We start from the raw sequence: 100,335 nt of genomic DNA, 5'->3' as shown, positions 1-100,335 counted from the left end.
ACGAGCCAAGCTCCAAGGCTTGAGGGTGCGTCCAGAGTCTCTACCGGATGGGAGATGGTCGATTATGCCTGAGCTTAACCTTCCTTCTCCACCGCCTTCCACATACAAGGGTGCGTAGGGCAACGGTTCGCGGATACCCATCATTGGGTTTATGCCCTACGCACCGCCACCATTGCCGCAGATCAACCGACTCGTGATCCCGAGAGGCGATCGATGGTGCGTGGGAGCCAAACCAGCCAAATCATCACCCCGAAAACGTTCTCCCACTCACCCTACGGTTTGTCGATTGACCGCCACCCATCCCGAAGCAACGACAATCCCCGATCGGTTGGGCAGCGCTCAATCCTCGGTGCATGGGAGTGCCAATCAAGCATCTCGTAACCGTTGGGGCGTTCTCCCATGCACCCTACCGCCCCTGAGAATTAACAGGTTTGCCATAATCGCAGGGTGCGCAGGGCAACGGTTCGCGGATACCTGTCATTGGGTTTGTGCCCTACGCACCGCTGCCATTGACGCAAATCAACCAACTCGTGATCCCGAGAGGCGATCGACGGTGCGTGGGAGCCAAACCAGCCAAATCGTCACCCCGAAAACGTTCTCCCACTCACCCTACGGCTCCTGAGCGGTTTCGCCCCCGATCGCCCGGTCGGTAAATGTACCCAACAACCTCCTAGAATCAGAAGGGTTAACCATTCGCGCTAACGCTTCAAAAGAGCCACAATTTCCCTGTGGTGGGGATTCTGGTGCGCTTCTCAGGTTTTAAGGGGTCTGGATTATGGCTTTCGCGTCGATCGTTCGTGCCTTGCAGCGGTCTCCCTTGACGGAGGAGTTTTTAGGACGGCTCGATCGCGATCGCCAGTTGATTTTTAGCGGCGCGGCCCAGTTGCCCAAGGCCTTCACGATTTCGGCGCTGGCCCAGGCGCGGGGGCGATCGCTGCTGGTGGTGACGGCGACGCTGGAGGAAGCCAGCCGCTGGGCTGCCCAAATGGAAGAGATGGGGTTTGGGGCGCTGCATTTTTATCCCACCTCAGAAGCCTCGCCCTACGAACCCTTTGACCCGGAGCAGGAAACCCTCTGGGGCCAGTTGCAGGTGTTGGCGGATTTGCGGGGGCGATCGCTCCACAGTGACCCGAAGCCGATCGCGATCGTCACCACCGAGCGCGCCCTGCAACCGCACTTGCCCCCCGTGGCGGCCTTTGATCCCTACTGCATCAATCTGGAGCCGGGGGCCGAGTCGGATTTGAGCGATTTGGGGCGCAAGCTGGCACGGCTGGGCTATGAGCGGGTTTCCTTGGTGGAAACGGAGGGCCAGTGGAGCCAGCGGGGCGACATCATCGATGTGTTCCCGGTGTCGTCGGAATTGCCGGTGCGGTTGGAGTGGTTTGGCGACGCTTTGGAGCGGATTCGGGAGTTTGACCCGGCTAATCAACGATCGCTCGATCCGGTGGCGCGGGTGGTGCTGACTCCGACGGATTTTGGGCCGATCGTCCGGGCGGCCTTGGGTTGGGAACCGGAACCCGTGGACGAACCGGAGGCGGAAGCGGAGTTGCGATCGGACGCGGAGGGGGTGCGGCGGCTGTTGGGGCGGGCCTTTGAGCAACCGGCTTGCTTGCTGGACTATCTGCCCGAGGGGACGATCGTGGCGATCGATGAGATCGACCATTGCGGGGGCCATGCCGATCGCTGGGTGGAGCAGGTGGGCGAGCATTGGGCGATCGTCAATCAACACCCGGACAGCTTGCCCCACGGGGAACCCCTGCGACCGATTCACCGCACCTTTGGCGAGGTGTTGGCGGCGCTCGATCGGTTCGATCGCTTCTTTCTCAGTGAGCTGGCGACGGAGGTGGCCTCGCCCCTGATTGCCAACCCGCCCCGGCCGATTAATTTGGCTTCCCGGCCCGTGCCGCCCACACCACACCAGTTCAGCAAGTTGGCGGACTTCATTCGCGGCGAGGTCGATCGCAAATTCGCCATTTGGCTGCTGTCGGCCCAGCCCAGCCGCTCCGTGGCCCTGCTGCAAGAGCACGATTGTCCGGCGCAGTTTGTGCCCAGCCCGCGCGACTTCCAGGCGATCGATCGGCTCCAGGGCAACCACACCCCCGTGGCGGTCAAATATTCCGGCTTGGCGGAACTCGAAGGCTTTGTGCTGCCCACCTATCGGATCACGGTGCTGACCGATCGGGAGTTTTTTGGTCAGCACGCCTTGGCCACGCCCGGTTATGTGCGCAAACGTCGCCGCGCCACCTCCAAACAGGTGGATCCCAACAAGCTGGCTCCCGGCGATTATGTGGTGCATCGCAACCACGGGATTGGACGGTTTTTAAAGCTCGAAAAAATCGTTTTTGATAACCAAACCCGCGAATATTTGGTGTTGCAATACGCCGATGGATTATTGCGGGTGGCGGCGGATCAAGTGGGCAGCCTGTCGCGCTATCGTCGCACCCAAGATAGCCCGCCGGAATTGCACCGGATGACCGGGAAAACCTGGGAAAAAACGAAAGCGAAAGTCCGCAAAACGATCAAGAAATTGGCGGTGGACTTGCTGCAATTGTATGCGGCGCGATCGGAACAGCGGGGCGTGGCCCTGCCGCCGGATATGCCTTGGCAACAGGAGCTAGAGGATTCATTCCCCTACCAACCCACGCCGGATCAACTAAAGGCAACCCAGGACGTAAAACGGGATATGGAGAGCGATCGCCCCATGGATCGCTTGGTCTGTGGCGATGTGGGTTTTGGCAAAACGGAAGTGGCCGTGAGGGCGATTTTCAAGGCCGTCACCGCTGGCAGACAGTGCGCCCTGTTGGCTCCCACCACGATTTTGACCCAACAGCATTACCACACCTTAAAGGAACGATTTGCGCCCTATCCGATTCAAATTGGGCTGATGAATCGGTTTCGATCGCCCCAGGAACGCAAGGAAATTCAACGGCGCTTGGCCACCGGAGAATTGGACATTGTGGTGGGAACCCATGCCCTCTTGAGCAAATCAACTCAATTCAAAGATTTAGGTCTTTTAGTGGTTGATGAAGAGCAGCGATTTGGGGTGAATCAAAAGGAAAAAATCAAAGCCCTAAAAACCCAAGTGGATGTGTTGACCCTCAGCGCCACGCCGATTCCTCGAACGCTCTATATGGCGCTCTCGGGCATTCGGGAAATGAGCTTGATTACGACTCCGCCGCCCAACCGCCGCCCGATTCAAACCCACTTGGCTCCCTACGACCCGGAAGCGGTGCGATCGGCCATTCGGCAAGAACTCGATCGGGGTGGGCAAATTTTCTACGTGGTGCCTCGGGTGGAAGGCATTGAAAAGGTGGCAACGCAACTGGTGGAATTGGTTCCTAGCCTGCGAATTGCGATCGCCCACGGGCAAATGGACGAGGGCGAATTGGAAGCCACCATGCTGTCCTTTGGTAGTGGTGAAGCGGATATTTTGGTCTGTACCACGATTGTGGAATCGGGCTTGGATATTCCCCGCGTCAACACGATTTTGATTGAAGATGCGGAAAAATTCGGGCTATCTCAGCTCTATCAATTGCGTGGCCGTGTCGGTCGGGCCGGGGTGCAAGCCCACGCTTGGTTGTTCTATAACCGCCAGGGATTACTATCAGAAGCCGCCCACAAACGACTGCGCGCGATTCAGGAATTTACCCAACTGGGATCGGGCTATCAACTCGCCATGCGCGACATGGAAATTCGCGGGGTAGGTAACTTGTTGGGGGCGGAACAATCGGGACAAATGGAAGCGATCGGCTTCGATCTCTACATGGAAATGTTGCAAGAGGCGATCGATGAAATTCGCGGCCAAGAAATCCCGCAGGTGGACGACACCCAAATCGATTTGCACCTGACGGCCTTTATCCCGAACGATTACATTCCCGACCTGGAACAGAAGATGAGCGCCTATCGATCGGTTGCCGCCGCCAGCACCAAACGGGAACTCACGGAAATCGCTGCTGACTGGAGCGATCGCTACGGCCCAATTCCGCCCGCTTGCCTACAACTGTTGCGAGTAATAGAACTGAAACAGGTAGCTAAACAGCTCGGCTTCTCTCGGATTCGGATCGAGAATAAACAGCACGTGATTTTGGAAACGCCGATGGAAGAACCGGCTTGGAAGCTGTTAGCGGAAAACCTACCCGACCACCTGCGATCGCGCTTTGTCTACATGCCGAAAAAGGTGATGGTGCGCGGGTTGGGTGTGGTGAAACCGGAACAGCAACTGGACAATTTGATCGATTGGCTAGGTCGAATGCAAGGTGCTTTACCAGAAGCCCCGCTAAAGGCTTCCTAGACAAAACGGAGCTTCCGAGACTTAGCAGCCCATCCAATGACTGGATAGGGCTTCTGCTTGCTGCAAGACGGTTTGAATCGCAGCTTTTTCTAAATCTGGTGGGTAGCCGTGTCTTTTGAGAATGCGCTTAATGGCAGTTCGCAGGCGAGCACGGGCGCTTTCCCGATGGGCCCAATCGATCGTGATGTTTGACTTCAAACTGATCAAGAGTTCGTGGGCAATCACTTTCAGGCTGTCATTGCCCATCACTTCAACCGCGCTTTCATTCTCGGCCAGGGCATCATAAAAAGCGATTTCATCGGCAGATAAACCTTGCTCCTCACCCCGCTGCCGCGCGGCTTGGACATCCCGAGCCAAATTAATCATTTCCTGGATCACTTCAACGGCGCTGATCGCGTTGGTGTGATAGCGGGCGATCGCCTTTTCCAATCGCTCAGAAAATTTCTTTTCTTCGGTAATATTCGTGCGACTGCGAGAGTGGATTTCATCATTGAGCAATCGCTTGAGGGCTTCGAGGGCGAGATTCTTCTTGGGCATTTGCTGAATCTCCAGCAAAAAATCATCGGAAAAAATCGAAAGATCCGGGGAAGACAGCCCAGCCGCCCTGAGGATATCGATCATTTCAGTGGAGGTAATGGCCCGATCGATCATTTGCTGGACGGCAAATTCCCGGCCGGGCGTGGTTGGTTGAGCAGTTGCGGTTGATTGCACCAGCGCAGCGCGGATTGCTTGGAAGAAGCCCACTTCATCGCGAATTTGGCGGCCTTGATCGCTAGAACTGGCCAGGGCGAAGGCTTTGGATAATGCCAAAACCACATCTTGATAGTGGCGGTGGGCGCGTTTTTGGGCGTTTTCATCGGTTTCTTGCTGGGCGGCTTGGTGCTGTTTTTCCAGAACCCATTCGATCGCCTCAGCCATCACCACCAAACGTTCTTGAGCTGTACCTATCAAGCCGCGTTGGTAATCGAAACCGTGGAAAAGGGCGCGCACAATATCGTACTTTTCCAGCATGACGGCGATCGCCTCGGCTTCGTCGATGCCCGTGCGTTCTTGGTCTTGGGCGGAATAATCGCGGAGGGCTTCCTTCAGGCGTTGGGCAATGCCGATGTAGTCCACAACCAGGCCCGCAGGCTTATCACGAAAAACCCGATTCACACGGGCGATCGCCTGCATCAGGCCATGGCCTTTCATGGGCTTGTCCACATACATTGTGTGCAGGTCGGGGGCATCAAACCCGGTCAGCCACATATCCCGGACAATCACCAATTGCAGGGGATCTTCCGGGTCTTTTAGGCGTTTTGCCAGCAGATCGCGGCGGGCCTTGTTGCCAATGTGGGGTTGCCATTCCAGGGGATCAGCAGCAGAACCCGTCATCACGATTTTGATCCGGCCGGTGTTGTCATCCAGGCTGTGCCAATCGGGACGGAGCGCGATGATTTGGTCGTAGAGCTTGATGCCAATCGATCGACTCATACAGACAATCATGGCCTTGCCCATCAAAGCTGCAACCCGATTTTCAAAGTGTTGAACTAAATCGGCGGCAACTAGTTTGAGGCGAGATTCTGCGCCGACTAGCGCTTGAACCGTAGCCCATTTTTGACTCAGTTTTACCCGCTCTGATTGTTCCTCGTCCTCCAAAAGTTCTTCGATTTCCGCATCAATTTGGGGTTTTTGATCTTCGGGGAGTTGAATGCGGGCGAGGCGGTTTTCGTAATAGATCGGCACGGTTGCGCCATCTTCCACGGCGCGGCTGATGTCGTAGATGTCGATGTAGTTGCCAAAAACGGCGGGGGTGTTGACATCACTGGCCTCGATCGGTGTGCCCGTAAACCCAATAAACGAGGCATTGGGCAGGGCATCGCGCAGATATTTAGCGAAGCCGTAGGCCATGTCGCCCGTGGTGCGATCGACCTTGGCGTTAAACCCGTATTGGCTGCGGTGGGCCTCGTCGGCAATCACGATGATGTTGCGCCGATCGCTCAACGTGGGATAGGTGGTTTCGCCTTTCGTGGGGGCGAATTTTTGGATCGTGGTGAAGACAACACCCCCGGCGGCTCGGTTCAGAATGGCTTGCAGGTCTTCGCGACTGTCGGCCTGTTGGGGCGTTTGGCGAATCAGGTCGCGGCACATGGAAAACGTGCCAAAGAGTTGATCGTCAAGGTCGTTGCGATCGGTGATTACAACGATCGTCGGATTTTGTAGGTCAGGATGGCGCACCAGTTGGCCAGCATAGAACGCCATCAGGAAGCTTTTGCCGGAGCCTTGGGTGTGCCAAATTACGCCGGCTTTTTGATCAGTTTGGATCGCAGAAACAGTGCGGTCGATCGCCTTGTGGACGGCGTGGAATTGGTGATAGCCAGCGATGATTTTACGGATGCCGGAGCCGGAGTCGCTAAAGACCGTGAAGTTTTGAATGAGGTCTAGGAAGCGTTGTTTTTCAAATATGCCCTCAATCAGCACGGCCATTTGGGGTTGACCTTTGGGCGCGATCGCTATTCCGTCGATCGTGGGCCAGGGCGCGAAGCGTTCTCGATCGGCCGTGAGGGAGCCGATGTGGGCGGTGAGGCCGTCGGTGGTGATGAGGGCGGCGTTGGTGCGAAAGAGCGTGGCGATTTGGGCTTTGTAGGTTTGGAGTTGATTATAGGCGGCGGTGAGCGTGTCGGTGGAGCTGCCGGGTTTTTTAATTTCGATTACGGCGATCGGTAGGCCATTAATAAAAACCACCACATCGGGGCGGCGTTTGTGGCCGTTTTCAATGACCGTAAATTGGTTGAGGACTAACCAATCGTTATTGTCGGGGTTGGCAAAGTCGATCGCATAGACTTTATCACCGCGAATCGTGCCATCTTCGGCGTAAAACTCCACATCAATTCCTTCAACTAAGGCTTGATGGAGTCGCCGATTCTCTTCAATTAAATTGGGCTTTTCGGTGGCAATGATTTTTTTAAATGCATCATCGCGTGCAGCGGCGGGAATCGTTGGGTTCAGGCGATCAAGGGCGGTTCGCAACCGTTGGCTCAGGATCGTATCGGCATAAGCTTCCCGTTCTGGCTGGGAGCCGTCGGGGTTAACCACAACATCCGCCCGGTAGCCATAGCCGAGGGTTTGGAATTGCTCAAGGAGGAGTTGTTCAACCTGGGCTTCGCCGAGGTAGGGCATGGCGGGAGCTGCTGATTTTTGATCAAGGTTTCTGTTATCGGTTTTTCACTGAACTAACATCCATTTCAGAATACCCAGGACTTTTTGGACGGGCATGGCGGGATAGGTGGTCAAATCAACGGTGACGGTGTTGGCTTCTAGTTTGAGAAATTGCCAAAGTTTGCCGCTGGTGACTGAGCCATAAATCACTGAAATGGGCTGTTCCTGTTGTTGGTTATAAATTTGGGCGGCGACCATTTCGGCGACACATTGGCCGAGGCCAGATTCCAACTCGCCGCGTTTGGCTTCCACGATCATTAGGACGGGTGCATCAATCGTTAATCGACTTTCTGATCGACTAAATAAAAAATCGCAGAAGCCATTCAGACCCCGATCGCGATCGACATCAAATTCTTCACCCGAAAAGAGTTGTACTTGTCGGTGGGCGAGTTTTCTGGCTTCGAGCAGGATGGGACTCACCAACATTTCAGAGAGTGCTTTTTCGGTGCGGGCGGCCTGGGCGATCGGGAACCATTCGGCGAGAATGCTGGCCATTTCGGGCGAGGGTTCTGCGGGCGGCAAGGTTTCGCAGAAGGGAGCATCTTTAACTTTGAGTTTAAATAGGTCTTTGACGGAGTTTAGGGTGAAGTTGTTGTAGGCCATAGCGGTTCAAATAGATCACGTTACCAATTGTTCAATCAGTTCTTCTGGCTGAGATAGGTAGCAAATATTGGAAAATTCAGCAAGTTGGCTGAGATGGCTAGAACTCCACACATCTAAGCTGTCATCAAATAACGAAATGAAGTGTAATGGTTCTGTGGTGAGTTGCAATTGATTTAAGTCAACCCAAGCAGCCACAGCGTTATTCACTTTGCTATTGGCTGCGCCCCGATTGCCGGTGCTTAGAACTTTAATTAAGGTGCTGCGTCGTGGGTGTCTCGTTTGAAAGTCCATCGACCAAGAGCGAGCCGATCGCCCCACTACCTTAATATCTCGTTCATAGGGAATTTGACGCTCTTCTAGAAGGTCGGCAAGATCATCATTCACCGTGCTGGCGAGTCGAGTTCGATTCAGCAACCACAAATTAGATGCAGCGATCGCGCCTTGGGCGAGTCGAGTGATGGCTTCTGCTAGGTTATTTTGCACCCGAACTAACAGCATTCCATCGTATAGTTCAAGTCCATAGGTCACTTGAATATCTTGCAGAAACCATTCTTGCTTTTTAGACAGGGACTGCCGAAACGTTTGCAGATCTAGCCAGCGCAGGGTTTCGCCGAGGTCGGTTAAGGTTTGGGTTTCGGGCTTAAGAAATAAGTCGATTACGTCGCCGTCGGGATAAAGATAGGGAGTCCGAATCCGCACCAAGCCATTCACCTCGGAGCAGGTGTAGAGTTGCCCGATGGTGTCTGCAATCAGTTGGCAGGGTGCGGAGGTCATGGGAATAGGGTTAGTTGCGGGGCGGGGGGCGGTGTCATGATGCCATTATGGATGACTTTTGCTTCTTGACAGAACTGCTGCCAAACCTGGATGGGGTCAGTGGCGGGGGCGGTAATATCGGGCGGAACGTAGGCTTGTTTGTCCCGTAGGGGTTCGTACCAGCGGTGTTTATGGGTTTCCCCGATGCGTTCGCCATCAGGGTTGCGATGTTCTTGGCCCAGATCGAGTCTGTAGATGCACCCTACTTGGCAGTGAATGATGGCATAGGTGAGCTTGGCAATAATAGGGTTGTAGTTGCCTTTGAGAACGATGGGATAGTCCGAAGGGCTGATGATGTTTACTTTGAACCCTGACCAAGGCGATCGCTCTTTTTTCCAAGTAATATCGCCTTCGATCAATTTATTGGGGTCGTTGATCAACGCTTCAAATTCTTCCTGATTCAGCACTACAGCACCTCTTCAGCCATTTTTTCGGCTTCTTTGACTCGGATTTCGCCGGACATGAGCTTGGGGAGGAGGCGATCGCGCAGGTCGGCTAAGGTGCGAGACTGAAGATTATTCTCAAGAGTTTTTTGATGAACAACTCCTAAAAAGTCATCTGTAAATAGCTGAATTAATCGATTGTCTGATGTATTAATAAAGTCCATGCTTGATACAACATCAAATGTAATTTGAGGAAAAGTGCCAGACCGCGATTCAGCCATCATTTGCAAGAAATCGATGTTACTTTGATGAGTAAGAAGAAAATAGATGAATAAGCTCTTTATATCGGAAGTTTGTCTTAAGACCATTAATTTTGTAGAGACGACGTATTCAGGAGCATCAAAATAAACATAAGCAAAACGCTTGTTTTGCGGTCTTATTTCGCTATATAGAATATCTCCCTTTTGAATCGATTTCTTGGCTTGTCCAGGAAGAGTAGAAACATTACTCTTATTGGCATGAAGAAAACTTCCATTTAGAATGTCTCCAGTATTTAGAAAAACAACTTCTGATTTTGTCTTCAGAGGGTATGTTTCGGAAACGCTTCTGACTACATCCCCAAATTTTCTAAACCACCATCCTTGCGGTAAGCCTGTTTGCTCGTCGATCGCCCCCGGAAACAGCGACCACAAATACTCCGGCAGATAGGCGGCGCGGCCCTCCTGTTTGGCGCGGGTGGGGCCAAAGTCCACAAACCAATCCTTGAAAATCGCCCTGGCCATGGCCTCCAAGGTTTCGTTCATCCGCCGATTCAGCTCGATTTTGTCGTCGAGAGCAGAGAGCATGCGGGCGATCGCTTTTTGTTCGGGGAGTGGGGGCAATAAAATGCTCAAGGTTTTGAGATCATTACTATTCAAGCGACCAGTCCCATGACCAGCTAGATCAACAAGATTTAATAAATTTTCTTTATTGCCAAGTAAAAGGTATGGAACAAATTCTTGACAAATTCCAGCTTTCGGGCGAACTGCTTTTATATCCTGGTTGAATGCCATTGGTCTTTGCAAAACACAAATCGGCACGTTGTTAAGCAGAGTCATGCCCCGTGTTAGCAACAGCACCGATCCCGCAGGTGCGAGCTTAGTTCCATTTGCTAAACCTACTTCTGTGATATGGTCTTCGGAATCTTCTAAGAAAAAGCTTTTCATATCCTTAGCCGATACCCAAGGTATACCCCCGCCCCAATAGTCTGATCGTGCCTTTGAAGGAGTTCCTCCAGAGTAAAAATTAATTACTTCTCCCAGGTAAGCCTCTTGCCACTTACTCATTGATTTTCCTCTCTGCCACCTTCTTATCAATCAGTACTCTTTTTCTTACGGGTAGTTTTTCGCTTCGTTGTCGCCTCAATTTCCTTAACCTTGCCCACAACCTCGCCAAAATCATCATCCACCGGTTGTGGTTCCGCCAACTGCATCACACTAAACTTTTCGTATTCCGCCTCCGCCTTTGACTTTGCCAGTGCCGCCTTAATCTTGCCCGCATGGGTCAAAATTTCCCGATCCGACAACTTCAAGAAATCATCTAACTTTGTGATCCAATCGCTCATATACATCGGTCTTCGATTCAGCGCCTGAAGCTCCGCAAACTCCAAATACGCCGACACAATCCGATTCAAAGTCTCTAACTCATCCTGACTCAAATAATTTTTGGCAATTGCCACATCTCCCTTGCGAACCTTGCCATGGGGTGAATTTTTCCAAGACGTTAAACCCATATTCGGCTGGTTTGCATCCGCCCGCTCTGCGATAATTTCCGCCGCCGTGTGACCATGGGCCGCCCAGTGCATCTTATTTTGCACCGTCTTAAAAAATAGCTGCGATGCCTCCGCATTGCCATCGTAATCAATGCTCGTGGCGTAGATGTCCAAGACCTTTTGATAAAACAGCCGCTCCGACGATCGGATATCCCGAATCCGCGCCAGCAACTCCTCGAAATAGTCATCCCCCAGCGTCCGCCCCGCCTTGATGCGCTCATCATCCATCGTGAACCCCTTCACCAGGAGTTCCCCCAAACGCCCGATCGCCCACTGCCGAAACACCGTCCCCCGCGCCGACCGCACCCGCATCCCCACCGCCAAAATCGCCTCAAGGCTGTAATGGTCGAGGTTTCGCTTGACTTGCCGCGCTCCTTCCGTTTGAACTATCCGGAATTTCCGGACAGTTGCCGACGAGTCCAGTTCACCTTCGCTGTAAATGTTGACAAGGTGCTCATTAATGGTCTTAACCGAGACTTGGTATAAGTCAGCCATCAAGCGCTGGGTTAGCCACACCGTCTCCCCAGCCAAACGCACCTGTAAATTCAGCCCCCCATCCTGATAAATCAGAATTTGCCCCCCCGGAGCCTGCGGAACATCGCCAGTAATTTCCATATCTGCCATCGCTTCAGCCTTCCCATGGGCGATCGAACAACTACAAATATCAGGAATCGATACCACCGCCTAGCAAAAGGCCTCAAAAGTCATAGCCCAAGCCCCGCAAATTCTCCCGAATTGCCCCCTCCAGTCTTGCCGACTCCTTGAACTGTTCCGCCAGCGTTGCCGTCAACTCCGCCATCCGCTCCTCAAAGGGCACATCGTCCTCCTCCGTTGCCGCCGCCCCCACATACCGCCCCGGCGTGAGCACATAATTATGACCGCGGATTTCGTCTAAGCTCGCCGATTTGCAAAAGCCCGCCACGTCTTCATAGCCGCTGCCTTCGCGCCAAGCGTGGTACGTGTCCGCAATTTTCGCCACATCCTGATCGCTAAATTCGCGACGGGTGCGATCGGCCATGTAACCCAACTTGCGGGCATCAATAAATAGGATTTCTCCCCGCCGATCGCGCAGCTTTTTATCCCTCGCAATGCCGTTTGATTTGTCCTTTGCCAAAAACCACAAACAGGCCGGAATTTGCGTTGAATAAAACAACTGACCCGGCAACGCAATCATGCAGTCGATCGCATCCCCTTCAATCATTGCCTTGCGAATCTCACCCTCACCGCTCTGTTGCGACGACATCGACCCATTTGCTAACACCACGCCCGCCGTTCCCCTGGGGGCTAAATGATGCCAAATATGCTGCAACCAGGCATAGTTCGCATTGCCCGCTGGCGGGATGCCAAATTTCCAGCGCCCATCTTCCCGCAGGCGATCGCCACCCCAATCGGAAATATTAAAGGGCGGATTCGCCAAAATAAAATCGGCGCGCAAATCGGGCAATTCGTTCTTATGAAATGATCCGTCAGAATTCCAACGAATATCGGAATCAATCCCCCGAACCGCCAAATTCATCTTGCACAGTCGCCAAGTGGTGTAGTTGCTCTCTTGGCCATAAATGGCAATGTCGCCAATTCGCCCCGCGTGATCTTGCACAAACTTTTCCGACTGCACAAACATACCGCCGGAACCACAACAGGGGTCATAGACCCGCCCTTGGAATGGTTGCAGCATTTCCACCATCACCCGCACAACCGATCGGGGCGTGTAAAACTCGCCGCCCCGCTTGCCTTCCGATCCGGCAAATTGACCCAAAAAATACTCGTAGACCCGCCCCAAAACATCTCTGGCAGTATCCTGAGTCTCGCCCAACGCAATATTGGAAATCAGATCGATTAATTCACCCAGCATCACTGCACTGAGTGCTGGCCGGGCGTATTCCTTCGGTAGCACACCTTTGAGTGAGGCATTCTCTTTTTCGATCGCCAACATTGCCTCATCAATCAACTTCCCGATCGTCGGCTGTTTGGCGTTGGCTTGCAGATGTGACCACCGGGCCACCGGGGGAACCCAAAAAACGTTTTCGGCTGTGTACTCGTCCCGGTCTTCCAGAACTTCCGAATCATCGGGAAATTCTGCGATCAGTTCTTGCCGCCGCCCTTCAAAGCGATCGCCAATGTGCTTCAGAAAAATTAAGCCCAAGGCAACGTGCTTATAGTCCGATGGCTCCATGTTGCCCCGTAACTTATCCGCTGCTTTAAACAGGTCGGACTCATAACCAAGGTTGGCACCCTGATTAGTGGTGGATGCGGCAGACTTCGGCATGGAGATAGGGATCAATTCTGAGTTAAGAGACCATTATATTCAGAAGCGAGTAGTGCCTGTGTGGTGATGGCTTTCGGTAACGGATCGCTTACACCGCGAGGCTTACAGTCGCTCATCATTACTGAATTCTGGCACTACTCGAAACTCTATTGCTGCTGGGCTATACCCATTTCAGCGATGGGTAGTTGATTCCCTCAAGTCTGGGCTTGGCTGGCTTTGGGGCGGAAAATGTGGCGGTGATCGCCGCTGTAAAGGCGCGATCGGGCGGTGGTGGCCGTGGTCATGGCATCCAGGGCTGGACTAATCACATAAAGAACGGTGCGAGTTAGTTTTTCCTGGTGGGTGATGCTGGCCAACTCATCCAACCGGCAAAGCACCACTCGCTCATCCTCCCACCCGATTCGGTAGCAAACCGCGATGGTCATCTCCGGTGGGTAATGGGCCGTGAGCTGGTCTTGGGCCCGCTGGGCATGGTGGGCACTCAGGTACAGACAAAGGCTGGCTTTGTGGGCGGCCAGGCTGGCTAGATCTTCCGCGTCGGGCACTTGGGTTTCGCCTCGGGCCCGGGTGAGGATGATGCTTTGCACCAGGTTGGGCACGGTCAGCTCCACAGCCAAACGGGCGGCGGCCGCTTGGAAGGCGCTGATTCCGGGAACCACTTCAAAGGGAATCTCTTGCTCCAACAGTTGGGCCACCACTTCATGGAGTGCGCCATAGAGGGAGGGGTCGCCGTCTTGCAGTCGCACCACCTGTTTTCCGGCTCGGGCCCGATCGATCAACGTGGGCAACCAATCTTCTAAGACGAGCGATCGGGTGTCGATCACTTCCACCTCTGGCCGGCAATGGCTCAACATCGCTTCCGGAACAAGGGAGCCAGCAAAAAAGACCGTATCAGCCGCCGCCAGGAGTTTTTGACCTCGCACGGAAATGAGGTCGGGGTCACCGGGCCCCGCGCCCACAATCCGTACGGTGGCGGGGCGATCGAGGGCCGACTCAGGCAAAGGGGTCATGGGATTGATTGCAGGGCTGGAATCGGAGGTCATGGGGTTTTGCGGCGGGCGGCATTGGAGCCTGGGATAGAGCGCAGGGGCAGCGAGGCGGAGGTGGACTCCGTGGCCCAACGGCGATAGTCAGCGCTCAATCGGTCTACCAAGCGATATTTCATCTTGGCCAGCACTTGGGTCAACAGCAGTTGCCCCGTGGACTGCATGGTGGCGGCCGGCAGACGATCGAGCGGTGGGGGCAATTTTACACGCACCCCTAAATCCACCACGCCCTTCAGGCGATCGCCCGCTGAGGTGCTAATGGCTCGCATTTGGCCCGTCAACTCCAGGGAAAAGCCGTTGTCCAACCCCTTGAGGCCCACCAGTTGGCAACCAACCGATCGCATCCGCACTACGCCTGCTTCGTCAGTCCAAACCCGCAAATCCACCATGGGTTGGAACTGCAAATGAGCAAAGGTTAGGGTTGGCACCGAAAGCCGATAGCGATCGCCCCCCAGGGCCACTAAGTGCCCCGGTTGGGCCGCCGCCAACGCGACCCGGTGCGGCTGACGCAGATATTCAGCGACCGGGCGACGCATTGGCGGCATCGGCATATCGATCGTCTGTGAGGCAGAGAAGCCAGCAGCCACCGAAAAAGTCTCCGCGTTAGGTTCAACTCATCCTTGGGCAACGGTGGTCACCGCCGGGCTGTCACCACAGGACAGCTCCTTGGCAAGCGGTTGACACGGATTAGACCCGATTAGACCCAAATTTTGGGGACTAAGCATGACTTAACGCTACCCAATGCATTCCATCATACCGGTTTGGCGATCGGCGGGGGGCGGCCAGCCGAACCCGAGCGATCACCCAGAGTGGCGGTGCATTTTGCCAAAACCCTGGTCTCGGGGCGATCGGTTGGCTCCAATTCGGCCCAAGACTGGGCGCATCAACCGGCACAGTCGGGATCTGGAAATCGTATTCTGAGAACTATCTGCGAAGAACTTTCTGCGGAGAACTTTCTGCAAACTGGGCAGCGATTCAAAACGAGGGTTCATCAACGGTTCTTGATGGCCGCTGCCGATTCTGCATCCTGCAACTCCCTAATTCCGCATACCGGATTTCATACCCCATATTCTGGCGATGGCGATGGCGATGACCGATTCCCCCCACCCAATCACGATTGGCTACCTTGGCCCGGCGGGAACCTATGCCGAGGCCGCCACCACCGGCTATGCCCAGTGGCGATCGAGCCAGGAAGCCTTCCTAGGGGAGTTTCGCCCCTACCCCAGCATTGCCAAAACCCTGGAAGCGGCCGCCAGCGGCGAAGTGCCCCTGGTGGTTGTGCCCGTGGAAAATTCCATTCAAGGCAGCGTCACCACCACCCTCGACACCCTTTGGCAACTGGAGGGGCTACATGTGCAACAGGCGGTGTTGCTCCCGATCGCCCATGTGCTGGTGACCCAAGCCCCAGACCTGAAGGCGATCACCACGGTCTATTCCCATCCCCAAGCCCTGGCTCAATGTCAGCGGTGGATCGAAACCCATTTGCCCAATGCCAAGCCCCTGCCCACCAATTCCACCGCCGAAGCCTTGACCAACGTGCAGGAACAGCCCCAAACCGCTGCCATTTCCTCAGAGCGAGCGGCCCAACTGTACGATTTGCCCGTTTTGGCTCGTGATATCAGTGATTGCCCAGACAATTGCACCCGATTTTGGGTCATTGCCCGAGAACCGGCGCACCTCACCGGCAGCCACACAGCGATCGCCTTCTCAACCATTAACCGGCCCGGCTCCCTTTTGCAGCCCCTGGCCACCTTGGCGGAACGGGACATCAATCTTTGTCGGATTGAATCTCGTCCTTCCAAGCGTGGACTGGGGGATTATGTTTTCTTTTTGGATTTGGAAGCCGGGCAACAGGAAGCTCGCACCCAGGCAGCATTGGCAGAACTGCGCGATCGGGTGGAAACCTTGAAGGTGTTCGGCAGTTACGATGCCCTGAAGCTGACCTAGGACTTTTTGACCCAGGCGCGTTGGGCAAACCTGGCGAGATTTCGCTGAATCGCTCTGAATCGCGCTGGATCAAGAAGGCTAATTGCTGAGATCGCGAGTAATTTAGTGCGATCGATTGCTGGCTGAGGGTTGGGGCAGTTGCAGAGGCCGCGCTGTGCCCGCCAAGTCCGCCGGAACTGTCACCGCAGCCGAATGGCGGCGAGACTGCTTCACCAAGTGGTTAAACAACTGTTCGTAGCGATCGAGCGACGAGTCAAAGCTATACATCTCCAGCGCATGTTGGCGACCCTGACGACCCAACCGTTCAGCCCGATCGGGATCCTGAGCCAGGGCCAAAATCGCCTCCGCCAAAGCCTGGGGCGACTCCGGCTCCACCACAATCCCCGCCTCACTGCGCCGGATGGCCTGGGCCGCCGTGCCATGGCCCGGCACAGATCCAATGATCGGCCGGCCACTGGCCAAAATGACCTGGGTTTTCGAGGGCATATTGAAGCCCACCACGTTGCGCCGCTGCACAATCAAGCTCACATCCGCCGCCGCCATCATTTCCGGCAGTGCTTCCCGAGGTTGAAAGGGCAACAGCTTGACCCGATCGCTCACGGCATTTTCACGGCAATATTGCCCCAATCGCTCGATCGCCCGCGCCTCACCCACAATCACGAACTGAATTTGGGCCGCCTCGGGCCGGCCATCCAGCACCTTCGCCGCATCAATCACCGTTTCCAGCCCTTGGGTCAAGGCAATGTTGCCCGAATAAAGCACCACAAACTTGCCCTGTAACCCATGGGCTGCACGAAATGCATTGTTCTTCGGCATGGGCTGCACAAAGTTCACATCCACCCAGTTGGGAATCAGGGCAATCTTGTTGGGCGACACCCCCTTGCTCACCAGGTTGTCCACAAAACCCTCCGCGATCGCGCTGATCGCCGTTGAGGTTTTGTAAGCAAATCGCTCCAGGGCCTCAAAAACCTGAATCGCCCGCTTGCTGGTAATCAGCCCCGTATGCACCGCCGCTTCCGGCAAAATATCTTGCAAATTTAGGATCAGCGGGCAGCGATACATCCACCGCAGCAGGGCCGCCGGAACCGTTGCCGCCAACGGAGGCGAAGTCATCAACATCACATCGGGCCGCCAGCCATTTAGGGCCCGCAGGAAACTCGTGATCGCAAAACTACCATCTAGGGCCAACCGCGTCAGCAGGCCGGGCTTGGGTCGAATCCAGACATAGCAGCGATCGATTCGCACGTTGTTAATCACTTCCGTGCAATACAACTTGCCCCGATAGCCTTCGTAAATCCGCCGTTCCGGGTAGTTTGGCATTCCCGTCAAAACGCGAACTTCATGACCACGCCGAGCCAGCCCCTCCGCTAGCTCAGTCATCAACGGTGCAATCCCGATCGGCTCAGGATGGTAGTTGTAGGAATAGATCAGAATCTTCATAGCCTTGGGTTTACCAGGTTAAGGGTGACGTAGAACAAGGAGTGACTATGTTGTGGTTTCGCCCATTCAATTGCACTTGAGCATCCCGCAATCCAGCCGATCATGACGCGGCCGTTCCTATTCTGTTGATTCCCTGACGCAGCGTCTGTAACCAGGAAAAACCGCAGGCTGCGATCGGGGGCACACCCTAACACCCTTAGGATTGGTTGAAGTGCAGTTTTCATGGGTCAAAGCACCTGTGACCGGGCGATCGCGAATTCACACCACCACCCTGTATAACCTCCGCCTAAGAACCGGTGCAAAACTCACTGCGTCCAGCTCAAAGACGCGCCACTGACTCCTGATCATCCGTCAGCAAAATGGTCAAGTAACTCAATCAAAATGGGTCAGGACGCGATCGGCAATGACCAAATGGGCAGTGGGATCATGCAAACTGCTCGATCGGCTCTGAACCGTGCTGAATCAATATCACTGGATTCTTGGTGCTGAATTAATCGCACTGAATGAATCACTGAATGAATGGCATTGAGGTTAACCCATTCCAACCTCCAATTCGGGATATGGTTTTTAGACTCCGGTCTAAATTCAGCCTTAAATCTAAGATCTAGTCCCTGATTCAGTCTGAAATCTAGTCTGGGATTCAGTTTTCAATAAAGCTTTGGGTTGAAAATCTTGGGTTGAAAATCTTGAGTTGCGTCTTACATCGCATTTTGCAGAGCAAGGCTAACCAAAGATGCCAGATTTCGCTGAAATTGTCCCTGATATGGGCCGATGAAAGCACTGGCGAAGAGGAGATCAGCGCAGGCGAATTAGAGTAGATCCCAGCCGATTGGAGTAGATTCCAGAAAATTGGAGTAGATGGCGAACTGCTAATCCCCAATTAGAGCTTACTCCGAAGATCGATTAGATGTTCAGCTAAAATTTCCAATTCGTAATTTTTTCCGAGAGATCCTTAAAGGGTCAATGTTTCCCTTGCTGTCACGATGGAGAGCGATCGAGCGATCGCCCTTGCCCTCCGGTTCCGCCAACTCATGCTTGGAGATTACTCTTGAGAATTTCTGGCATTCAGCCAAAAAAAACACCACATCTGGCAAGGGACAAACCCACGACCAAACATGGTGTGATTGCAATTTCTGAAGAGTGGAAAACGTTGTGCGGTTTGGGCAACTGGTCTGGAATTAACCTCAACCGACTGAAGCCGACCTTAAGCCGTTGGGTTCATCAACAGGATCAGAGCTGCGATCGGGTCAATTGTTGCACGATGAACGTTCAATGGGCGTTCAATCTTTTCTGGCTTCTCGGGCAATTGAGGGCGATCGAACCGCTGACCTGAACCCAATTGACCCGCCGGAAACCTAGAAAGCCTTAGGAGCCAGTCGTTTGAGCGTTCAGCAGTTGCTTCAGCTTCGCCAACTCACCGGCCCAGCGGGGATCTGGCTGGGCAGAAGCGGCGCTGCTTTCGGCAACCACAGCCCCACCAGGGGCACGACGACCGCCACCGTTGCCTTTTTTGCCACCACCACCGCCACCGCTGCGGCGAGCTGCCTTGACGGGGCTAGCTTCGGCGCTTTCGGGGGCTTCGTCATCGCCCTTGCCTTTGCGGGGCATGGCTTTCTCAATTTTCAGCACGGTGTCTTTGAAGGTGGAACCGTTGAACTGTTCGATGATTTGGTCGGCGAGTTCATCAGTGGGAACCGTCACGAATGCAAAACCGCGACATTTTCCGGTTTTGCGATCGACAATGACCTTGGTGGAGGTCAGGTCGCCCGTGCCGGCAAAGACGGCTTCGAGTTCTTTGCGATCGACTTCTTTGGGCAGATTGCCAACGTACAGGCGAATGGACATGACGGATCCCTCTGATGGTTTGCAGCAAGCGCCAGGAGACTAAGCGCCGGGTGACTGGATGTGGTGGTTGGCAGTTACCATTCGGTTGCCATTGAATCGAGAGCACCTCGATGGAAAAGACAAGTTTGGAAAACTTGCCAGCTCTGAGCAAAACACAGCTCGCGCGGGGATATCAAACGCTCTGCTGCAAGCTGCTGAATAAAGGTTGTTTGATAACTATTCAATTCAAATAGACTTGCTATTGCTCAATTGAAAGGAAAGGATCTGTCGCCAGTCTTGAGCAGTCAAGCGCTGACCTTTAGCCATCCGGAGCCGTGTGACCCGTGCGTTGTCGATCGGGTGTGTTGCTGCTGAAGATTTTGCCACGATGGGGGCAGCAAAACTCACCAAACAGTTAAAACAGCATCGATCGAGCGGCTGGTTTGCTGGCATAAAAGTCTATCACGACGCTTTGCAAATTGGGCCAAGATCTCCGGGGGCTGGGCAACGGGTTCGATCGCAGCGGTGATTGCTACCCCGATCGTGAAAAAGCCAGCCGTTGGGGCGGCTGGCCGTGCTTGCTGTGTTGGGAGAATACCAATTAAAACCTGGCCGGGGATGTCATCGACTTTGCATTTTGAGTGACAAAGACGCACACCATCGCAGTTTCAGCAGTTTCAACGAATAGGGTTGATGGCAACTTGAAGCGGCGGTTAGTGCTTGACAGTTCTCCGGGCGTTGGCTAATTAGCCTCCTGTGAAGAAATGTAACATCAATGAAGCAACACTGTAAATCTGGCGTAGGGAATCGGTGGAAATTTGCATGTTGGGGAAATTTGAATATTGGGGAAATTTGAACACCAGAGATTTGGACACTAGATCTGGACACTCAGGGATTCCGAGCAGTGGAAAGCCGGGAACTTGAAAAATCGGGAACTTGAAAAATCGGGTAACCCTAGAGCTAGGCGGGGCTTGGGCGATCGCGCCGACGGCGGCGGTATCCGGGCCGATCAGGCGCGTTGAAGTGCCAGTAATGATGCAAATACAGCCGCTCTAGGGTACGACAATCGCGCGTAATGGCCATTTGCTCCCGTCGAGCATAGGCCCGGAACAGATTGCCCAGGGTGAGGGCCAACAGCGCCACCACCAGCCCGATCGCCGTGGAAACCAGCGCTTCACTCAGACCCGCATTCACGCGGCTGGGGCCCTCCCCGGCCCAATCGAGACCCGCAAAGGCTCCCATCAGGCCAGTGACCGTGCCCAACAGGCCCAACAACGGAGCCAGGGCCGTCACGGTTTGCAACCACAGGTCAAAGCGCCGCAGTTGGGGCCGTTCGGCTTGGGTGGCGGCGCTGAGGGCCAAGCGAAAGGCGATCGGGTGGGGGCGGTGTAGCTCCAAGGCGGCCAAACTAATGCGGGCGATCGGGAGGCCGTCGGCATATTGCTGGAACCGGGCGATCGCCGCCTTGGCATCGCGTCCATACAGCTCAAAAACCGCTGGAACCAGTTGGGATCGATCGCGCCGCACCTGGGCCCAGAACCAAGCCCGCTCGATCGCCACCGTCACCGTCGCGATCGATCCCAACAGCAAGGGCACAACCACCGGCCCACCCGCCTGCAAAATAGCCCAAGCAATCATGGGCGACTTTCTCCCATCGTTTTCATATGTATGGCGCTTGCCAGATCATCCCCCACCTTTATTCCCAGTCCGTGCGATCATCGCCCAACCTGTTGATCAACCTCTCAGCGCACTGTCAAATAGCGCAACCCAATCAGCAGCAAAAAGCCCCCATACAGTTTCTTCATCAGGGCCGAACTGATGTAGGGTTGATTGGCGAATATTGCCCCAAAGTAATTCCCCACCAGCAATCCCACCACAATCAACAACCCGTACTTGATGTTGAGATTGCCGTTGCGGTAATACACCATCGCCCCCAACAGCCCGATCGGCAACACCTGAGCCGCAAGGGATGTGCCCGTTGCTAATTTTTGGTCTAGGCCCAGCCACAGCACCATGGCCGGCACCATAATCGCCCCGCCGCCAATGCCAAACAGGCCCCCCGCTAACCCTGCCGCCAATCCAATCAGCAGCAATTGCCAAACCACGTCCGTCATTCGGTTTTCTCCTTTCTTGAGCAATTCTGGTTTTTGATGTTCAGCTTGCCTGTGAGCGCAATTTCGGCAATTTCGAGTGAATCCCTTGGGCTTGGTACTGGAGCCTAAGCCTGAGCGAGTCATGCTCCCAAGCGCTGTCTCGTCAGACTCTGGCACTGTTTTTGGAACCAAGACAAGTTAAAGGCGACACATTTTCCTTGGCAAGACCCGAGTGATCAGCGTTGATACGGGATTCATCAACCATCCACTCCCCTTTAACGAAGTATCAATTGGCGATTCAATGATGAATCAACCCGATGAATTAACCCGATGCATCAACCCGATGCATAAATCTCAATTAATTAACCCCCGATCAATGATTTCCTGATTCTCGATTCATTGGATCCTATAAATCGATCATGAGATCCATACATTGCCCTATTCTTCATGATCATTCCTTTAAGAGTGCGATCGGTCATTGATTGGATTATGAATCCATTTTTGATGCTGATTGAATAGTGAACTAATTACTGAGTACAGATCACTGAGCAAAGATTGCAGCAAAGCCATGCCAAAACCTCGGAAACGCTTTGGTCAACATTGGTTGAGAAGTGAAAAAGCCCTTGCCAAAATTATTTCAGCGGCGGAACTGACCCCGAAGGATCGGGTTTTGGAAATTGGCCCCGGTCAGGGGGTCTTGACTCGGCAATTGCTGGATCAGGCGGGGGCAGTGGTTGCCGTTGAGTTAGATCGCGATCTTTGTCCTGAGCTGGTGAAAAAGTTTGGGCAGCGGGACAATTTCTTGCTGCTTCAGGGCGATATTTTGACTTTAGATTGGCCGGAACAGTTGGCAGCTTTTCCCAATCCCCAGTTCCAAAATCCCAATAAGGTGGTGGCCAATATTCCCTATAACATTACGGGCCCAATTTTGGAGCATTTGTTGGGGACGATCGCCCAACCGCGATCGCAACCCTTTGAGTCGATCGTGCTGTTGGTGCAAAAGGAAGTGGCCCTGCGGTTAGTAGCGAATTTGGGCAGCAAACATTACAGTGCCCTTTCGATTCGATCGCGCTTTTTAGCGGATTGCTCTTGGGTTTGCGATGTGGGAGCCAAGGCTTTTTCACCGCCGCCCAAGGTCGATTCAGCGGTGGTGAAAATTCAGCCCCGCCCTTTTCCGCAGTCGCCGCAAAATGTGAAGCGCTTTGAAACATTGTTGAAATTGGGCTTTGCCAGTCGCCGCAAGATGTTGCGCAACAATCTAAAAAGCGTCGTGGATTTGGATCAGTTGCGTCATACTTTGGTTGAGCTGGCAATTCCTGAAACGGCGCGGGCAGAAGAACTGAGCCTGGAGCAATGGATTCAGTTAAGCGATCGCTTGGTTTTGGGTTCTTTGTCGATCGAGATCGCAGCAGGAGAAGCGGAAGAATCGATGGACAATGTTGCACCTTGAATACTGCACCCTAAAGACTGCACCTTGAATACTGCGAATACTGCATCTTCAATGACCAAAGACCAAAATTCCTGAACCTTAATTCCTGCGCCAAAATTCCTGAACCTTGATGCCAATGGATTGCCCATGCAAATTTATCTAGACCACAGCGCCACCACGCCGCCCTGTGATGTGGCGATCGCGGCGGCCCAACGGGTGATGACGGAACTATGGGGAAATCCGTCAAGCATTCATAGTTGGGGCGATCGCTCGGCCATGGTGCTGGAAACGGCGCGGTTGCAGGTGGCGACGTTGATTAATGGGGATCCCACGGGGGTGATTTTCACCTCGGGGGGCACGGAGGCGGACAATTTGGCGATCTTGGGGGTGGCCCAGCGGTTCACCCAACCGCGCCATATCATTTCCTCGCAGGTGGAACATTCGGCGATCGAGCGAACCTTGGAGCGGCTGGAGGCCCAAGGCTGGGCGATTACGCGCTTGCCGGTCGATCGCGCCGGACGGGTGAATCCGTCGGACTTGGCTTTGGCCATTCGCCCGGAAACGGTGCTGGTGTCGATTATTTTTGCCCAAAGCGAGGTGGGAACCCTGCAACCGATCGCGGAGTTGGGGACGATTACCCGGCGATCGGGCGCATTATTCCACACGGACGCGGTGCAGGCAGTGGGCCGGGTGGCGGTGGATTTGCAAACCCTGCCGGTGGATTTGCTGTCCCTCTCCAGCCACAAGATCTACGGCATTCAAGGGGCTGGGGCCCTGTGGGCACGGCCGGGGATTAATTTGGCTCCCCAGTTGCTGGGCGGTGGCCAGGAGAGTAAGCGGCGATCGGGAACTCAGGCCCTACCGGCGATCGCGGCCTTTGGGGCAGCGGCGGAACGCATGGCCCAAACCTGGGAAACAGAGGCTCAGCGGCTTGGTCAACTGCGCGATCGCTTGTTTGAGCGTTTGGCTCCCCTGCCCGCTTTGCATCCCACGGGCGATCGGCTCCATCGCTTGCCCCACCATGTCAGCTTTTGTTTACGGGGACGGTTGCCCCTGCCCAGTGGTCGGGATTTGGTGCGCCAGCTCGATCGGGCGGGCATTGCTGCCAGCTCTGGATCCGCCTGTAGCAGCGGCAGCCTGACCCCGAGTCCCACCCTGTTGGCCATGGGCTACGATCCCGCCGAAGCCACAGCGGCCCTGCGCTTAAGCCTGGGCCAGAGCACCACGGAAGCGGATATTGATTGGACTGCGTTGGTGTTGGCTCAAGTGCTGGAGCGATTGGGCGTTGGCCAACTCAATGGCGGCGATCGCGACTCGCAACGTTCGGTTTTGGGGTGCGCGACTCCGGGGCCTTGCCGATACACTTGAGGCAAATCCCCTAAGTCTAAATCCCTAGCGCGTGTGACGACGCTCTCGACGATTGCGGCGAACCCCAAACCCGCGATGCCGCTTCCCTCCCCTGCTCTGAGCGATCGCCCGCTCGATCGCCAACGGATCGATCGACCAACTATGAATGGATGGGTGTTACCAACGGTGGGTCATCTGCTTGCTCCCCTTACCCCCGGAGCGGGCCCAGGAACCCTATCCGCCGAGGCCCAATGGCAGGGGGCCACGAAGGCGATCGCCCAAATCATGGCCCAATCCATGGAAGCGGCCGACGCGATCGAAGCGGCCTTCATCACGGACTTTGCGGAAGCCTTACCCTCCGAAGCGATCGATCAAGGGGTCGTGCTGTTGGGGCCCCTGCCCTTGTTTACGGGGTCTTGGCTCGATCGCCTCTCGGTCTGGACATTCAGCAGCCACCTTTGGCAATCCCTGTGGCTGTTGCCCTCCGCCGATGGGGGCGAACCCTGCCCGGAAGTGACGGAACGGGCGATCGGCCTAGCTCCGGTGGATCCCCTGGCCGCAGAATCCTTTTGCGTGGTGCGAATGCGGGACTTTAGCTTGGCCCTCTCGCTCCAAGAAGACTCCACCGGTCAACTAGTTTTTCGTTTCTCCTTTGAGCCTCAGGCGATCGCCGCCGTCTGGCAAGCCTTGCGGGCCCGGGTGCAACTGAACGCCCCGCAGCAGCTCGGGCCGTTTGATGCCCTGGCTCAACAGTTTCCCTTGGTGGAACCCAGCTATCGGATCGTCAGCGCCTTCACAGAGCGCCTGCTGCAAGCCCTGCCAGCTCCCAGCAACCCCGCCCATTCGGAGCCGCGCCGTCGCCCCCTGCGGGCCTCAGCCCGGCCGCAACCAGCCAAACCCGCGATCGACCTGGAGCTTTTGCAAGCCCTCGCCCACAGCGTCCGCACGCCCCTGGCCACGATCCGTACCTTCACCCGTCTGCTGATGCGCCAGCAAAATTTGCAGGACAAGGCGGTGAACTATATCGAAAAAATCGATCGGGAATGTACCGAACAAATCAACCGCTTTGACCTGATCTTCAAAGCCGTTGAACTGGAAACCAGCAACAGCGCCCACCTGTCCCTCACGCCCATTCCCCTGGCCCAGGTGTTTCAATCCAGCATTCCCCGTTGGCAACAACAGGCCAGCCGCCACAACTTGGAACTGACGGTGAAGCTACCGCACAAACTACCCACGGTTGCCAGCGACCCCACCTTGCTCGATCGAATGTTGGCGGAAATTATTGAAAACCTGGCCCGCACCCTGCCCGCCGGTAGCCGCATCGACATGGAAGCGGAAACGGCCGGCAGCCAACTGAAGGTGCAATTGCGCTACGACGCAATGGGCGCAGCCACCCGCCTGGAATCGCTGAAGTCGATCGGGCAGTTGCTGACCTTCCAACCGGAAACCGGCAGCTTTGGCCTGAATTTACATGTCACCAAAAACCTATTCCAGGCGATCGGGGGCAAACTCACCATCCGGCAGCGGCCCCAGCGCGGCGAAGTGATGACCATCTTCTTGCCCCTGCAATAGGGCGCTGCTAGAGGACGGCCCGCCATCCACTACCAACGGCGCGATCGCACCCCCCAAACGCCCAACAGCAGCAACACCCCCATCGCCAAAAACAAAACGCCAAACACAATCCCCGGCACAAAGCCCAACAGCCCCATCCCCCGCAACAACCACAACACCGCCGTCACCAGAGCCAACAGGCCCAACCAATTCCACCAAGGAGCCGGCCGCAAATAGGGAGGGGTCATAGCAAAACGTTCAATTTCAGAATCAGGGACTTAACAAAAACAGCAGAGCCAGCCGCCAAGGGCTATCCCACAGGGTGAATCAGCTCTGGCTCTTCAGCCATCCTCGTATTAGGCAATTCTGCCATTCACGGGAGATCTTCAAAGCAAATCTTCAGTCGCCATGGGGATGTGAACAAAGCAAGGGCGATCGCCTGATGTCCAAGCGATCGCCCTCAACAGAACATGAACAGTTTTCAAAAGCTAGCCAAAACGGCAGCTCTTAGCAGTCGCGATTTAGTCGATCGCGTGCTGGCGCTTTTTCGCAGCCACGCCAACCGCCGTCCCCACAACCAACAGACCCAGCAAGCTAACCGGCTCAGGGGTGGAGGCCACTTCCGTCAAGATGACATTATCAATGTAGGCTCCGTGGGTGTCCCGCGTGCCCAGGTAGTTGAACTGCAAGCGCGTTAGATCAGACACCGCCTTCACCAACAGAGGGCCGCTGTTGAGCCAGTTGGTTTGACTGCCGCCGTTACCCGCATTGAAAACCTGGTTGAAGCTGGAACCAAACAAAACGGAGAAGGCATTTTGGTCTTTGCCGCCTTTCCAGTTGTTCGCAATTCCCGGACGAGCCGAGTAAACAAAGGAAAGTTCATAGGTCTTTCCTGCTTTGGTCACGATGTCTTGGAACAGGCCCAGCTCGGATGCGTTGCTGTCGTAGAAGTGGCTGTCGAGTTCCACCAGGTTTTTGCCATCGTAGGCTTTCCCGGCCACCCCGGCTTGCACCTCAATTTTGCCGCCACTAGTGGCAGACCAACCCTCAATTTCGGAAAAAGTCCGCCAGCCGCCGTTGAGGGGAGCGCCTGGAGTCACTTCAAAGCTGCCGTTTTTAACCAGGTTGGCAGCCTGTGCGGGCTGGGTGGCAATCAGAGCAGGAACTAGGGCAAGAGCCAGGGTGCTAGCAATTTGTTGGAAGCGTTTCATAGTGACAATTTTTCCGCAGTAGTGGAGAGGTCTAGCACCCAACGTTTAGGTTCTTGAGTTACATCCTAGATCACACTTTGAAAAATCGGTTTAAAGATTAAGTGATCTCTAGACAAAGATTCTATGAAGCACGCTTAGCACTTCATGATCATGGCTTTGAATTATGAATTCAAGCCATAAATTTATATCCGAAAAAATGCTTTCAAGATAATGACAAGTATTTAGAAAATTTCTATTTTTTGATGGAATTAATTTATACAAAGGCTGAATCAAGCACAAAATTCAGAAAAAATGGTTGAATTTCAAAAAACAATTTAGATTACAACATTTTCTAACTCTTTCAATGCAAAAGATTTAAAATATTCACAAGGATTTGCTCTAGATCAACCACGATGCTCGTAATGACTAATCACAATCAAAGCCCCTGTTTGGGTCAGGGGGCTGACTTTTAAGACCGAATTTCTAGAGATCTTTTTCAGATTCTGACGGGCCGATCGGGCGCGATCGCCAGATCCACCAAGCCCCTGCACAGAGCGTGCAGTTACCGATTACCGTCGTGGCCGCTTGCACCGTCACCAGCCATTCCAAGCGCGGCGCATTGTCAAAAAAGTGCCAAGTACAGGCGCACATGGCGCTCACTAGGGCTGGCAACATGCCCCAACTGAGGGCCCGCCAGCTCGGATTGTCGGTGAGATCGCCGTAGCGCCAAATCAGCACGATCGCCGTGATCCACTCAATGACGCTAGAAACATGCACGATCCAAGTGGGAATTGATAGGGCATTCATAGAAAAAGTGGTCTACCGTTTTGATGCTTTGAGCCATTTTGAACAACTGGGGGAACGATTGGCAGAAAGATTGGGGGATGGTTGATCGCCCTGTCAGCCAACCATCCCCCAACTAACCGTTAGATCACCGTTAAACCGCTGCCATTTCCGGTTTGCGGCCCAACTGCGTCAACAGGCGATCGGCAATTTGCGGCCCCGTCAGACCCAAACTTTGCATCGACTGGCTCGGCGTGGCGTGCTCCACCAAAATGTCCGGCACACCCAAGCGGGTCACCGGCACGGCCACACCCGCATCGCCGAGGGCTTCTAGCACCGCCGAACCGAAACCACCCATCAGGCAGCCTTCCTCGATCGTCACTACCCGGCCAATCTTCTGGGCCAGGGGCACAATCAACTCCGTATCCAGCGGCTTCACGAACCGGGCATTCACCACCGTAGCTTCAATGCCGTGCTCACTAAGGATTTCCGCCGCTTGCATGGCCGGATAGACCATCGTGCCGTAGCCCACCAGCAACAGATCATCGCCGGTTCGCAGCACTTCGCCCTTGCCGATCGGCATTGGCTCCCAACCCGCTTCCAGCAACGGCGCACCCACGCCACTGCCCCGGGGATAGCGCACGGCGATCGGGCCCGGATGAGTTACGCCCGTCACCAGCATCCGCTGGAACTCCGCCTCATCCTTGGGAGCCATGATCGTCAGGTTGGGGATGCAGCGCAGGTAGGCAATGTCATACATTCCCTGGTGCGTGGGCCCGTCGGCCCCAACCACGCCGGCCCGATCCATACAGAAGAAGACCGGCAGATCCTGGATGCAAACATCGTGGATCACTTGGTCAAAGGCCCGCTGCAAGAAGGTGGAATAGATCGTGACCACCGGGCGCGCCCCCTCGCAGGCCATGCCCGCCGCCATGGTCACGGCGTGCTGTTCGGCAATGCCCACATCCACATACTGGTTCGGCAGCTTGGCTTGGAATTTATCCAGGCCGGTGCCGGTGGCCATAGCGGCCGTGATCGCCACAATTCGAGGATCGTTTTCCGCAAGTGTAATCAGGGTTTCTGCAAAAACTTTGGAGTAGCTGGGCGGCGTGGGCTTGCTGGCGGGTTTGGCCTTGCCCGTTGCCAAATCAAAGGGATTTTGAGCGTGGTAACCCACTTGATCTTTTTCGGCGATCGCGTAGCCCTTGCCTTTGGTGGTGGCCACGTGGACGAGCACAGGGCCCTTTTGCTTGTGGCCTTCGCGGAAGATGTCAATCAGTTCTTTAATGTTGTGACCGTCAACGGGGCCCATGTAGGTGAAGCCCAGTTCTTCAAACACTGCGCCGACTTTCGACACGGCCAGACGCTTCATGCCTTCTTTGACCCGATCGAGTTCCGGCGACAGGGAACCACCAAAGAACGGCAAATGCTTCACCTGCTCTTCGATGTTGTCCGTCAGGAATTGCATCGGCGGGCTGAGGCGCATTTTGTTCAGGTAGCGCGACAGGGCCCCGACGTTGGGTGAAATGGACATGTCGTTGTCGTTCAGCACCACCATCAGGTTGGTGTCGGGCAGGTGGCCCGCGTGGTTAATGGCTTCAAGGGCCATCCCGCCGGTCATTGCGCCGTCGCCGATGATCGAAACCACTTTGTAGTTTTCGCCGGCCATGTCCCGAGCGATCGCCATGCCCAAACCGGCGGAAATGCTGGTGGAGGCGTGGCCCGCGCCGAAGTGATCGAACTTACTTTCACAGCGCTTGAGATAACCGGCAATGCCGTCCTTTTGGCGCAGGGTATGGAACTCGTTGTAACGACCGGTAATCAGTTTGTGGGGATAGGCTTGGTGGCCCACGTCCCAGATCACCTTGTCGCGATCGAGGTCAAGGGTTTGATAGAGGGCGACTGTTAATTCCACCACGCCTAAACCGGGGCCCAGGTGACCGCCGCTGGTGGCAACGGTTTGCAGATGTTTTTCTCGAATTTGGCGGGCAATTTCTTCTAATTGGGCGATCGACAGCCCATGAAGTTGATTGGGGTGAGTAAGTTCGCTCAGATGCATAGGCGGCCACCTTGGGTGTTGGATATGGGGAATTTTGGTTTTGTACTGACCCCTATCGACTCTAACGAATCTCCATACCGTTTTTATATTTGGCGCAAATTGATTGCCGCGATCGACCGCTCATCCAGCGGGATCCAAAATCGTTGACCTTACGGTTTCCGCAGTGCGTGGTCAGTACATTGCTTTTGAGTGACCCATTCCCTGAAGATAGAAATTGACATCTGTAAAAGATTGGGATCTTGAGATCTAGGGATCTGCAAAGCAAGCGGCACTGGTGCATCACCATCTAGCGCCTTGGGCCAGTCGCTTGGGGATCAGCGCCTTGGGGGGAGCGGCCCCTTGGGGATCAGGGGCGAGGCGCGATGCTTTGGGGTTGTCTGCGGGTGGGGACGATCGATCCTCTGTTCAGCACCGTCTAGCCCGTCAATCGCTAGTCTTGGGCCAACGGTGGCGATCGTGTTGATGCACAGGTTAAGCAGCTATGGAATTAGAGTTACAGAAGCCACGCAAAGGCACTCAGGAACAGCTATTGATGGGGATTGCAAACCGGATTCGGCAGTCCCTGGAGCTGAGCGAAATCCTGGCGGTGACGGTGGCGGAGGTGCGGGCTTTTTTGGAGACCGATCGGGTCAAGATTTACCAATTTTCGCCCGAGGGCCATGGCACGGTGGTGGCCGAATCCCTCGTGCCCGATCGACTGCCTTCCTTGAAGGGGTTGCATTTTCCAGTGGATGATATTCCGCCCCAGGCCCGCGAGTTATTCGTGCGGGCCCGCCAGCGAGTGGTGGTGGATGTGGCTGAATGCCAAACGGGCCTGAGTGCCATGGATCCCCCGGGCGATGGTGAATTACGCAGTCCTTCGACAATGCGCTACCGTCCGGTGGATCCATGCCATGTGGAATATCTGACGGTGATGGGGGTGCAGTCGTCGGTGGTGGTTCCGATCGTGCTGGATAACTTTCCGGCCACCTCTGAGCCGCCCGTTTCCAGCACCTTGCACATGGGCAATCTGTGGGGGCTGTTGGTTTCTCACCACGCGGAACCCCGATCGGTGGATGAGGAGGAACTGCAATTCATCCAAGCGGTGGTCGATCAGGTAGAAATCGCGATCGCCCAGTCAATTTTGGTGCAGCGGGTCACGGATCAAGCCCTTCAGGAAGCGAGCATTAACCGCGTCACGGCCCTGCTGCACGAAGCGCCCACGGGCCAACTACAAAAGGCCCTGGAAGAAACGGTGCAAATTTTGGGAGGGAGCGGCGGCCGGCTGTGTCTTTGGCCCGGGGGCCAGACCGATCGGGAACTGTATACGGTGGGGCCCCAGCCCCATCCCCTGGCCACCACGGATCAGCGCCCCTTTGAGGAACACCGGCTGGTCTATGCCTTTTTGAAAGCGGGCGCAGTGCCCGAGCCACCGCCCAGCACCACCACTCAGGATTGGTCTGTGGAGTGGATGCGCGCCAACTATGGCCTGGCGGCCCCACCCCAGGACAGCAGCAGTTTTAGCCAGCGCGTTTGGGCGATCGGGGACATCCATCGAGAACCCTTGCTGCGATCGGTGGCCCCCTCGTTTCAGTGGCTGCCGATCCGGGGTCTGATTTTGGTTCCCCTCTATTACGGCAGTGAGTTACTGGGTTGCCTCAGCATCTTTCGGGATGAGGTCAACACCGATGAGCTTTGGACCGGCTGGCACGACCCGGACACGCGCCAACTGATGGCCCGCCATTCCTTTGAGGTGTGGCGACAAATCAGGATCGGCCAGGCCCAACAATGGACGGTTTCTGAGGTGAAGCTCGCCCAGGCATTGGGGGAACGGTTTGCCACGGCGGTCAAGCAGCATTGGCTGTATACAGAGGTGAACAGCCTGAACGCCAGCTTGGAGGCCCAGGTGCAGGCCCGCACGGCGGAGTTGCGACAGTCAAACGAGGAACTTCAGCGATCGACTGCGGATCTAGAACGGGTGATCCATCAGCAACAGACCCTGGCGCGCTTGATTGCCAAAATTCGCGAGTCTTTGGATCTCGAAACCGTGTTTCGCACCACGGCGCGGGAAGTGCGGCAACTGCTGCGGGCCGATCGCGTGGTGGTGTTTGCCTTTAATTCCCACGCTCCGACCGCCCAGGGCAAAATCATTGCGGAAGATCGGGCCCGGGGTTGCACCTCCATTCTGCACTTGGAATTAGAAGATCCCTGCTTTAGTGATCAGCATGTTCTTCAATACCAAGTGGGCAAAGTTCACAGCATCCCGAATGTCCACAATTCCACCATGCCCGATTGCCATTTGGAAATGTTGCGGACTTGGCAAGTGCAGGCCAATTTGGTGATTCCAATCATTCAAAGTGAGGAACTGTGGGGACTGATGGGCATTCACCAATGCACGGCTCCCCGGGACTGGCAAGACTCGGAAGTGGAGTTTTTGCGCCAGGTTTGTGCGCAACTGGGTGTGGCGCTCCAGCATACGGAATTGCTGCAACAAACCCGATCGCAAGCGACTGAACTGGCCCAAACCCTGGATGAGCTAAAGCAAACCCAAATGCATTTGCTCCAAAGCGAGAAGATGTCAATTTTGGGGCAATTAATCGCTGGCGTTGCCCATGAAATCAATAACCCGATCGGGTTTATTCATAGCAACTTGGGCCCCATTCGTGAATATTCTGAATTTTTGATTCAACTGGCCCGACTGGAAGCCCAGCAAGCACCACAGGAGCAGATTCAAGCCTTACTGGAAACCTTTGATTTGGATTTTCTGGCGCGGGATTTTCCCAAACTGCTGGACTCAATGCATTTGGGCACTAATCGAATTCGGGAAATTGTCTCGGCGCTGCGTGGTTTCTCACGGGTCGATCGCACGATTACCAACGCCCTTTACCTGCAAGAGGCGATCGAGTCTACCCTGATGATCTTGCAATATCACCTGAAACCCAATGGCAGCTATCCCGAAATTGAGATCATTCGGAATTATGACAACATTCCCCCCATTGAATGCTATTCCGGTCAAATTCATCAGGTTTGCATGAACTTGCTTTCCAATGCGATCGATGCTTTGCGCGAGGCCCAAGAAGAGCAACTGAGTCGCGATCAATTGCCCTTCATTGGTCGCATTTGGATTGAACTTTCACAACCGGATCCTCAGCATATTGGTGTCACCATTCGAGACAATGGGCCGGGGATTCCGGAAGCGATTCAATCCCAACTATTTGATCCTTTCTTCACCACAAAACCCCTAGGTAAGGGAACGGGCTTGGGCCTATCAATCAGCTATCAAATTATTCAGCGCCATCGCGGCAGCATGGTTTGTCGATCGGCCCCTAGCCAGGGTGCAGAATTTACGATTACCTTACCCATTACCCAAACGCCGTCGGCCAATGGGGCCTCGGAGATGGGCCCCCATGGCGACGGCCTGCCCGCTGCCCAGCAACCCGCTTGGTCACCGGAGCTAAGTCTCAACAAACCCGAGGCCCGCCTGAACACGATCACCACGCGCCAATTGCTGCCGGGTCGCAAATCGGAATTATCGTTCCTGCCGATCGAGCCGGACGCTCGGGGTGATCGACCCACCCTTTCCGCCGAGGCCACGGAATGAGCTGAGGCCACCCAATCACTGACCCCACTGCCAAACCCCCCAACCGCCGCCATCCGCCCTATGGAGATCTCTGTTACCTTTTTGCCCGATCAAGTTACTGTCTCAGCCCAACCGGGCGAGATGCTGTTAACCGTGGCCGATCGCGCCGGGGTTGCCATTCCTACGGGTTGCCTGATGGGGTCTTGCCATGCCTGCGAAGTGGATTGGGCAGCGCAACCATTACCCAGCCCCGATCGCCCTGATCCGTCAGCGGCCCCCGACCGTTCCGAAGACCCCCAAACCGTTTGTGCTTGCATCAGTGCCGTACCCACCGGAATCTCAGCACTGACGGTCAATTTGGGCATTGATCCCACGTGGTAAGGTTGGGCAGTTGATCTGCTCGGAGTAATGCTCGGTGACCACGGAACGCTTCCCTCAGACAGCGATTGAGGGTTTTGCTCTCCCCTTGGGGGCGGTGTCCCCGACCCCTGATCCGCTGCCCCTAAACAGCCCCATTCTGGACAACCCGATCGCGGAAACCGATGTTTTGGTGGTGGGTGGCGGCACTGGGGGAACGGCGGCGGCCATCCAAGCGGCCCGCTGTGGGGTGCGGGTGCTGTTGGCCACGGAGTTTTCCTGGTTGGGCGGAATGTTGACGGCGGCGGGGGTCTGTGCGCCGGATGGCAATGAATTGACGGCCTTGCAAACGGGTCTCTGGGGGGCATTTTTGCAGGAGTTGGCCCAGCGTCAACCCCAGGGGCTGGATTGGGGTTGGGTCAGCTTTTTCACCTATGAACCGGCGATCGGGGCGCAGATTTTTGCGGATTGGGTGGCGGCCCTGCCCAGTTTGCGTTGGGTTTCCGGAGTGCGGCCGGTGTCGGTGCAGCGATCGGGCGATCGAGTCACCGGGGTTACTTTTGACTCGGGGTTACAGGTGACCGCCCAGATCACGATCGACGGCACGGAATTGGGAGATCTGCTAGCCCTGGGGGAGGTTCCCTATCGCTGGGGTTGGGAGTGGCAAGACCAATGGCAAGAACCCACGGCCCCGGCGGGGCCTACGGCCTTGACCGAACGATTTCCGGTGCAGGCTCCCACTTGGGTTTTTTATCTTCAGGATTTTGGCCCCGAAGCGATCGCCCCGGAAATTCCCTGTCCCGCTGACTATGACCCCACCCGCTACCAAGCGGCCTTTGCGGGCTATGCCAGTGCCCAGCGCGTGTTGGACTATGGGCGGATTGCGGGCGATCGGTTCATGATCAACTGGCCCCAGGCCGGCAATGACTATGGGGATGACCTCGATCGCCTGGTGGGAACAGCGGCCGATCGGGCAGCGGCCCTACAGGCTGCCTACGATCGCAGTTTGGGATTTGCCCATTGGTTACAACAAACCCTCGGACGGCGCTATGGCTTGGCCGATCATCTCTTTCCCGACACCGGAGCCTTTGCCCTATATCCCTACTTTCGGGAAAGCCGCCGCCTTCAGGGATTGGCAACGGTGACGGAAAACCACATCTTGCCAGTGGTCGGAGGCTGGGGAGCGGCCCTGCCCCGAGATCCCCACAGTGGAGCCAGCAGCGCGATCGCCTATGGCAACTATCCCAATGATCACCACTACCCCGGGGAGGTCTTTCCCCTAGCGCCCAAATCACTTCGATGGGGTGGTCGCTGGACGGGGACGGCCTTTGCGCTGCCCTATGGCTGCCTGGTGCCGCAACGGGTCGATGGGCTGTTGGTTTGCGACAAAAATATTTCCGTGTCCCACATGGCCAACGGAGCCACGCGCCTCCAACCGGTGGTGTTGGGGTTGGGTCAAGCGGCGGGGGCGGCGGCGGCCCTTTGTGTGCAGCAGCATTGCCAACCCCGATCGCTGCCGGTGGCCGCTGTGCAAACGGCCTTGCTCCATGACCCACAGGCTCCGGCGGCGGTGATTCCCTGTTTTGGCCTCACGCCCGATCGCGATGATTGGCGATCGCAGCAGCAGCACTGGATTGCCCATCCCCAAGCCTACGAGCAACTGCTCACCCAGGAGCATCCCCTGAATCTGATTCCACCGCCAGAACCTTCAGCCACTTTGGGGTTCACCGGTCAGTTTCAGCGGCGCGGCCCCCAGGACTATGCCCTAGAAACGGCCTTGACCCCGGAGCCAATTTCTCTGGTGGCGCTCCATCCTTGGGTGAATTACCACCTTGGCCAACTGGAATCCGGTAGCTCGATCGTTCTGCGAGGGCGCTATAACCCCTCTGGCCCCTGGATCATTGTGGAGGATCTGCCGGATTAGGGCCGGGAGCAATGGCGGGACTTTGCGATCTGCGATCGTTGGGTCGTTGATCGACAGATACCAGCCACCGAACCCAGTTCATACCTCAAGATTTTGCGGGCCTCAAGGTTTTGCGGGGTTTGGCCCTGGCTCCAGGGGATGGCTTTCCCAGGGGCCACCACCGCTGGGTTTTCCCGATCGCAACAGTTCCCCCAAGGTCACCAGGCGATAGCCCCGAGCCTGGAGGGTTGGAATAATTTCACCCAGCGCCGCCACGGTGCGATCGCGGGGCTGACGGGTCTTGAAGCTGCCGTCATGGAACAGAACAATGGAGCCAGGCCGCACCCGCTGCAACACACCTTGCACCAAGTCCGCCACTGAATTGGCCGGGTCATAGTCACCGGAATCCACTTCCCACATGGCCAAGGTGCGCCCCGATCGCCATAGCCAGTAGGGCAAACCAAACCACCGCTTACCCAAGGGCGGCCGCAGGGCGATCGGCCCCTCAGCCCCCGCCGCCCGCAGCCGCTGATCGGTTTCGAGGATTTCAGCGGCAATTTCCCCCGGCCAACGCAGGATCAAATTCCGGTGTGAGTAGGAATGATTGCCCAACTCATGGCCCCGTTGCACCACCGATCGGGCTAAGGCCGGCTCCCGATCGATCTGCTGACCAATTTCAAAGAAAGTGGCCTTCACCCCAAAGCGATCCAACACCTGTAAGACCTGCTCCGTGTAGGGCGATTGGGGCCCATCATCAAAGGTCAGGGCCACCAGCGGCTCCGTGGTGAGCACCCGCCGCACCCCAAACAAAGGAAAACTATGGGCCACCGGCAGCACTGCCCCATACCAAAGCCCATGGGCCACCAACAGCAACAGCGCCACCATCACGCACAGGGATTGAACCCAGGATGTCCAGTGGGATCGGCAATTTTGCCGCCTGCGCCCATGGTCAACCCCCTGCCCGATCGATGCCGGTTTGTTTGTCCCGGATTTCAGAGGAGTCCCCTGCTCCGATGGTTCAGACCAACCGGCAGGCTGATTGGGCTGCTGCTCCGTCTTCACGGGATGGGCGCTCCACAGACTTGAGGGGGGCAATCAAGAAATTCGGCAGCCAGGCCTACAGTAGGTAAACCTGCCCATCGATTAACAGGTGAGTGATGCCCTTGGCCTGGAGATAGGGGCCTGTTTTCTGGAACAGGTCGTTGGCATCGGGCACTTTAATGATGCGCTGATTGCGAGCTGAAAATCGCCGCGCCACGCGATGGTTGTCAAAGACCGGTAGGGTGCGGCTGGCGGCTTCCTGGGGTGGAATTTGCCCCAATTCTCTAAAATCTTCTAAGGGACGGGCCACTAACTCCGCCGCTCGATCGATCACAAGATAGCAGGGGTTGGGGATCCGTGAGGTTTCCAGGGGCATGATTTCGATCGGTTGATCCGGATTGGCTCCGCGCCCAAACATGGCGGCAATGCCCGCTTCACCGTCGTCATCCCCAAACTCAAAATCATCTTCGTCCAGATCCAGATCGTCATCATCTAGATCTAAGTCGGCTCCCAGATCCGCATCGTCGGCTTCCTCCGCGCTGGCTTCGTTGATCTCTGCCACGACGGGGCCGCTACCTTTGCGCCGCCGACTTGATCGCCCCCCTTTGCCATTGGTGCTGGTGGTCGCTTCTGCCTGCTTTTTCACCGGCCGGCCCACCCGCGACGATCGCACCTCTTCCTTGGCCTCAGCTTCTAACTCCGCAACAACCTCGGTCAAGGGTTCCGCCGCAGCGGTGGCAAAGGCGGTTTCAAACAGCGGCAGGGTTTCCATGGCGGGGAGTTCCATGGGCTTGGCCGGCGTTGGCTCCGGGGCCGCGACGGACTCCGGCAGCGCAGATTCCGATAACTCCGAGGCTCCACTGCGCGATCGACGGCGCACCCGTCTTGAACCCGTTGTGCCGTCGGTCGGTTCCGCTGATTGGTTGGAGATTGATCGCCCGCCCGATCGGCCGCCGGAGTCCACCATGGGATCCACCTGGGGCGGCTGGGGATCCAATTCCAGCATCGGAGCTTCCGGTGCGGCAGTGGCCACAGGCGGGGCGATCGGGGCCGGGGCTGAAACCGGTGCAGGAATTGGCTCTTCGGCCGCCAACTTCAAAATTCGGCCCACGGTTGAAGTGCTGACTCCATAGCGCTGCCCCAGGGTGGCCATGGTGTGGCCGCCCTGGCGATAGAGCGTAATCAGTTCGTATTTTTCGGAATCCGATAACTTGGGAGGAGTCATGCCCAAACCTGGGGAATTGTGCAAATGCCTGCGGACAGTTCAGGGCTCCAAAGGATGGTCGCCACCGCCCGGGGCCAGCGACAACCTTGAACCCTAGTTAGCCGCTCCCGATGAGCGCCGACGGGCACTACGGCGCGATCGCGTCGAAAGATCGTACTCCAACACGGCACCGATGCCAAACAGCACGCCACTGAAGATCCAGAACACTTCCAGCAGGCTACCGCTTTCATAGTTGCAAATGTTGGCCGTGGCGTACTTGAACCACATATCCGCAATGTAAAGCGAAATGGAGGCCGCCGCAATCATCCGCCAAGATTGGGCCGATCGCCCGCCCCAAAAGGCCAACAGCAGCGCCGAAGCCAACACCAGCAGCACAATATCGCCAACGGTATAAACCGGCAAAATATAGTCTGCAATCGGCGAGAGGGCCCCTTGGATCTGCTCAGCCCAGGCCGGCACATTGGCCACGGACTCGGCGGTGCGTTCCGGGCAAGCGGCCTCGCCCAAAACTAACGGCGAGAAGGCGAAGGCAGTCCCCGCCAGACCAATTCCCCCGATCGTCAGCCACTGCCACAGTTCCAAATTCAAACGCCGGGGCAACACCGCCAACAACAGCCCGATCGCCAGGGAAGCATAGGTGACGATGTAGAACAGGTCACCGGGACTCACATCCGGCTCAATCCCCAGACCAATTTCCCAATAGCTGAACAGTAAGTTGCCCAAACCATAGCAAAGCATTCCCAACCCAATCAGTAACCAAACCGTCCGGCCACTGAGGATTTGATTGCTGCGCCAGTTCCGAAAGCACACCAGCGCCGCCCACAGATAGGACGTTGTTTCCAACACTGAAGTGGCAATGCTGTACCACTGGGGCAGGGTTTCCCCCGACGGAGTCACACTGAAAAACAGAAACACCGCCAAGGCAACCAGAGACCAAGAAACAGCCCCGATAATTAGGTTGCGCGATGAAAACAGTTTTGGCGATTCGCTCGCAGTCTTAGTCATAGGGGTTGGCTTCAAAAGGTTCTAAAAACCAGGAGGTGACGATCTCATGAGGGACACAGACCACCGCAGACCGGGGATGGATCGCCCAACATCCCTGAGCCTGGAGCCGTCGATTGCAGTTGGGCATTCGATCGCCCCCATTGCCCCAGACGGCCATGGCCATTCGGTTTAGCGCCGCCCAAGGCTAGCGCCAGAGCTTGGCCGCAGGCGATCGCCCCAGCCAGTCCATAAATTCCGAACGCTCGCCCGCATCCATCTCCTGCAACGCATCAAACGCTCGGCTGGTGAAATTGGTATTGCCAAAATAGCCTTTACCCAGCGTGTGCAGTTCCTGTAGCAACCCCACGATTTGCAATTCTTGCCAGGGCGGCAAGGCCGTTTCAAAGGGGTTCACTTCCAAAATGTTGCTCACGGCCGCCTGGTTGTCCAGCCCTGGAAACTGGAGCCGCTTGAACACCTCGCCAATTTCCTGGCGAAACTTCGCGCCCTGGCGTTCTCCCAGCAAATCTTCAATGTCGAAGTACACCGCCTGGAGCAGCAGCATCCCCGCCAGCACATAGGACGACTTCGCCGCCCCGCTGTCGCCTGCGCCAGCATCCGCAACTCCCAGGCGATCGAGCCGCACCTTGCCCCACACACTGAACCGATCCGGCTCTTCCAGCAGGACGCAAGCTTTCCCTCGGTTATCCGTCAGATCTCGCCACAAGGCCCGCGCCTCTTCCGCCTGATTTGCGCTAAAAACATTCAGCAACGTGAATGTTTGACCCTGATAGCTCAGGATCGGAATTTGCTGATCTTTTTCGGGATGCCGGACGTTGGAAATATCCACGTCTTGCCGCTTCAGAATAAACATGCGTTATTCAAAGAACTCATGCTTGGAGCTACGCCATCCAAACCAGAGGCCACAGGGCTGATCTAGCTTGAACTCATGCAGTCGGTCAACCAGAGCTGCTCCAGAAGCTAGCCCCAGCAAGGTCGTGAGGGCTGCATAGACAGCTTCCCAACCGGTGAACTGAGCCTGCGCTGGGCATCATTCTAGCCCAGGGCCCTTAGCGTAGAGCTATTGGGGGATCTAGGGTCGAAAATCAACTTTGGTCTCTCAAGTGTACCCCGCGACCTTCTAAAAACTGGCTCTTGGCGGAATTGCCTCTGAATGGATGTTCTGAGGGTGGGTTGATCACTCCCATCAACCTCCTCAACGGCCTTGCTTGGGGTTAGGTTAACTCGATACAATTCGTAAACCTTGAAAAGCGGCCAGTCCGGGCGTGTCATCCTGAATCGCGGATGAAACCCACGCCGCCGCGATCGAGCCGGAAGCGCCCTGATGACAGCATTCGTTGGCGAACTGTTGCAATCAGGAGAAGCAATGGTTTTTTCAAGGCCCTGGGAACTTCCGCCGATGAATTTTCCCCGGGTTATTCGTGGGAATTTTCATGGAAATCTCTACAGATCTCAGTCTGGGTGCGTAGCTCAGTGGATAGAGCAGCCGCCTTCTAAGCGGCCGGTCGCAGGTTCGAATCCTGCCGCACCCGTCCTCTGTTCGGGTCTTTCGCTTGTGTAGCAAGAGCTTGCTGAGCAAGGGGCTGGAAATTTTGCCCCGAACCGATGACTCTTAAAATATCGAAAAAAATATCGAAAAATTTCGACAACACCGATCGTGATGCTGATTGGGCCCAGCGTTCTGAACGCTTTGTCCTGAGAACGCTCCAATAATTGACGAGTCTATTGACAAGTAATTGACAAGTAATTGATGAACAGAGCGTTGGCCCCGAGGAATCAGCCATCTCAAGGATTCCAAAGATCACGGCTTGAAACCTCGATCGCTTGAAAATTTTGAACATCATCCTGAGCGTTCAGCCCTGGGGCGAGGTAGAAACATGGCAAAAGTCAGGAAAGCATCACACATACGGCAATAGCAGGGTGCGAATTCAGCGAAAACCCAGCGAAAACTCAGCACAAACCTAGCGAAGACAAGTCACCGGCACAGCAGCCACACAAACAATACAGACAACACAAACAATACAGACAATACAGACAACACCAACATGACTCAACAACACCAACATGACTCAGCCGTTGAATCAGCCAACGATCGGGAAAACTGCCTCCTCCTTGGCTTACCGCAAAGGGCGATCGCGCTGGAGTCTGGTGCTGGCGGGGTTGGTGGCCCTGGTGCTGGCGGTTCCCGAGGGCCAAACCGCGGCCCCCAAACTGGTGAACTGCGATCGCCTGCCCCACTGGAGCAACTTTGCCAGCGGCCCCCAGGTGAACCAACCCCATATTTTTTGTGGTGAATTTAGCAACGGTCGGCCCAAGGGGTTCCATTCCCGACCGGGCGGCACCAATCCCCGCACGGTGGCCCGGTTTCAAGTGACCCAACCACCCAACCGGCGAGGGATCTATGGGGTGCGCTGGAGCCATGGGGCCGATCCCAGTCGGGAAAAGTTTTCTACGATGTTTCCCGATCGCTGCTCCCAAGCGCAGGTGTTGGAATCGATCCGCTATGCGGCTCGCAATCAAATTAGTTGCCCAGGGGGCGCGCCCGATTGGGCTTGGTGCGGTTATAACCGGCCTGGCAACCGATCGACCTCGGCCCAAGCAGCGGTTGCGCCGGTTGCTCAACTGATGCCCGCTGCGCCTGGGACAACCGCCTTGGCACTCCCTCAAGATCCTTCGGCGGCGGAAAATTCCCCGATTGCTCAAGCCAGTCGGTTTTGCGAGGCCAACGATGGGCAGCGGTTTGTGATTGCAGGGGCATTTGTGCGGGGGCGCAATCAAATCAACACGGCTTTTCCCCTGCGCTAGGGTACAGGCCCGGGCGCATGATGAGTTCCCGGGCGCATGATGATTCGCGGTGCAGAATTTGCCGGGCAGAACTTGCCGGGCAGAACTTGCCGAGCAGAACTTGCCGGGCAAAGTTTGCAGCGCAGAATTTGCAGCGCAGAATTTGCAGCGCAGAACTGCCCTTGCGTTATTTGTGGCTCGCGGTTTTTACGGATGGTTTTCCATGGCGGATTCTGTTGTTTCTTGCTTTGAGCAGGCCCAAGCGGCGATCGCAGCGGGCCAGGTCGATCGCGCCGGTCAGTTATATTTGCAGGTCACCGACTTCCTAAAACCCCAAGAGCATCGTCGTTGGGGCGAACTGTTCCAACAGGCGGGCCAGTGGGATTGGGCGGAAACCCTGCTGCGTCGCCTCACCCGACAACACCCCACCATGCCCGAGGCCTGGACGGATTTGGGAACCCTGTTGGTCAGTCGTGATCAGCTTCCGGAGGCGCAAACCTGCTTTGCCAAGGCCCATCGCCTGCGGGACTGGCCCGAAAGTGGCGATCGGGGCTATTGGTTTTCCCGAGACTGGTTTTCCAATCAATTGCCCAACTGGGTGAACTGGGTGCAGCCCTTGGCCGATCAGGGGCCGGTACAGGCTTTGGAAATTGGCAGCTTTGAAGGGATGTCTGCCTGCTGGTTGCTCGATCGCGTCCTGCTGAATCCGGAAGCAAGGCTCACCTGCATTGAACCGGAAATTCGTCCCACCCTGCGGGACAATCTCGATCGCACCGGTCGGGCCCCGCAGGTCACCCTTCTATCTCAGCTCTCTTGGGAAGCCCTGGCCCAGCTACCGGTTGATCACTACGACCTGGCCTACATTGACGGTTGCCATGCGCCTTGGGTGGCCTTCCGCGATGCCGTCATGACCTGGCCCCTGGTGAAGGTGGGTGGGCTGGTGGTGATTGATGATTATCGTTATGTGGGTTTGCCGGAGGATTGCCCACAATTCGGTGTGGATTTGTTTATGTTGCTGTTTACCCACTGTTTTGAGGTGGTTTTTAGCGGCTATCAGCTTTTTTTGCGTAAAGTTCGCGATTGGCAACCCCTCACGGCTCCCTGGCAACGGGTGGCTGAGGCCACAACGGATCCGCTGCTCTTGGATGCCTTGGCTTGGGCCTTGGCGCGATCGCACCAGTGGGATGCGGCTCAACAACTCTGCGAACGGGCGATCGGGCTGGCTCCCCAAGTGGCGGCTCCCTATCTCACCCTGGCGGAAATTTGGGCCCAGCGCCAGCCGGAGTTTAGTGATCAAGACCTGGCGCACTACGGGCCCTTGACCCGATCGCTAGTCCAGATCTTTGGCCACAGTCACCCTGGCTTTGCCCTCAAAACCTTGCCCGTCGGCACTGGCTACGATTTGGAACCCCTGGTGGCCTATCTGCAAGCCCTGGAAAAGGATACCTACTGGCATGAACCCATTGCGAATCTTTTGACGGTTTTGGAGCGACAGGGGAAACAACAGGGAATGCCGCAAGCTATGGCCGCTTGGCTCGATCGGCTGCATCATCCCCCGGCGGGCGGCTTGGCCTTGCCCCACCGCCCCGATCTTTGGCGCTTGATTGGTGACTTGGCGATCGGCTCCAACAATGCCACCGCCGCCGCCTTGGCCTATCGGTGCGCTCTTCATTAGCCCCCAACCCCAGCCTTGAGCCGCCAAAACCGCCAGCCCTTGCTAATCCACGGCAACGGCTAGTCATCGACCCTCATGAGCCAGACCCGAAGTGATGTTTAGGCGATCGCCCCACCCAGGTCTCCATTCACCCGACCCAGCCAGACCCAGCCAGACCAAACCCGCCAAAAAGTGATGATCACCACACCCAAATCCGGAAACGGGTCGCTAAACTGAGATCCGACGATTGCGCTCGATTGCTACCATTTCCATGGCGACCCGATTGAGTTGCGCTGCCCAAGAAACTTTTTCCGAAGAAACTTTTTGGGAAGACAGTTCGTCAGGGTTCAGCAAATTTGGCAAAAAATTTGAGGAATTTGCCTAAATCGCCTTGAAAAACGGTTGATTGCTGTTTTTTTCACTTTCCTCAGCCTTGAGCACTCTCCCTTACCTTGCCACTGCTCAATCTACGCTTAGCTTCTACGCATCTCAATTAGGTTCTCCTTAGTCTCCCTGCGTCGTTTTCTTTCCTGTTTTCGTCCGTAATTGTGACCGGTTGCGCAAGTTGGGCGGAGCAAAAGCTTCGTTCCGGAACCTGAGCCGTTGTTGAAACCAGGCTGCGATCGCGATCGACCCTCTGGCCCTCGGAATGGGAATCAAGGCTCATGGCTGCGGTCAGGAGCGCACTCAGCCATGGGCCTTAGATGCACGCTCGCTCAATCACTCCACGAACCAGCAACCCAGCATCAGTCTTGGTTGTGGGCTTTAGTCTCGATGTATCTCGATCGGCCGTGACTGAATTCCAGCCTGGCTGAATTCAAGGGCTGGTCAGTTCATTGGGGGAGGGGGTCTCACCCTGTGACGGCGATCGCACCCAAGCCCTGTTTTGATCTCAGGGGATGACGCTCAAGATCCATGCGGGGTCAGCGATCGGTCACTTCGCTGATTAGACTTTCCCCCGATACTAAAAACTGTGGCAACCGGAAACTTCCCAGATCCTTGCAGTCGTTGAGTAGGTCTCAAAGCAACATGACTTCCATTCGCGAGATTGTGTCCGAAGCGTTAGCTCATCAATACCTGTCGATCGAGGCAGAGGAATCCCTGCGCCAACTCATGCGCGGGAAATATGGCCCCGATGACTTCGAAGCGTTTATGGCCCTTCAGCGGGCGTTTTTGTCAGGAAGCTTGCGCCAAGAGTCCCGTGAACGGTTATTGGGTCAGCAAAATTTCACGATCGCGGCGGTGGCTGACTCGATCGCCCCGGCCTGCACCACCCGCGATTTATCCTACGCCTAGACTCTCGGTTTCAGTTCAGGGATTCAATCCCCGGGATTTCGTTCCCCCAGGCCCTCAACCCAGCCGCTAGCCCAAAATGCAAAGCTGATCAAAAACAGCCACCTCCCCAACTGAATGAGGGAGCTGGCCGCTTAACTAATGATTGGGGTTACCGCTGTTTAGGGTTTGGTCTGGTCGGGTTTAACTCAGCTCAGCTTGTCGATTCCGCTCGATCGAGCGTCCCAAAATTTTGAGTGTTCCGAGATCTGTCCTAGAACGCTTCGCTCAGATCTGCTTCATCCAAATCGTCAGTGGATCCCCCAGTAATTGCCCCCGCTTCCTCCAGCTTTTGGCGCACGGCCAACTCCATTTCTGCCGCGATCGCCGGATTTTCCTTCAAATATTGAATAGCGTTGTCACGCCCTTGGCTGATGTTTTCGCCCTTGTAGCTATACCAAGCTCCCTTGCGCACCAAAATTCCGGTGGATTCAGCCAAGTCCACTAAGCAGCCGATCGAGGAGATGCCTTCGCCAAAGATGATGTCAAATTCTGCGATCCGGAACGGCGGCGCGACTTTGTTTTTGGCGACTTTGACCTTGGCCCGAATCCCAAACTCTTCGGTTCCCTTCTTCAGGGTTTGAATGCGGCGAATGTCCAAGCGCACCGATGCATAGAACTTGAGGGCATTTCCGCCCGTGGTGGTTTCCGGGCTGCCGTAGGTGACTCCAATTTTTTGGCGCAATTGGTTGAGAAAAATCACCGTACAGCCCGATTTACCGATGTTGCCGGTGATGCGCCGCAGGGCATGGCTCATGAGGCGGGCTTGGCTGCCCACTTGGGCCGCGCCCATTTCCCCTTCAATTTCCGATCGGGGAACCAAGGCGGCCACCGAGTCCACCACCACCAGGTCGATTGCGCCCGATCGCACCAGTTGATCCACCACTTCCAGCCCCATTTCCCCCGTGTCCGGTTGGGAAACCAGCAGATTATCAATATCCACCCCAAGGGCCTTGGCATAAACCGGATCCAAGGCGTGTTCTGCATCCACAAAGGCCGCAATACCGCCCGATCGCTGCACCTCCGCGATCGCATGGAGTGCTAGGGTCGTTTTTCCGGAGCTTTCAGGGCCATAAATTTCCACCACGCGGCCCTTGGGAATGCCGCCGCCCAGGGCCAAATCCAAGGTCAAGGCCCCGCTGGGAATGGTTTCCACCCGCATTCGGGCCGCATCTCCCAACCGAACGATCGCCCCTTTGCCAAAGCTGCGTTCAATCTGCTGAACCACCAGCCCCAGGGCTTTTTCCTTTTCCTTGCTAATTTCCTTGGTCGGCCCGTCTTTGGCGGCGCTCTCTTTGGCCGACTCCTTAGCCGCTTCCTTAGCGTCCTTGGATCCTTTAGCGCTGCTGGCGGATTCCTTGGCGGTGGCCGTCTTCGCCGTGGGGTCAGAATTTGCGGATGCGTTGGAAGCCATAGTCGCCTGGGGGTCAACGGTGATGGAAGATTTTCTGCCCGATCGCACCGTGGCCGGCTCCGGCAAGCCCTGATCGGCCGGGGTGCCTGCTAGGGGAGCGATCGAAGCGGCTTCTATTGTAGGAGGAACTGGAGTCGCAACGGAGGCAGCGGCCATCCCGAAAACCCTCAAGACGAAAGAGCTTCTCCAATTTAGCAAAAATCTGTACAAAAATCAAATAATCGCCCGATGGGGCCAGCAGGTTCAACCGAGCAGCCCAAACCGGCCCCCTAGGCAAACGGCAATCCCTCAAGCGATCTGGAACAGGCTAGAACAGAAAATATCGCTGGGCCATGGGCAGCACCGCCGCCGGTTCGCAGGTCAGCAGTTGCCCATCGGCAAACACTTCATAGGTTTGCGGATCCACTTCGATCGCCGGTTGGGCATCGTTTAGCTTCATATCGGATTTGCGGATCGATCGAATTCCCGACACGGCCACCACTTGCCGCTGGAGACCCAACTTTTCGGGAACTCCGGCCTTGAGGGCGGCTTTGGAAACAAAGGTGAGGCTGGTGCTGTTGATCGCTTTGCCGAAGCTGGCGAACATCGGACGGCCATGTACCGGTTGCGGCGTGGGAATGCTGGCGTTGGCATCGCCCATTTGGGCCCAGGCGATCGCCCCGCCCTTGATCACCAACTCCGGTTTCACGCCAAAAAACGCCGGTTTCCAGAGGCAGAGATCCGCCAGTTTGCCCGGTTCGATCGACCCCACATGGTTGGCAATCCCGTGGGCGATCGCCGGGTTGATCGTGTATTTGGCGATGTAGCGTTTGGCGCGGGTGTTGTCGTGGCGGGCCGGGTCTTGGGGCAGGGAGCCGCGCTGCACCTTCATTTTGTGGGCCGTTTGCCAGGTGCGGATGATGCTTTCGCCAATTCGGCCCATGGCTTGGGAGTCCGACGACATCATGGCGATCGCCCCCAGGTCGTGCAGGATGTCTTCGGCGGCGATCGTTTCCCGGCGAATCCGCGACTCGGCGAAGGCCACATCTTCGGGAATGGCCCGATCGAGGTGGTGGCAAACCATCAACATATCGAGGTGCTCCTCGATCGTATTCACCGTGTAGGGGCGCGTCGGGTTGGTCGAAGAGGGCAGCACATTGGGCAAGCCGCAGACCTTGATGATGTCCGGGGCATGGCCGCCACCCGCGCCTTCGGTGTGGAAGGTGTGGATCGTGCGGCCCTTGAAGGCGGCCACGGTCGCTTCCACAAAGCCCGCTTCATTCAGGGTGTCCGTGTGGATCGCTACTTGGATGTCGTACTCGTCGGCGACACTCAGGCAGGTGTCGATCGCGGCGGGCGTGGTTCCCCAGTCCTCATGCAGCTTCAGGCCGATCGCCCCGGCCTTCACCTGCTCAATCAGGCCCGCCGGTTGACCGCTGTTGCCCTTGCCCAAAAAGCCCAAATTCATCGGAAAGGCTTCCGCCGCTTCCAGCATCCGCGCCATGTGCCAGGGGCCGGGGGTGCAGGTGGTGGCGTTGGTGCCGGCCGCGGGGCCCGTGCCGCCGCCAATCATCGTCGTGATCCCGGCGGCCAGGGCCGTTTCGATTTGTTGGGGACAGATGAAGTGGATGTGGGTGTCAATGCCGCCGGCCGTGACGATCGCCCCTTCGCCTGCAATGATTTCCGTACCGGGCCCGATGATGATGTCCACGCCCGCTTGGGTGTAGGGGTTGCCCGCCTTCCCGATCGCCGCGATTTTGCCCTGTTTGATCCCAATATCAGCCTTAATTACGCCCCACCAATCGAGGATCACGGCATTGGTAATCACCGTATCCATCGCCCCGTCACTATTAGTAATGGGCGATTGACCCATGCCATCCCGAATCGTTTTGCCGCCGCCAAATTTCACTTCATCGCCATAAACCGTCAGGTCTTTTTCGATTTCAATCAGCAATTCGGTATCGGCCAATCGCAAGCGATCGCCCGTTGTGGGCCCGTAGGTTTCAGCGTAGGTGCGGCGATCGATTCTGTAGGGCACGTCTTCTCTCCCAATGGGGTTTTTAGTTTAAAAACAAGGGCTCAATTAATCCAATCCATGGAGCATCATCAGCCAATCTATCGCCGAACGATCGAAGTAATCAAAATTGTCACTGTGGCGCTAGCAATTAACCCAAAAGCTAGTTGCACAACCCATTGCGTTGCTTTTTGATAAACTTCAAACCGCTCGTCACTGCGATCGAGCCGTGCATTCGTTTCTTCCAACCGAACATTTGTTTTTGTCAATTCATCAGAGAGTGCATCAAGCTTTTCAGCAATACCTTGCAAACTGGGTTCTGTTGACATACCAACCTCTTACAAATATTGTCAGCTAGGTGATCAGCAGCGCGGTCGTTTTGACTACTTGATCGGGTTTAGTTAATGACAGGCTAGAAGTTTACGTTACAGGCTCTAGATCAGAATCAAGAGCATCTGAGGCCCACCAACCCTCGATCAGTTACTACATCCAGCTTTGTAACCTGTCCCGATCTGACGTTATTTTCGGGATTTTTTCTCGGCTTTCTTCTCAGCTTTTTCCTTTGACTTTTTGCTGGGCTGATTGCCCTCCAGCGGCCCTTCTACTAGTGCATTAAACCCGTAGATTTCCCGAGTTCCGGCAAAAGGAACCAGCGTCACCGTTTTCTCATCACCCGGTTCAAAACGCACCGCCGTTCCCGAGGGAATATCCAAATGGGTTCCCCGAGCCGCCACGCGATCGAACACGAGGGCTTCGTTCACTTCAAAAAAATGAAAATGGGAGCCAACTTGAATTGGGCGATCGCCCCGGTTTTCCACCGTGATTGTCACGGGTGATCGGCCCACATTCAATTCAATCTCGCCAGGTTCAACAATTAATTCACCGGGAATCATGGCGTTTTTCCTTATCGCAAATGATGACAATCATCCTAGGAGCCGATTGCGAACCGATCCCTACCAAAGCCGCAACCGAAATTAACGAATGGGATCATGCACGGTCACCAATTTCGTGCCGTCGGGAAACGTCGCCTCCACCTGCACATCGTGGATCATCTCTGCTACCCCTTCCATCACCTCATCTCGGGTGAGCAGTGTTGTCCCCTCCGCCATCAGTTCCGCCACGGTTTTGCCGTCTCGCGCCCCTTCCAAAATGGCCGCCGTCAGATAGGCCACGGCTTCCGGATAGTTGAGCTTCAGTCCGCGATTTTTGCGGCGCTCGGCCAGCAGCGCGGCGGTGAAAATTAGCAGCTTGTCCTTTTCTTGGGGCGTGAGTTGCATAGGGCGATCGCGCAGGTCATCTTGCCAATACTCTGTTGTTGGTTGTACCGCGATTTGTCTAGCAGGCCACCGATTGATTGCGAAGATTTTGGGTTTCGGGGCGATCGCAGCTATAGCGGCCAAAACCGGGAGACGATCGCCCGGCGATCGCGCTGGTGGCGGCGTACTAAATCCCATACCTGCCAGAACCAGCGCCGGGCCTCACTGACCGAATGGCCCCGATAGCGACAAAGCAGCCCCGTTTGCAGCCGCGTGATGCCGCAATCAACTCGATCGCCTGTGGGCAGGTGCGATCGCGCTTCCGTAATCAGTTCTTTCGGGATTTCCTGACCAATCCAAGCCAGCGTCCCGACGATCGGGCAGCCAGCCAACCCGTGGGAACCGTCGCGGGTGGCTGGGTCGGTCGCGTCAATCCGCTGGGGATCGAGCCACACCAATCGATCGCCCTGCCATACTTCCAAGCGAGATCGCCACTCGCCGCACCCGTAACGCTCACCGCCGGCCGTGCGCCCCAACCGCACAATCTCACTCCCCAGCCAAGTGGCTCCGGCCGCCAGGTCAATGCGCGATCGCTGCTCATAGAGCGCGCCATCAAAAATAATCGTCTCCTGGGGCAACCATTCCAGGTGCGCCCCTTCGCCCACCCGCACCCACACCGATTGCTGGGCAAACCGCCCGGCCGGGTCAACCAGCGATCGCCCCCGGCTGCCATAGATCTTGGCTGCCGAAACCGTCGTCACCAGGGCCGCCGTCTCCGGTTCCAAGTCCAACGTGATCGACAGGCGATCGCCCCCGACCATCCCCCCCGCCACATGCAACATGGCCGCGTGGCAAACCGCTGGCCCCTCGGGATAAAAGGGCCGCTGAAATTGCAGGGGCGATCGGGTTTTGGCCTGAACCTGGGTGCGATCGCCCGATCGGTCAAACCGCAACTCGAACGATCCATGCCAGGTGCGATCGGTCTCAGCGACAGCATTCAATGCAACGGTCACAGCATTTTTCCCCGGTGAATTTTCAACCATCATCGGGCGATCGTCATCATCGTCAACAATGTCAACAATTGAGCACTCATGCTTGCTTGAGCACGCTCGATCGCTTCCCGACCCTCAGAAAACCTCTGCCAAAAACTACTCATAGTCAAGTGATGTGATCGTTGATTTATGGATTTTTGTAAACAAGCATCATTCCCTGTAAACAAGTGTCATTCCTAATTGTGTGTTTACGGCTAGGTCTTTGAAAGATTACAAGATGCTTTAAGGATTTTTGCTCTAAATTGACGAATTTCCCCCAAAAAAGTTAACCTCACTCCTGAGGAATCTCCACTCCTCTAAACTCACTGGAATTTGCAACTTGACACGTCAGGGATAGGTTGATTAATGGACTTTGATCTCACTCCTCAAAATGATGTTTTTACGATTGGGTCAACCGTTCCCAACGGTGCCAGTGTCCGAGGCTTAAATGGGAGCGATCGCATCTTTGGGGCAGCGCGGGCCGATGTGATCTACGGCAATAATGGCGGGGACTATATCCTAGGCAACGCCGGGGATGATGTGATCTATGGTGGGCGAGACTCCGACTTTCTAGCGGGCGGTCAGGGGGCCGATCAAATCCTGGGCCAACGGGGCAATGATGTCCTGTTTGGCGGCGCTGGCAATGATCGGCTCGAAGGCAACGAAGGGGATGATTTCCTCGCTGGAGACGCGGGCATCGATACCCTTACCGGCGGTGACGGAGCCGATGCCTTTGCCCTCTCAACGCTCCACACTGCCACTGGCATCGCCGCCGCCGACTTGATCACCGATTTCAACGCCGCCAACGGCGATCGATTCGCCCTCACCGATGGCAGCAACGACAACCTCTCCGAAGCCGATGTCAAGCTGGAAGCCAACGGCAGCGACACCATCATTCGCCTAGCGTCCACCGGAGCGATCCTCGCCCGCGTGCAGGGAGTCGCTCCCGCGGCCCTAGCCGGTGCGTTCAGTACCCAAAAAGCTGCGATCGACGACGTAGAACCGGGTGCCAACAACCTCGGCAACCTCGGTGCAGCCGCCTCGATTAACAACTTCGTCGGCGATGAAGACTACAACGACTATTTCCGGTTCACGGTTGCAAACCCAGCGGTTCTAGAAGCCAATCTCACGGGTCTCGCCGGTGACAGCGATGTAGACCTCGAGCTGTATCGCGACGCTGACGGAGATGGGGAACTGGGAACCGATGAAATCATCGCTTCTTCAGCCCAGTCGGCAAACGCCGCAGAATCCATCAGCAATATGTTGCTGCAACCCGGGGACTACTTCCTGGCGGTGACTCAGTTTGAAGGCAACAGCAACTACACCTTGAGTGTGGCGGGGGCCGCTGGAACACCACGGGATCTGGCCGGTAGTAATGCAGCTTCTGCACGAGCATTGCCGACCAATGAGGATACTCAACTGAACGACTTTGTTGGCGGTAGTGACCAGAGCGACACTTACCGTCTGGCGGTGGATATTGGGTATTTGGACATCACCACTTCCAATCGCACGAGTGATGTGGATCTGCAACTATGGCGCGACAGCAACGGGAATGGGGAGCTGGATCCGTCGGAAGTCGCGGCCGAGGGCAAGAATGACATCCTGCTGGATGGGGGGCTGACACCCGGGGACTACTACGTGAGCGTGAAAGCAGCTAGTGCTGCCACACCGTACCAAATCACTGCGCTCAACGAGCGAGGGAATCGGGCAGAGATCGAGAACTTTGAACCACTGTTCCCCGGCATTGACAACCGAGGCACGCTCGATCAGGATGACCTACCCGATCCCATAGACCCGGATAACTATGCGGATGCTTATCAGTTGCCGGAATTGCCCAGCGGACTAACGGTGGAGTTGACCCACTCGTCCGTGGACTTTGATGCTTACCTGACGGTCATTGATTCCCTGACCGGAGAAGTGATTGCGGAAGACGATGATATTGACACCGAGGGCGGTAACTATGACGCTCGCGTGACGTTCACAACGGATGCCACTCGTCAGTACTTGGTCTATGCATCGAGTGTGGATGCCCCTGGCCTGGGAGACTACAACATCACTGCGAATATCACCGGTACTCCAAGCACCACCGTCCCGCGCATCAGTCGTGCCGATGAGGAGTTACCACCGCCCATCTACACGGGTAAAGGTGACACCGCAAGGGGTGAAGCGGCCGCCAAGACCGTTAACTTGGCCTATGCTCCCCTAACGGGTGGCGTGGTGGCAGCGCCCTATCAGATCAATGGCATCAACCAGACCAGTTTGGGTAACTGTGCGTCCCTGGCGGCTATTACTGCAACCTTTGGCAAGATTGAAAACCCGGCGGCCGCGGCAACGGCTACTAGCGCAATTCTGAACAGCAATTTGCAGGTGGCTGGAGAAAACACCTACAGCTTCAAGACCTATGACTATGTGACTGGCCAGGAGAAGGTGCAAAGTGTTAACAATCAAGTGATTGTCAAACCCGATTCGCAACGGTTGTTTTCCAATTTGCCTGCTCCAGGACTCTATGATCCAGAGCAAGCTAATGGTGTTGCAATTTGGGGATCAGTGGCGGAGCGTGCCTACGCAAAACAGCGTGGCATTGATGAAAATCGTGACGGGTACACGGTGATTGGCAATGGTGATGTTGGTTTCATTACCCTGCGTCGGTTCACAGGCAAAAAGACGGAAGCTATTTCTCTAGCTGCAGACCGGACATCGAACCATACGTCGTTCCAACCGGTTCTCCCGATCGAAACTTCGATCCAGCAGGCGGCGAATGGCGGAGTTCGGTTCAGCTTCCAGCCAGCGACTGAAGCACCTATCAACAAGGATGAACTTTTCCAGAGGGTGCAAACGGCTCTTGCGGAGGGTCGTTATGCAGTCGCAGGCACTCCAGGTGATTCGGAACAACTCTCCGATGGTGTTGTTCCTGGAGGCCATGCCTATAGTGTTCACAATGTCTATGTTGACCCCAATACCCAGAACCAGATGATTATGATTCGGAATCCTTGGGGAAAAGACAACAATGAAGATGCGATCGCCCCTGAAGATCCTTACAAGGATGCTAAGGATGGCTTCATCACGCTGACTTTTGACAATTTCCTCAAGTATTTCTCGAATATCTCAATCACGGTTGGTTAGTCATTGCAGTGTGAAGGTCTGCTGTTTTGATGACGGGCAAGAATGACCATCAATGATTGCGGTCTGAGTTAATCCGCAACTCTGGCTGAGGGATCGATCGCCTATAGCGCGATCGATCCTTTTTGTTTGATGAACAGTGGCCGACATCGGTCAAATCGCAACTCGAACGATTCATGCCAGGCGCGATCAGCCTCGGAGCCAGCATTGGGTACGACGGTCACGGCGTTTCCTCTCCGGGTGAATCTTCAAGCATCATCGAGCGATCGCCAAAGGTACAGCGCAACTCTGGCATGGCTGTGTAGCGATCGCCCACCGCATCGATCGCCCCAATCAGGCGTTTTTGCAGCAGAGAATGGCGAAACTTGGGCATGGGTTTTTGGACTGCCCGGCCATCGAGATATTCCCAAGCGGGTGAATCTTCGAGATCGGGGCGATCGAGAAATTCCGCCAGGGTGGCGATCGGGGCGATCGAAACCGTCATAGGCACGCAGCCAGCGAACAGCGCCGCGAGATTGTTTCTGTTGATTGGATTCTATTGCAAGTTCTGGAATGGGATTGATCCAGCAATGGCTGATTTCCCATGCCCCAACCACCGTAGGGGCGGGGTCTCCCCGCCCGGTCTCCCCGCCCAGTCTTCCCCACCCCCGAGATCCTTGACGTTCCCAGGGTTGGCCGGGGTTGTGGCGATCGCCCGGGTTAGGGTTGGGAGACCCAACCCCTACAGCCTGTGAATTGCGAACCGATCGCCCCTATTTCAAATCAGCGATCGCCCCTCGGGCCATTTCGGCGATCGCCCGATCGGTAGCTTTCGGCAGGTGGTAATACTTGCCGCCCGCCGTTTCCGCCAGCTCCTTGGCGAAACCCGTCGAAACGAATTTGCTTTGGGTGTCGATCACCAGCAGCTTGATGTTCAGGGCGCGGATTTTGCCAGAAATATCCAGCAGCTCTTGCTTCACGTCCGGTTTCTCGTCCGGCTCCATCGGCTGGCCGAGCGATCGCGCCAGGGGCACATTCCCCCGACCGTCCGTAATCGCCACAATCACCACTTGCCCCACATCCCCCGACTGACGGGCGTTGGTTCCCACTCGCACCGCCTGGGTCAAACCGTGGGCCAAGGGGGAGCCACCGCCACAGGGCATGGTTTCCAAGCGTCGCCGGGCCGCCGAGATCGATCGCGTGGGCGGCAACAGCACCTCCGCTTGCTCACCCCGGAAGGGAATCAGCGACACTTGATCGCGGTTTTGGTAAGCCTCCGTCAGCAACCGCAACACCGCCCCCTTGGCGGACTGCATTCGGTTCAGGGCCATCGATCCCGACGCATCCACCACAAACACCACCAAGGCTCCGGCCTTGCGGGCCAGGCGCTTGGCCCGCACGTCGCTTTCTTCGACGAACACGCGGCGGCTAGTGTCACCGGCAGCGGCGGCTCGGGCGCGGCGGGCTTTTTGGTAGGGCGCGGCCGATCGCAGGGTGGCATCGACGGCAATCCGGCGCACGGGGCCGCGCGGCAACACGGGTTTGATGTAGCGCCCCCGATCGTCCGAGAAGATGATCGATCGACTGCCGGAGCTACCGCCCGATCGCTGGGCCGTGGTTTGGGCAAACAGCAGCACCGACGGATCCATCACCACCCCTTCCGGGTCGAACACAAATTCCTCGGGGATCGCGGGCGGCTCGTCCGGTTGGTCGTCGTCTTCGTTTTCGTCCTGGTCTTCGTTTTCGTTGTCGGTTTCGTCGTCCTGTTCTTGTTCCGCTTCCGGCTGTTGTTGCGGCGGCGGGGGCGGCGGCGGCTGTTGCTCGTCCGGCGGCGTTTCAATCACCGTGGCCCGGGGCACAATCACCAATTCCACCGCCACCCGCAGGTCATCGGCATTCACCGCCGTCCGCCCATCGAGGGCCGCATGGGCTTTGGCAACCCGCACCGCAAACAGTTCCGCCCGGTGGCCCTGCACCCGGCCGCGCACCGCCTCTTGCACCAAATATTCCACCTGCTCGCGGCTGATCGTGGCATCGCGCAACCACTCCCGCGCCAACAGAATTTGGGTTTTCAGACCGTCCAGTTCTTCGGCGTATTGACCGAGGAAGTCCTGGGGCGATCGCGCATAGCCCACGGCCCGATCGACCACTTCCACCCGCTGATCCAAGCCCAAAGCTCCATCGGCGGACAGGGCGATCGCAATTCGATCGAGCAAATGCTCCCGCAGCGGCCCCTCTTCCGGGTTGTAGGTAGCGATCAACAAGGCTTGGCAGGGGTGAGCAAAGCTGATCCCCTCCCGCTCAATCTGGTTGCGCCCTTCCCCGATCGCCCCCAGCAGTAGGTTAGCGATTTGGTCATCGAGCAAGTTCAGCTCATCGACATACATCACGCCTCGATTCGCCTCCGCCAGCAAGCCGGGCTGAAACACCGTTTCACCGCGCTTCACGGACTGGCCCACATCCACAGAACCCAGCAGCCGATCTTCGGTCACGCCCAGGGGAATTTGCACAAAGGGCGCGGGAATCACTTTCCGGGGCACTTCGCCGCTAAATTGCAGGCCGTCTTCCCAGCGATCGGGTGCGTCCGGGTCGCAATTGCTGAGGGAGCCGTCCACCACCTCGATCGGGGGCAGCAGGGCATGGATCGCCCGGGCCATCACCGATTTGGCCGTGCCGCGCCGTCCCGCGATCGCCACGCCCCCCAGGCCCGGATCGATCGCCGCCAACAGCAGGGCCATTTTGATCGACTCTTGGCCGATCACCGCCGTCAGAGGAAAGGCGATCGGGTCTCGGGTTTGGAGCGGCGCAGTAACGGACATGGCGGGCGAAAAAGGAAAATTCTTATGATCAGTCTTGATGCTTTTCAGGATATCAGCGCAACGGGACAGCCGGGCCGGTTCGGGCGGCTGGAGGTTGCATCTGAATGGAACCCAGCTCGCTGAATCTTGCACAATGGTGTTAGTGACCATTGGCAAAATTCCGGGTCATCAATAGTCAAGGCGCTGCGGAGTTTGAGCTAATGACTTCCAAAATGATCGCCCCGATCACCTACGACAGCGACTATTACGGCTGGGTGCAACAACAGGCCGAACTGTTGCGATCGGGGCAGTTTGATCAATTGGATCTGGAGAATTTGTTAGAAGAGGTTGAAAGCTTGGGGCGATCGGAAAAGCGAGCCTTAACCAGTCAAATTGTCCGGCTCTATTGGCATCTGCTGAAGTGGCAATACCAACCCCAGAAGCGATCGAACTCTTGGGCATTTTCCATTGAAGATGCGCGGGATGAAATCTTGGAATTACTCGACGAAAATCCCAGCTTTCGGCGCGACTTAGCAGATTGGATCGTCAAGAGCTATGAGCAGGCCCGCAAAAAAGCCGCCCGAGAAATGGGCTTACCAATCGATACGTTCCCGATCGAGCTGCCGTTTACTTGGGAAGCTGCGATGACTGTTGCGATCGAATATGTTGATCGGGATTAGGATGCCACCGCATGGAAACACAGACGACTATCGAGTCGATCGCCCCGACCACCTACGACAGCGATTATTACGGCTGGGTGCAACAACAGGCCGAATTGTTGCGATCGGGGCAGTTTGATCAATTGGATCTGGAGAATTTGTTAGAAGAGGTTGAAAGCTTGGGGCGATCGGAAAAGCGAGCTTTAGCCAGTCAGATTGTGCGGCTCTATCTGCATTTGCTGAAATGGCGGTTTCAACCCGATCACCGATCGAATTCTTGGGTGTTTAGCATTCGTTCCGCCCGCCGTGAAGTTCAACAGTTACTCACCGAAAATCCGAGTTTGAAACCCTGGCTCCCCAGTGCAATCGAGCAGGCCTATCCCCAAGCCCGCGAGCAAGCTTTTGTGGAAACAAAATTGCCCTTGAAGACGTTCCCGATCGAGCCGCCCTTTTCCTGGGAATTGGCGCTCACGATGTCGATCGAGTATGCCGATCAAGATATGGATCAAGATCAGAAATTGAGTTGATTTTGGTCTGCTCAACCGATCGAAATCTAGGCGATTTTTAGCTCCCCGATCGCCTCTAGCCGCTTAAAGGCATTGAGCTGCACATATTTTTCTTCCAGCGCTTCCGACACATCGGGCCCAATCCAGCCCAGTTGTTTCAGAATGTGGATCGCAGCAGCATATTTGGCCCGCTTGGCCCCGTCTGTCACCTTGATAGCAATGCCCAGCCGCTCGCCCACGCGGCCCATACACTGCATCCCTTCGGCTCCCGCTTTGCTGACAATTTCGCCCCCCGTCAGCCGCATCAGATCCGTGTCAAAGCCACCATGGCCGGAAATCAGCTCCGGATAGCCGGTCATGGCCCGCACGATGCGCTCCAATTGCAGATTGTCGCCGGATGTGAGCTTGGCAAACAGGGTGGCCAACTCCTGAAGGGGCATCAGATAGGTGGGCGCGCCGCAATCGTCGCGGGCTACGACAAATTCTTGGGCAGGAATCCCGAGCAGCTCGCCAATGACACTGGAAACGGCTTGCTGGGCGGGGTGGGAATATTGCAGATAGTCCCCGATCGACCAATTGCCGTGACGACACATGGCCAACATCCCCGCATGTTTGCCAGAGCAGTTGTGTTGCAGTGCGCTGGATTTGCCTTGGGGAATCGGGCATTGGAGGGCGCTGGGTTCAATGCCGCAATGCCAAAGGATGTTGAACACTTGACGGGCTTGGGCAATGTCTCCCTGATGGGAACTGCACATAATCGCCAGGTCGCGATTGCTGAGACCAAAGTGATCCAAGGTTCCAGAGGCGACCACGGCCAGGGCCTGGAAGGGTTTCAGAGCCGATCGCGCAAAGCTGGAGATGCCGGAATCGCCCGCCAACATCAACAAGCGCCCCCGATCATCGCAGGCCACTGCTTGCACCATGTGGGTGGACTCCACCAACCCTTCCCGCAGCAAGCGAATTTCAATATCGGCCGCGCGCGTTAATTTGCCCCGAGTCATAAAAACTGGTTTGAAACTTGTTTAGTTAGACATTAATTCCGCCAAAAACTGCGATTGTTCATCGCAATTTAAGATCAGCTTCGGCAATCAGCCCATTTTTTCATTGCTTTCCATTTTTCAATGGGTCTTGCGCGGATCGGGGCCTTGTGATCGAACTCGCTCGATCGCGCCCACCGTTCCCCATCCAGGTTAACCGAACCGGCCCCTAGACCAGGCCCCAAACGGCCGCCCCCGCCAGCAAGGTTCCTGCCAAAATCAGCACCAACCGCCGGAGCCGATCGAGCGTGGGTTTCACCTCATAGGAAACCACTAGCCGATCTTGGGCCAACATTTCCGGAGCCTTTTCCCAAACTTGGCCGTCATACCAGCCGGATTCTTCATAGATAATTTTTTCGCTGAACAGGCGACGGCCCACATAGCTCCAGGCCGAATAGATCCGCGCCAACACCAGCAACACGGGCAACACCGCCCCGCCACCGGCCCCCAACAGAAAGTGAGCCAGGTCTTTTTTGAGGGGGAAGCTGGCGGCGGCCACGGGCCCCACCACCAACCAGCTCCAGGCCCAAATCCACAGCAGCTTGATCACCAACCCTCGGCCCGGCAAGGTGGGCCAAGACAACAGCCAGGCCTCCTTCAACTCGGAAAACTCGTTGAGGGGTTGTTGTTCTTCGGGAACGGGGCAAACCGAACGGGGCGATCGCGTCATAAACAAGGGATGAATCAGCTCTGTTGCGCCGCTCAGGCATGGATGATCAGCGGGGGGATCGAATCGAGATCCCTAGCCAGCCGTGTTGGACGATTCGGTGGCGGGCAGGGGTCGAAACTCCAGCCGCCTGCTGTGGCCCCAAAAGGCTTCTAAGTTGTAGTACTCGCGCTCCGTGGGCATCATCACATGCACCACCACATCGCCGTAGTCATGCAAAACCCAGCCGCCATCACCATAGCCAGCGGTGTTTTGGGGCCGGCGATCGAACTCGGTTTTCAGCTTCATCTCGATCGCGTCGGCAATGGCGCGAATTTGGGCCCGCGAAAACCCGGTCACAATCAGGAAATAGTCCGCCAGGTAGGAAACCTCCGTCACCTCCAGCAGCGCAATGTCTTCCCCTTTGCGATCGTCCGCCGCGTTGGCCGCCGCGATCGCCACTTCATAGCTGGAACCACGCCCCAGTTGATAGACTGCCCCCTTGGCCACAGGCGGCGCAAACTCCACTACCGTCTCATCGTCCCCTTCGTCTTCAATGCCCTCAGCCGTCAACAGGGCCAGCTCTTGCGCGTTCAACTTCAAATCCGGATCACTCATCAAAATTACGTCGCCGCGATCGGCTGGCGAGGTGAGTTCTACACAATGGCGCAACACAATGGCACCAAACAATGGCACAACGCAGGAACCCGAAACCAAAACGCTGATGAACGGTCGATCGATCAACCCAGCCTCCACCCCAAGCAAAACTTAAATGGTGGCAACAAACTGGGGCGATCGGGTCATGAAGATGAGAGCGCAGCCCTCCGGTTCACGGGTTACTGTTTTGAGTCACGCGCCATTGAACCTCCAGTCTAGCAAAAGCCGTTGTTCTGCGAATTGATCCCCTGAATTACCATCCCCGAAAGCATCCTTCCGCCAATCCTGGCCTGAATTTGCACCCGCCAGCCCACCCCATTTTTAAATTCTTGGGCCGCAACGCCAGCCTCCAAGTCTCTGTTAAAATGGCGGCGTTGTTATTGCCCCGTAGCACCCTTGAGTCCGTCTCTCGATCTTCCCAAGGTTGACGATTTTTTGCAGGAACTCGCTGCAATCCAGCAAACCGGCTCCAAGCGGATCGCCATCCTGGGTTCGCGCCACGTGCCGATTACGCATCAACAATTGATTGAAACCCTCAGCTACGCATTGGTGCTGGCCGGGAATCAAATTATTACTTCGGGTGCTACGGGAACCAACGCCGCCGCCATTCGCGGAGCCATGCGCGCCGATGCCAATTTGTTGACCGTGATTTTGCCCCAAAGTTTGGAGCGGCAACCGCGCGAATCTCGCGATCAATTGGAATCGGTGATTCATTTGGTTGAAAAACCAGAAAATGACCAGCTTTCTTTGGCTGAAGCCAGCTCCCTGTGCAACCACGAAATTATTTCCCGTTGCCAGCAGTTAATTTGCTTTGCCTTCCATGACAGTGTGACCCTGCTGCAAACCTGCCGGGAAGCTGAAGAACAGCGCCGGGTGGTCACGCTGTTCTATTTCGACTAGTTGATTCGACTTCGTGAAATTCGACTAGGTGAAAACGCATGATTTTGGGTTTTAGCATTCCCACTTTGCTGCTGGGTTCAGTTTTTGTGGCGAGCTTTTTGGTCTATTTCCCTTACTTGGCGGTGGCCTATGCCCGGTTCCAGGTGGGGATGGATTTGGGTGCGCCCCGGGCCATGTTCGATCGCCTGCCGGACTATGGTAAGCGAGCCACTTGGGCCCACCAAAACAGTATTGAAACCTTTGCCCCCTATGCCGCTGCGGCCCTGGCAGCCTATGCCACCGGGGTCAACACCCCTGCGGCCGGTTGGGCAGCGGTGGCCTTTGTGGGAGCGCGGGCGCTGTTTTCGGTGGCCTATTTGGCCAACGTTCCTCCCCTGCGATCGCTGATGTTTGGCATTGGGCAAATTGCAATGATTTCGCTGTTTGTGCAAGCGCTCCAGCAAATTGCCTAGGGGGGCTGAATCCACGGCTGAATCAGTCACCATTGGCGAGTCTGGTTCATGGGAGCTCGATCGCCCTTGGCTGAAGATTGATCACGAATTGGGCGATTCATTTTGTATTGGTGTGGATTGAAAAATTAGGGTTATGGCTGCGACGTTTTCCTTTGATGTGGTGAGTGAGTTCGATCGACAGGAGTTGGTCAACGCGATCGACCAATTGCAGCGAGATTTGAAATCCCGCTACGACCTGAAAGACACCAACACGATCGTTGAACTGGGCGAAACCGATCTCACGATCGAAACCGCCAGCGAAATGACCCTTGAAGCTGTCACGGCCGTTTTGCGCGAGAAAGCCGCCAAACGAAAACTAGATCTGAAAATCTTTGACTTTGGCGACATTGAATCCGCGAGCGGCAACCGTGTTCGCCAAAAGGTGAAGTTGCAAAAGGGCATTCCCCAAGACATCGCCAAACAAATCAGCAAATTGATTCGCGATGAGTTCAAAAAAGCCCAAGCCCAAATTCAAGGCGACGCAGTGCGCGTTTCTGCCAAATCCAAAGACGATCTGCAACTGGTGATCCAGCGCCTGAAGCAGGAAGATCTGCCCGTGGCGCTGCAATTCACTAACTATCGTTAGTCCCACCGGCTCCCCGATCTAGGAGCCGGCCCTGGCAACCCAAAACATCTTCAAGCACTTTGCCGTTTTGGCAAGGTGCTTCATTTTGGCAATGGGATACTGCCGCATAACCACGGCCAGATGCAGCGCGATCGCCCTGGTGGAATGGCCGGACTCGATCGTTGTTGCAGCCGCAATGGGTTGGCAAATGTCCAGAGACCACGATGTTGCTGGCTTGCTCAAGGACAAATTCTAATGCAACAATTTCGCATTAATTAGAATCTGTCTTTTAAGCCAGCGCGATCGCCATGACCATCACCACTTCTGAACAAGCCGCCGTTGAGCTTTATCAAGAGACGGCTGCCCAAGCCCGACACCCAGACGCAACCGATCGGCACGATCGCCTGTTGGTTTACCCCGCTTGGCTCTGGGACGGCTACATCCGAGAAGTGGAACTCCGGGAAGGCTTTGAAATCCAAGTCCATCACTACCGGCTGCGCGATCGCTGGGATGCGGCCCTGGCCGAGCGTGCCGAGTGGCTGTCGTTTCATTTTCATCTCTCCGGACAGCACCAAGACAGCTACACCGAAGTCCACAACCTGGAATATGCCCTCTACGGCAGTGGCCTGGCCCCCAAGGATTGGATCATCGGCACAGACCGGAACCCGATCCTAGAAGTCCATATTTGGCTGTCGCCGCAGGTGTTTCAGTCCTTTGCGGGTCAAGACGGGGAACTCCCTCCGGCCTTGCGCCACCTTGTGCGGCCAGCCGACCAGCTCTACTACACCCGCGTCGGCAAAGTCTCTAGAGCCATGCAGCGGGTGCTGTGGCAAATCATTCGCTGTCCCTATCAGGGCATTACCAAGCGGATGTTTCTAGAAAGCAAGGCCCTGGAGGCGGTGATGCTGGTGCTGGCCGATGAGCTGAAAATTCAGCAGGAACAGCCATTAACCCATGGCCCAGCAGAGACTTGGGAGGACGGTGCGGCGCTAGCAAACCTGAAGCCTGATGATATCGATCGCCTGCACCAGGCGCGATCGATCTTGCTGAAACACCTAGAGCAGCCCCCCTCATTGATGACTCTGGCGCAACAGGTGGGGCTGAACAGTCGGGCGTTAAAAGAAGGCTTTCGGCAGGTGTTTGGTCAGCCACCTTTTACCTATTTACATGACCATCGCCTAGAGCAAGCCAGACAGTTGCTCGAAACCGGCGAGCTAAAAGTGTCCGAAGTCGCGACTGCCGTGGGCTTTGGCGATCGCAGCCACTTCGCCAAGCAGTTCAGAACCAAGTTCGGCATCAATCCCAAGCTCTATCAGGCCCAGCGCAAAAAGTTCTGCTAGCCCCCAAAAAAAGTACCGCGACTCACCAAAACGGCTTTGTTTTGCTGTTCGCCCTTGCTAGGCTCCTGAAAGTCTTTCTCAACTGCGGTGTGGGGTCATGGTTAATCGGTTGTCGGGTCTGGTGGTGGCGACTGTGCTGTCGGTGGCAGGGCCACAGGTCGCCTGGGCCGAGGACAACGCTCAAATTCCCCGAGTACAAGACCTAGGGCAGCCTGCCACCAGCCTCCAAGAGTGGCGGGCGCAAATTGAGCGCACCACCGTGCAAGTAACCGGTGTGCAACTGAACCGCACTGATACGGAACTTGAAATTGTCCTAGAAAGCGCCGAAGATCAGCCCCTGCAAATTGATGCGACTCAGTTCCGCACCGAGGGCAATAGCCTCGTTGCCGAGATTCCGAATGCCGTGCTGTCGCTCCCAGCAGGACAAGCTTTTGTGGCGGAAAACCCGATCGCCGACATCGCCACAGTGCAGGTGACGCAGCAAGACAGCAACACGATCCGGGTCAGCGTCACCGGAACCAACGCCCTGCCCACCACCGAAGTGACCCTAACCACCGCCGGCCTGGCCTATAGCCTCAACCCTGCCGGGGAGGAGCCAGACGAAGAACTCGTGGTCACCGGAGCAGGGCAACGGGGCTATCGCGTGCCAAACTCCGCCGCCGCAACGCGAACAGATACGCCCTTACGCGATATTCCCCAATCGATCCAAATCATTCCCCAAGAACTGCTGCAAGACCAACGGGCTGACGTGACCAGCGCCTTGCTGAATGCGCCTAGTGTGCGGGTTGGTTCGCCGTCTAACTTTGATGCGGTGCGGGCCCAGGTGCGAGGCTTTTTCACTTCGCCCACCGTCGATGGCATAGTCGCGCGGGACTTTAACGGGGTTTCTGCCAATATTGGCCCTGACCTCACGGGGATTGAGCAAATTGAAGTGCTTCAAGGGCCCAACTCCATTTTGTTTGGCTCATCCTCGCCGGGGGGGACGATCAACTTTGTCACCAAGCGCCCTTTGAGCGATCCGTATTACTTCGTTGAGGCGAGCGCGGGCAGCTTCGATTTTTACCGGGGTGAAGTGGATTTCTCTGGCCCCCTCGATCGCGACAAAAACATTCTTTATCGACTGAATACTTCCTATCGAGACCAAGAGCTTTTCACGGATTTCAGCCGAACTAGAAACTTCGTGATTGCACCGGTTCTGAGTTTTGCCTTGGGTGACAACACCACACTCAGCATTGAAGGCACTTATAAGCACTTGCTGCGCGATAACGCCACCCATGGATTGCCGATTGTGGGCACAATTTTGGATAACCCCCTTGGGGATGTGCCGCGCAGCCGCAACCTGACAGAAAGTGATGCTGAAGTTAGACAGACCCGAATTGGCTACAAGCTGGAGCATCAATTTAATGAAAATTGGTCATTAAATCATGCGTTTCGATATGGGTGGATGGAGTTTGACACCTTTGGCCGATTTCCGGGAGCGCTGGGTGCTGACAATCGAACTGTATCAACCAGCTTCTCTGACATTTCCGATCAGTATTTTGACTATCGGATGACTACGAATGTGGTAGGTAAGTTCGCGACCGGCTCCATTCAGCATCAATTATTATTTGGGGTTGATTTAGGGCGATCGGATATTGAGCTGAAGTTCACGGGTCTAGAAGGCCCGCCCATTGATTTGTTTGATCCCACCTTTGGGGCATCGCCTGGCGCGGTGACCTTTAGCAGTGAAGACAGCATTGTGACCGATGAGCTGGGGATTTTGCTGCAAGATCAAATCACCCTAGCAGACAACTTGAAGGTGCTGATCGGTGGTCGGTTTGACATGTTTAGACAGACTGGCGATTTCGGCAATCCCGATCTGGTTCAGACGGGCGAGGCATTTAGTCCTCGGCTAGGGATTGTCTATCAACCGATCGAACCGATTTCTCTGTATGCCAACTACAGTCGATCGTTTGAACCAACTATTGGTCGTTCTCGCGACGACAGTACTTTTGAGCCTACCCGAGGAACCCAGTTTGAAATTGGTGTGAAAGCCGATTTAAGCGATCGGCTTTCGGCAACTTTAGCGTGGTACAACATCACCCAAAAAAATGTGCTGACCACCGATCCCGTTGATGACAACTTCTCAGTGCAAACGGGAGAGCAGCGGAGTCGGGGTGTTGAACTCAGCGTGGCCGGGGAGGTTTTGCCAGGGTGGAATATCTTTGCCAGCTATGCTTACAACGACGCAAGAATCACCGAGGACAATAACTCGGATCTGGTGAATAACCGTGTCCAACGCACTGCGCCCCATGCGGCAAGTTTGTGGACAACCTACGAAATTCAGGAAGGCGATTTTCAAGGGTTGGGATTTGGTGTGGGCTTGTTTTATGTGGGCGATCGCGCAGGTGACAATGCCAATACGTTTGAGTTGCCGAGCTACCTGACAACTGATGCCGCAATTTTTTATAAACGGAACGGATTCCGCGCGGCAATCAACATCAAAAACCTCTTTGATGTGGAGTACTTTGAAGGGTCTTTCAACCGGAATCGCATCTTTTATGGCGCACCGCTGACCGTGCAAGCCAGTTTTTCTTGGACGTTTTAACCCAGCGATCGGCGATCGCTCAGTCGAGATAAAAAGCAATAGCTACTGCAAAGTCATCTTGACCGATCAAAAACTCGGGCGATCGCCATCTTCAATCGCCACAGTTCTATTAGGAATGAGTCGATCTCAGCCAATCACCGCCACAACATACCCAATTCATCAGCCGGGGTAAGCATCAGATGGAATCACCACAAAAGCCTTTACCAAAATCACTCACTCGCCTGCTTTCTGCCAAACTCAGGACGATTTCTTTCTTCATTCACCGCTGGTTAGGTTTAGCGATCGGGATTTTGTTGTGCATTGCGGGTTTGACTGGCAGCGTTCTCGTTTTTTGGCACGAAATTGATCATTGGGTGCTGGCTCAGCGACTGGGAACCGTTGTGCCTGCCGGGACAATAGTGCCCGTTGCTGCCATCATCGAATCGATCAAAGCGGCCTATGGGAAAAAGCAATGGAACCTCAGCACCGTTGCGCCACCCCAATCAGCCCAGGAACCCTATCAGGCCTGGTTGGAAACCCCAGCGCATCACCATTGGCAGGTGTTTGTGCATCCCTACACGGGGCAAATTATGGGCGATCGGGAATGGGAAAGCAGTTGGGTTGGCCTAATTTATGACCTCCATTACAAACTGCTGGCGGGGGAAACAGGAACCCTAATTATGGGCATTGTTGCGTTGCTGACACTGATCTTGAGCCTCACTGGCATTGTGTTATGGCCGGGCTGGCGCAACTTCATGGCTGGATTCAAAATCAAGTGGAAAAACGCCCATATCAAACGAACAAACTTTGATATTCATAAAGTTTCAGGCATCATTACGGCAATCTTTTTGGGCTTGATTGGGTTCACGGGGTTTGCTTGGAATGTGCCTCAAGCCAAGGTGAATGAGGCGATTTATACTGTCACTTTCACACCCAAGCCAGCCGCGCCAGTTTCCAAGCCCATTCCAGGTCAGCAGCCTTTATCCATTGCTGAGTTGATCCAGCGAGCTGAAGCGGTGATTCCCGATGCGACGATGACCTATATTGTGCTTCCTAAAAAGCCGGAATCTCCATTGATCGTGAGCAAGCGGCAAACCCAAGAACGCTCGCAATGGGGCAATACTAGAGTGGCGATCGATCAGTTTACTGGTGAGTTAATTCAACTGACTGATGGGCTGAAGCCGACTCGGGCGGAGGCGATTATGAGTCAGTTTGATGCGGTTCACTTTGGGACTTTTGGCGGGCTGGCAACCCGAATTCTTTATGTTTTCGTTGGGTTGGCTCCCCTAGCGCTGTTAATCACAGGTTTCGTGATGTGGAAGCATCGGCGCAGAGTTCCCAAGCCGGGCCATTCCTAAGTCAATACAGTTATTAGTCACGCTATAGGTTTTGATTTGGAGGCGATCGCCTAACTCAGGACTGATGACCCGCTAAATTCCTAAAACTAATATCTACAGGGGCTGGATAGTTGTAATAGAGACTGTCATGCAAAACACTCAACCCGCCACCATACCAAGCTTGTGTTACCTGATGACATTCTGCCTATCCGCTATGGTTTAAGGAGGTCAAATACTTTAAATAGTTGATCATCTACTGGTTGTTTTAGTTCAGCTTCTTTTTCAAAATGGTATGAAATCCAACGAACATCTTTACTCTCAATACTTGTATAAAAGTAAATCGCGTTAGATGCTTCAACAAATTTGATAAATGGCAGTAATTCCAGTGGCTTTGTCTGCCCTGAATTACGTAGATACAGCTTTTTTCTGTCAAGAGGGATTAGGCTTTTTACTGTTATTTCATTGAATGGGGTTCTTGCTCCGATTAATTCTTTTGCGTTAAAAGTGAAGATACCATCTTCAAAACTGCTTGTTGTCGGGGAGAGTATTCGAGTATCTTCAAAGGCATCAGCAATATACGTTCTAAACTCGTTTAGTTTCTGTTCAAGTGTTAGGACTCTTTGATTATTTTCTTCTTCGCTTGTTATGCCACCATGTCCCTTCCATTTGTTTCTAAGATCGGCAACTTCCCCTAATATACGGACAATGCTCTTGCTGGTAATCATTGATAAAAATGCTTCTGTCGGATTGCCAAACAGGCTTTTGCAATAATCCTTCCTATCGCTATCTTTGTCTAATACATATTTTCTAATCGCCTTTGAAAGTTTTGACGTAAGGGCATTCCAATTGCCAAACGTAGCTCTCAAATACCAATCTTGAAATTTTTCATCATTATTAACCCAGTTATGGCTTTCGGCTTTGTAAAATTCTTTGTCTTGAACTAAAGCACTCAGCATTAGCATTGATAAAAATTCCGAAAATCCTTCAAAGAAGTGAAACAAGTGCTCAATTTTCTTACTATTGTCTTTAGTGGCATAATACCGCCACAGAATCGAAGAGATAGGAAAAGGCAGTTCGTCAATCCAGTTTTCCAATTTCTCTTCCTGATTTATAGTTTTTAATTCCTTAGAGATTGAATTATAGCTTTTTGGTTGTTTCCATAGATTGCGTCTAAGTTCATCAAGCCTAAGTGTGAATTGTTGAATTTTGCTATCAACTTCAATTACCTCTGCTTGGGTAGGTAAGTCAGGCAAAAATAAAACGCATTTTGAGAGTTGAGACTTTAAAATTCGAGGAATTACTACACCAGCTTCTAAACTCTCTCTTGATTTTTTACCAATTGGCGTATTGAAGTAATTTGCCACATAAATCGCATTGGCTTTTGTTTCATCAAGTTGAATTTGATAGTAATTCTTTGGTTGGATTTTCAGTTCTGATAAACTTGCAACAACGGGACTGCTTCCGATCTTGGGTAAATAAATAGAATTAGCTAAATGCTCAACTTCATCAGCATTGTCGCCCTTGAGTACATTTATAGATTCAGAAATATCAGTTAATAAAATATCAGTCAATAAAGTTGGCGGGTAGCCAATTCTCTTGACAAGTTCTTGCATCTCTTTTTCAGCTATAAGTGCATTCAATGACTCGAACTCTAAAAAATCAACAAGACAGCCAAGTTGAATAGCTCGACCTTGTTTTTGGTTTTTGAAGTTTTGGAGTATTGTTTTATTCGTTATATCATCTTGTGAAATTTCAGCAACAAATGTTTTCTCTTTATTCTGTTTAGAGATGAGAATAAGATGTAACTGAATACTTGTCATTGGTGAAAAAGCACCGGAAGGAATGGAAAAGACAGCATCAACAAAAAGTCCTTGTTTGTTTAATGCTTCTTTCCCTTTTTCGTTCCACAAAAATGAATTAGGAACAAGGAAGATTAATTTTCCATCTTGAGCTAAACGTTCACCACATTTCAAGAGTAGAGTTGTTGTAAAATCAAAAGGACTTTTCTCTCCATTTACGTCTTGCATTCGTCTTCCGAAAGGAGGAAACGAAAGAACCAAATCAAATCCCTGTGTTGTTTTTGATAGTTCATCTAGTGTGTCATCAAGCTTTATATTCTGACTTTTTTCCTCGAATAAGGACTTAATAGTTTCAAATTCTGTTGAATCTATGCAAGTTCCGAAAACGTCATCAGCCTGAATATAAAAAACAGGCGAGGATGCTGTTAGCCAAGGATCAAAAATAGATTTTTTGCTCTCGGCTTCTAGAAGTTTTTCAATAAATTTCAAAACATAAATAGGTGCAACAATTGAATAAGCATTTGCCAGTTTAGAAATTAATTCTGTGCTCTGGAATAAGCTGTCAAGCTTTTCCACTCCCAAAGTTGCTCCAATAAGCTCCAACAACCTGGTGTCACGACATCCTCGAAAACTTGGATCTGCCCGAAGTCGGTCAAGGTTCCTCCAAATTTGATTTTTTATGTCTGTTTGTTGCATCTTTGTTGCCTTCTACGCTTGCAAGTAACTTAAAACCAGTAGACCTAGTTATACATTAGACCGCAGGTTCAGGATATCACCCCCAATTAGGGGACTCTTGCCACAACTCTAATTGTGGAAGCACCACAATTAATCAGTATACTTCTATCGATCAACCTCCTGCCACCTTCTACTCACTCAAGTTCTCAATCTAGGTATTCGCAACTCCTCAAATAACCCTGTCTAGCCGTTAGCCTGTCGCGGTTTCTGAGATTGTAAAAATTTACGAATTCGGCAAGACGATCGCCCGTTGTACCCAGCCAGCCCGATCGCCCACCAGAACCAACGCAGTGTTAGGCAATGGGCACAACATGGAGACGTAACCCAAGCACCTGTAAAACCTTGAGAACCGTAGCAAACTCCGGATTACCTTCGATTGACAAAGCCTTGTAGAGACTTTCACGCCCCAACCCTGTTTCACGGGCAATCTGGGTCATCCCTTTAGAGCGGGCAACATCTCCCAACGCTGCCACGATTAGGCTTGGATCACCCTCTTCAAGAGCAGCTTCCAGATAAGCAGCAATATCTTCCTTGGTTTCCAAATGATCCGCTGCATCCCAAGAATGAGTTTGAACGATCGCCATAGAAACCTCCTATAGGTCTTGCGCCAAATCTAAGGCTGTTTTGATGTCTCGTTCCTGAGTACGCTTATCCCCTCCTGCCAAAAGGATAATCAAGGTTTCCCCTCGTTGGACAAAATACACTCGATAGCCTGGGCCGTAGTCGATCCGCAGTTCTGATACACCTTGCCCCACTGGCTTCACATCGCCTGGATTACCCATCGACAGCCGCCGAATGCGAATATCAATACGCGCTTTTGCTTGGCGATCGCGCAAAGTTTTAAACCATTGCGCATAAGTTTCCGTTTGGCGAATTTCAAACATACTGCTAACTGTATCCTGTGGGATACAGTTAATGGCCTTGTTGAGGACAAATCAACTGATCGCCACCCGAAAGCAACGCTTCTGAACTGATCAGGGTTTACGAACTCGGCAAGACGATCGCCTGTTGTACCTGACCTGCCCGATCGCCCCGCGCTGTTAGTTCCACCACCATTCCCGGTTCACCACGCACCAGCCAGACCACCCGCGATCGATCGTCCGTCGGATCCATGTGGTCGTAATAGGGCGTAGTCGGTTGGTGCGATCGCCCCGCCAGATGACCCAAACTCACTTCCGGTTGACCGCTGATCAGCTCCGCGCCCGGCGGTAAGGCGATCGCCGCGCGGCAAGGTTGCACCGCCCCCTTTTCGATCGCCTTTTGCGTGCCATTGGTCGGCAGCCAGCCCGTGTTTTGCACCACCCACTCCACTTGGAACAGCCGATCGCCCAAGGATTGCGCCGTGGCCTTCACCGGTTCCAGACGCGGCGAAATCAGCAATTGCCAGAGCAGCCAGCGGGGAAACCGTTCGATTTCTCGCTCCAACAGGTGAGCCGGTGGGTTGCGCCAGGTGCAAATTTGGTTCCAGCCGCCCAGCTCCACCTTGCCCAGTTGCGGATGTTCCCAGGCGTACCAGTCCACATAGCCGCGCCCGTCCAGCACCTCATCGTTCCACTTCAGCAGCGCCAAATCTTCCTCGATCGGGTGGTCGTCCAGCCACTCCAGCAGCTTCGGCGTTTTCACCCCCGCCGCCTGGGGCAAATTCCACAGCTCCACCGTCCAGGCAAATAGCCCCCGCTCCTCGTAGCACCAATCGTCAAAGGCTCCGGTCATCACGTTTTTCGGATGGTCGCAGTAGCCCTCAAACACGCTGGTGGCGGGGTAGTCGGTCAGTTCTGTGCCCTTTTGCCCGATCGCCCGGTAATTCAGCCAGTCCGCTTGGGGCAATTCCATGTCGGTGGCGTGGCTGTAGGGACGCAACAGCAGGCCGCCAAAGGTGTGGAAGGCCACGGCGGCGTTCAGGTTGGGGTGATGGGCAATGAAGTCCGCGATCGCCCGGGTTTCCGGCTCCGAGGTGGGATAGTTGCCCGCGCCGGCCTGTTCCGGCTCCGGTCGCCACTGCATCGGGAAATTGCGGTTCAGATCCAACCCTTCGATCGGGCGGGGGGCGGCGATCGTCGCGCCGTCGTAGCGATCGATCCGGCCCTCCGGCAGCAGTCGATAGTAAGTGCCGCCGGTTTCGATCGGGTCGCGCCGCACCAACAACCGGGGATCGCGATCGGACACTTTCCAGGCCCCATTGGGATCGGGCACACGCATCCAGAGAATTCGCCCATCCCCGTCGATATCTTCCATTTGCAGTTCGCTGGGGCCGCCCGCCAAGTGATCGCCCGGATAGGGTCGAGTGCTCGATCGCACAAATTTGGGGCGATCGGCCAGGGCCAGCTCGGCTCCGTCGGGATTGACGCGAGGGCAAATATAAAACGTCCGCGAATCCAGACAGCGGGTAACGTCCGGATCGCTGCCGTAGTGCTTTGTCAAAAAGTCGAGGAGATAGAGGCAGGCCGTGGAAGGCGCAAGTTCCGTGGCGTGGATATTGCCATCCACCCAGAGGGCTGGCTTGTGGCGATCGGGCCCCGTCTCGCTATTGGTGATGGTTAGTAACCAAATATCCCGGCCCTCGTAGCTGCGGCCAATCGATGCCAATTGGACAAGCTGCGGAAATGCGGCCGCGTAGCTCTGCAAAATCTCCGACAGTTCCGCATAGCGGTAGAGACGATCAAAAGAAACCTGACCCATGGGTGTTCTGTGTTCTTGGCCCAGCCCGACCAGAGGATGCATCGTGAATCACCATACCCGCCCATGCGGGGCTTGATCGGGATGCCGATTGACGTGAATTGACGTAAATCGACATGAAGACGTAAATCAAAAACGACTAACGCGAGATCTATGCCTGATCAAAACCCAATCAAAACCCAATCATGACCAAACCAAGGCTCATGCCGACGATTTGGGGCCGGTTGGGGGGAAATCAAACCCGGCCGGATTGTTCACCAACCAGGGCGATCGTGGCTCAGGAAGGGATGCCAGCCTTTGGATTCCAGCACTTTAACACCTCTATGAGGGGTCTTGCCCCCCATTGCCTCCACCCTTGTCGCAATTCCCGTACCCGCGCGATCGCGCCAGGCTATACAGAATCCTTTAGATTAGTTTTAAGGTTGTAAACATTTATTCACAGTTTCCCACCCCCTAGCTCAAAACATCGGTACTGATTTGGGGCTAAGGAGCCGCTGTGAGCCTGTTGCTAGCCCATTGTTGGGCTGTTGACTTGGTTGATGACGAATCCCCGGGATCTGTCCATGGATCCATTTATCTGGCTTATTTGGATCCCTTGGTCTGTTCATTTGGTCTGTTCATTTGGTCTGCTCACTGCAATCTGCCCATGATGACCTTTGGTGATTGCTCCGCCACCACGAGCCAACCCCGTCCAACTGCGTAATCTTGCCCTCTTGCCCCTCTCTGCACCATGTTTGAGTACTTTACCGATCGCGCCATCCAAGCCATCTTGCTCGCCCAGGAAGAATCTCGCCGCTTGGGCCACCGCCTCGTGGGCAGTGAGCAAATCCTGCTCGGTTTGTTGGGTGAACAGTCCAGCCCGGCGGCTCAGTTGTTGGCGGCAGCGGGGGTCACCCTGGAGGGGGCCCGGGCCCGGGTGGAAGCGCTGATTGGTCGCGGCGCGGGGATGGTTCCGGACGAAGTGCCTTTTACGCCCAAGGTGAAGGCCCTGTTTGAGGCGGCCTTGGCCGAAGCGCGTCAACAGGGCCAAAAGGTGGTGGCTCCGGAGCATTTGCTGTTGGCGATTATTCGCGATCGGGACAACTCGGCGGTGAAGGTACTGCGGAGTATGGATGTGGATCCCGATCAATTGCGGATCAACTTGATTCGATTGCTGGGCGAAACGGCGGCGGTGGCCGCAGGCGATCGGGGCGAGTCCCGGCGAGAGTCCACGGGCGATCGCGCCGACAGCGGCAACATTTTGGCCACCTACTGCACCAACCTGACCCAAGCGGCGATCGAGGACAAGCTTGATCCTGTGGTGGGGCGCGATCGGGAAATTGAGCGCGTAGTGCAAATCCTCGGTCGCCGCACCAAAAATAACCCGATCCTGATTGGTGAGCCGGGCGTGGGCAAAACCGCGATCGCGGAAGGCCTGGCCCAGCGAATTGCCCTGGCCGATGTGCCGGAAACCCTGCTGGATAAGCAAGTCTATTCCCTGGATATGGGGCGGTTGCTGGCGGGCACGCAATATCGCGGAGCCTTTGAAGAGCGGCTGAAGGAACTGGTCAGCGAAGTGCAACGGGCCGGCAACGTGATTGTGTTCATTGATGAAGTCCATACCCTGCTGGGTGCGGGCGGAATGCAGGGCGGCCTGTCGGCGGGCAACCTGCTGAAACCTGCCCTGGCACGCGGTCAGTTGCAATGCCTGGGCGCGACGACGCTGGATGAGTATCGGCAATATGTTGAGCGGGATGCGGCCCTGGAGCGGCGATTCCAGCCGGTGAAGGTGGGTGAGCCGACCCCAGCCGAGGCGATCGAGATTTTGCGCGGCCTCCGCAGCACCTACGAAACCTTCCACAACGTGCTGATGACCGATGAGGCGATCGCAGCGGCTGTTACCTTGGCCGATCGCTACATTGCCGATCGGTTCCTGCCCGACAAGGCGATCGACCTGATCGACGAAGCCGGTTCCCGGGCCCGCGTCAGCGTTGGCAAAAAACCCGCTCACATCCGCGATTTGGAGCAGCAACTAGCCCAAACCGTGGAAGAAAAAGAGCAAGCCGTGGAAAATCAAGATTTTGAAACGGCGGCCAAACTGCGCGATCGGGAATTGGTAATCACTGAAGAACTGGCGATCGCCCGCCAAGCCCCCGCCACCGAGCGCCCCCGCCCAACGATTACCGCTGAAGACATTGCCGAAATCGTCAGCCTCTGGACAGGCGTACCGGTAACGCAGCTTTCGGATGCGGAAGTGGGACAACTACTGAACCTGGAAGCCAAGCTGCACGAGCGGCTGATTGGGCAAAACGAGGCGATCGAAGCGGTCTCGAAGGCCCTGCGCCGGGCCCGCTCCGGCCTGCGGAACCTGGAGCGCCCGATCGCCAGCTTCCTGTTCCTCGGCCCCACGGGTGTGGGCAAAACGGAACTAGCCAAAGCCCTGGCTAACTTCATGTTCGGTTCCGATGAGTCGATCATTCGGATCGACATGTCCGAATTCATGGAACCCCAATCCACCTCGAAACTGATCGGCAGCCCGCCAGGATTTGTCGGCTACGGCGATGGCGGCCAGCTCACGGAAGCGGTGCGCCGCCGTCCCTACAGCCTGGTGCTGTTTGACGAGGTGGAAAAAGCCCACCCGGACGTGTTCAACCTGATGTTGCAGTTGCTCGATGAAGGGCGGCTGACGGATTCCCAAGGGCGGGTGGTCAGCTTTCGCAATTCGCTGATCGTGATGACCTCCAACCTGGGGGCCAAGGCGATCGCTAAGGGTGGCGCAAACCTGGGCTTTGGCCTCGCCAGCGACAGCGCCGAGGGTCGTTATCAAGCAATCCGCGATCGGGTCACCGATGAGCTGAAAAACTTCTTCCGCCCCGAGTTCCTGAACCGGTTGGACGAGGTGGTGGTGTTCCGCCCCTTGGAAAAATCGGAAGTGCGGCAAATTGTCGATCTGTTGGTCGTGCAGGTGGCCGATCGGCTGGTGGAGCAAGACATTCGCCTGACCGCGAGCGATCGCTTCAAGGACAAGGTGGCCGATGAGGGCTTCGACAGTAGCTTGGGGGCCCGCCCGCTGCGCCGCAAGGTGACGCAACTGCTGGAAGATGCCCTGGCAGAGGCGATTCTGTCCGGTCGGGTCAAGGGAGGCGATCGGGTGTTGGTGGACTTGGCCGACAACGGCGAAACCCTGCTCGATATCCAATCCCAGGCGATCGACCTGCGCTTACCGGCGGGCGTGAGCTAAGGAAGTTCGATCAGGGAGATCGCACCGTTTCAGATATTTGCGGGCAGTTCCCAGCTTGTGGGGCTGCCCGTCATGCTGTTAGATCGGTTGGCTACTGGATGCGCGTCAAATTGGGGCCGCCTTCGATAGGAGCCGTCGCGCCAGGTGACGTAGCGTATGGGCGTTTGATCGTAATCTCACATCATTCCAGATTCGATCGCAGAGATTCAATTTTTCTGGCGCGTGTTTCGGCTTTTTTGCAATTCAAAAGCTGCTCTAGGAAGCCCCGTTTAAACGATCGAGATAGGGCGTGCCATGTTTCTAGATATTGATTTTGCTGGAGGAAGGATTCTAGATCAGGCGGCAGGGTCAGATTTTCAACTTCATCAAGGGCGTTCCAAGCACCATTGGCTTGGGCAATTTCCATAATCCTTAAGCCGTTTGGGTGCATTTGGTTTTGCTCAATCAGCTTGCTAATTTTTTCTTTATTCACTCGGCTCCAGTAGCTCTTGGGATTGCGGGGGGAAATTCGCAATTTGGTTCGTTCGGAGTCAACTTTGTTGGGAAGACTATCAATCCAGCCGTAGCAAAGCAAAACATCGACGATGTCTGAATAGGTAAAATCTGCTTTGTTGGACGATTTTTTATAAAAAACTAGCCAAACTGAGTTCTTTTGGTGCCAGTTTTGGTCTAGCCATCTGTTTAAATCTTGCAGGCGATCGATAGAAATTGACTGAATTTCGGTCATGACATTGCTGCCAAAGTTTCATGATTTGTCAAACATCACGGTTGATCTAAACCAACTGTCATGGGATGCAGCGTGCTTGGAACTACGGGTTCACTTGGATTGTGGGAGCGATCGCATCACTTCATCGATCTTGGGGGATGAGATGCGATCGCTACAATGGGAAAACGCCAGCCCGATCGCGACCAGCGTTCAACAGTTCTCACTCATCCCCACCCTATGTCGGATCCGAAACGCCCCGCTCTGGATGACGATGCCGGTTTGCCCTGGGTGCGATCGCCCCAACACCTGTGGCTGATCGGAGCGGCGATCACGACGATGATCCTGTGGCAACTGCCGTGGGGGCACCAAGTTCTGTATCCCTTTTCAATTCTGGCGACTTGGTTCCACGAAATGGGTCATGGGGTTGCTGCGATGCTTCTGGGCGGGCGGTTTGAGACGCTGTTACTCCATCCCAGTGGCGGCGGCGTAGCCCAACACAGCGGCCAGCTCTGGTTGGGGCCGATCGGGCGAGCCTTGGTGTCGGCGGGTGGGCCCTTGGGTGCGCCCTTGGCGGGCTATGGGCTATTGCGCCTCTCCCAGAAGCGCTTGCCTCGGGTGCAGTTGGGGCTATTTTTGTTGGGTTGTGCGCTGCTGCTGTCGGTGTTGTTGTGGGTGCGCACGCTGTTTGGGGTGTTGGCGATCGGGGCTTTGGGCGTTGCGATCGCGTTGATTCCGCTCTATGGATCCCCTTGGGTGCAATATTTTGCACTGCAATTTTTGAGTGTGCAGGCTTGCCTCAGTACCTTTTCCCGGCTGGACTATTTGTTCACTGAAAACTGCACAATTCAGGGTGTGGCGATGGTCTCGGATACGGGACAAATGGCCAAGCAGCTTTGGTTGCCCTATTGGTTTTGGGGAGCGCTGTTGGCGGCGATTTCGCTTTATTGTTTGGGGTCAGGTCTTTGGCGCTTGGTGCGATCGCGTCCCGATGGGTTTTGAGGTTGATTGAGGGGCGATCGCCGTCGGCTTGGAATGGTGTTCAACTCTAGCGGTGGCTTTATTTTGCCGAACAGCGATCTGACCGCTCCAGATGTGTCCTATGTTTTTCGGGCCGGAATGCCCCGCAGGGTTCGATATTTTTTCGATATTTTGCGGAGGTTGTGCCCAACTTGGTGGTGGAAATTAAATCCCAGAGCGATCGGGTGGCGAAGTTGCGCGAAAAACTCACCATGTATTTAGAGCAGGGCGCTGAGGTGGCCCTGCTGGTGGATCCCGATCGGGAAATCGTGGAACTTTATCGGCTTTTGTAGATAGCAACTAACCCATGCAACCCCAAGGCATATTGATCTTTTTTTGTGGAAAGATGGGGGCGGGAAAATCCACCCGATCACGCCAAATTGCCCAAGCGTTAAACGCGATTTTAATTTCAGAAGATGACTGGCTCAGTCAGCTTTATCCCCAGGAAATCCAAGGATTGGCAGACTATATCCAGTATTCTCGCCGCTTGAAAGGTTTACTTAAACAGCACTTGGCAACGTTGCTGAAGGCGGGACTCTCAGTCGTGATGGACTTTCCCGCTAATACAAAAACCCAGCGGGTTTGGTTCCAAGAGCTGATCCGCGAGCATGATTTGGCTTATCGGTTCATCTATTTGGATGTGGACGATCAAACCTGTCTAGACCGCATTGCCCAGCGCCGCCAAGAGGAACCCGATCGCGCCCAATTTGACACGGAGGCGATGTTTCACGAAGTCACGCGCTTCTTTGAGCCGCCCACGGCTGAGGAGGGCTTGGTCATCGAGGTGATTTAACCGGTTGCCGCCGATCGCTCCGCCCGGTCAGGAAGCGCGATCGCCCCCAGGCCAGCGGCAACGCCGAAGCCACATCGGGGCAAGACGGGATAAGAAGTAGTAGGATTACGGTGTAAATTTGCCCCCTCTGGGCGATCGCCCGCTTCTTGCCCGGCCGGCAAGCCATCACCGATGTTGTTGTCTCGTCCCGTATGAGTTCTGCCCTTACCGAACTGGCGATCGTTGCGGCCTTGACGGTTGCGAACGGGATTTTTTCAATGTCGGAAATGGCGATCGTCTCGTCCCGCAAGACGCGCCTGCAAAACCGAGCGGAACGGGGCGATCGAGCGGCTCGCGCAGCCCTGGCCCTGGCGGAATCGCCCAACCAGTTTTTATCCACCATCCAGATTGGCATCACCCTGATCGGCATCCTCACGGGGACTTTTGGGGGTGCTTCTTTGTCGGCGGAGCTGCGGCCAATCCTGGAAGCCGTGCCGCCATTAGCCCCCATGAGCGGGGCCCTGTCGGTAGTGATCACCGTGGCGGGCATTACCTATCTTTCGTTGGTGGTGGGCGAGCTGGTTCCCAAGCGGTTGGCCCTGGGCAATCCAGAACAGATTGCGGCCAATGTGGCGCTACCGATGCGGTGGTTGTCGCGGATTACGGCTCCGGTGGTCTATTTGTTGAGCCATTCCACGGATCTGATTGTGCGATCGCTCGGAACCACCGTTTCCAGCGAGCCGCAGGTGACGGAAGAAGAAATTAAGCTGCTGTTGCAACAGGGCACGGAAGCAGGCACGGTCGAAGAGGCCGAGCAGGAAATTGTAGAGCGGGTGTTGTCTCTGGGCGATCGCCCCGTCAGCTCCGTGATGACTTCCCGCCGAGAGGTGGTGTGGCTGGATTTGGATGCGCCTTTGCACGAGACGATCGAGCAAATCATCAACAGCCACCACCAGCGATTCCCCGTCTGCCGCGACAGTTTGGATGAGGTCGTTGGGTTCATTCAGGTGAACGACCTGTTGGCCCAAACTCTGATGAATCAGACCCTAAATTTAACGGACTGCCTGCGTCAGCCGTTGATTGTGCCGGAAACCACGGGCACGTTGCGAATTTTGGAGATGTTCCGCGAAACGGGTCTGCATATTGCCTTGGTGGTGGATGAATACGGCGTGGTGCAAGGGTTGGTGACGATCAACGACATGCTCGAAGCGATCGTGGGCGACCTGACCGATGTGGATGAGGAAGACACGCCCAAGGTGGTACAGCGGGAGGATGGTTCCTGGCTGGTGGATGGGATGTTGGCGATCGAGCGGATGCGCGATGAATTGGATATGGCTGAACTGCCCGGTGAGCGGGAAGGACGCTACCAAACCGTGGCGGGCTTCGTGATTGCTTCGTTGGGCCACATTCCCAAGGCCACGGACACGTTTCACTGGAATGGCTTCCGGTTTGAGGTGGTGGATATGGATGGCAACCGGGTTGATAAAATCCTGGTTTCCAAACCCAGCACAGCTCCCAGCGCTTCAGAGCCGCCCACGGCTGATTAAGGGAAGCACGACCTCAGGATCACACTTAAATCACTTAAATTCCTTTGGGCCGAGGGCGATCGCGCTGGGCAACTGTCACAGTGTCTTGATGGGATGGGCGATGGGAATGAGCGGTGTTGTCGGGGTCGATCCAGGTGTATTGGCCAGGTGTATTGGGTTGACCAGTTGGTCAGCGGGTTGATGAACGAATTGATCACGAACCGATCACCCCAACTGTGATCAACTCCAAGATTTTTTGATTAATTTCGATCGACCCATTTCCCGATCGACCCATTTCCCGATCAGGCAACTTTTGCAGTCAATTAATGTACGATATTCAAAATACGCTCTGACAGATTTTGGATCAATTATTCAAAACCCAATTTAGGCTACCTATCAATTGGGGGCGAATTGCAAAATTCAAAACTTTTAACTCTATAACAAATTGTGCTTTGTCAGGTAAGGGGTGATCACCTGACCCCCTTGTGGAAAACTGCCCGATCGGGGCAAAACCTGTGGAAAACCTGTGGAAAAGTACCCCTATTCTGTGGAAAACCTGTGGAAAAATACCCCTCTTTCTGTGGAAAAAAAAAAGTGTCTGTGGAAAACTTGACTAGGTATAAATACCCTGTGGAAAAACACCCCCCCTTTTTCCACAGGGTTTTCCACAGGGTGTGATCGCTGAAAGGTTCATGAAATAAGGATTTTTTTGAGTTTTCCACATTTCCACAGGGCCCTACTACTACTATCTATTTAAAAAATAAGAAAGAGAAGAAGAGATAGATAGTCCAGCCCAAAAATTTTCTTGGAAACGGCCAAAATTCTTCGGGGAGACGGTCTGTTTCTCTCGAACTCAGGATCCAGTTTTTAGCCTAGTCGATCGAGCCGGAATCGCAACCGACCGGTGAGGCAGTGGCCGCTAGGGGCTGGAGACGACAGGGTTCGAGCTGGGCTGAGTTTGAAACCCAGCGGTTGACGGATCCGAAAACGGCTAAAACCCAGACAGAATCAGGATCTGAGCGCTCAAAGTTCGCTGCGCTTGAGGCTGAGCCAATCGGCAAGCTTGAGGGCGATCGAACCCTTTGAAAACGGCTAAAACCCAAGCCAGGCTTTGATTGTTGCGATCGCGCTTCGACTTTCCAGCAGGCGATCGGGCCGCAAAGTCACGGGTTACTCCCGATGGCCAAAACGGCGATTTTGGGTTAAACTCAGGGCTGCTCATCGGGGCCAAATTTCCCCCGGCGGCGGTCGCCGTTTTCCACAGAACAGCCCCGAAACCCAAGCCCCAGAAGCCATGAAGCTGCTTTGCGCCCAAAGCGACCTGAGTGCCAACCTGTCCCTGGTCAGCCGTGCCGTCCCGTCACGGCCGACGCACCCGGTTTTGGGCAATGTGCTGCTGACCTGTGATGCGGGCACTCAGCGCGTGAGTTTGACCGCCTTTGACCTCAGCTTGGGCATCCAGACCAGCTTCCCGGCGGAAGTGGAAGATTCTGGGGAAATCACGTTGCCGGCCAAGCTTTTCGCGGACATTGTGGGCAAGCTGCCCAACGGCACGGTGTCGCTGGATGCGAACGAGGACTGCTCAGCGGCAATTTCCGCCCAGTCCAGCCGCTACCAGATTCAGGGCATGAGCGCCGAAGAATTCACAACCCTGCCGGTGGTGGAAACGGGCGAAGCGGTTTACCTGCCGGTGGCGGCGCTGTTGGAGGGGATGCGCGGTTCCCTGTTCGCCGCCAGCAACGACGAAACGAAGCAGATTTTGACCGGGGTTCACCTGTCGGTGGAGACCGATTCCCTGGAGTTTGCGGCGACCGATGGCCACCGGCTGGCGGTGGTGCGGGCGGCAATGGTGGAGGACGAAGAGACGGAAACGGGCACGGTGGAACCCTTTGCGGTGACGGTTCCGGGCCGGACGCTGCGGGAGCTGGAGCGGATTCTGGCGGCGCAGCAGTCGAGCGAACCGGTGGCCCTGTACTGCGATCGGGGGCAGTTGGCCTTGCAGTGGGGAGATTATTACCTCACCAGCCGCACCCTGGAAGGGCAGTACCCGGCTTATAACCAGCTCATTCCCCGCCAGTTCGATCGCCAGGTGACCGTGGAGCGGAAGCTGTTGCTGGGGGCGCTTGATCGGATCTCGGTGATTGCTGACCAAAAGAGCAACCACATCGTCAAGTTCTCGATCGACGCAACGAACCAAAGTCTAGGCATTTCAGCCGATGCGCAAGATGCGGGCAGCGGTCGCGAAACGATCGAATCGGCCCAAATTTCCGGCGAGGACATCGACATCGCCTTCAACGTCAAGTACTTGATGGAATCGCTGAAAAACCTGACCACAACAGAGATTCAGCTTCAAATGAACACACCCACCAGCCCGGTGGTGATCACGCCCTTGGGTGGCGCAAAGGCAACCCATTTGGTGATGCCGGTGCAGGTGCGGAGCTAGGTTCAGGTTGACCGCAGGCGTTAATCGCTTGGTGTTGTTGGTGTTAACTGCTAGTTCAGTTGCCCTTGCTTTTACCCTTGCTTTGGAATTTCCTAGCGTGGGCTAAATATTGAAGATCATGCCCGTTGCGGTTTCTAGCAGCCCCAGGAAGCCCAGTGAAATGCAACTGACAAGGGATAGCTCGAATTTCCAAAATCAGCGGCTTTTGTGGCAGTTTCTGCCTCCGTTGGGCCAATGGCTGGGGATTGTGGGGGCGATCGCCTGCTGCTGGGCCGCTCCTGTTTGGGCAGAATCAGCCCCGATACCAGCCACGATGGGGGTGTCGCCGTCCGTGACTGACCCCAGCGCTTTGGCGAGTGCTCCGGTCAGCGCCCCGATCGCCATTCCTGCCACGCCTAACCCACAACTGGCACAAGACCTCTTAATTAATCCGGGTGATCTGGGGGTTTTTGATCGGTTCTGGGCCGACCTGGCTGGATCGCAAGTGATTTATCTGGGGGAAGTTCACGACCGATCCGCCGATGTGCCGATCAAATTGGAGGTTATCCACAGGACTTTTCAACAGGTGGAAAACTTTTCGCGCCAGGGTCAGCCCGGCCGGCTGGTCATTGCGCTGGAAATGTTTCAACAGCCGTTCCAGTCGGCCTTGGATGATTACTTGGCGGGGCGGATTGACGAAGCCACCCTGCGCGATCGCACGGAATTTGACCAACGCTGGGGATTCGACTGGGAAATTATTGCGCCGATTTTGCGGTGGGCGCGCGATCGGGGTGTGGCCGTGGTGGCCTTGAACCTGCCCGCGGAAGTGACTCGCCAAATTGGTCGCCAGGGCTGGGATGCGCTCCCCGCTGAGGCTTGGCAATGGTTGCCCCCGCCCAATGAATTGCAACTGGGGTCTGCGGGTTACCGGGCCTGGTTGCGAGAAATTTATGACGAAATTCATCAACAGCACGGAGCCAGCGCCCAAAGTAGCGCCCAAAGTAGCGTCCAGAGTTCTGGGAGTGCCGATCGCACGGAACGCTTTAACCGATTTTTGGCCGCTCAGGCCGCTTGGGACGAAACCATGGCGGCGGGCATTGCTCGGTTGCTGCAACGGCCGGGCGATCGGGTGGTGACCATTTTGGGTCGTGGCCACATGGTCTATGGGTGGGGCGTGCCCGATCGGCTGGCCCGGCGCAAACCTGATGTGGTGCAGCGATCGATCCTGTTGGGCCCCCTGGAAGCCCCCGAAATTTACCGCGATGGACGATCGATCAGTCACTACTGGTGGCCCAGTGCCCGATCGGCCCCGTGAAATTACTGATTAATCCAAGGGTTGATTAGTAATATTATGAGTCAGCATTATGAGTAAACGAGACCAACTCATGCTTAACAGCATTGCTTAGGGTTTGTCATCGTCTTTGGGAGAAGTGAGTTGAGCTTTGCTTCAGTTTCGGATGCTCCGACGTTTCAGGAGCGAGTTGCGCATCTGACCGAACAGCTTGAGCGATTTGCTCAAAAAGATCTTGATCCAACGGTTCGTGATGAATTAGCACTCGACATTCTGTGCGATCGAGATACCTTGCAAGCCATCCTCAAGGACTTGGCAAAGCATCAGCAACTGGAAGCCGCCACCGTTTCAGAAATCGACGCGCTCGATCGTCGCCTGGCAACCCTAGACTCAAAATTTCTGGCCATTGCAGCCTTGCCCCGTTGGCGAGATACCTTTGATCCTGGCCCTAACGCCTGGTGGTGGTTTCCTGAAGCCGAAGGCTCCAAGCCCAAAATTGCAACCCGACGACGGGAAATTTTCTGGCGGGGGGTGTCCGTTGTGTCCCTCCTGGCCACTGCCAGTGCCGCCAGCACCATCCTGCCGGTTTTCTCGATCGGGGGATTTGGCTTAGGAGAAGCCCTGGCCAGCGCCGGCCAGGTGACCGGGCTGGCCGTGTTGGGGCGTGGCGTGCTCACCCCCGAAGGAACCAAGGCCCTCAAACAGTTTTGCGCGAGGTTTTCGATTCCCGGCCAGTGGTATAGCGAGGCGATCGCCGCCTTTTCCATCACCCTTGGCGCTTTGTCCATGTGGGCCGCCCAAGACGGTCTGCCCCGGTGGTTTAACTATGCCGCCAATCAGCACTATCAACAGGGCGAGCTAGAGGAAGCCCGTGTAAATTATCAAAAAACGCTTTCTCTGATGCCCAACAATGACGAAGCCTCATTGGGGCTGGGATTGGTTTATGAATCCCTGGGGCAACTCAAAGAAGCTGGCGATTCTTATCGGCAAGTGGCTGACCAAGGCGACCCGATCGCCCTCAGTCGATTGGCACGAGTTCAGTTCTCTTTGTTGCTGAAAACCAAGCGATCCGACACGTTACTTCGCAATCAACAAACCTCGGAAGTCGAAGCCCTTTTAAAACTGGCACTGCACCGCATTGACATGAGGGGTCTATCAACCCATTGATGCCGCTAACCAGCGCTATCAAATCTACCGAAATTTGGGGTGGTTGCGTTGGTGGCAACGAGATTATATCGGTGCGGAATCTGTCTTGAAACGTGCCATTAGAGAAGATGAATCTTTTCCCGAAAAACAGCTTGGCACAGGTCTTTCCCATTGCTTGCTGGCTCAAATTTATCGTGAAGAACAACGGGAGACGGAAGCCACTGCGGAATACAACATCTGTGTGCAAAAATCGCGGCCGGAAACCCTCACAGAATATGAATGGTTCTTCCAAGTGGGGCAAGGACGGATGGCGACCTGTGTTGATACCAGCGCTGTGATGCGCGGCACAAGCCGAGAGATTATCCGAAAACTACCCCTTTGTACGGAAGACGATCCAGGGCGTAAGAATTCTGTTGCACCGGATCCCACTCAACCCGTCATTCAGTCATCGCCCAGCTCGATGACCGGAACCGTTGCACCACCTAGCCCTTAACCCAGGAAAGAGATTGAAGAGGAAGAGGGTTCCCGATCGCCCGTTGCGTCACTCGATCGACTATCCAAAACCGATTGGGTCAGTTGGACAATTTCCGGAAAAGCAAAGTTTTCCGTTAAGTGGGTCAGGGTTTGAAAGAGGTCGTAATAAGGGCTAGGAATCTGTTGTAAGAGTTGAGTAATGGTTTGATCAGAACAGGTAAGGGCCGCATGGTGTAAAGCGGCAATCCAAGCCTGGGGCATCACCGATAAATCCACGGTGGGTGGCTGGTCGATCGCGCCTAGGGAGCTGACAGAGTGATCGGGCGCATCGGTTCTGAGTTCTGCATAACGGTACTTTAAGGGCAAATATTTTGCCATCATCTGAAAGGGTTCATCGAGGGCAAAAGGCTTGCTCATATAGTCATTACAACCGGCTGCGATCGCCAGCGAAGGATCATCGGCAGACCCCTGGGCCGTAATGGCAATGATCGTGGTTAAGGAAAAGGGTGCTTGATGCTTACTTTCCCAACGCCGTTGCTCCAGAGTACGAATTTTTCGCGTTGTGGCATAACCATCTAATCCTGGCATTCGCAAATCCATCCAAATCAGATGGGGCTGCCAATCTTGCCATTGGGCGATCGCTTCTAAACCGTTTCTTGCTTCATGAATTTGCAAACCCAAACAGGACAGTAGCCGCACCAAAAGCTGGCGATTTTCCGTTTGATCATCCACCACCAAAATTCGATAGTCCGTGCGATCGCTCGCTAATCCCACAATTTGGGGAATCGGCGTATTGGTTTGCGACATCGCCTGATGAGTCACCAAAACGGGGAGATAAAAGCGAAACAGGCTGCCTTGGCCCAGTTGGCTTTCAGCGGTAATTTCTCCACCCATTAACTCCACCAGTTGGCGACTAATGGCTAAACCCAAGCCGGTTCCACTATGGGCATCTTGGTGATCCGTTGCCTGCACAAAATCATCAAAAATGGTTTCCAAATGTTCAGGAGCAATGCCAATTCCACTATCTTGAACCTCAAATAGCAAGGTGGTTTGGGTGGGCGTAGAGGGCGATCGCTCCGTTGATGTGCCATTCGCTGCAACCGAATTAGGAATAGGTGTTATCTCTGAGGAAACTGCCTCAAAATCAGGAATATTTGGGGGTGAAGTTTCCGGAACAGGGGGTAACTGGTTTGGGCTGCTGTTGTGGGAACGTAGCCGCACTCGAATAAAGCCCGTTTGCGTAAACTTCAGGGCGTTGCTAATCAAATTAATCAAAACTTGCTCTAGCTTTCGGCCATCAACTAGGGCATGGGTGGGTAATAATTCGGCCAGTTGTAAATCTAGCTGTAGGCCCTTATGTTGGGCTTGCAACAAAAATAGATCGGCCACACTTTGCATTAATTCGCGCAGGTTAATGACCTGAGGCGCGAGGGTTAATTTACCGGCTTCTATTTTAGATAGATCTAAGATCTCGTTGATGAGTTTTAAAAGATGCTCACCACTGCGATAAATTCGCTGTAAGTCGTCCCGCTGGGTGGGTGACAAAACCGCTTCTCGCTGCAAAATATTGGTAAATCCAAGAATAATGTTGAGAGGGGTTCGGAGTTCATGGCTCATTTTGGCCAGGAAGGTACTTTTCGCGCGGTTAGCCACTTCTGCGGCCTCTTTGGCTTGATGTAACTCCCGTTCCACTTGTTTTCGATCGCTGATGTCACTGAGGATGCCAATCAGGCAATCTTGACCTTCCAAATAGCTGATGGTGGCTGAGAGCAGAACCGTTTTAATTTCGCCAGATTTGGTGCGAAATTCCGTTTCAAATTCGCGAATCCATCCCTGCTCTTTCACGATATTTCGAAACTCAATCAAATCATTGGGATCTTTCCAGAGCTGCATTTCAGTGCAGCTTTTGCCCACCATTTCTACGTGAGAATAGCCTAGAATGCGCGTGAAATTATCATTAATATTAAGACAATAACCATCATTGACTTTGGCAATCCAGGCGGCTTCTGGACCCGCTTGGAAGATGGTGGCGAATTTTAATTCCGATTGACGTAGGGCCAGTTCCATCCGTTTTTGATCGGTGATGTTGGTGATGGTTCCCACCAGTTTTACCACTCGACCCTGTTGATCAAAAATCGGCTCGCCGCGACTGATCAGATAGATGGTTAACCCGTCGCGCCGTTGGATGCCATGTTCGATCGTGTAGGGAATTCCTTGCTCGATCGCCTCCGTGACCGTGGCTACAAATCGCGGGCGATCGGCCTCGGGGAGCAAATCAAAAAGGTCAGGGTGGCCCGGCTCCTGGCCATCGGGTTCCAATCCCAAAATGCGAAACTGTTCCGCAGACCAAGTGCTTGTGCCCGTTGCCACATCAAATTCCCAACTGCCCACCTGGGCAATCCGTTGGGCTTCCGTGAGGGCCGCCGTTTTCTGGGCCACCTGTTGCTCCAGGTCACGGGCATAGGTGTGGCGGAGTTGGTCGGCCGCTTGCAAGGCTCCCACCATTTGCTGAAAGGCTTGGGTTAAGCGATTCACTTCCGCCACCCGCGTTTTGGGCAGGGGGTTGGCATGTTGGCCGGCGGCGATCGCCCGGGTTGCTTCTGTCAAATTTCGCAGCGATCGGCTCAAGCGTTTGGCCGTCCAAGTGCCCGTTCCCAAGGATCCTGCCAAGGCCAACAAACAAAACCAAAGATTTTGGCGATGATTAGCCTCAATCTCACCAATGAAATCGGCTTCCGGAACCGCCGTGACCACAAGCCAATGCAACCCATAGGCATCTTGGTAGGGGGTGACTTTCGTAAACAACGTGCCATTTTGAAAGGCTAATCGCCACCGTTGTTCCGTTTGAATGGCTTGCCATTGGGGATCTTTTTGTTGAAGTTGCTGGGCAATGGCCCTGGTTTCTGAATTACGACTTTGGGCCAGCGATAATCTTGTGGGATAGGGTTGGTTGGGTTGCTGAATGTAGGGCAATTCCAGGGTTGAAGTGGCCACCAAATTGCCCGATCGATCCACAATAAACGCCTGACCTCGGGGCGAAATCTGCAACTGATTGAGAAAGGTATTCAACCCCGACAATAAAACCGTGCGGCTTAAAACGCCCCGAAAATTGCGATTGCCATCATAAATTGGCAACAATGCATCAATGCCCAACATTGGAATCACGCGATGGGTGTAAACCGGTGACCAAGTGGGCTGGCGACTACTTTGGGCCCGTTGAAACCAGGCCGTTTGTCGCACATCATCGGTAATTTGATAGGCGGCTTCCAAGGGTTGCCCTTGGTCATTCACACGCGAATAGAGGCGCTGGTTGGGCAGGTTGGGGCTGGCCTCTGCCAGGAACTGTGTACCTACGGGATAGGATTTGCCCGTCAACTGCTCAATTTGTTGGCGCAACTCCAAATTGACCGATCGCACATAGCCCACCAGCAAGCCCCGATCGTTGGCAAACATGGTCGCCACCAGACTGGGATCCGTGGCCATCTGTTGCCACAGATAATCGCGCCAAGGGGTGGAGTTATCCAACGGCAACTTGCCCCCTTGGATCGCTCGACCATTGGCGGCCAAGGTGTGTTGTTGCTTGCTGAGCAGACTATCCACATGATCACGCACCCGGTGATCCACAGCATCCAGCAGGCGATTGGCCAAATTTTCTACGGAGGTTTGGCCGCTGCGGTAAGACCAATAGCCGACCAAGCCCACCGCCCCCACCACCTGCACCACAAAGGGAACCGTCAACACCCAAAACAGGCTGATGGCCGCAGATCGATTGGCCACAGATCGATCGGGCTGATTTTGGCCATGCCGCAACAGCGAAATCCGTTGCCAAAGGCCTTGGATCCGACGAGGGAGCCGCATTTTTCGCCAGCGTGGCTGTTGAAGATTCATAGGCTCATGCGGGACTGACGGGGCAATTCAGGCGCGTTCAGGGGCCCTTGTCCTAGCGGTTTGGGAAATGACGGGGAGACTGGAGGCAGCGGCTTGGGTCGGAAATGGTCGGTTTGATTTTGGGCATGGGTGGGTAGTGGCATCCCAATCGCTCAACGGTGGATGACCTGACTGCAATTGTGCGATCGACCGGTTTGCAATCCTCGACTGCGATCACAATCGGGGCCCGATCGCAGTTCGATCGCGCCGTTGCCTAACCAATCGCTTACAACTGGTATTAACACTATCAGCGACTGATGATCTGTAACGCTATCTACCTACTAATCGAGTAGATCTACTGAAGTGTTAGAAATATCACAGTGTTCTTTGCTCGATCGCTTGAACTCATATTGATAATTCTATTGATATCAATTTATGGAACTGAGGTTTTATAAGTTTTGTAAGTGTGCTGAGCGGGCAAGAAATTGCCCTTGATGGCTCAGATTAGTTGAAAGTTCGATTCACCTAGTCAACCGCTGAAAAATTACCTTAAATGACTATACTAACCCATGAGAAAGAATTTTGGCTTGCTGGAAATTACGGCGAGTTAGTCCACTAGAGATCACAAGAATCCCAGGATGATAAAAACATGAGTCCCTTGATTTTGAAAAGGGTAAATTGTGCAAGATTTGATCTTGGCTTAAGGATACTTAAAATTCCAGCAGAAACTAGATTGGGAATCGGCTATTCTGGACTAGACCTTAACCGATGATTCGGGTTTTTGATTCCGCAAAAGTTAGGATAGTCAGTGTTAGAAAAATAACCCAATTGTCTTGAACGGGGTGGCAAATTAGGTCACCCTCATCAATGCACCCAAAATACTCCTGTTTTCCCCAAGGGTGATTGCTAAAGTTTTGTTCTGGAACTGACGCTTGGCAACCTGAGCCATCGCGGCGGTTGGCTGGGATGCAAGGGGCTCGGGTGAAAGTGCAACCGTGTTGATCAGGAATTTTTGATCAGAAATTGGCGAAGATCATCGGCTAGGATCGACGCAACTTTCAGGCCGTTTGGATAACTCCCATGTCTGCGACAGCATCGTTTATTCGCCAAAGCCAACTGCTGGGCCGCTTGGTGCTCGATCGCGCCACTACGGAAACTCTGGGCCATGTGGCCGCCCTGTGGGTGGATCCGCGAGCAGCCCGGGTGTTGGGGATTGTGATTCGATCGGGGCCGTTGCCGCTGAATTTGTCCCTGAAGTTGCCGCTGGGTGGCCCGTTGCGAGCCTGTGCCTGGGGTCAGGTGGTGGCGATCGGGGCCGATAGCGTGTTGGTGGACATAGGAACCCAAGGGGAGAGCCTGCAACAGCCGGAGGGAGCCTTTGACCTTGTGGGTCACGAGGTTTGGACTGACGGAGGCAATCGAATTGGTACGGTGGCGGATCTGGAGTTGGATCCGGCCGTGGGCCGGGTCGATCGCTACCTCTTCCGGCGTGAAGGCGTGGCGGATGTGGCCTATAGCGTGCCGGCCGGAGCGGCCATCAGCGGCGGGCCCAAGCGGCTGTTGGTGGTGACCCAAGCGGCCGAAGCGGCCGAAGCGGTTCCTTTGACGGCCGCTTGGGATCAGGCTTTGGATTCGGTGCAAACTTCGGTGCAAACCACCCTGCGCCAAGTGCAGGAAAAGACGAAGCCGATCGCCGAAACGGCCCGCAGTCGGTTTGCAGATTTGGCCCGGGAAGCCCGCGATCGGGCCAAGTCTTTGGCGGACACGGCCCGCACCCGCGCCACGGAGCTGACAGAAACCATGCGCGATCGCGCCGATCGCCTGACCCAGGAAAGTCAGTCACCCCAGCGCGATCGCCCCGCTGGAAATTTGCCCGCCGCCCCAGAGAATGCTGCGACGGATGATGATGATCCGATCGACCTGTGGGATGAAGATTCCCCCGCGATCGACACGCCCGCAAGCCCGATCGAAACCGATTCCCACCAGCCATCTCAGCCACCTAACGCCTAGGAAGCGCCTCAAGGCTGAATCATGCGTCTTCGCCATTGGCTGACTGTAATGAATCCTGGGCAGAAGGGCGATCGGGCGGCTGCACTGGCAACAAGTTCTGTTCTTTCAGATAGCCCAACAGCCAATTCACCGCCGTTGCCCGTCGGGTTTTGCGGGGCACTAATTCCCCCACCTTGTAGCCCTTGAAGCCCAAATATTCCTTCAGCAATTGCTTATTCTCGGCGGGAATCGATCGAGTCAGCTTCACCGTGGCTGGGCGGCTTTCAATAAAGTTCGGCGGTTCTGGATAATCCCCTTGCCAGTCCGCCGGAGCCAACCAAGCTTGGGTGTTTGGATCCCATTGGTAACCCAACCCATGCCACAGCAGTTGATTTACCCGGTCATCCTCTAGTTGATCGTCTAAAATGTCCCACAGCAGCTCGATCGTGAGACTGGGCAAGCGATCGGGAAATCCATCCGGTAACGCCACCGTTGAGCGTTCCGTGCAGTTTGGCTCCTGACAACTACTCATGAAAGACCTCTTTTCAGAACCGCAATCAACTTATAAGTCTTATCAATTTATTACATCAAAAAATGGCATCAAATTGTAATGAAATCCAATCAATGATATTCAATCAATCAAATTAAATTTATTCTATCTTGATATTCATTCCTGTAATTCCTTGACTCGATCAACACCCAGTTTTCTCTAAATCTTCTATCTTGACTGTCCTCTTGCATTCACCCTGGAATGATTCAGCATTGGTCTAGTCCGCACTTGATCGCAAAATCATTCCTCGCTCTAACAGCCTGAACCAAAACCTAATCATCGGGATACAGGAAAAACGCAACTCTCGATCGCTCGACTTTGGAGTCCCATTGCATTTTCTTCTTCATCCAATCTTTAATTTAAGTAATCATCAACCAATCTTTGCTGAATCTTTAAAAATCCCCCTTGATTCCGCCAAATCTTAAAGCTAAGTTAGATTCCATAAGGGGTCATAAAAGCGACGCGGAATGCCACGCGGTCGAACTTTGCTCTAAATACCCATCCTCCTGTGGAAGATATGAAATCTTGGTTTGCCCCCAGCGTTGCACTTGCAACCATTTCGCTGAGTTCCATCGCAGCTCCCGCCCTTGCCCTCAGCATCAGCTACTCCGATGCCTACGTGCCGGATGCCAGCACGGTTACAACCCTGAATGCTATTGATGCATTTACGGGCGGCCTCACAGACGCAGAAGCCCGAAATGGCCTTTATGGTTTCACGGATATTGAAGAAGTCCTGTCGATTCAGAAGTTCGATCCTAGCCTTGGAACTCTGAAATCAGCCAAGTTGACCTTTGATACGGGACTTTGGCAAAAGGCTTACTACGAGCACCTCGGTCGTTTGCGCCCCGGCAACGCAGCAGCCATCAAATTTGATTTTGAGGCTAATTTAAACCTGACATCCAGCGGCGGCACGTCAGTTTTTGATATTCCCCTCACGGGTGCTCATGATTTTACGGCATCCTCATTTGATGGAACCCAAGACTTTGCTGGCACTTCGGGCCGGAAGTTTGCTACTTCTTTGAACGGTCAATATCAACAAACCAAAACCATCACTGATGCCGCAGCTTTGGCTGGCTTCATCGGTGCTGGTTCGATCGACTACACCTTCTCCGCTTCGGCTCTGTTCAGTGTCTTTGGCCCTGGTAACTTGAGTGCCGGTGTGCTGACCCTGGCTAAAGGTGCGCTGCGGGTTGATTACGAATACGAAAAAGAATCCACTTCAGTGCCAGAACCTACCGCGCTGTTGGGTCTTGGTTTGGTGGCTGGTGGGGCAATGGTTCAGCGTCGTCTGCGGGCTGCAGCACCCCGGAACTAGGTTGCAAGGCCTGTCAATGGCAGCTCGGAACTAGCGCGTCAGTCGATCGAACCCTAGCCAATTTAGGGATGAGGCTGGGGGACTGAAAAGATAGCCCGAGCTGTTCTTGACTGCGCTCCTGTGGACTGCACAACTGAATTGCACAAGTTGGTACTGTTGAGATTGGGTTTGGCGATCGCTGAACCCAATCTTTTTTTGCATGATGTTGATGCTGATCGAAGTATTTTGATGATTCTGCTAACGATTTGGCGGCTAGAATTGCTTGTTTTGAATATGCCTTAGGCGCTATAGGTCATCAGGATTCAAGCCTAATTCCCGCAGCTTGGCTGCCAGGCGATCGGCTCGCTGCTTTGCTGTCTGAGCTTGTTCTTCGAGGGCTTGAGTTTCGACTGCAAGGGTCTTGGCTTGGGACTGGAACAGTGCCGATCGCTCCTCGGGAGTCAGGTAGCGATCGCCCGCTTCGTTGAACCAATAGAGCCATTCGCGATCGATCGCTTGGAACGAGCCAAATTGCCGGCCAATTCCTAATTCCAATTCCGGCATCCAGAACGGTTCACCACTTTGCCGTTGATAAACCCCATCAATTAGTTTGTAAATCTCAAAGGGATCGTGGCGATCGCGCTGATAGTGATCGGGGTTATAAATGCAGTAATACAATACCCCTAAATCGGCGTAGCGCAGCAGTTTTTGATCGTATTCGCCGCCCTTGGTTTTCGAGACAATTTCCAACACGAAAATGGGCGGAATTTCATCCTCCATCCACATCGCATAGCTCAACCGCAACTGGTCGCCCCGCTGCCTGGGAACGCCCACACTCAAGAACCCATCGGGACAGAGGGCGGGCTGGAGCTGGCCATTTCGATAATAGAAAATGCCCATGTCCACATTCCAAGTCCAATCGGCGCGATCGCTCCAGAGCCAAGCCAGGATCGAGAGCAAAAGATTGGGCAACAAATTTTGAATTTCGTGATCCACAGGCTCGTCATCGGAGGACGGTAAGTTGAGGTATTCGGCGTAACCGGGCTTGCGGATCTCCAACATGGTTCACGCTCCTGAAAGTCAACCCCGTAGGGGCGTACGGCCGTACGCCCCTACCCGAATTGGCCTTGATCACTTTGGCTCGCCTGCATCCGACGGATTAGACGAATTGACCTGGAATTGATGGTGTAGAAAATCAACACCTATGGCCATTTTAATCATTGTGATTGGGCTGGGGCTAGCACACAACTGATCGCTTAAACCATCGCACCTACCAAGGCCGCGGGTCGATCGCCCAAGGATTCCACCTGCCAGCGATCGAGTTCGCCCAGGGAGCGATCGCGGTATTGGCCGTAGCGTTCCTGTTTGTTGCGGATCTTGGTCGGCAGCTCCGGCAGGATGCCAAAGTTGGGCGGCATCGGCTGGAAATGCTTGGGTGAGGCGGAACTGATGAACTCGAACAGCGCGCCGCTCATGGTCACGGGGGGCAGGGCAATCGGCTCCAGACCGCGGGCAATCCGGGCTGCGTTGGTTCCCGCCAGCCAGCCGCCGGCCGTGGCCGCCGTGTAGCCCTCCGTGCCGATCAGTTGGCCCGCCGCCAGCAAGGTGGCGCGGCCCTTGAACTGCAAGGTGGCGCTCAACAGTTCCGGCGCGTTGATGAAGGTGTTGCGGTGCATCACGCCCATCCGCACAAACTCGGCATTTTCCAAGCCGGGAATCATCCGAAACACGCGCTGTTGCTCGCCCCAGCGCAGGTTGGTTTGGAAGCCGACTATGTTCCACAGTTGCCCCGCCTTGTCTTCCTGGCGCAGTTGCACCACGGCGTAGGGGCGTTTGTCGCGGTTGGCGGGGTCGCGCCCGTCGCCCAGTCGGGAATCGAACAGGCCCACGGGTTTCAGGGGGCCGTAGCGCATGGTGTCTTCGCCGCGCTGGGCGAGTTCTTCGATCGGCAGGCAACCCTCAAAGAATTTGGCACTTTCGCGATCGAAATCCTTCAGGGGCGCTTGTTCCGCCGCGCAAAGGGCCTGATAGAACTGCAAATATTGCTCCCGGTTCATGGGGCAGTTCAAATAGGCCGCCTCGCCCTTGTCGTAGCGGGAAGCCATGAAGGCCACGTCGCGATCGATCGATTCGCCCACCACGATCGGGCTAGCCGCATCGAAAAAGCTCATATAGTCCCGGCCCGTGAACTGCCGCAGATCATCGGTCAAGTCCGGGCTGGTCAGGGGTCCCGTGGCCAACACCACCACGCCATCGGTGGGAATTTGCCGCACTTCCTCGCGCCGGAAGTCCACCAGCGGATGTTGCGCCAGAGTTTCGGTCAGGTCGCGGCTAAACTCCGCGCGATCGACCGCCAACGCCCCGCCGGCCGGCACGGCATGGTGATCCGCCTTGCCAATCACGATCGACCCGAGCCGCCGCAATTCCTCATGCAGCAGGCCGGCCGCGCGATCGGCAGACATGGCCCCAAAGGAGTTGCTACAAACCAATTCCGCCAAATGTTCCGTGTGGTGGGCGGGGCTGAGGCGTTCGGGCCGCATTTCATAGAACACCACCGGCACGCCCGATCGCGCCACCTGCCAGGCCGCTTCAGTGCCGGCCAGCCCACCGCCAATCACATACACCGGCTGTAAATTCGACATGGCTTACCTCAGCGATCGCCCAAACTTGCAGGAACCAAGATGAATAGCTTATAGCAATTTGATTAGGGCGATCGGCGTTTAGCAATCTCTTCCCTGTGATGAAGTGGAGGGGTATTTACAGTAAAAGGCTAAAGCCTTCTGCACTTGTAAAACCGAAGAGGAGACTACCTGTGCATCTAGTTACTGACTAAGGATGCATCTGCATTTTGGATCATTCCCAGAATGATTTCACACCAATAAACAGTCATGTTTACTGATCTCTAGGGAAATGATGCTAGCTTCTGTGGGATGAGCGGACGGAGCAAGCAGTGAGCTATAAAACTCAGGACTAAATCCCTCGTTCAGGTAGCAGTAGCGAAAAATCCGAATCAAATCTGATCGCTGATCTCTTCCAAACTTGTCCTCTAGCTCGTAGAAGCTGGGAATCGGATTTCCCTGTACCCAAAGTGCATCGACATAGGTAAGGACTTCATCCATGAATTCCTGGCCGATACTGTAAATTTCAGCAAATGGGTCAAGATCATCACACCAGTGGGTATGAAAATATGGAAACATTCTTACCGACACTGCGAAGTAATAAGCAGGATCAATGCGCAGCTTACCTTCATGATCAATACCATTGAGCATGATTTGGGCACGATAGGTCTCGTATGCTGCTCGTAGTAATGCGGTGTCCATTGTTTAGATGTTGACGTGAGCGTGAGCTGCATGACTTTTTATATTTGGCCATGCTTGTATACATACTACATTCACATGAAGTACTGTGTGAATGACTTTATAAAGCTTTTATTAAAATCTAAAATTACCTAATTTGTAGAGATAGAGCATGATCATTTTGACGCTGATTGCCAACTAGCATGGCTACGGATAATTATTTTCAGCAGCTTGAGGACTATTTTGATTTCCAGCTTTTCTACAGATTCACAATATTCACAGCAATATTCAGTTTTCAAGGTGGAGCGATCGCCCGTTAGCCGTGGACAGAGGCAGCGGTTAATTGCCCTTTTCGCTGAGTGCGATCGACGACCCCGAGGGTGTCTCCTGAATCGATCGAATGGATGATGCGCCCCAACCCTGGCCGAGCCGCTGGACTAGGTGGCGATCGATGGCTGAAATTCTGGATTGCATAAAACACGGTAAATCGATAGAGTTATCGTACTTTTAGAAGAGCTGCTGCCTATCCCCAGCCAGCGCCAGCCTTTTTGCCGCCTCCCCGTGACCGATCGACCTTGAGAGACTTTACGTTCCATGTCTGATTCTCTGCCGCTCGACGCTTACCGGTTTGAAACCCTGCAAGTCCACGCCGGCCAAGACCCCGCGCCGGGAACCAACGCCCGCGCCGTCCCGATTTACCAAACCACCTCTTACGTGTTTGACAGTGCCGATCATGGAGCGCGGTTGTTTGCCCTCCAGGAGTTTGGCAACATCTACACGCGGATCATGAATCCGACGACCGATGTGTTTGAGAAACGGGTGGCGGCCCTCGAAGGCGGTGCGGCAGCTTTGGCGACGGCCAGCGGTCAGGCGGCCCAGTTTTTGACGATCGCCACGATCGCCAGTGCCGGTGACAACATCGTGTCCACCAGCTTTCTCTACGGCGGAACCTACAACCAATTCAAGGTGGCCCTGCCGCGCTTGGGCATTGAGGTGAAGTTTGTGGATGGGGACGATCCTGAGGATTTCCGACGGGCGATCGATGATCGCACCAAGGCCCTCTACGTCGAAACGATCGGCAACCCGCGCTTTAACATCCCCGACTTTGCAGCCCTCGCGGAAATTGCCCACAGCCACGGCATCCCGCTGATTGTCGATAACACCTTTGGTTGCGGCGGCTATCTGTGCCGCCCGATCGACCACGGCGCAGACATCGTGGTCGAATCCGCCACCAAATGGATCGGCGGCCATGGCACCTCGATCGGCGGCATCATCGTTGACTCCGGCAAATTTGACTGGGGCAGCGGCAAGTTTCCCCTGTTCACCGAGCCGTCACCCGGCTACCACGGCCTCAACTTTCACGAAGTCTTTGGCCCCGGCAGCCCCTTTGGCAACATCGCCTTCATCATCCGTGCGCGGGTTGAAGGCCTGCGCGATCTGGGGCCCGCCCTAAGTCCGTTTAACGCCTTCCTGTTGTTGCAAGGGCTGGAAACCCTGTCCCTGCGTGTCCAGCGCCATGCGGATAATGCCCTCGCCTTGGCCCAGTGGTTGACGGAGCAACCGCAAGTAGCCTGGGTCAGCTATCCCGGCTTGCCCGATCACCCCTACCACGATCGGGCGAAACAGTACCTCCGAAACGGTTTCGGCGGCGTGCTGAACTTTGGCATCCAGGGCGGCCGGGAAGCCGGGCGCACCTTCATTGATGGCCTGAAGCTGGCCAGCCACTTGGCAAACGTGGGCGATGCCAAAACCCTGGTGATTCACCCCAACTCAACCACGCACCAACAACTGAGCGAGGACGAACAGCGATCGGCTGGCGTGACCCCCGACCTGGTGCGCGTGTCGGTGGGAATTGAGCACATCGACGACATCAAGGCAGATTTTGCCCAATCCTTTGCCACGATCGCGGGAGCGTAACGATCCATGAGTGGTTTAAATTCCGCAGTTTTAGAAGACGTGCTGGCGGCCAACGATCGCTATGTGGCCTCCTTTGGCGACAAGGGCGAGTTACCAATGCCGCCCGGTCGGCAATTTGCGATTTTGACTTGTATGGATGCGCGGCTCGACCCGGCGAAATTTGCCGGTTTGGCTGAAGGCGATGCCCATGTGATTCGCAATGCGGGTGGGCGAGCGAGTGATGACGCGATTCGATCGCTCGTGATTTCCTACAAACTGCTGGGCACTCGGGAGTGGTTTGTGATTCACCATACGAACTGCGGCATGGAAACCTTTACGGGGCGCACGATCGCGGGCTTGTTGGCCAGCAGCCTAAAAACGGCCACGATTGACGAAACCGGCTGGCATGATTCCGGCGATGGGCCCGGCTCCAAGGCCGGTGAGTTCATCGCTTGGCTGACGATCGATCACCTGGCCCAGAGTGTGACCGACGACGTGACCCGGATTCGATCGCACCCGCTGGTTCCCGCCAACATTCCGATCTACGGCTACATCTACGACGTAAAAACGGGGCGACTGCTGGAAGTGCCAGAGGCCACCGCGATCGGCCGCGCCGCCTAGGGCCTGCCATCTAGCGCCCATGGTGGTTTCTGCGAATTAGCCCGCTCTTGAGAAAATCCGCCCCACCCCTGAGCCAGGGGCTAATCAACCTGGCTCGGTTTTTGTTCACTCTGTGCTGAAAGTTCTATGCAGTGGCAACAGTTTGTTTCGCCAGCAACCCAGGTTTACGAGTTGCCCGCTCCCTTGAAATTGGAATCGGGCGAGGCGTTGGTGGGGGCCCAAGTGGCCTATCGCACCTGGGGGCAACTCAATGACCAGCGGAATAATGCCGTTTTGGTTTGCCATGCGCTGACGGGCTGGGCCGATGCGGATTTGTGGTGGGAACCGCTGCTGGGATCGGGACGCGCCCTTGACCCCGATCGAGACTTCATCATTTGCAGCAACATTCTGGGCAGTTGTTACGGCACAACCGGGCCCACTTCAACAAATCCCGTGACCGGTGTGCCCTATGGGCCAAACTTCCCGGCCATTTCCGTGCGGGATATGGTGAAGTTGCAGGCGATTTTGCTGGATGCGTTGGGGGTAGGGACTCTCGCTTTGGTGATTGGCGGATCGCTGGGTGGGATGCAGGTGCTGGAATGGGCCGTGACTTATCCTGAACGGGTGCGGGCGATCGCCCCAATGGCTTGTTCCGGGCGACATTCCGCCTGGTGCATTGGCCTCGGTGAAGCCCAGCGCCAAGCAATTTACGCCGATCCGGATTGGTGCGAGGGGTTCTATCCGCCCGATCGCCCGCCGGCCCGAGGGCTGGCCGTGGCCCGGATGATGGCCATGAGCACCTATCGATCGTGGACGAGCTTTGAAACCCGCTTTGGTCGGCAAGTGCAACCTGATGGCGATCAGAACCACAGCGATGCGGCTGTGGACGCTAACTTTGCGATCGTCAACTATTTGCGCCACCACGGCCAAAAACTCGTTGAGCGCTTTGATGCTAATACTTACGTTGCCTTGACCCAAGCGATGGATCGGCATGATGTGGGGCGCGGGCGATCGGGCGGCTATCCAGAAGCACTGCGTAGTATTCAGCAACCGGCGTTGGTGGTGGGGATCGATTCCGATATTCTTTATCCGCCCCACGAGCAGCAGGAAATTGCTGCTTTGATGTCCCATGCCCATTTGGAATGGTTGAGTTCTAACCACGGCCACGACGCATTTTTAATCAATACCCAAAGGCTGAATCGTCTTGTGCTGGAATTTCGCGATCGCTTTGGGATTTAGTTTTGATTAGAGATGAGCCTGTTGACTGGAACTGAGAACGATTTTGGCGATGTTGGCCCATGCTCCTAACGATTAGGAATTAGCGGCCAAGTTTAGGGTCGTGGCGAGCATCGAGCCTCTGCTCAAAGGTCAGCTAGCCCAACCGTAGCTGCGGAGATGTTTGCCACAGTAGCCGATCGCCACTTTTTCGGTTTCAAAGTCCAGCTCAAAATAAATTTGCAAGTTGTGGACTGCGTTGTTTTTGCCCAAGGTGAGATGTTTAAACATCCGCTGTTTGCGGCCCCCATGGCGAAAGTCCCGATCGCTCCCGTATCGAGAACCGGTGACTTGGTGTTCCGTGGGCTTAAAGTCCAAACCATAGGCGCGGAAACCCTCCCGCCAACCGCCCATCGATCGCCCTTCCCGTTTTGCCAGCAGGGAGGCGCGGCCAATTTCCGCGATCGCCCGTAAAGCTTGATAAACCTCACTGGGGCGACCAAATTGGGACTCGGCCGCAGCCGATCGGGCAGAATCCCAAATTTCCAACACATCACCAAATTGCTGTTCCGCCGTTTCCACCGCCGCCAACACCGTTTCAAAGGCCCCTGCACAG

At 55.1% G+C, this 100,335-nt stretch carries 82 protein-coding genes and 1 tRNA gene (1 of these 83 cut by a window edge); 37 read left to right on the top strand and 46 right to left on the bottom strand.

Annotated elements, in window-relative coordinates; translation table 11 throughout:
• Positions 1 to 775: 775 nt before the first annotated feature.
• The gene (gene mfd / locus H6G52_RS10830; RefSeq protein WP_190528236.1) at positions 776 to 4,291 is read left to right on the top strand and encodes a transcription-repair coupling factor; all 3,516 of its coding nucleotides are present in this window, start codon (positions 776 to 778) and stop codon (positions 4,289 to 4,291) included.
• Between the two features lie 21 nt (positions 4,292 to 4,312).
• On the opposite strand, the gene H6G52_RS10825 is transcribed toward mfd, so the two are convergent.
• The 9 genes from H6G52_RS10825 to H6G52_RS10785 all read right to left on the bottom strand — a co-directional run bounded on the left by H6G52_RS10825 (position 4,313) and on the right by H6G52_RS10785 (position 14,997).
• Positions 4,313 to 7,450: a type I restriction endonuclease subunit R gene (locus H6G52_RS10825; RefSeq protein ID WP_190528234.1), complete on the bottom strand. Its 3,138-nt coding sequence runs from the start codon at positions 7,448 to 7,450 to the stop codon at positions 4,313 to 4,315.
• A 45-nt stretch (positions 7,451 to 7,495) separates the two neighbouring features.
• A complete protein-coding gene (locus H6G52_RS10820) occupies positions 7,496 to 8,092 on the bottom strand; it encodes a hypothetical protein (protein WP_190528232.1) in 597 nt (198 codons plus the stop codon).
• A gap of 15 nt (positions 8,093 to 8,107) precedes the next feature.
• The gene (locus H6G52_RS10815; RefSeq protein WP_190528230.1) at positions 8,108 to 8,866 is read right to left on the bottom strand and encodes a DUF1828 domain-containing protein; all 759 of its coding nucleotides are present in this window, start codon (positions 8,864 to 8,866) and stop codon (positions 8,108 to 8,110) included.
• Positions 8,863 to 9,312: a hypothetical protein gene (locus tag H6G52_RS10810; protein WP_190528229.1), complete on the bottom strand. Its 450-nt coding sequence runs from the start codon at positions 9,310 to 9,312 to the stop codon at positions 8,863 to 8,865. Before H6G52_RS10810 ends, H6G52_RS10815 begins: the two co-directional genes overlap by 4 nt.
• On the bottom strand, positions 9,312 to 10,613 hold the full coding sequence (locus tag H6G52_RS10805; protein ID WP_190528227.1) for a restriction endonuclease subunit S: 1,302 nt from the start codon (positions 10,611 to 10,613) through the stop codon (positions 9,312 to 9,314). Before H6G52_RS10805 ends, H6G52_RS10810 begins: the two co-directional genes overlap by 1 nt.
• Positions 10,614 to 10,639: 26 nt before the next feature.
• Positions 10,640 to 11,722: a virulence RhuM family protein gene (locus H6G52_RS10800; protein WP_199312331.1), complete on the bottom strand. Its 1,083-nt coding sequence runs from the start codon at positions 11,720 to 11,722 to the stop codon at positions 10,640 to 10,642.
• 73 nt (positions 11,723 to 11,795) lie between these two features.
• On the bottom strand, positions 11,796 to 13,364 hold the full coding sequence (locus H6G52_RS10795) for a class I SAM-dependent DNA methyltransferase (protein WP_190528225.1): 1,569 nt from the start codon (positions 13,362 to 13,364) through the stop codon (positions 11,796 to 11,798).
• A gap of 194 nt (positions 13,365 to 13,558) precedes the next feature.
• Complete coding sequence (cobM, locus tag H6G52_RS10790) at positions 13,559 to 14,374, bottom strand: precorrin-4 C(11)-methyltransferase (RefSeq protein ID WP_190528223.1); 816 nt, start codon at positions 14,372 to 14,374, stop codon at positions 13,559 to 13,561.
• 29 nt (positions 14,375 to 14,403) lie between these two features.
• Complete coding sequence (locus tag H6G52_RS10785; protein ID WP_190528221.1) at positions 14,404 to 14,997, bottom strand: DUF1997 domain-containing protein; 594 nt, start codon at positions 14,995 to 14,997, stop codon at positions 14,404 to 14,406.
• Positions 14,998 to 15,499: 502 nt separating this feature from the next.
• Between H6G52_RS10785 and pheA the strand changes: the two genes are divergently transcribed.
• Positions 15,500 to 16,357 (top strand): prephenate dehydratase, encoded by an 858-nt coding sequence (gene pheA, locus H6G52_RS10780; RefSeq protein WP_190528219.1) that lies wholly within the window; start codon positions 15,500 to 15,502, stop codon positions 16,355 to 16,357.
• A 102-nt stretch (positions 16,358 to 16,459) separates the two neighbouring features.
• Here the strand turns inward: pheA and H6G52_RS10775 are convergent, their stop codons facing one another.
• Positions 16,460 to 17,797: a glycosyltransferase family 4 protein gene (locus tag H6G52_RS10775; protein ID WP_190353604.1), complete on the bottom strand. Its 1,338-nt coding sequence runs from the start codon at positions 17,795 to 17,797 to the stop codon at positions 16,460 to 16,462.
• Between the two features lie 211 nt (positions 17,798 to 18,008).
• Between H6G52_RS10775 and H6G52_RS18785 the strand changes: the two genes are divergently transcribed.
• Both H6G52_RS18785 and H6G52_RS10770 read left to right on the top strand, forming a co-directional pair.
• Positions 18,009 to 18,134, top strand: coding sequence for a hypothetical protein (locus H6G52_RS18785; protein ID WP_255508519.1), 126 nt, complete (start codon positions 18,009 to 18,011; stop codon positions 18,132 to 18,134).
• A 711-nt stretch (positions 18,135 to 18,845) separates the two neighbouring features.
• Positions 18,846 to 19,130, top strand: coding sequence for a hypothetical protein (locus tag H6G52_RS10770; RefSeq protein WP_190528216.1), 285 nt, complete (start codon positions 18,846 to 18,848; stop codon positions 19,128 to 19,130).
• Positions 19,131 to 19,162: 32 nt separating this feature from the next.
• On the opposite strand, the gene H6G52_RS10765 is transcribed toward H6G52_RS10770, so the two are convergent.
• The 3 genes from H6G52_RS10765 to H6G52_RS10755 form a co-directional block, all read right to left on the bottom strand.
• Entirely contained in the window at positions 19,163 to 19,642 is a 480-nt protein-coding gene (locus H6G52_RS10765; RefSeq protein WP_099533481.1) for an RNA-binding protein, read from the bottom strand.
• Between the two features lie 939 nt (positions 19,643 to 20,581).
• Positions 20,582 to 21,259: a MotA/TolQ/ExbB proton channel family protein gene (locus H6G52_RS10760; protein ID WP_190528214.1), complete on the bottom strand. Its 678-nt coding sequence runs from the start codon at positions 21,257 to 21,259 to the stop codon at positions 20,582 to 20,584.
• A 104-nt stretch (positions 21,260 to 21,363) separates the two neighbouring features.
• Complete coding sequence (locus H6G52_RS10755) at positions 21,364 to 21,735, bottom strand: sulfite exporter TauE/SafE family protein (protein WP_099533483.1); 372 nt, start codon at positions 21,733 to 21,735, stop codon at positions 21,364 to 21,366.
• Positions 21,736 to 22,282: 547 nt separating this feature from the next.
• Between H6G52_RS10755 and rsmA the strand changes: the two genes are divergently transcribed.
• From rsmA to H6G52_RS10740, 3 genes are all read left to right on the top strand, one after another.
• Complete coding sequence (rsmA, locus tag H6G52_RS10750) at positions 22,283 to 23,164, top strand: 16S rRNA (adenine(1518)-N(6)/adenine(1519)-N(6))-dimethyltransferase RsmA (protein WP_099533484.1); 882 nt, start codon at positions 22,283 to 22,285, stop codon at positions 23,162 to 23,164.
• A 126-nt stretch (positions 23,165 to 23,290) separates the two neighbouring features.
• On the top strand, positions 23,291 to 24,511 hold the full coding sequence (locus H6G52_RS10745) for a cysteine desulfurase family protein (protein WP_099533485.1): 1,221 nt from the start codon (positions 23,291 to 23,293) through the stop codon (positions 24,509 to 24,511).
• A gap of 75 nt (positions 24,512 to 24,586) precedes the next feature.
• The gene (locus H6G52_RS10740) at positions 24,587 to 26,062 is read left to right on the top strand and encodes a sensor histidine kinase KdpD (RefSeq protein ID WP_143473029.1); all 1,476 of its coding nucleotides are present in this window, start codon (positions 24,587 to 24,589) and stop codon (positions 26,060 to 26,062) included.
• A 29-nt stretch (positions 26,063 to 26,091) separates the two neighbouring features.
• On the opposite strand, the gene H6G52_RS10735 is transcribed toward H6G52_RS10740, so the two are convergent.
• The 4 genes from H6G52_RS10735 to dxs all read right to left on the bottom strand — a co-directional run bounded on the left by H6G52_RS10735 (position 26,092) and on the right by dxs (position 30,073).
• Positions 26,092 to 26,289 carry a hypothetical protein gene (locus H6G52_RS10735; protein ID WP_190528212.1) on the bottom strand — a complete coding sequence of 66 codons (198 nt, stop codon included), beginning with the start codon at positions 26,287 to 26,289 and terminating at the stop codon, positions 26,092 to 26,094.
• A gap of 273 nt (positions 26,290 to 26,562) precedes the next feature.
• Positions 26,563 to 27,252, bottom strand: a complete 690-nt coding sequence (locus tag H6G52_RS10730) for a PEP-CTERM sorting domain-containing protein (RefSeq protein WP_190528211.1) — start codon at positions 27,250 to 27,252, stop codon at positions 26,563 to 26,565.
• A 462-nt stretch (positions 27,253 to 27,714) separates the two neighbouring features.
• A complete protein-coding gene (locus tag H6G52_RS10725; RefSeq protein WP_190528209.1) occupies positions 27,715 to 28,038 on the bottom strand; it encodes a DUF2499 domain-containing protein in 324 nt (107 codons plus the stop codon).
• A 130-nt stretch (positions 28,039 to 28,168) separates the two neighbouring features.
• The gene (gene dxs, locus H6G52_RS10720) at positions 28,169 to 30,073 is read right to left on the bottom strand and encodes a 1-deoxy-D-xylulose-5-phosphate synthase (protein WP_190528207.1); all 1,905 of its coding nucleotides are present in this window, start codon (positions 30,071 to 30,073) and stop codon (positions 28,169 to 28,171) included.
• A 532-nt stretch (positions 30,074 to 30,605) separates the two neighbouring features.
• On the opposite strand from dxs, the gene H6G52_RS10715 reads away from it, so the two are divergent.
• From H6G52_RS10715 to H6G52_RS10705, 3 genes are all read left to right on the top strand, one after another.
• Positions 30,606 to 33,653 carry a GAF domain-containing protein gene (locus H6G52_RS10715; RefSeq protein WP_190528205.1) on the top strand — a complete coding sequence of 1,016 codons (3,048 nt, stop codon included), beginning with the start codon at positions 30,606 to 30,608 and terminating at the stop codon, positions 33,651 to 33,653.
• Positions 33,654 to 33,713: 60 nt separating this feature from the next.
• Positions 33,714 to 34,013: a 2Fe-2S iron-sulfur cluster binding domain-containing protein gene (locus H6G52_RS10710; RefSeq protein ID WP_099534830.1), complete on the top strand. Its 300-nt coding sequence runs from the start codon at positions 33,714 to 33,716 to the stop codon at positions 34,011 to 34,013.
• A gap of 136 nt (positions 34,014 to 34,149) precedes the next feature.
• Positions 34,150 to 35,913, top strand: coding sequence for an FAD-dependent oxidoreductase (locus H6G52_RS10705; RefSeq protein WP_190528250.1), 1,764 nt, complete (start codon positions 34,150 to 34,152; stop codon positions 35,911 to 35,913).
• A 102-nt stretch (positions 35,914 to 36,015) separates the two neighbouring features.
• On the opposite strand, the gene H6G52_RS10700 is transcribed toward H6G52_RS10705, so the two are convergent.
• The 5 genes from H6G52_RS10700 to H6G52_RS10680 all read right to left on the bottom strand — a co-directional run bounded on the left by H6G52_RS10700 (position 36,016) and on the right by H6G52_RS10680 (position 40,016).
• Positions 36,016 to 36,954 (bottom strand): polysaccharide deacetylase family protein, encoded by a 939-nt coding sequence (locus H6G52_RS10700; RefSeq protein WP_190528203.1) that lies wholly within the window; start codon positions 36,952 to 36,954, stop codon positions 36,016 to 36,018.
• Between the two features lie 55 nt (positions 36,955 to 37,009).
• Positions 37,010 to 38,158 (bottom strand): helix-turn-helix domain-containing protein, encoded by a 1,149-nt coding sequence (locus H6G52_RS10695; RefSeq protein ID WP_190528201.1) that lies wholly within the window; start codon positions 38,156 to 38,158, stop codon positions 37,010 to 37,012.
• A 93-nt stretch (positions 38,159 to 38,251) separates the two neighbouring features.
• Complete coding sequence (locus H6G52_RS10690) at positions 38,252 to 39,163, bottom strand: hypothetical protein (protein ID WP_099534827.1); 912 nt, start codon at positions 39,161 to 39,163, stop codon at positions 38,252 to 38,254.
• Positions 39,156 to 39,326 carry a hypothetical protein gene (locus tag H6G52_RS10685; protein WP_190528199.1) on the bottom strand — a complete coding sequence of 57 codons (171 nt, stop codon included), beginning with the start codon at positions 39,324 to 39,326 and terminating at the stop codon, positions 39,156 to 39,158. Before H6G52_RS10685 ends, H6G52_RS10690 begins: the two co-directional genes overlap by 8 nt.
• A gap of 21 nt (positions 39,327 to 39,347) precedes the next feature.
• Positions 39,348 to 40,016, bottom strand: coding sequence for an Npun_F0813 family protein (locus H6G52_RS10680; protein WP_099534826.1), 669 nt, complete (start codon positions 40,014 to 40,016; stop codon positions 39,348 to 39,350).
• Positions 40,017 to 40,622: 606 nt separating this feature from the next.
• Here H6G52_RS10680 and H6G52_RS10675 point away from each other — a divergent pair.
• The 4 genes from H6G52_RS10675 to H6G52_RS10660 all read left to right on the top strand — a co-directional run bounded on the left by H6G52_RS10675 (position 40,623) and on the right by H6G52_RS10660 (position 44,897).
• Positions 40,623 to 40,695, top strand: a tRNA-Arg gene (locus H6G52_RS10675).
• 532 nt (positions 40,696 to 41,227) lie between these two features.
• Positions 41,228 to 41,968 (top strand): EndoU domain-containing protein, encoded by a 741-nt coding sequence (locus H6G52_RS10670; protein WP_190528197.1) that lies wholly within the window; start codon positions 41,228 to 41,230, stop codon positions 41,966 to 41,968.
• A 202-nt stretch (positions 41,969 to 42,170) separates the two neighbouring features.
• Positions 42,171 to 43,622 (top strand): class I SAM-dependent methyltransferase, encoded by a 1,452-nt coding sequence (locus H6G52_RS10665; protein WP_190528195.1) that lies wholly within the window; start codon positions 42,171 to 42,173, stop codon positions 43,620 to 43,622.
• Positions 43,623 to 44,630: 1,008 nt separating this feature from the next.
• On the top strand, positions 44,631 to 44,897 hold the full coding sequence (locus H6G52_RS10660) for a hypothetical protein (protein WP_199312327.1): 267 nt from the start codon (positions 44,631 to 44,633) through the stop codon (positions 44,895 to 44,897).
• 250 nt (positions 44,898 to 45,147) lie between these two features.
• On the opposite strand, the gene recA is transcribed toward H6G52_RS10660, so the two are convergent.
• The 6 genes from recA to H6G52_RS10630 form a co-directional block, all read right to left on the bottom strand.
• Positions 45,148 to 46,194 carry a recombinase RecA gene (gene recA, locus H6G52_RS10655; RefSeq protein ID WP_370567694.1) on the bottom strand — a complete coding sequence of 349 codons (1,047 nt, stop codon included), beginning with the start codon at positions 46,192 to 46,194 and terminating at the stop codon, positions 45,148 to 45,150.
• Positions 46,195 to 46,654: 460 nt separating this feature from the next.
• Complete coding sequence (ureC, locus tag H6G52_RS10650; RefSeq protein WP_190528193.1) at positions 46,655 to 48,364, bottom strand: urease subunit alpha; 1,710 nt, start codon at positions 48,362 to 48,364, stop codon at positions 46,655 to 46,657.
• Positions 48,365 to 48,441: 77 nt separating this feature from the next.
• Positions 48,442 to 48,669: a hypothetical protein gene (locus H6G52_RS10645; RefSeq protein ID WP_190528191.1), complete on the bottom strand. Its 228-nt coding sequence runs from the start codon at positions 48,667 to 48,669 to the stop codon at positions 48,442 to 48,444.
• A 189-nt stretch (positions 48,670 to 48,858) separates the two neighbouring features.
• Positions 48,859 to 49,233: an urease subunit beta gene (locus H6G52_RS10640; RefSeq protein WP_190528189.1), complete on the bottom strand. Its 375-nt coding sequence runs from the start codon at positions 49,231 to 49,233 to the stop codon at positions 48,859 to 48,861.
• A gap of 81 nt (positions 49,234 to 49,314) precedes the next feature.
• The gene (gene ureA / locus H6G52_RS10635) at positions 49,315 to 49,617 is read right to left on the bottom strand and encodes an urease subunit gamma (RefSeq protein ID WP_099534820.1); all 303 of its coding nucleotides are present in this window, start codon (positions 49,615 to 49,617) and stop codon (positions 49,315 to 49,317) included.
• 110 nt (positions 49,618 to 49,727) lie between these two features.
• Positions 49,728 to 50,609 (bottom strand): urease accessory protein UreD, encoded by an 882-nt coding sequence (locus H6G52_RS10630; protein ID WP_370567693.1) that lies wholly within the window; start codon positions 50,607 to 50,609, stop codon positions 49,728 to 49,730.
• 384 nt (positions 50,610 to 50,993) lie between these two features.
• On the opposite strand from H6G52_RS10630, the gene H6G52_RS10625 reads away from it, so the two are divergent.
• A complete protein-coding gene (locus H6G52_RS10625; RefSeq protein WP_190528187.1) occupies positions 50,994 to 53,750 on the top strand; it encodes a pre-peptidase C-terminal domain-containing protein in 2,757 nt (918 codons plus the stop codon).
• Between the two features lie 217 nt (positions 53,751 to 53,967).
• Here the strand turns inward: H6G52_RS10625 and H6G52_RS10620 are convergent, their stop codons facing one another.
• Positions 53,968 to 54,231: a Uma2 family endonuclease gene (locus tag H6G52_RS10620; protein ID WP_190528185.1), complete on the bottom strand. Its 264-nt coding sequence runs from the start codon at positions 54,229 to 54,231 to the stop codon at positions 53,968 to 53,970.
• 268 nt (positions 54,232 to 54,499) lie between these two features.
• Complete coding sequence (gene bchD, locus H6G52_RS10615) at positions 54,500 to 56,545, bottom strand: magnesium chelatase ATPase subunit D (RefSeq protein WP_190528183.1); 2,046 nt, start codon at positions 56,543 to 56,545, stop codon at positions 54,500 to 54,502.
• A 200-nt stretch (positions 56,546 to 56,745) separates the two neighbouring features.
• On the opposite strand from bchD, the gene H6G52_RS10610 reads away from it, so the two are divergent.
• Positions 56,746 to 57,204 (top strand): DUF29 domain-containing protein, encoded by a 459-nt coding sequence (locus H6G52_RS10610; RefSeq protein WP_190528181.1) that lies wholly within the window; start codon positions 56,746 to 56,748, stop codon positions 57,202 to 57,204.
• 11 nt (positions 57,205 to 57,215) lie between these two features.
• A complete protein-coding gene (locus H6G52_RS10605; RefSeq protein ID WP_190353624.1) occupies positions 57,216 to 57,710 on the top strand; it encodes a DUF29 domain-containing protein in 495 nt (164 codons plus the stop codon).
• 26 nt (positions 57,711 to 57,736) lie between these two features.
• Here H6G52_RS10605 and H6G52_RS10600 read toward each other — a convergent pair whose 3' ends face one another.
• The 3 genes from H6G52_RS10600 to rsfS all read right to left on the bottom strand — a co-directional run bounded on the left by H6G52_RS10600 (position 57,737) and on the right by rsfS (position 59,858).
• On the bottom strand, positions 57,737 to 58,690 hold the full coding sequence (locus H6G52_RS10600; protein ID WP_099533424.1) for an asparaginase: 954 nt from the start codon (positions 58,688 to 58,690) through the stop codon (positions 57,737 to 57,739).
• Positions 58,691 to 58,895: 205 nt separating this feature from the next.
• The gene (locus H6G52_RS10595; RefSeq protein WP_190528179.1) at positions 58,896 to 59,396 is read right to left on the bottom strand and encodes a CGLD27 family protein; all 501 of its coding nucleotides are present in this window, start codon (positions 59,394 to 59,396) and stop codon (positions 58,896 to 58,898) included.
• Positions 59,397 to 59,468: 72 nt separating this feature from the next.
• The gene (gene rsfS, locus H6G52_RS10590) at positions 59,469 to 59,858 is read right to left on the bottom strand and encodes a ribosome silencing factor (RefSeq protein WP_370567079.1); all 390 of its coding nucleotides are present in this window, start codon (positions 59,856 to 59,858) and stop codon (positions 59,469 to 59,471) included.
• A gap of 567 nt (positions 59,859 to 60,425) precedes the next feature.
• Here rsfS and H6G52_RS10585 point away from each other — a divergent pair.
• From H6G52_RS10585 to H6G52_RS10575, 3 genes are all read left to right on the top strand, one after another.
• Entirely contained in the window at positions 60,426 to 60,929 is a 504-nt protein-coding gene (locus H6G52_RS10585) for a DNA-processing protein DprA (RefSeq protein ID WP_099533428.1), read from the top strand.
• Between the two features lie 38 nt (positions 60,930 to 60,967).
• A complete protein-coding gene (locus H6G52_RS10580; RefSeq protein ID WP_190528177.1) occupies positions 60,968 to 61,381 on the top strand; it encodes an MAPEG family protein in 414 nt (137 codons plus the stop codon).
• Positions 61,382 to 61,514: 133 nt separating this feature from the next.
• On the top strand, positions 61,515 to 62,006 hold the full coding sequence (locus H6G52_RS10575) for a YajQ family cyclic di-GMP-binding protein (protein ID WP_099533429.1): 492 nt from the start codon (positions 61,515 to 61,517) through the stop codon (positions 62,004 to 62,006).
• 18 nt (positions 62,007 to 62,024) lie between these two features.
• Here the strand turns inward: H6G52_RS10575 and H6G52_RS10570 are convergent, their stop codons facing one another.
• Entirely contained in the window at positions 62,025 to 62,228 is a 204-nt protein-coding gene (locus H6G52_RS10570; RefSeq protein WP_190528175.1) for a hypothetical protein, read from the bottom strand.
• Between the two features lie 65 nt (positions 62,229 to 62,293).
• Between H6G52_RS10570 and H6G52_RS10565 the strand changes: the two genes are divergently transcribed.
• From H6G52_RS10565 to H6G52_RS10555, 3 genes are all read left to right on the top strand, one after another.
• The gene (locus tag H6G52_RS10565) at positions 62,294 to 63,325 is read left to right on the top strand and encodes an AraC family transcriptional regulator (RefSeq protein WP_190528173.1); all 1,032 of its coding nucleotides are present in this window, start codon (positions 62,294 to 62,296) and stop codon (positions 63,323 to 63,325) included.
• A 97-nt stretch (positions 63,326 to 63,422) separates the two neighbouring features.
• Positions 63,423 to 65,912: a TonB-dependent siderophore receptor gene (locus H6G52_RS10560; RefSeq protein ID WP_190528171.1), complete on the top strand. Its 2,490-nt coding sequence runs from the start codon at positions 63,423 to 63,425 to the stop codon at positions 65,910 to 65,912.
• Between the two features lie 179 nt (positions 65,913 to 66,091).
• Positions 66,092 to 67,249 carry a PepSY domain-containing protein gene (locus tag H6G52_RS10555; protein ID WP_190528169.1) on the top strand — a complete coding sequence of 386 codons (1,158 nt, stop codon included), beginning with the start codon at positions 66,092 to 66,094 and terminating at the stop codon, positions 67,247 to 67,249.
• A 191-nt stretch (positions 67,250 to 67,440) separates the two neighbouring features.
• On the opposite strand, the gene H6G52_RS10550 is transcribed toward H6G52_RS10555, so the two are convergent.
• From H6G52_RS10550 to H6G52_RS10535, 4 genes are all read right to left on the bottom strand, one after another.
• A complete protein-coding gene (locus H6G52_RS10550; protein WP_190528168.1) occupies positions 67,441 to 69,723 on the bottom strand; it encodes an N-6 DNA methylase in 2,283 nt (760 codons plus the stop codon).
• A gap of 332 nt (positions 69,724 to 70,055) precedes the next feature.
• Positions 70,056 to 70,346 (bottom strand): addiction module antidote protein, encoded by a 291-nt coding sequence (locus tag H6G52_RS10545; RefSeq protein WP_190528166.1) that lies wholly within the window; start codon positions 70,344 to 70,346, stop codon positions 70,056 to 70,058.
• A gap of 9 nt (positions 70,347 to 70,355) precedes the next feature.
• Positions 70,356 to 70,646, bottom strand: a complete 291-nt coding sequence (locus H6G52_RS10540; RefSeq protein WP_190353633.1) for a type II toxin-antitoxin system RelE/ParE family toxin — start codon at positions 70,644 to 70,646, stop codon at positions 70,356 to 70,358.
• Positions 70,647 to 70,743: 97 nt separating this feature from the next.
• On the bottom strand, positions 70,744 to 72,441 hold the full coding sequence (locus H6G52_RS10535) for a M14 family metallopeptidase (RefSeq protein WP_190528164.1): 1,698 nt from the start codon (positions 72,439 to 72,441) through the stop codon (positions 70,744 to 70,746).
• Positions 72,442 to 73,168: 727 nt separating this feature from the next.
• On the opposite strand from H6G52_RS10535, the gene H6G52_RS10530 reads away from it, so the two are divergent.
• Positions 73,169 to 75,658: an ATP-dependent Clp protease ATP-binding subunit gene (locus H6G52_RS10530; protein WP_190528162.1), complete on the top strand. Its 2,490-nt coding sequence runs from the start codon at positions 73,169 to 73,171 to the stop codon at positions 75,656 to 75,658.
• Positions 75,659 to 75,839: 181 nt separating this feature from the next.
• Here the strand turns inward: H6G52_RS10530 and H6G52_RS10525 are convergent, their stop codons facing one another.
• Positions 75,840 to 76,130, bottom strand: a complete 291-nt coding sequence (locus H6G52_RS10525) for a YdeI/OmpD-associated family protein (RefSeq protein WP_190528160.1) — start codon at positions 76,128 to 76,130, stop codon at positions 75,840 to 75,842.
• Between the two features lie 471 nt (positions 76,131 to 76,601).
• Here H6G52_RS10525 and H6G52_RS10520 point away from each other — a divergent pair, with 471 nt between their 5' ends.
• From H6G52_RS10520 to H6G52_RS10510, 3 genes are all read left to right on the top strand, one after another.
• On the top strand, positions 76,602 to 77,363 hold the full coding sequence (locus tag H6G52_RS10520; protein WP_190528158.1) for a M50 family metallopeptidase: 762 nt from the start codon (positions 76,602 to 76,604) through the stop codon (positions 77,361 to 77,363).
• 161 nt (positions 77,364 to 77,524) lie between these two features.
• A complete protein-coding gene (locus tag H6G52_RS18355; RefSeq protein ID WP_199312325.1) occupies positions 77,525 to 77,674 on the top strand; it encodes a Uma2 family endonuclease in 150 nt (49 codons plus the stop codon).
• Between the two features lie 14 nt (positions 77,675 to 77,688).
• On the top strand, positions 77,689 to 78,174 hold the full coding sequence (locus H6G52_RS10510; protein WP_190528156.1) for an ATP-binding protein: 486 nt from the start codon (positions 77,689 to 77,691) through the stop codon (positions 78,172 to 78,174).
• Here H6G52_RS10510 and H6G52_RS10505 read toward each other — a convergent pair.
• Positions 78,171 to 78,335, bottom strand: coding sequence for a hypothetical protein (locus H6G52_RS10505; protein ID WP_158234444.1), 165 nt, complete (start codon positions 78,333 to 78,335; stop codon positions 78,171 to 78,173). The genes H6G52_RS10510 and H6G52_RS10505 overlap by 4 nt on opposite strands.
• A gap of 30 nt (positions 78,336 to 78,365) precedes the next feature.
• Between H6G52_RS10505 and H6G52_RS10500 the strand changes: the two genes are divergently transcribed.
• From H6G52_RS10500 to H6G52_RS10480, 5 genes are all read left to right on the top strand, one after another.
• Positions 78,366 to 79,700: a hemolysin family protein gene (locus H6G52_RS10500; RefSeq protein ID WP_099533444.1), complete on the top strand. Its 1,335-nt coding sequence runs from the start codon at positions 78,366 to 78,368 to the stop codon at positions 79,698 to 79,700.
• 1,273 nt (positions 79,701 to 80,973) lie between these two features.
• Positions 80,974 to 82,122, top strand: coding sequence for a DNA polymerase III subunit beta (dnaN, locus tag H6G52_RS10495; RefSeq protein ID WP_099533451.1), 1,149 nt, complete (start codon positions 80,974 to 80,976; stop codon positions 82,120 to 82,122).
• Positions 82,123 to 82,282: 160 nt separating this feature from the next.
• The gene (locus H6G52_RS10490; RefSeq protein ID WP_190528155.1) at positions 82,283 to 83,416 is read left to right on the top strand and encodes a ChaN family lipoprotein; all 1,134 of its coding nucleotides are present in this window, start codon (positions 82,283 to 82,285) and stop codon (positions 83,414 to 83,416) included.
• A gap of 120 nt (positions 83,417 to 83,536) precedes the next feature.
• On the top strand, positions 83,537 to 84,559 hold the full coding sequence (locus H6G52_RS10485) for a tetratricopeptide repeat protein (protein ID WP_190528153.1): 1,023 nt from the start codon (positions 83,537 to 83,539) through the stop codon (positions 84,557 to 84,559).
• An 85-nt stretch (positions 84,560 to 84,644) separates the two neighbouring features.
• Positions 84,645 to 85,031 (top strand): hypothetical protein, encoded by a 387-nt coding sequence (locus H6G52_RS10480; RefSeq protein ID WP_190528151.1) that lies wholly within the window; start codon positions 84,645 to 84,647, stop codon positions 85,029 to 85,031.
• Here the strand turns inward: H6G52_RS10480 and H6G52_RS10475 are convergent.
• Positions 85,028 to 88,900 (bottom strand): ATP-binding protein, encoded by a 3,873-nt coding sequence (locus tag H6G52_RS10475; RefSeq protein ID WP_190528149.1) that lies wholly within the window; start codon positions 88,898 to 88,900, stop codon positions 85,028 to 85,030. The two genes, H6G52_RS10480 and H6G52_RS10475, sit on opposite strands and share 4 nt — an antisense overlap.
• Positions 88,901 to 89,959: 1,059 nt before the next feature.
• Between H6G52_RS10475 and H6G52_RS10470 the strand changes: the two genes are divergently transcribed.
• Positions 89,960 to 90,889, top strand: coding sequence for a PRC-barrel domain-containing protein (locus tag H6G52_RS10470; protein ID WP_190528147.1), 930 nt, complete (start codon positions 89,960 to 89,962; stop codon positions 90,887 to 90,889).
• A 19-nt stretch (positions 90,890 to 90,908) separates the two neighbouring features.
• Here H6G52_RS10470 and H6G52_RS10465 read toward each other — a convergent pair whose 3' ends face one another.
• Complete coding sequence (locus H6G52_RS10465; RefSeq protein WP_242026322.1) at positions 90,909 to 91,328, bottom strand: DUF1823 family protein; 420 nt, start codon at positions 91,326 to 91,328, stop codon at positions 90,909 to 90,911.
• Positions 91,329 to 91,935: 607 nt separating this feature from the next.
• Here H6G52_RS10465 and H6G52_RS10460 point away from each other — a divergent pair.
• The gene (locus H6G52_RS10460) at positions 91,936 to 92,733 is read left to right on the top strand and encodes a choice-of-anchor E domain-containing protein (protein ID WP_242026321.1); all 798 of its coding nucleotides are present in this window, start codon (positions 91,936 to 91,938) and stop codon (positions 92,731 to 92,733) included.
• Positions 92,734 to 93,018: 285 nt separating this feature from the next.
• Here the strand turns inward: H6G52_RS10460 and H6G52_RS10455 are convergent, their stop codons facing one another.
• The 3 genes from H6G52_RS10455 to H6G52_RS10445 form a co-directional block, all read right to left on the bottom strand.
• Positions 93,019 to 93,774 (bottom strand): Uma2 family endonuclease, encoded by a 756-nt coding sequence (locus H6G52_RS10455; RefSeq protein WP_190528141.1) that lies wholly within the window; start codon positions 93,772 to 93,774, stop codon positions 93,019 to 93,021.
• A 194-nt stretch (positions 93,775 to 93,968) separates the two neighbouring features.
• Complete coding sequence (trmFO, locus tag H6G52_RS10450) at positions 93,969 to 95,354, bottom strand: FADH(2)-oxidizing methylenetetrahydrofolate--tRNA-(uracil(54)-C(5))-methyltransferase TrmFO (protein WP_190528139.1); 1,386 nt, start codon at positions 95,352 to 95,354, stop codon at positions 93,969 to 93,971.
• A 228-nt stretch (positions 95,355 to 95,582) separates the two neighbouring features.
• A complete protein-coding gene (locus tag H6G52_RS10445; protein ID WP_190528137.1) occupies positions 95,583 to 96,032 on the bottom strand; it encodes a hypothetical protein in 450 nt (149 codons plus the stop codon).
• Positions 96,033 to 96,602: 570 nt separating this feature from the next.
• Between H6G52_RS10445 and H6G52_RS10440 the strand changes: the two genes are divergently transcribed.
• The 3 genes from H6G52_RS10440 to metX all read left to right on the top strand — a co-directional run bounded on the left by H6G52_RS10440 (position 96,603) and on the right by metX (position 99,743).
• Entirely contained in the window at positions 96,603 to 97,925 is a 1,323-nt protein-coding gene (locus tag H6G52_RS10440; RefSeq protein WP_190528135.1) for an O-acetylhomoserine aminocarboxypropyltransferase/cysteine synthase family protein, read from the top strand.
• Positions 97,926 to 97,931: 6 nt separating this feature from the next.
• A complete protein-coding gene (locus tag H6G52_RS10435) occupies positions 97,932 to 98,525 on the top strand; it encodes a carbonic anhydrase (RefSeq protein ID WP_190528133.1) in 594 nt (197 codons plus the stop codon).
• 126 nt (positions 98,526 to 98,651) lie between these two features.
• Positions 98,652 to 99,743 (top strand): homoserine O-acetyltransferase, encoded by a 1,092-nt coding sequence (gene metX / locus H6G52_RS10430; RefSeq protein WP_190528130.1) that lies wholly within the window; start codon positions 98,652 to 98,654, stop codon positions 99,741 to 99,743.
• 129 nt (positions 99,744 to 99,872) lie between these two features.
• Here metX and H6G52_RS10425 read toward each other — a convergent pair whose 3' ends face one another.
• Positions 99,873 to 100,335, bottom strand: partial view of a hypothetical protein gene (locus H6G52_RS10425; RefSeq protein ID WP_190528128.1) — the final stretch only. It continues 635 nt past the right edge of the window; the window shows 463 of its 1,098 coding nt (coding positions 636–1,098); the start codon falls outside the window, past its right edge — the gene reads right to left on this strand; its stop codon occupies positions 99,873 to 99,875.

The organism is Limnothrix sp. FACHB-881 (assembly GCF_014698135.1).
Classification (GTDB): domain Bacteria; phylum Cyanobacteriota; class Cyanobacteriia; order CACIAM-69d; family CACIAM-69d; genus CACIAM-69d.
This window is presented reverse-complemented; position numbering and strand designations above follow the sequence as displayed.

What these genes read in the sequence shown, in the direction of transcription:
- mfd (WP_190528236.1), top strand. Translation starts at nt 776, where the DNA reads ATGGCTTTCGCGTCGATCGTTCGTGCCTTGCAGCGGTCTCCCTTGACG.
- H6G52_RS10825 (WP_190528234.1), bottom strand. Translation starts at nt 7,450, where the DNA reads ATGCCCTACCTCGGCGAAGCCCAGGTTGAACAACTCCTCCTTGAGCAA.
- H6G52_RS10820 (WP_190528232.1), bottom strand. Translation starts at nt 8,092, where the DNA reads ATGGCCTACAACAACTTCACCCTAAACTCCGTCAAAGACCTATTTAAA.
- H6G52_RS10815 (WP_190528230.1), bottom strand. Translation starts at nt 8,866, where the DNA reads ATGACCTCCGCACCCTGCCAACTGATTGCAGACACCATCGGGCAACTC.
- H6G52_RS10805 (WP_190528227.1), bottom strand. Translation starts at nt 10,613, where the DNA reads ATGAGTAAGTGGCAAGAGGCTTACCTGGGAGAAGTAATTAATTTTTAC.
- H6G52_RS10800 (WP_199312331.1), bottom strand. Translation starts at nt 11,722, where the DNA reads ATGGCAGATATGGAAATTACTGGCGATGTTCCGCAGGCTCCGGGGGGG.
- H6G52_RS10795 (WP_190528225.1), bottom strand. Translation starts at nt 13,364, where the DNA reads ATGCCGAAGTCTGCCGCATCCACCACTAATCAGGGTGCCAACCTTGGT.
- cobM (WP_190528223.1), bottom strand. Translation starts at nt 14,374, where the DNA reads ATGACCCCTTTGCCTGAGTCGGCCCTCGATCGCCCCGCCACCGTACGG.
- pheA (WP_190528219.1), top strand. Translation starts at nt 15,500, where the DNA reads ATGACCGATTCCCCCCACCCAATCACGATTGGCTACCTTGGCCCGGCG.
- H6G52_RS10775 (WP_190353604.1), bottom strand. Translation starts at nt 17,797, where the DNA reads ATGAAGATTCTGATCTATTCCTACAACTACCATCCTGAGCCGATCGGG.
- H6G52_RS10765 (WP_099533481.1), bottom strand. Translation starts at nt 19,642, where the DNA reads ATGTCCATTCGCCTGTACGTTGGCAATCTGCCCAAAGAAGTCGATCGC.
- H6G52_RS10760 (WP_190528214.1), bottom strand. Translation starts at nt 21,259, where the DNA reads ATGATTGCTTGGGCTATTTTGCAGGCGGGTGGGCCGGTGGTTGTGCCC.
- H6G52_RS10755 (WP_099533483.1), bottom strand. Translation starts at nt 21,735, where the DNA reads ATGACGGACGTGGTTTGGCAATTGCTGCTGATTGGATTGGCGGCAGGG.
- rsmA (WP_099533484.1), top strand. Translation starts at nt 22,283, where the DNA reads ATGCCAAAACCTCGGAAACGCTTTGGTCAACATTGGTTGAGAAGTGAA.
- H6G52_RS10745 (WP_099533485.1), top strand. Translation starts at nt 23,291, where the DNA reads ATGCAAATTTATCTAGACCACAGCGCCACCACGCCGCCCTGTGATGTG.
- H6G52_RS10740 (WP_143473029.1), top strand. Translation starts at nt 24,587, where the DNA reads ATGCCGCTTCCCTCCCCTGCTCTGAGCGATCGCCCGCTCGATCGCCAA.
- H6G52_RS10735 (WP_190528212.1), bottom strand. Translation starts at nt 26,289, where the DNA reads ATGACCCCTCCCTATTTGCGGCCGGCTCCTTGGTGGAATTGGTTGGGC.
- H6G52_RS10730 (WP_190528211.1), bottom strand. Translation starts at nt 27,252, where the DNA reads ATGAAACGCTTCCAACAAATTGCTAGCACCCTGGCTCTTGCCCTAGTT.
- H6G52_RS10725 (WP_190528209.1), bottom strand. Translation starts at nt 28,038, where the DNA reads ATGAATGCCCTATCAATTCCCACTTGGATCGTGCATGTTTCTAGCGTC.
- dxs (WP_190528207.1), bottom strand. Translation starts at nt 30,073, where the DNA reads ATGCATCTGAGCGAACTTACTCACCCCAATCAACTTCATGGGCTGTCG.
- H6G52_RS10715 (WP_190528205.1), top strand. Translation starts at nt 30,606, where the DNA reads ATGGGGATTGCAAACCGGATTCGGCAGTCCCTGGAGCTGAGCGAAATC.
- H6G52_RS10710 (WP_099534830.1), top strand. Translation starts at nt 33,714, where the DNA reads ATGGAGATCTCTGTTACCTTTTTGCCCGATCAAGTTACTGTCTCAGCC.
- H6G52_RS10695 (WP_190528201.1), bottom strand. Translation starts at nt 38,158, where the DNA reads ATGACTCCTCCCAAGTTATCGGATTCCGAAAAATACGAACTGATTACG.
- H6G52_RS10690 (WP_099534827.1), bottom strand. Translation starts at nt 39,163, where the DNA reads ATGACTAAGACTGCGAGCGAATCGCCAAAACTGTTTTCATCGCGCAAC.
- H6G52_RS10685 (WP_190528199.1), bottom strand. Translation starts at nt 39,326, where the DNA reads ATGGCCATGGCCGTCTGGGGCAATGGGGGCGATCGAATGCCCAACTGC.
- H6G52_RS10680 (WP_099534826.1), bottom strand. Translation starts at nt 40,016, where the DNA reads ATGTTTATTCTGAAGCGGCAAGACGTGGATATTTCCAACGTCCGGCAT.
- H6G52_RS10670 (WP_190528197.1), top strand. Translation starts at nt 41,228, where the DNA reads ATGACTCAGCCGTTGAATCAGCCAACGATCGGGAAAACTGCCTCCTCC.
- H6G52_RS10665 (WP_190528195.1), top strand. Translation starts at nt 42,171, where the DNA reads ATGGCGGATTCTGTTGTTTCTTGCTTTGAGCAGGCCCAAGCGGCGATC.
- H6G52_RS10660 (WP_199312327.1), top strand. Translation starts at nt 44,631, where the DNA reads ATGACTTCCATTCGCGAGATTGTGTCCGAAGCGTTAGCTCATCAATAC.
- H6G52_RS10645 (WP_190528191.1), bottom strand. Translation starts at nt 48,669, where the DNA reads ATGTCAACAGAACCCAGTTTGCAAGGTATTGCTGAAAAGCTTGATGCA.
- H6G52_RS10640 (WP_190528189.1), bottom strand. Translation starts at nt 49,233, where the DNA reads ATGATTCCCGGTGAATTAATTGTTGAACCTGGCGAGATTGAATTGAAT.
- ureA (WP_099534820.1), bottom strand. Translation starts at nt 49,617, where the DNA reads ATGCAACTCACGCCCCAAGAAAAGGACAAGCTGCTAATTTTCACCGCC.
- H6G52_RS10625 (WP_190528187.1), top strand. Translation starts at nt 50,994, where the DNA reads ATGGACTTTGATCTCACTCCTCAAAATGATGTTTTTACGATTGGGTCA.
- H6G52_RS10620 (WP_190528185.1), bottom strand. Translation starts at nt 54,231, where the DNA reads ATGACGGTTTCGATCGCCCCGATCGCCACCCTGGCGGAATTTCTCGAT.
- bchD (WP_190528183.1), bottom strand. Translation starts at nt 56,545, where the DNA reads ATGTCCGTTACTGCGCCGCTCCAAACCCGAGACCCGATCGCCTTTCCT.
- H6G52_RS10610 (WP_190528181.1), top strand. Translation starts at nt 56,746, where the DNA reads ATGACTTCCAAAATGATCGCCCCGATCACCTACGACAGCGACTATTAC.
- H6G52_RS10605 (WP_190353624.1), top strand. Translation starts at nt 57,216, where the DNA reads ATGGAAACACAGACGACTATCGAGTCGATCGCCCCGACCACCTACGAC.
- H6G52_RS10600 (WP_099533424.1), bottom strand. Translation starts at nt 58,690, where the DNA reads ATGACTCGGGGCAAATTAACGCGCGCGGCCGATATTGAAATTCGCTTG.
- H6G52_RS10595 (WP_190528179.1), bottom strand. Translation starts at nt 59,396, where the DNA reads ATGACGCGATCGCCCCGTTCGGTTTGCCCCGTTCCCGAAGAACAACAA.
- H6G52_RS10580 (WP_190528177.1), top strand. Translation starts at nt 60,968, where the DNA reads ATGATTTTGGGTTTTAGCATTCCCACTTTGCTGCTGGGTTCAGTTTTT.
- H6G52_RS10575 (WP_099533429.1), top strand. Translation starts at nt 61,515, where the DNA reads ATGGCTGCGACGTTTTCCTTTGATGTGGTGAGTGAGTTCGATCGACAG.
- H6G52_RS10565 (WP_190528173.1), top strand. Translation starts at nt 62,294, where the DNA reads ATGACCATCACCACTTCTGAACAAGCCGCCGTTGAGCTTTATCAAGAG.
- H6G52_RS10560 (WP_190528171.1), top strand. Translation starts at nt 63,423, where the DNA reads ATGGTTAATCGGTTGTCGGGTCTGGTGGTGGCGACTGTGCTGTCGGTG.
- H6G52_RS10555 (WP_190528169.1), top strand. Translation starts at nt 66,092, where the DNA reads ATGGAATCACCACAAAAGCCTTTACCAAAATCACTCACTCGCCTGCTT.
- H6G52_RS10550 (WP_190528168.1), bottom strand. Translation starts at nt 69,723, where the DNA reads ATGCAACAAACAGACATAAAAAATCAAATTTGGAGGAACCTTGACCGA.
- H6G52_RS10545 (WP_190528166.1), bottom strand. Translation starts at nt 70,346, where the DNA reads ATGGCGATCGTTCAAACTCATTCTTGGGATGCAGCGGATCATTTGGAA.
- H6G52_RS10540 (WP_190353633.1), bottom strand. Translation starts at nt 70,646, where the DNA reads ATGTTTGAAATTCGCCAAACGGAAACTTATGCGCAATGGTTTAAAACT.
- H6G52_RS10535 (WP_190528164.1), bottom strand. Translation starts at nt 72,441, where the DNA reads ATGGGTCAGGTTTCTTTTGATCGTCTCTACCGCTATGCGGAACTGTCG.
- H6G52_RS10530 (WP_190528162.1), top strand. Translation starts at nt 73,169, where the DNA reads ATGTTTGAGTACTTTACCGATCGCGCCATCCAAGCCATCTTGCTCGCC.
- H6G52_RS10520 (WP_190528158.1), top strand. Translation starts at nt 76,602, where the DNA reads ATGTCGGATCCGAAACGCCCCGCTCTGGATGACGATGCCGGTTTGCCC.
- H6G52_RS10510 (WP_190528156.1), top strand. Translation starts at nt 77,689, where the DNA reads ATGCAACCCCAAGGCATATTGATCTTTTTTTGTGGAAAGATGGGGGCG.
- H6G52_RS10500 (WP_099533444.1), top strand. Translation starts at nt 78,366, where the DNA reads ATGAGTTCTGCCCTTACCGAACTGGCGATCGTTGCGGCCTTGACGGTT.
- dnaN (WP_099533451.1), top strand. Translation starts at nt 80,974, where the DNA reads ATGAAGCTGCTTTGCGCCCAAAGCGACCTGAGTGCCAACCTGTCCCTG.
- H6G52_RS10490 (WP_190528155.1), top strand. Translation starts at nt 82,283, where the DNA reads ATGCAACTGACAAGGGATAGCTCGAATTTCCAAAATCAGCGGCTTTTG.
- H6G52_RS10475 (WP_190528149.1), bottom strand. Translation starts at nt 88,900, where the DNA reads ATGAATCTTCAACAGCCACGCTGGCGAAAAATGCGGCTCCCTCGTCGG.
- H6G52_RS10470 (WP_190528147.1), top strand. Translation starts at nt 89,960, where the DNA reads ATGTCTGCGACAGCATCGTTTATTCGCCAAAGCCAACTGCTGGGCCGC.
- H6G52_RS10460 (WP_242026321.1), top strand. Translation starts at nt 91,936, where the DNA reads ATGAAATCTTGGTTTGCCCCCAGCGTTGCACTTGCAACCATTTCGCTG.
- H6G52_RS10455 (WP_190528141.1), bottom strand. Translation starts at nt 93,774, where the DNA reads ATGTTGGAGATCCGCAAGCCCGGTTACGCCGAATACCTCAACTTACCG.
- trmFO (WP_190528139.1), bottom strand. Translation starts at nt 95,354, where the DNA reads ATGTCGAATTTACAGCCGGTGTATGTGATTGGCGGTGGGCTGGCCGGC.
- H6G52_RS10445 (WP_190528137.1), bottom strand. Translation starts at nt 96,032, where the DNA reads ATGGACACCGCATTACTACGAGCAGCATACGAGACCTATCGTGCCCAA.
- H6G52_RS10440 (WP_190528135.1), top strand. Translation starts at nt 96,603, where the DNA reads ATGTCTGATTCTCTGCCGCTCGACGCTTACCGGTTTGAAACCCTGCAA.
- H6G52_RS10435 (WP_190528133.1), top strand. Translation starts at nt 97,932, where the DNA reads ATGAGTGGTTTAAATTCCGCAGTTTTAGAAGACGTGCTGGCGGCCAAC.
- metX (WP_190528130.1), top strand. Translation starts at nt 98,652, where the DNA reads ATGCAGTGGCAACAGTTTGTTTCGCCAGCAACCCAGGTTTACGAGTTG.